We start from the raw sequence: 115,343 nt of genomic DNA, 5'->3' as shown, positions 1-115,343 counted from the left end.
TTTGCCCTGTTCCTCATAAACTGAATTGTCAGGAAGCATTAAACGAACAGAAGGAATTCTTTTAATTTTTTCCTCCATGGTTTTTCCCGGATACTGCTGTTTAAACTGAAGAAAAGCTTCTTCACTCATCGAAAAATAGGCATACATGGTATTGATGTCTGAAACCACAGATAAGGGTTCCGGTTCGTTATGCCCTACAAGGCTTCCAACTCTATAAGGCAGTTTCCCGATATATCCGTTTACAGGAGCTTTTATCAGTGTAAATCCTTTGCTTATGGCAGCGCTTTTTTTTGCTGCTTCTGCTTGTCGTACAGCTGAATTTGCTGCGCTGAGTTCGGCTTGGGCATTTTTAAGCTGTACATCTGAAACTACTTTTCCGTCCACCAGTTTTTGAATTCTTGTGGTTTCAATTCTGGCTTTTTCCCTGTTCGCCAAAGCGGTTTGCAAAGATGCTGTTGACTGGTTTAACTTTTCGCTGTAAGGCGTATCATTAATAAGAAATAATGATTGGCCTTTTCGCACATACGCCCCTTCGTCTACAAATATCTTTTCCAGATATCCTTCTGCCTGAGGTCTTATTTCAATATTACTGATTCCTTCAAGCATACCCGAAAACTCTAATTCGGTTGTAACCGATGTGGTATCAACTGTAACGGTTGCCACTAAAGGTGCTACTGTTTTTTCTTTTTCTGCTTTGGATGTACACCCTTGTAAAACCAATAAGCAATAACCGACCATGGACGTTCGGAATATAGTACTAAGCAAAGCTTTTAAATGTTGCTGCATGACAATAAATAATTTTTAATGGATTAATAATGAATTGGATGGAAACCTCAATGTTGTTGTTTTTAATTGAAGTTTCACAAATTGCATGCAAAGGTGTATCGGAATTAATTATAAAGGAAATAGCATAATTTATAGATATCTATAAATCAATTTATACTTAATATGATAAGGAAAATAAAAAACAAGTAACTTTGCAACATGGTAGACATGGAATGGTACAGAACGTTTAAAACGATATATCAGGTGGGCACGCTGACAGGTGCTGCACAGGAACTGCTTATTTCGCAACCCAATGTAAGTCAGCATTTATCGGCTCTTGAAGCTCATGTCGGCAAGCAGTTATTCGAACGTAAACCACGCCGAATGGTGCCAACAGATTATGGCAAATTATTTTATACTCAGGTAATTGATGCTATTGAAAAATTGGAATATATTGAAGCTGAATTTAGATATACGCGTTCTTCAAATATTCCGCTAACTTGTATTGGTACCTCCAAAGAGTTTTTCTACAGCATACTGTCTTCAAAAATCAGTCAGGCTCCTGCGAATCTTGTTTTTGAATTTTGTCCCTCCAAAGAATTAATGCAAAAACTAAACTCAGGAAAACTGTATTTTGTGATTACTTCGAATCGGAATGATGAAAAAGATATTGTTTATGAGCCTATTCGTACTGCCAATTTGCTTCTTGTTGGAAATAAGGAATTTGACACAACCGAATTTGATCACTTTATAACCAATTCTGAATTTGATAAAGCCGAAAAATGGCTTTGCGATAAAGATTGGTATGCTTACAGCAGTGATTTGACCATCATTAGACGATTTTGGTTGGAAAATTTTAAAAAGCGCCCCACTATAAAACCCCGATTTGTTATTCCTGATTATAATTCGATTCTGAAAGGAATTCGTTTTGGTTCAGGCATTACCATTGCATCCGATTATTTGGTGCAGGATGATATAACACAAAATCATATTAAAGAAATCTGGAAAGGCCACCACCCTACTCATAACACGATTTACCTTGCTTACAATAGAAATAATGTCACAACAGATCAAATCGAAATGGTCAAAAAACTATTGAAATAATCGTTTATTTTTCAAAGATATATTCTAAAATACATTCGTCTTTAAAACAGATATAGTTCGATTGAAAAAAAAACTTTCTTTAGCATTATAAAAATCAATACATTTGTCGCACATCAAAAACACAAAATGAAAAACTTAATTAACATCTCTATTATTAGCAGTATTATTATCATTAGATAATGATCAGGGACGTTATATAAATAAGTACACAGATACCATTTAAAACCTCCCTCTTCGGGAGGTTTTTTTATTTAAAATATACATGAAAAATTCAGTACAAATTATCATTATCGCAATTATCATTATTCGTCTACTCTGACGAGGCAGGATTCTATTGCATAATAAAAACCTTTCTCAGTCATAAATGAGAAAGGTTTTTTTATTTCTAAAAAACACTAACTATTACTAATTCAAACAATACAGACACCCTTTTCAAATGAAACAAGAATATACTTTAAGCGCTTACACAGAAGATCAAATGGGATTACTAAACAAAATAACTATCATACTTACGAGAAGAAAAATCAGTATTGAAAGTATCAATATCTCTACTTGCGAAATTGACAAAATGTACAGATGTACTCTCGTTATAAAAGAAACTTCTGAAACCGTTAGAAATATTGCGCTTCAAATCGAAAAAATTATAGAGGTCTTCAAATGCTACTACCACACCAACGAAGAAATCGTATGGAAACAAATGGGATTGTTTAAAGTGATGACTTCTAATTTCATCAACGACGCAAATATGAATCATATACTTAAAAAATATAACGCCCGATTTATAAGCATTGAGAAAGATTTTACTGTTTTTGAAGCAACAGGACAAGAAGATGTTATCAATGATTTGGCAATCGAATTAACCAATTTTGGATTAATCGAATTTATAAAAAGTGCCCGAATTGCCGTAGCTCTGAATACGGAATCTTTTCATATATAGTTTCATTTAGAAATAAATATTGAAAACAAAGGATAACTGGATAGATCGGTGCTTATTTCAACAACATTCGTTCCGTAATTGTTTTATTGGAGGAGGCATCGATTCCGGTAACTTCGGCATACTTTACATTGGGTAACCAAAAAGAACCTCCTTCAATGCGCACAAATATTTTTTCTACTTGTATTTTCTTCTGATTTACACTTACAAAAACACGGTATTTTTGATCGGACTCTACCTTTTTCAAGGTTAAGGGTAACTTTTTATAGGACACAAATTGAAGCTCAAACTCCTCATTATTTAAAGTTTTACTTTCAATTCCGTATGCAAATTTACGCTGTAAGTAGCTAAGATCCTTTTTTTCTCCTTTCTCAGCATATCGGATCCAATATGCTTTTACAGGATTACTTTTGTCTATTTTTCCATTCTCCTGATAGTTTATGGCATAAATAGCGGTGTTTATATTGGGGTCACGCTGAATATAAAATAGCATATTATCTATATTTTTTGGCGTTGGAAAATTTAAAGGTGATGGATTTTTGGATTGCGCCAATAGATTTTCAGAATTTATAGTGACTAAGAGCGTTATAACGATTAGTGATTTTATAAAATTTTTAAATGATAATTTATTCATAACAAAATATTTATGTAACCTGATAGCTACAATTACTTTAATATATTTCAATATAGATTTGGTGGCTAAAAAAAAGCGTTTCACTTGTTTATTGGCTATGCGTTGAATAGAGAAAACACGACCTGAACGAAGTGAACAGACAAAGTAATTACACCAAACTAGTTATTTAAATACTAATTTGACTCGACTGCATTCTTTTTTTCGTTTGTCTTAAAAACCCAATATTTAATCAGAGGATAATTAAAACCATAGGAAACAAAACTATCGGTGATTAATCTCCCGATTCTATAATCGATTTGAAATCCTTTTTGCAAAATAAGCGTACCAAATGATTTTAGGGAGATGCTTCCCAATACAACCAACGCAAATTTAAAAAGCTGACTGTTGATGCGGTTCCTGTAACCCGATTGATTTTTAAATACCCAAAATCTATTGATGCTGAAATTGATAATGGCGCCAACGGCTCCCGAGATTAGAATAGAAAAGGTAAAATGCAATTTGAAAACTTCTGTCAATAAAATCATTAAACCATAATCGGTAATACCACCTAAAAATGCCGCAACTTGTGCTTGTAGAAAAGTTAAAATAGATTTTTTCCTGAGCATATCAGTCCTGGTTTTTATCTCTTAAATCCCCCAGCTTTAAGAGCTTCAAGCTATCGATAGTATTGATTACAAATAGAATAATAGAGATTAAAACCGCCAAATATGTAATTGATCCATGAAACAGAACTTCTATAATTAAAATTAAAGCAATAATAAATCTAAGTTCTGTTGGACCAACAAAGCCGGAATCGATGCTGTATTCATTGGTGATTTTGTAGCGCAATTGACTGATAATAATAGACCAACCATACAATGCGACAAAAGCAAAGGCTACCACTTGTGTACCATTTTTAGCATAAATGTAGTAGCCAAAGCCTATCAGTACAATACCGATCCAATCGGCAATAATATCGAGTGCAAAACCATACCAGCGACGTGGGATGTTTCTATAATAAGCCAACCTTCCATCTAAAGAATCGCCTAACCAATTTATAACCAAACCAATAATACCGAAAAGCAAATACCAATCTGTTAAATAACTACCTAAAACAAAAGCCAGAAAAATGAATCCCGAACCAAGTGTGCCAATTAATGTAAGCACGTTTGGCGAAATAAATCCAGGCACTTTTGGAAGTAAAAATACAATGGTTAACTGTTCTGCTCTTTTTAAAATATTAGTCCGTTTACGATCAGAAAATGTTCTTTGTGCAATTGCACTATAATCTTCAACCTCTGTTTCTTTTCCCATTAATAGCCCAATGTTTGTAAACCAGATTGTATAACCAATTCTAGTTTGGTAATTTTTAATTTTATTTTTCCTTGGGTATTTTTAAAAAAATCGGTGGTTCTTTTTAGCTTACCTGATCTAACCAGATAACTAAATGCGATAATAAACAGCATACTATTTAACAATTCCCGCAAAACGTTGATAGAAAACCGTTGGGCTATTCTCATTTTTAGGAGCGTATTTTCCGGCTATAATTGGAATATAAATAACTCTCCTTCTACTCTCTTCGCCACGGATAGTTGATTCTGCAACTCTGTGCCACAAACGGCCATCGTGAATGGTTAAATCTCCGGCTTCCGGAATGATGGAAACTTCCTCTGGATCGGCGTTATGATCTAAAAAGTATTTTTTGCGGAAGAGCATTTGATAAATACTTTGTTTGTGCGTACCCGGAATGATTTTAAGACCGCCGTTTTCGGGTTTTAAAGTGCTTAAATGGATCCCCACATTGAGCATAGGGTTTAATTTTGCTCCATAAAAAATATCTCGCAAACCATCTGTATGCCAGCCCATCTTACTAAACTTACTTTCCGGACCATTGATATAATGATTGAAAACCATTCCGTCTTTTTCTTCAGTGCCTAGTCTTGCGTCATCGCCTGCCAACTGTAACAAACTATTAAATCTCGGATCAAGTAAAAGACCGCTTAAGGTTTGATGATGCTGATTGATAAAAGCAAAACGCTGTACAATCGGAGAGCCATCTAAATCTTTTCCGTATTTAATTGGAACGCCGTTTACTTTTTTCAGGTCATTGTCTATCCATTTTTGCTCCACTTGTTTGGAAGCATCAATGATAGATGAAACTGTTTCCGGGTTTATAAATTTTTTGAAATGGATGAAGCCGTATTGGTTAAAAAAGTTTATTTGCTCATCAGTTAATTGTTCAGTAAGGGTAAAAGTTTTATAAGAAGATATCATAATAAATAGATTTAATAAATGAAAAATTTAAGTTTTTAATTTTATCTGAAAGATTTGCAACAGCAACAACAGCAACACATTCGCATGTTGTCGTGCATTCGGTCTTTAGGAAAATTAAATTTATTTCTTTTATTATACATACTCTATAGAATTAGTCGATATTTAAAACGAAGATAATATAAATTCTCTTTTGCAAAGAATATTTTTTTATTTTTTTTGAAAAAAAGTTAAATTTTATAGATCCCGGCTGCCGTTTTTTCGATGAATGCCTTTGGTAGTATGCGGTTGGCATAGACCGAAATGATATTTGTAAAACCCGGAATAACTTCTGATTTTTTGCTAAACATGGCTTTTACGGCAAGTTTTGCAACTTCATCAGGCTGCATATTAAACTTTTCGGCCATTTTGCTAAAGGCATTTAAACCAGCTCTTGCGGCAAAACCGGTATCCACCGGACCTGGACTAAAACAGCTTACCGAAATTGAAGTTTGCGCAAGTTCGAAACGCAAGGCACGCGTAAACGATAAAACAAAAGCTTTTGTAGCCGAATAAACAGCCAGCGTAGGTACAGCCTGATATGCAGCAGTACTAGATATATTTAAAATGTAAGCTTGTTTTTGTTGTGAAAGTATGGGAACTAATAAATGGGAAAGCTCTACCACTACATTCATGTTAAGTTGCATCATGCCAAGCTGATCGGTTAGCGAAGACTGACTAAAATCGCCCCACACACCATAACCGGCATTGTTTACTACAATGCCAACCGGATAGTTGTTTCTTTTTATCCAATCGGCTACTTTTAACGATGCATCATTTAGCGAAAGATCAATCGATAAAACAGCTGCGTTGATGCCGTATTTAGCCTGAAGATCCTCAGATAGTGCTTTTAATTCTGCTTCACTTCTTGCAACAAGTAACAGTGGATACCCCTGTTTAGCCAATTCATAAGCAATAGATTTCCCAATGCCTTTACTGGCGCCAGTTATTAAGGCATACGGTTTCGTTTTTTCGCTCATTTTATTAGTTTAAGCATCAAATATAAAAATTAATTGCAAACCGTTTACTGTACAACGTAGATAATGGTCTTCCTCTTCTTCCCTACCCTGTGGGACTTATTGTGCACTACACATTCTTTAAGCTGGCCATTATAAAAATAAAAAAAAGAGACTCAAAGTCTCTTTTTTTATACACCTTCACTATTGTTTCACCAGGAACCCGGTTAAAAAACAGCTTCTATTTATTTTCTTATTTAAAAATGTTCATTTGCTCATTATAAACAGGGCTTTGAATGTTTAAAAAATTTAAAACACTATGAAACACATGGTTTTGTGATACGCTCTTATTTGCCTTGAGTTGTTTTGAATTGTCCGATACCCAAACGATGAAAGGGATCTCATATTGTTCTTTTGGAGCAAAACTTATCGGTACTCCATGCATGTACAAATTCTTTTCTCCTAAGGATTCTCCATGATCTGAAACAAAGATCATAGCACTTTTATACTCTTTTAACTCCTTTAAGTCTTCGATTACTTTTGATAAAATATAATCCGTATAGACAATGGTATTATCATAAGCATTAAAGAGTTCTTCCTGTGAACATTTCCCGAGTTCAACACTATTACAAACTGGTTTAAAAGTTTCAAACGCAGGCGGGTACTTCTTGCTGTAAGTCGGTCCGTGACTTGTACTGGTGTGCAGTACAATTAATATTTTATTCTTTTTGCTGGATAAAATCTGCTCTTTTAACCCTCTTATTAGAACTTCGTCATAATTGCATTCTTCCCCTTTACAATCCTTCTTTAAAATATCTCTGTTTTGGTATTTCTCTATATGCACCGGAGGTTCTCCCCAGTTTGTTGTTCTCCAGACAACCTCTACATTGTTTCTGTAAAGGTAATTTGGCAAGATTTCATATAAATCATCTGAATTGGTATGTTCTAAAATACATTTTACGCCAGCTGTTGTATAAGTAGCACACGAATTGGCGTTAAAATGAAATAGATTCTTTGTTTTGGAAAGCAGTGGATTGGTATTTTTCTTATAACCGTACAGAGAAAAGTTCTGACTCCTTGCAGATTCCCCAATAACTAAAACAACAACCGACTTCTGATTGTCTTTTATTACTGCATTTGGCAATAAAATTTCCTTTTCATTCTTCTTGTATTTATGAATATAAAAAAGTGATGTGTTTACCGAATAAGACCACGGCATTGCAAGACCTCCCAACTGTTTCGAATTTTTATCAATCCACAGCCAATTGCTTGCATTGGCGAATACCAAAACGATAATGAACAATAAAGCTAAAGAAGAAAGAGTTAAAAATTTCTTCAAGGCAACTTTTATGATATTGACTTTTATAATATAAATACTGGGAATAATCCCGAGAAAGATTAGGTACAGTATTAATTTAAAAGAGAAAAAACTGCTGGACTCTTCAAAATTGGTATTGAGCACATTACCGATCATGCTTTCATCTATTATTACACTATAGGTATTAACAAAATAAACGGCAACTGCATTGATCATAAAGAATAAAACCAATAAAAACTTTCCAACATACCGGGAAAGCGAAAATATCAGGTAGAAAACAAAGGCATTTAAAACAAGCATCAGAACGATGAGACTGAAAATCAAAACAATACCGTTCAGACTCTTATAATCGACATGATTAAAGACATAGGTATAAAAAGGCAAATGAAAGAACACAAAATTCAGAAAACTCATAAGCAAAACAAAATGAGTCAGTCTTAAGTTACTTTTTAACATAAACGGCGGTAATTTCATAGAATGAAAGGCTAATAATTTTAAATAATGAAACAGCTAAACTAATGAATGCTAGATAAAATATGATTAAATCCTCATCAATTATTCTGTAAACTAAGCAAATACTGCAAATAAGAAACAAGATAATAATTATTGGATAATACTTTCTATTAGTAATCCAACCGAAGATTCTATATTTTCGGCTTATAAAAATACCTAATAATCCTGCAATATATCCTAAAGTTCCTCCTATAATTACATCAAGAGGATAATGTGCTCCTACTCCCACTCTGGTAAAACCTACAATCAATCCTGTAATTAAGATTGCAGAAAACCATAAAATTTTCATTTTTAACCCCTTAGGCATAAAAGAAAAAAGCAAGACGGTAACTATGGTGAAAAGCACAATGGAATGTCCTGATGGCAGACTATTGTGCCCGCATAATGCTTTGCCAACAATAAAGAAACTATCATTGTTGAATGTTGCTGCCGGTCTTGGGACAGAAAATATATTTTTTAACGGACAAGAAAATAAAAGAGAAAATAGTAAGCCTGATAATAAAGCTTCCCACAATTTAGGAGCGAAAACAATTAAAATACTTAGAAATGATAAAAAAATAGAAGCATCACCTAACTGAGTAAGATTGTATTCAAAACTTGGATAATGCCCCAAATGATGATTAATAAAATAGAAACTGTCCTTTTGAATTTGTATATACCTCTCTGTATTTAAAGCATCTAAATTGTACAAGAACAAAACTATAGTTACCAGAAAAAGTATAGGGAGAAAAAACAAAAAAGGTTTAAGTCTTGAATAATTAGCGATAATATAGGCATTCATAGTGTTTTCTTTTTATTTTTTTTACTCTATTTAGGTTCTCAAATAATTTTCATATCACAATACTGTTCTTCTTTACCTTAAGAAGAAAATGACGAAGAACGATCTAAAAGCACTAAAAATGATAATTCTTCTTACCTATAAATTTACTCGGCTGCAAGATTAACTAATCTCATTTTACTGCTTGTGTTCTACACATTAATAAAAAGTAAATTAATTGGTCAATTTTGAATAAATTTAGAATTTCTGCCGAATTAGGATTTTTTTTACATAATTTCTTCTTAAAAAAAATCAGTTCATTGTATCAGCTTGACATATGTTTAATTTACAACACCATAAAACGCAAGATTACACTGGTGTTCATAGCAATTATATAAGCTAAAAACACTATCTTAGATTTTACTAGAAAAGAAACACAAAGCATTTTAAATTCAACTTTTCTTCAAAATTTGTATCTAAACTTGCAGCATGAAGATTTTAATTATAGAAGATGAGCTGGAAATTGCTCAAAGCATTAAAAATTATTTTAAAACGAATGGAGTCCAATGCGAGACGGCCGAAAATTATAGTTTGGCACTTAGCAAAATTGATTCCTACGATTATGATTGCATACTTCTGGACCTAATGCTGCCTGATGGTGACGGATTTGATATATTAAGACAACTCAAAAGAAAAAACAAAACAGACGGTGTTATTGTGATTTCAGCCAAAGAAACACTCGAAACCCGTCTGGAAGGATTCAATCTTGGAGCTGATGATTACCTCACCAAACCCTTTCATCTCTCAGAACTTTTGGTACGAATGCAGGCACTCATCAGACGAAAGAATTTCAAAGGATGTAATAGTGTAATCTTTAATGAAATCGTAATTGATCTGTTTTCTAAATCTGTAGCGGTAAACGATGTCAAATTAGATCTGACCAAAAAGGAAATAGATTTGCTTCTTTTTTTAATTGGTAATGAAAATAAGGTGTTATCCAAAGGGGCTATTGCGGAGTATCTTTCCGGAGATATGGCTGATATGCTCGACAACCATGATTTTGTATATGCACATATTAAAAATCTAAAAAAGAAGCTTCAACAGGCTGGAAGCGGCGATTATATTAAAACAGTTTACGGTTTGGGATATAAATGGGAAAATGAATAAAAAAAAACTACTTAATAAAACAACCAATAGCTTTCTTACTTTTGCTATCCTTATCCTATTGATAGCAGCTCCATTATTCTACTACATAAGCGAGCAGCTTTATATTTATGAAACTGATGAAGTACTTCACTTTCATAAAGGTGCCTTTATCAAGGAAAGTCATAAAGATTTTACCCAAAAAGATATCGATTTATGGAACAAATACAATCATGACGTAATGATTGTACCCGATATGGGCGTTAGCAGCGATTCTATTGTTGGAAAAATGCTCTACGACCCTATTGCAAAAGAAAAAGAACCTTTTCGTGTACTTTATGCTCCCCTGACCATAAATGGGAAAAAATATACTTATACCGAGAAGATTAATCTATTGGAAATGGAAGGAATGGTTTTGAGTATTGCCGTCATGTTTCTGTTTATCATTATCGTGCTTATGATCGGAATTATCTGGATCTCAAAAACTACCGCGGCTAAAGTATGGAGTCCTTTTTACGATACTTTAAAACAGATTCAGTATTTTGAAATTGACAAAAACAAACCACCACATTTTATTCCTACTGATATTGATGAATTTGATCGTCTTAACAAAAGTCTGGAATGGCTGATCGAAAAAAACACAGTCATTTATAAAAATCAGAGAGAGTTTGTCGAAAATGCCGCACATGAACTTCAGACACCATTAGCTCTATTTCAAACCAAAATTGATACACTGACGCAACTGGATCTCACCAAAGAACAATCCGATCTTGTTACTTCATTAAATAAGGACGTTTCAAGGCTCAACCGACTTAATAAAAATTTGTTGTTACTCTCTAGAATTGACAACGAGTGTTTTCTTGAAAAAGATACAATTGTTCTTAACGATTATATTAAAAAACATCTGGACTTTTTTACGGAACAGGCAAATGCTAAAAACCTGACTATCACAACTGAATTTAGTGCTACTTTAACTGTTACTGGAAATCAAGCCCTTATTGAAGTTTTGATCAATAACTTGTTTTTGAATGCTATTCGGCACAATGAAAAAAATGGCCAGATCATTATTACGACTCTCAAAGATGAATTGATATTTCGCAACAGTGGTCAAACAACAGCTTTGCAAAAAGAGAAACTCTTTAACCGTTTTTCAAAATCCAACCCTTCTTCTCAGGGCAATGGACTTGGTTTGGCAATCGTTAAAAAGATTACAAAACTTAACCATTGGAAAATAAGCTATAGTTTTTATAATGATTTGCACTGTTTTAGCGTCAAGTTTTAGAAAATTCAAACTTCCTACAGATTCGTATTTCAACTTTGTACTATGTTTTTTATCAATTAAAAGAATAGTACAAGTGAAACATTCAATCCTAACATGCTTAGTCTTGCTTTTTTCTTCCTTCGCCATAACGCAGCGTGTAAGTGAGAAAGAGATTCCTAATAGTGTAAAATCAAAGTTTTTAATTTCCCATCCTGGCCAGGCCCATGTGAAATGGGAAAAGGAAAAAGAAAATTATGAAGCCAGTTTTACAAGTGGTAAAACAAAAGATTCGACACTTTTAGATCCTAATGGAAATATTCTCGAAACTGAAGAAGAAATCAGTGTGAAGCAACTTTCGGCCAATGCTCTGGCCTATATTCAAAAGACATATAAAAACAAGAAAATCAAAGAAGCTGCAATGATAACCGATGCTCATGGTACGGTTACATTTGAAGCTCAGGTAGCTTCTATTGACATGATTTTCGACAAACAAGGAACTTATATTAAAAGCATAGCAGATTAAACCCATAAAAATGAAATTAAAGATAATTTTAGTATTGTCGTTTCTTGTAATGAAAATTTACAGCGTAACGGCACAAAACAACCCAGCTATAATCTCAGGATTAATTAAAGATAAAACCTCAGGAATCGCACTTCCTTATATTAATGTAGTTTTAAAAACGGCAAAAGATCAAAAAATGCTAGCCGGAACAGTGACCAATGAAGAAGGTCGTTTTACAATACCTGCTGTACCATCCGGAAATTATACTCTTGAAATTACTTCGATAGGTTATAAAACCAAATCCCAAAAAATCTTCGTAGGCACACTATCCGATTTTCTGGATCTTAATAGCATCGAACTCGAAGAAGATATCAATACTTTATCCGAAGTGGTTGTGACTTCAAAAACCTCAGAAGTAAGTGCCAAAATGGACAAAAAAGTCTTTTCTGTGGCCGATAATATTACCCAAAGCGGAGGCTCTGTGCTTCAATCTATGCAGAGTCTTCCTGGTGTGACGCTTCACGAAGGAAAAGTACAGCTGCGAGGCAATGATAAAGTGATGGTGCTTATTGATGGAAAACAAACCGCGCTGACCGGTTTTGGAAACCAGTCAGGTCTTGACAATATTCCGGCATCGGCTATTGAGAAAATTGAAATTATAAATAATCCTTCTTCAAAATTTGATGCCAACGGAAATGCAGGGATCATCAATATCATTTACAAGAAAAACAAACAGGAAGGATTCAACGGAAAGCTAGGAATCAGTTCTGGATATGGTGCTCTTTGGGATCGTAAAACCAACCTTCCCAGCATTCGCTCGCAATATCAGATGACACCAAAAATGAATCCATCGCTCTCACTGAATTACCGCAAAAATAAAATCAACACCTATATTCAGGCAGATTATTTATATACTGAGACACTCAACAAAAATGAATTTGTAACACGAAAGTATGACGATGGTACTGTTATCAATCAGCAGACGGTTAGAAATCGTGATACCCACTATACCACTATCAAATCAGGAATCGACTGGAATTATAACGAGCAAAATAGTTTCTCTTTTTCGGGGCTTTTTGGAAGTGAAAAGATTATTGACAATGGAGACGAGCCCTTCTTTAATCAGGATTATTCCCAACGCTTGCGTCTTTGGTCATTTCTGGAAGATGAATTAAAAACTACAGTGATGGCCAGCGCTTCGTACGAACATAAATTCAGTCAGCCGGGGCATAAATTAAATGCAGGTGTTAACTACACCTATCATCGTGAAGATGAAAAGTACTTTTTTACCAATACCCTGCCCGCTTCTGTTGGACAGGATTCTTTTAAACTTTTATCAGATGAAAAAGTAGTCGATATAAATCTTGATTACATTAAACCTTTAAAATATGGGCGATTTGAAACCGGATTTAAATTCAGAAACAGAGAAATCCCTACGAATATGCAGTTTTTTCCAGGACAAAATTCCCCTATTGATGCCAATGCTGGAGGATGGGCTAATTATAAAGAAATAATTCCTGCCTTATATTCGAATTATATATTTGAATCGGATAAAATTGAAGCCGAACTTGGATTGCGCCTTGAATATGTCAAACTGCAATACGATGTTAATCCGAATCATCCAACCTATAAAAGCAATGGTTATAATTATACAGAGCCTTTTCCTAATGTACGTTTTGGTTATAAAATCGATGACAAAAACAAAATCACCGCTTTTTATAACCGCAGGGTGGACAGACCGGCAGAAGTTGATATTCGTATTTTTCCTAAATATGATGATGCCGAAATTATAAAAGTTGGAAATCCTGCGCTTCGTCCACAATTTACCAGCGCCTTTGAAGTAGGATATAAAAAGACAATGCCAAAAGGATATTTGACCACAGCTGCCTATTATAGAATTATAAACGGAACCATAGCACGTATTGCGACTACTGTTCCCGGAAGCACTTTGATTTACAATGTATTCCAGAATGCCGACAAGAGTACTTCACTTGGAATCGAAGCGATATACGCACAAGAAGTAACTCCCTGGTATTCTTTTAATATCAATGGAAATCTGTATCAAAATACCATTGATGCTTTTACGGTTACCAACCTGTACCCTATTCCTAGTATCTATAACGGTAATCGTCAGCAGCTGGTTTCAGGAAATTTAAAATGGAACAATACCTTGCAACTCGATAAAACATTAAAAGCGCAAGTTTCTGCTATTTATCTGGCTCCTGATGTTGTTCCTCAGGGAAAAATAGACTCGAGATTCTCTGTTGATTTGGGAATTAAAAAAACAGTTCAAAAAGGAAAAGGTGAAGTGTTTTTAAATGCTACGGATATTTTCAACACACTGGTACTACAAAAAGAAATAACAGCAGAAGGTTTTAGGTATAGCAGCAAGGATTATTACGAAACGCAGGTAGTACGATTTGGCTATAGTTATAAATTTTAACTTTTAATCAAAGATCAAAACACAGCCGTATTTGTAATTTGTACATCCCACTTTCTGCCCACGAGTAAAATACTCCCGTAAACAGGGGATTTTATATTTGCATATCTCACATTTATGTCTATCTTTGCACCCTCAAACAACAATCAACAAAGCTACCAAAATAGCTTATTGAAAGTTAAAAAGGCCTCGTGGCGCAACTGAATAGCGCATCTGATTACGGCTCAGAAGGTTACTGGTTTGAATCCAGTCGAGGTCACAAAAATCCCATTTCTTACGAAGTGGGATTTTTTTTTACTCTTTTAATTCTGTATGACGCAAAGTATATAGTCTTTAAAAAAGATTAAATCTCGAATCGTTCGATCCTTTCAAAAAAATCATTTCTGTAGGTATCTCCAATTGGAAGGCATTTCCCTGAAACCCAAACTTCATTATTGTCGGTTTTTTCAATTTTGCCGATGGCCACGATAAATGATTTATGAATCTTTACAAACTGGTTACCGGGCAGGTTTTCTTCAAAATATTTTAAAGTATTGTAGGTTACCACCTGTTCGGATGAAGTATGCAGTACTACATAATTTTTAATGCTCTCTAAATAATTGATAGCCCTGACCTCAATGCGCTGATAGCGTTTTTTCCCATCGGTTTTGACAAAAAAGTAATCGTCAATGTCCGTTTGCACAGCTGTATTTACAACGGTATGTTCTGTTTGCTGCTTGTGTACTTTTTCTACAGCTACAATAAAACGTTCAAATGCTATGGGTTTGAGCAGATAATCTATTGCATTCACTTCAAAACCTTCTATTGCAAATTGCGGGTAAGCAGTAGTAAATACGATTTTTACCTTGTCCTTAATGATTGCTGAAAGCTGTATACCGTTAAGATCAGGCATTTGTATATCGAGAAATACCACATCAGGTTTGTGTTTTTCTATGAGCACAAGAGCGTCTAAAGCCCGCGTGCAGGTAGCAATACATTTTATTCCCTGAAGCTGCTCGAAATATTTTTGAAGCAAACGTATCGCAGGAGGTTCGTCATCTACAATTATAGCAGTAAGGTAATCGCTCATCAACTCAAAGGCATATTTAGGGTTACTTTGTGGCAGCTATCATCTTTTAAAATAATAAGAGTATGGTTATCAGGATACATTAAACACAGTCGCTGGCTTATGTTTTTGTTTCCTACACCGTGCTCGTCATAGCTTTTAGTAATTCGGTACTTATTGTCTGATGTAAATATAAGTCTTCCGTTTTCAATTTTCAGCTTTATCGTTATGGGATTTTCAAAATCATCGCTGACACCATGTTTGAGGGCATTTTCAAGAAAATGAATCAGCATTAACGACGGTATTTTGTAATTACCGACATTATCAGGATGTATAAAATCTATCGCCACCAAACCGTCAAAACGTCTTTTAAAGAGATCTATATAATTTTGCAGGAACATGGTCTCGTCTTTGAGCAGCACCATATCATTTTTGTTTTCATACGTAACATAACGTAACATCTCCGATAGTTTCATTATATCGGAGGCAACTTCCGGGTTGGTGTCATACAAATCAGAGTAAAAACCATTCAGCGAATTAAATAAAAAGTGCGGACTGAGTTGATTTTTTAAAGCCTGTAGTTCAGCGTATTTCTTTTCTAAGGTCAGCTGGTTCACCTGGGCACTGGTATTCCAAAGGTATTTCAAAAAATAACCTACCAGACTAAACAACAGTACTCTTATAGAAAAATACGAATTATCATAAATATAGTACAGCGGCGTCAAGGTTCTCATATTGTAATTGTGCCTGCCTGTTATTTCAAAAAGCAACATTTCCTCATAAGCAAAACGCAATAAGGGAAAAAGAATAATTAGGCTGAATTGCGCCAGGATCAATAGATACCATTTTTTAAATGGAATTGTTCTGGGGCAGATAATAAGATAGTTGAGATAAAAAATCAGCAGTTCTAACGACACAAAACCAATGTTTTGCAGCATACTCCATGGATTGTCTAAATCCTTATATATTGTTATGCTTTTTAGCAGTTGGTCCAGCCCCACAAATAAGGTCCAGAATAAAATGTGATACAGTATTTCCTTTTTTCTGCTCATACTGCTAAAGTAATTCTTTTCGATCATAAAGGCAACTTCACTGGCTTAACAGGATTAATTGCAGGATGAACAATAGAGATTGCACAACGAAATACAAAACGAGATGCAGTTTAGGTTTTGTTTTATAGAATAAGCGATTGGTACTGAATCAATTTTTAAGAAAAATAAACCGAGTAACATTACAGCGTAAATCAACCCAACATGAAAAAACTACTGTTTATAACCGCCGTGCTTTTATTCCCCCTGATTAATTTGGCACAAACAACGATTAAAGGTACCGTAAAAGATCACAGTAACTCCACCCCCATTCCCTTTGCTTCGATATCTGTTACTGACGAAAATCAAAAGAAAATAGTGACCGCAGAAACGGATAAAACAGGTCATTACACTATACACCTTCCCGCTTCTTTTACATCGGGCAGTCTTTCGATAACTTGCCTTGGCTATACCAATTACAGTCAAGAAATTACGGCTCCCAGCCTGCCAGATATCCTGGATATTATGCTGGTACAGGATCAAAACCAACTTAAGGAAGTGGTTGTGGATACCCGTAAAAATGCAATTACCATAAAAGGAGATAAAACAATATTTGATGTTGATGCCTCCGGTGTAGGAAATGGGAATAACGGACTTGAAACCATAGCTAGGGTACCGGGCATGCGTCTTGACAAAGACCAAAACCTTGTTTACCGCGGCAGTAAGGACATACAGGTTATGATTAACGGTCGAAAAAGTCTGCTTTCGGGAGATGCACTGCGCGAATATATACGCTCATTAAAAGGCTCGGACCTAAAATCGATTGAGATCATAGCACAACCCTCTTCAAGGTATGAAGCAGCAGGGACAGCAGGTATCATAAACATTGTTTTGAAGAAAAGCAGCGCCACGGGTTTGTCGGGGAGTATTTATTCCTCAGCTTACAAAGGCGATTATTTTAAAAGCAGACAAGGAGGAAGATTGTTTTATAACGACTCTCTTTGGACGTTTACCGCAAATGGATCTTACTACAATGGAAAATCTGTTAATTACAGGCATATCAAGCAGAACATTAACTCGGAAGGAACTGAAAAGATCATAGACCAGTACAACACGTGGCTGCCCGTTACTACATTATCCAGTATGAACTTCGCTGTAGAAAGAAAGCTAACTAAAAACCAGATTATAAGTACCGAATGGCAGTTTTACAACGAAAACAGTAAAGAAACTACCAAGGGCTATACCAATGAATACCTTAACAATACTTTGCAGAACACGGTTGATCTCAGCCAGTTTTTTAAAGTTCCGGAGAAACGCGTTTCCGGGAATGTGTTTTATAATTTTACCTCCGACAGCCTTACGACAAAACTTGATGTGCAGGCCAACTTTTTACAGTTTAGTAAGAAAAAAAACGGAGTACAGCTTAATGATTATGCAGATGGTGCTTTTATGGAGCTTGCTGGTGAAAACAAAACCTCTTACACTATCGCTAATCTGCAGGTGGATTTTCGTCACAAGCTCTCAAAGAAAATCAATTTTGAAGCTGGTGCCAAGTACTCTTATGTAAAAATGGACTATTACAACCGCTATACAACCAACAATACAGAACTGTTGTTTATCCCCGACAGTTTATTGGTCAATGACTTTAAATATGATGAAAAACTTCTTTCCGGATATGCCCAGGCGTCCGGTGAATTTGGCCGATGGAACCTGCAGGCCGGAATGCGTACAGAATATTACAACTTTACGGCAGTCTCTCAAATAAATTCTAAAGCAAATAAAGGCAATTATGTGAATTTATTCCCGTCTTTTTCCTTTGGTTACAAGCAGGAAAACAATCAGTATCAGTTTAGCTACAGTAAACGCATCGGCAGACCGAATTACTTGTCGTTGAATCCGTATTACGAATATATAGATGCTTATACCCTGAACATTGGAAATCCGGCACTAAAACCGCAATATTACGACAGTTTTGAACTGAGTTACATCTACAAAAGTAAGCTGAATCTGAGTCTTTACGGCTATCTTTATAAAGACGGCTTTATTCAGGTTATAGACTACCAGCGTGACCAAAACTATAATATTACCTATGATGCCAATGCGGCCAAAGGCAGCAGGTTTGGCTTTTCAGCATCTACTCCCTTCCAGCCTGCCGACTGGTGGTCAATGCAATTGAGTTTAGACACCTATTTAACTGGGGAGAAATCGGAAATAAAAAACTTCTCCTATAGCGGAACAGGTTTCGGCTACGATCTTAATTTTTACCAGAGCGCAGACTTAAAGGGCAATTGGAAGCTAACCATGAACTGTTTCTACAATGGACGATCCACCACACCAAGCGGTTTTTCAAAAGCTACTTATGACATGAGTTTTACCGCTAAAAAAAGCCTGATGGACAAAAAACTGGTCGTAGAAAGTGGCTGTACAAACCTATTAAAAAGAAGTCTCTATAACGAAACCACAAAAATTAACCATGTATCAACCGACTGGACGAATCGTTGGGAAACACGCAACTTTTATGTGCAACTCACCTACTATTTTGGTTCAGGAAAAAATAAAGAAGTGAAAGCTACCTCACTAAAAGAGGAAACTAAAAGAATGTAAACCAAAAATGCTAAAACAGAGAGCGTCACAGAAAAAAGTGACGCTCTCTGTCTTTTTACGAATACGCTTTTATGAACTATTTCATTAAGTTTAATCAAAAAAAACTAAGATGAAACTTAAATTATAGATGCGACAGAAACTATTTTTTTCTTCAGGGAAAAAAGATATCTTAGCTGTCAGATTTTAATTATAAAACCTATTTATGATAAAACAACTTTACTCTCTTTTAGCCGTGGCTTTGGTTCAGTCGGGCTTTGCACAGGCACCGGTTATCAGTTATACCACGCCAAAAAGTTATATATTAGGTATCCCCATACCTTCTTTAACTCCCGTAAATACAGGAGGTTTCATTACTTATGGAGCGACAAGTACTCTGGCAGGAAGCGGAGCGGTTGGTGCGGACGATGGAGGTGCTGTTATGGCAAGTTTTGATCGTCCGTATGGAGTAGCAATTGATGCTGCTGGTACGGTCTATGTAGCGGATACCTATAACCATAAAATAAGAAAAATAACTTCCGGGGGAGTCGTAAGCACACTGGCTGGAAGCGGCATAGCTGGTGCGGCCGACGGCAACGGTACTGCAGCAAGTTTTAATTTACCCGGCGGAGTAGCAGTTGATGCTGCCGGAATGGTATATGTGGCCGATGCCTCTAATAATAAAATACGTAAAATAACACCCGAAGGAGTGGTCACTACTTTGGCTGGAAGCGGAGCAACTGGTTCTACCAACGACACTGGTATTTTGGCAAAGTTTAATTCCCCTCGCGGATTGGCAGTTGATGCTTCAGGTACAATCTATGTTGCAGACAGCGGTAATCACAAAATAAGAAAAATAACTCCTGCCGGAGTGGTGAGTACATTGGCTGGAAGCGGATCACTCGGTTCCTCAGACGGCAGTAGTACTACGGCACAATTCTTTAGCCCTTACGGAGTAGCTGTTGATGCTTTAGGTATTGTTTATGTAGCCGATAACAGTAACAATAGCATAAGAAAAATAGCTCTCGACGGACGAGTGAGCACTCTAGCCGGAAATGGCCAACAAGGCAATGTGGATGCTAAAGGTAAATTGGCCCGTTTTTATTATCCAAAAGGAGTAGCAGTTGATGCTATGGGTACTGTTTATGTGGCCGATGGTGATAACTATAAAATAAGACAGATAAGCCCTTCAGGTGAGGTCACTACTTTAGCAGGAAGCGAACTTAGAGGCACTACTGAAGGTAACGGCGCTTCTGCCAGTTTCTACAACCCTTTTCGAGTTGCTGTTGATGTTTTCGGCACCGTTTATGTCGCCGACACCAATATCAATAAAATAAGAAAGGTAGATACCGGAGGCTATACGGTAGCTCCCTCCCTGCCTGCCGGTTTGAGCATCAACAGGATAACCGGAATTATTAGCGGTACACCCACTGCAGCCACACCTCCAACGGTCTATAAAATAACAGCAGCCAATGGTTCAGGAGCTGGTACTTTTGATATTACCATCGAAACAAAGATAGAAGTACCTATCTTCAGTTATACTTCGCCGAAAAACTATGAGATTAACACCGTAATACCCTCTCAGAACCCTATTCATACTGGTGGCCCCGTTCCTTTTGGAACCATTGCTGTCTTGTCAGGAACCGGAGTATCCGGCAATATAGACGGTAATGGTACTGAGGCACGTTTTTCTGCTCCATTAGGAGCGGCTATAGATGCTTCTGGTAATATTTATGTAGCGGATTACAATAATAATAAAATACGTAAAATAACGCCCGACGGAGTAACGACTACTTTTGCAGGGAGCGGTACAGCAGGTTATGCGGATGGAAATGCTGCTACAGCAAGTTTTAGAAGTCCGATCGCAGTGGCAGTAGATGCTTCTGGCAATGTGTATGTAGCCGATAGCGCTAACCATAAAATACGAAAGATAACTCCTGCGGGAGTGGTGAGCACTTTGGCCGGAAGCGGAACACCCGGTTTTGCAAACGGCACTGGTGTTGCGGTACAATTTTTCTTTCCAAGCGGAGTAGCGGTTGATGCTTCAGGCAATGTCTATGTGGCCGATACCAATAATCAAAGAATTAGAAAGATAACTCCTGAGGGAGTTGTAAGTACTTTTGCAGGAAGCGGGGCAGTTGGCGACGGTGACTATACCGGTGTCCGTGCAACTTTTAATTATCCGAGAGGAATAGCAATTGACGCTTGGGGTAATCTTTATGTAGGAGACGTGGATAACCATAAAGTAAGAAAGATAAATCCCGCAGGACGTGTAAGTACCCTGGCAGGAAGTAAAACCTCCGGTGATGTTAACGGTACAAGTGTTACGGCACGTTTTGCCCGCCCTTCAGAATTGGCGGTTGATGCTTCAGGTACCGTATATTTGGTAGACAGGGATAATAGTAAAATTAAAAAGATTTCCCCAACGGGAGTAGTTACTACTCTGGCAGGAGGTGGAACAGATGGTGTTCCGGGAGCAAATTTTTCTTACCTTGCCGGAGTAGGCGTTGATCCCTCGGGTAACGTCTATGTTTCTGACAGCAATAAAATAACCAAAATAAAGCCAAGTTATACCCTAACACCAAACTTACCGCAAGGACTGTATTTTGACGCATCAACCGGAAATATCACTGGCATCGCTACGGTAGCTACTCCTCCTACGGTTTATACTGTAACGGCAACTAATTCTACCGGAACAGGTACTTTTGCAATTACCATCAGTACAGTAAAAAAAGCTCCCCAAATAAGTTATTCCACCCCACTAAGTTATGTGAAAGATGAAACAATAACGCCCTTAACTCCTACCGATACAGGAGGACAAATTACTGGTGGAAACACAAGCACCCTGGCAGGAAACGGAGGAGGTAATACTGCCGATGGAAGTACTGCTGCGGCAAGTTTTAATTTACCCCGAGGAGTCGCCGTGGATGCTTCGGGTACTGTTTATGTGGCGGAAGTAGGCAGCAACAAAATACGCAAGATCAATTCTGCAGGAGTCACTACCCTGGCTGGAAGCGGAACGTTTGGCGGTGCCAACGGCCCTGGTACTGAGGCAAGTTTTAAGCATCCTGCCGGAGTCGCCGTTGATGCTTCGGGTACTGTTTTTGTGGCAGATACCGAAAACAATGTAATACGAAAGATTACAGCCGAAGGTGTTGTAAGCGCCTTTGCAGGTAGCGGAACCGCTGGAAGTGCCGATGGAACTGGTTCTGGAGCAAGTTTTGACCATCCTTTCGGAATCGCTGTTGATGCTTTAGGTATTGTTTATGTAGCAGATACCTATAACAATAAAATACGCAAAATAACACCCGGGGGCGTAGTAAGCACCCTGGCAGGTAGTGGATCCTACGGTAGTACCAATGGTATCGGCACTGCTGCAAGTTTTTATAATCCTTCCGGAATAACCGTTGATGCTTCGGGTACAGTATATGTGGCAGATGGCGGTAACTATAAAATAAGAAAGATAACTCCCGAGGGATTAGTAAGCACCTTAGCTGGGAATGGAACCCAAGCTGTTGTCGATGGCAACAGCACTGAAGCTAGTTTTTACAGTCCTCACGGAATAGCAGTTAGTGCTACCGGTACTGTTTACGTTTCGGATAGTAATAAAAATGTCATAAGAAAGATAACTCCTGAGGGCGTAGTAAGTACCTGGGCTGGAAGCGGAATAGCCGGAGATGCCAACGGATATGGCTCTGCAGCTAGTTTTAGTCAACCTGAGGGATTAGCTGTTGATGCTTTGGGTAACCTCTATGTGGGAGATAGTGATAGCTATAAAATAAGAAAGATAAATATTGCTTATATCGTCGTGCCATCGCTGCCGGCAGGTTTAAATATTGATGCGGCAACCGGGATTATTAGCGGCACCCCAACCACTGTTACTCCTGCAACAGTCTATACCGTAACGGCGAATAATGCTTCGGGAACAGGCACTTTTAATATTACGATCGAAACAATCATTTCGGAGGAACCCAAAATTACAACTCCAACAAACCTGAATGCAACTGGAACTACCGCAACCAGCACTACTCTATCTTGGACTGCTTCAGAAAATGTAGGCGCTTCTTCAGGTAAAAAGAAAGATTTGGGCAGTATAACATATGATATATACAAAGACGGCATTTTGTTGGCGACGGTAGCCCAAACAACTTATACCGCAACGGATTTAAATCCTGATACCACTTATTTATTTACTATTAAAGCTAAAAATAGTTCAGGAAACGTTTCAAAAACCAGTCATGTATTTTCTGTCACCACTTTAACTAGTAACCTGGGAACTGATGTTTTCGACAGAAAGGATACCGTCAAATTATATCCAAACGCAACAAGCGGGAATATCACAATTGAAAAGAAACTACTCGAAAATGCACAATTACGCGTTTTTGATGTTATGGGTCGCTTTCTTTTTTCAAAAGAGTTAGAAGAGCAATCCACTAGATTAGATATCTCTAATTTACCAACCGGAACCTATATGTTTCAAATTTTGTTTGAATCAGGAACTGTATCAAAAAAAGTTATTCGAAATTAAATAGTACTTTGAAGCTGATCAAAAAGCGTTAAAATGAATAGCCGATTTTCTTAATGAAAATCGGCTATTTTTATATAGTTTTCATACTATCACATTTTAAGTTTATATAAAAAAGTTACGGGATCAATCTCATCTGTTTTCTTGATCTTCTCAATGCTTATGCTACGCAAATCTCTCCCACTTTACGCTATCAATTCAAGTCTTCAACGAAAAATAAATAAGTCATAAAAGAGATTTCAATCGAAATCTCTTTTACTTTTGCCAAATGTTAGAAATTCTTTACCAGGACGAATATATTATAGCCATTAATAAACCAAGTGGCTTGTTGGTTCATAAATCATTTTATGCACGCGATGCAAAAGTGTATGCTATTCAGGAACTGAGAAATCAAATAGGACGACACGTCTATCCCATTCATCGGTTAGACCGGAAAACATCCGGTGTCTTGTTATTTGCATTGGATAAAGACGTTTTGAAAATTATGAACGATCGTTTTGCTACACGCGAAGTCGAAAAAAAATATTTAGCCATTTTACGTGGTTGGTCACCCGAAGAACTAACGATTGATTATGATTTAATCAATGATGATGGCATTAAACAAAATGCAATCACCTACTTTCATCGTTTACAAAATGCCGAAGTTGATTTAGAATTTAACAATAAACCAACCTCACGGTATTGTTTGGTAGAAGCGATTCCCGAAACTGGACGCATGCATCAATTGCGAAAACATTTCAAACATATTTTTCATCCCATTTTAGGAAGCCGTCCACATGGTTGTAACAAACAAAATAAATTATGGCTGGATAATTTTGACCTGAAAGGAATGATGCTTCATGCACATCAGTTAATTTTTAATCATCCAATGACCAATAAACAACTCATCCTGAATGCAAAGATTAATGATGAGTTTAGCAAAGTAGGCGCTATTCTTAATCTCGATTTGAGTAAGTATAAATAGAACATTCGTAACAAATCGACAACAACCAATATTCCCTCGCTCTACGAAATGTCCAACAAGCGTCTAGTCACGCTGCGCAAATGTCTCGGACTTTGCGCTACCAATTCAAGTCATCATGAGAAAATATAACAACAAAAAAATTGCGCAAAGTCAGAGATATTTGCGTAGCTTTTCATAAGGAACTTTTTCGGTGAGCGGAGTTGAATACTATTTTTATCATAGAAACATGTTCTTCTATTTCAAAATTTTGGTGTAAATTTACACCAATATAAAAATTGGTATTATTATGACACGACAAAGTATATCATTAACTGCCCCTAATGAAGAGTGGTTAAAAAATCAGGTCAATACAGAAGAGTTTAATAGTAAAAGTGAAGCTATTAACTATTTGATTAAACAAGCTCGTTCAAAAGAAGAATACCATGAGTTTGTGAGGGCTAAAATTGATAAGGGAGAAAAAAGCGGTTTTGCTAAAAAACAAACCAGAGAAGAAATGTTAGCTGAATTTAAAAAAGATCTGCCTGACAATGTATAGCTATTATTTAAGTAGTGAAGCTAAAGAAGATTTAAAAAGAATTTATTATTATGGTGTTAGTAAGTTTGGCATTAATCAAGCTGACAGCTATTTTAATATGTTTTATGATTGTTTTGAAAAAATAGAGGAAAATCCTTTTTTATTTCCATCTGCTGACCACATTAAAACAGGATATCGTTATTGTGTTTGTGGCGTTGATACTATTTACTACCAAATTAACGGAGATAAACGGGTAGAGATTATTACTATTATCGGAAGGCAAGACTTCTAAAGCAGTTCCCTCGCTCTTGCCAGCAGCATGAATACTCTCTCTATACTAATTTTTCTTTTACTACGGTCGAAATAGTTTTTTGGGGAATAGGTCGTTTAACATATTTCTTTATCGTCAGATAATAACCATGTGAAATTAAACGTGAATACTTATATTTTGAAGAATCAAATCCTATAAATTCAATTTTAGCAATATCACCCGTTTTAAGATGAAGATACTTTTTATCTCTTCTTTTTAAAATATCTCGATCTGGATAAAATCTATGTATATTATTATTTTGGTCAATAGCTTCCATGCATATAAAATCTATAAAACTTTCTTCAGGATCGATTTCACTTATAAGAATTTTTGAGGAAGGTTTTTTGAGTACTAAAGTATCTGATCTCTCTTTGTTTTTACTGTTAACATTATAGAGTATATGATCTTCAAGTCTGTAATTATTATGCTTCCTATCGAATGAATAGACATAAGGACAACTACCATATTCCGCATAGGTTTTTCCTTCATAGAAGGCACTGATAACATCACGACTTGATTGTTTTATAGGAAAGTTGAAACCATTCACTGTAAGAGATTCTAAATAATAGGTTTTACCATAATAAAGATTCTCCCTATTGGATTGAATGTCTATACTTTCCTCACGTGATTTAATCTTATCTAAAGGAGTAAAACAGATAGAAGCAGGAATTACTAAATCCGTTTTTGGAGCCAGTTTTATGGTGCCAATTTCTTTAATTGTTTTTTTATTATTTTTATCTTCCGTTTTGGTTCTCAAAAATTCTGATTCAGTAATACCCAAACTCATTTTATTAATAGTTAAAGGTGCATCAGTCAAATTTTTAATTACTATGCAGCTAACTTTTAGTATTGGAGTAGAAAAGTATATTGTTATTGGGGATCGGGTTTCCAGGCAATCTGATGTTTCTTCAAAATTTCTCACAAGGATAAATTCTTTCGGCATCTTCTTTTTAATGACATATGCATACAGACGCATTGGATTCTCTGAAAAATCTTCCAAAATGTTAACATCACTTGGGCAATTCTTGGGATTTTCTATATAATAATTAAGTCCCTTAAGAGTTAGATAAATTGATTTTTTAAGAGGTTCCTTGTCAGATTCAAGACGATTCCCTTTCTTGTCTACCAAAAAGCATTCACTACTGAAACCAAATTGGTTAACTGCCGCTGATAAACTGGTAGTGAAAGAATATTCAGCACTTGCGTTTGGATCTGTTGCTGGTATTTTTATTCGATTTACCTTTTTTGAAATATTAACAACACTTTTTCCATTTTTGAATGAGAATAACTTTCGCTTCTCATCATACAAAATATCATTAAATTTATATCCAAATTGTTTCTTAAAATCTTGTAACGTCTCGAAAATGTTAGTAGAATTATATAAGATTTGTGATTTATTATCCAGCCATTTCTTCCAGTCCGCAGACATTTGAATACTGTCTATTAAAACATCTATATTATTCCCTTCTAATTCAATACCAATTACTTTAAAAGAATTTTGTGCAGTTTTATAGGAGGCTGAATCGATGGAAGGAGGTGTAATTACGGTAGGATTAGCTATGGATGTTTTATTTGTATCAGTAACAATATATGCTATAGTCAATAAAATAGAAATACCAATAATCCCGTAAATAATCTGAGTAATGATTCTATTGTTCAGTACTTTTCTAATAAGTTCCGCTCGTTGTTCTTCGGGAACCGAATTGATGTCAAGATGTAATTTTTCAGATAATTTAATTAGAAGATTATCCCTTTCGCCAGGTTCCACAGATTTGATACTTTTCAACCACGTCACATTCTTCACTACATAAATAGCTAATACAATAGCGCCAAGATAAGCCACCAGCGAAAGAGGGTGGGTAATATATCGGGCAACATTAAAGGCATCTGAAGTATCTAAAATCATAGAAATAGGTTTAATTTGCATTGAACTAAAATGATTCTTAATCATTTACTCACTATTGAAGCTAAAAAAAAGGATATTTATACAAATCAGCGGTATAAATTATACTCAAATTTATTAAATAACAAGTTAATTAAATCAAGTATAAACACCTGATTAATAATACAATTAAGATGAAATTATTATATAGTGATATTTATCTTCACCACCTTACTATTACACAACAGGAGATAAAATCCATTTAAAAACTCTTTTATTGCTTTTGTCTTACATTAATTAACACGTCAATAATCAGTACTTAGTTTATTAATATTCAAATCTATAAAATAAAAAAATCGGGACAAGATTACTCCTGTTCCGATTTAACTCTATCCTTTTTTGGCACTTTTGAGAAAACTCAGTCCGTATCAAGCGAGATTCCTATGCTATAGTATACTTTTTTTCTGTAACAGTAGTGGTCGTTTCAGTTGTTATACTGTCTACAAAGCGCCATTCGACTTCTGAACCCGATGCTGTAAATTTAAGATAGGTATATCCTCGTTTATACAAATTTGCATATTCTAAATCATCAATCAGTACTGTAAAGGCCTGTGCCAGTTCTATCGCTTTTGAAGGGTCTGAGGTAATTCCAAGATAACCTTCCAATCCTGGTGATGAAACAGAGCTGCACGCGATTTCAGTTCCTATATGTTTTCCCTGCATATCAGTAAGTTTACCCATCCATGCATTGTGAGTATCTCCAGCCAAAACCACAACATTTTTTCCGGAAAGGATCGCATACAATTGTTCTCTTTCAGCAAAATAACCGTCCCAGGCATCCAGATTATAAGGTAAAGTTGTCTTAACTCTCGCAATTTCCTGAGCCGTTAAAGAAGGATCGTTTTGTTTGTATCTCATTTTAATAACAACAAGTTGAGAGATTGTAGTAGTAAGAGCCTTCATGGTCGCCGGAGTTGCACTTCCGAGTTTACCCACTTCTGCTAAAATTTGATTCAAAAGCATCAGTAATTCTGCAGGAATCAGCATTTTTGTCATCAGGATTTGCTGGCCCAGTACTTTCCATTTAGCGGTATCGGCATTGATCTGTGATCCCAGCCATGTCATTTGTTCGCTTCCAATTAATTTTCTGGTTGGGCTTAACAAATCTGTTTTAAATTTTGTCTGGTCAAAATTTCCACCATTATCGATATAATCAGTATAACTTAACTGCTTATCTCTTGCAATGACTCTGGTATCCATCATATAAAGCGAAAGAATATTACCGAAGTTAAAGCTTCTGTAAATTCTAAGATCTTTTCCTGTTTTAAGCGGAATATACTCGCTATACGCCTGAAAAGCAGCCATTTTTCTCATCTGAAAATCTCCTTCGGCCGGCTGGTGATTTTCTGCACCCGATTTATAAGTATCGTTGGCAAATTCATGGTCGTCCCAAACACATATAAAAGGTTTTTTCTGATGAAGAAGCTGAAGGTTTTTATCTCCTCTGTATTGTCTGTAGCGTTCTCTGTAATCGCTAAGGTTTGTAATCTCCTTTGCTGGTTTGTGTTCTCTGCCCAGCGGGTTGGTAAAAGGATTTGTTCCATACTGCCCCGGTGCATATTCGTAGATATAATCACCAAGATGAACCACTACATCGGCATCTGAAGAAGCAATCGCTCCATACACATTGAAAAGTCCTGCCGGAAAATTTGAACAAGAAACAACGGCCATTTTTACCTCATTTACACTATCTGTTTTAGACGGCAGCGTGCGTGTTTCTCCGGTAACCGTTACTTGTTTGGTTTTGGCATTATAAAATCGGTAATAATATTTTGTGTTGGAAGAAATATTCTGAACATCTACCGCTATTGTAAAATCATTTGCAGAAGATGCTCCGGCCTGCCCTTTTCTTATTACTTCTTTAAACAAGGCATCTTTACTTATTTCCCAGGTAATTTCGGCATCTGAGCCTGTTGAATATCTTGTCCAGATAATGACTCCGGTTTCAGTAGGGTCAAAACTGGCTACTCCTGTCTCAAACCCTTCATTTTTCATTCCATCTGGTGCACCGCTGTTATCCGTTTTATCATCGTTACTGCAGCTTTCAATAAGAGGCGCGATAAAAACTCCTCCGGCAACCAATAATGAATTTCTAAGAAACCTTCTTCTGCCTAAATCCTTGTTATTTTCCATAAAATATTTTTAAATCAAAAAAACAATTTAATCTGAAAACTCAAGTTATGGCATATTTAAAATTACCTTACATTACTATTAAGAATCCCTTTACTAAAATTAATCCTCAATTGGTTTAAAATCTTTCATTTGGAACTTCAAACAACGGAGACTTTATCAGACCTACAGTATGATTAAGAAACACATAGCTTTCCTGTAACTGCTTATTTTCTGTTAGTATACGGATCAGAAGAAAGGAAAAGTAAGAGATGCCTGTAATAAATTATTGTAAACCTTACATTATGATACATGCTGATTTAAAAACGCCGCATTAAAAAAGGCATTGAAAATCAACTGGATGTTGATGTTCAATGCCTCCTAATGAATAATAGTAAAAGCTACTATTTTTTTGTTTTAAAAACTTTATAACAGATGAAAAGAACTCCCAGCCAAATTGGAATTAATTCTACGGATAATTTCATATCAGTCATCCACATGATAGATAATATACCCAATAAAAATACCAGACAGATGTAATTACTTATTGGATAGAATATTGAAGGGAACTTCGTTATCGTATTTTCCTTGTTTTTCGCAAGTCTGAATTGTAGATGTGTATACGAGATCATGACCCAGTTAATAATCAAAGAAGACACAACCAAAGACATTAAGATACTAAAAGCCTCTTCCGGAATTACTTTATTGATTAAAATACAGATCGCTGCAAAACAGGAAGATATTAAAATGGCATTAATCGGCACCGATTGTTTGTTTAGCTTCATTAAAAACTTAGGCGCATTGCCCTGATCTGCTAAACCGTACAACATACGGGAATTACTATATACGCTGCTGTTGTATACCGATAAAGCCGCAGTTAATACAATTAAATTAAGTACATTGGCAATAAGACGTGTAAAATATATTTTGCTGCCAAACAGCTCAAACTCCATTCCGTTTAAGTTTTGAAAAACCATTACAAATGGACTGCTGTCTGTCGTAATTTGCTGCCAAGGCGACAAAGCAAATAAAATGACCAATGCACCAACATAAAAGATAAGAATTCTATAAATAACCTGATTGGTTGCTTTTGGAATGTTTTTCTCCGGATTTTCTGCCTCAGCCGCGGTAATTCCAATTAGTTCTAAACCACCAAAAGAGAACATAATCAATGCCATTGCAGATAATAATCCCTGAAAACTACCCGAAGATGTTTTTTCAAAGAAACCTTTTGGAAAGAAACCTCCATCGTTGTATAAATTGTGAATAGTAGCGTGCTCCCCTCCTGTACCACTTACCAACAAGTACGTACCAAAGAGAATCATTGCAATAATGGCAACCACTTTTATGATGGAGAACCAGAATTCAGTCTCCCCGTAAACTTTTACGGAGGCAAAATTCAAAGCATTTATAACCAGAAAGAAGAACAAACTAGAGGCCCATAATGGAATCTCAGGCCACCAAAACTGTACATAAACTCCAATGGCTGTAAGTTCGGCCATACTAACAAGAATATATAAAATCCAATAATTCCAACCAGACGCAAAACCTGCAAAAGAACCGCAATATTTATAGGCAAAGTGGCTAAAGCTTCCTGATACAGGTTCTTCAACAACCATTTCGCCAAGTTGTCTCATTATAAAAAAAGCGATTATTCCGGCAATAGCATATCCTAAAATAACAGATGGTCCTGCTAATACAGCCGCTGGGCCAATGCCGAGGAAAAGACCTGTTCCTATAGATCCCCCGAGGGCAATTAACTGAATGTGTCGGTTAGTCAATCCACGTTTAAGCTGATTGTCATTTACGTCTTCCTGTTTTTGTTTCACAAATTAGATTTTTAAATAAGTTAGATGTACTCACAAATGTATGAACAGCGAATATAAGTTAAAAAAGGAATTGCACAAAGCATGCATCGCACTAAAACTTCAATTTGGGGATCAGTTTCCATTTCTGTTAACAAATCAAGAGTAACCGATATTCTCCCGCGTTTTCTACTGGTGCTCTATGAATACACGGCAGCACTTGTTGTTTGGGATGGTCTACAGCCAGTCGCCAAAGATGTCCTAACCCTAGATTAATGGGTTCTGCATCCGGATGTAGCTGATAATGCAAATCAAAATAATTTTCCTTCAGGAAGTTTTCGAATTCTTCTTCTGGTCCGTCATACAGCTCTTTTAGCTTTGATCGGATTTCCGGAATCAGAATTTTTTGTTCTGCCTGTGTATTCGGAATAATATCACTTGCCGCTCCGTGATAGGTGCATAAAAAAGTATCCGTTGCTATGGGCGAACGATCTACATGAAACGAATATACATCCGTCGATATGAAATCAAACTCATCATCGCGCTCGTAACACTTCAGCAAATTAAGAGCAGGCGAAGCTCCAAAATCAGTTAATAACTGTAAATCTTTTAAGATTATTTCCCGTGCTATATTCCCTTTTTCTGAAAGTTGAAGCGCCAATAGATCTTCCGGATACACTTCGGTTATATTTTCTTCCAAAGACAACTTGGTTACAATCTCCTTAAAATCGCCATCCAAATTTCTGTACCAGCATAGCGCATTCTTTTCTCCTTCGAAATCGGTATGTACAAGCTCAGAAAAAGTAGCGACTCTTCCAATTTGGCTGCTGTCGGAAAATGTATTGTTCATAGGGTAATATCAGTAGTTAGTTACTTTATGCGTTACAAAATTATGCAATAGTCATCACACTTATGCTAAAGACGCTTCACTATTGTACCACTAATTTTCCCGCGGCTTTCTTCCAATCCAGCCATGACACGATCAGTTCCTGCTGAAGTTTATTAGCGACTAATTCTAAATTTTGCAATTGAATCTCTTTATCATTTAGTTCATTAAACGATACCTGGTCAAACTTATAGCGTTCCTGATAAACCACTACAATCTCCTGAGTAAGTTTGATATTTTCATGTACCGTTTTCAACTGTTGCAAGACATTATGATAAACAACAGTCGCATTCAACGCATTGTATTTCATTTTATGAAGATCCTCTTCGATCTGGTTATTATTTTGCTCCTGCTCCAATTTTAACTGATCTATTCTCTTTGCTGTGTTTTCACCAAAAAGAAGAGGTAATTTTAAAGAGACTCCAATATAACTATTGCCATACCAGCTGTCTTGCTGAAAGGGATTCATACTGGCAGTAAACTGATCTGCTCCTAAATAACCGTTAAGATTAATCGTCGGACTGTGTTTGGCTCTTTGCTCTTTCTTTTTATTCTCTAACACTTCATTCTGTGTTTTCAAAATTTGGATTTGAGGTAAAGCCTGAATTAAATCTTCATCCAGATCTGTAATATTTTCCTCCATATGGTACTTTTCCAATACAATCGAAGCAGCCACTGAAGATTCATTTCCGGTAACATACACAAGGTATTGCTTTAAAACCAAAACGTTATTTACAGCATTGTGATATTTTTGGATCGCGTTATTGTGCGTTACTTTCGCATCGTTTACAGCAACTTTTAAAGCTCTGTTGTTACTGTATTTTTGATTTATGGTACTCCAACTTAAAGCCGTCCGGGTAGTATCACCAATAGCTTCTTTTACTTGCTGCTGCGCTATCAATGTATTAAAATAGGCCTTTGAAACTTCGTACGTAAGCTCTATTTTGGCCTCTTTTTCATTTAAACTTGCCAATTTTTCCTGTAAACGGGACTCCCTAATTAACTTTGAAATCGAAATATCCAACAAAGGCTGCTGCAGTAAAACACCGGCATTTTGGGTATAATTGGCTCCTAATTTTACCGGTACCATACCGTCTGAATAGGTTCCCGAATTAAATGCGCTGGCAGGTAAAACGCTTGTCGCAATAATGGGATTGTATTGATAATTGTAGTTCAAAGAAACTTTGGGCAAATATTTAGCATTTAATTCTATTGTTTTTAAGCTGCTGATCTTAGATGCGGTTTCCAGAGAAGCCAGTAATTTTCTATTTTTATGTGCTTCTTCAATTGCTTTATTTAAGGTCCATACCGTGCTTTGTGCATTCATTTTACAAAGGCATAACAGCATAAGACATCCCATAAAACGGATATTCATTAAATTATTTTTCATTACAACGATTTTTAGCCTCTGAATACGGAAGCAGGTTCTACATTTTTTATTCTTCTAATGGCAAACACAGCTCCGAAAAGCGAAATAGAAAAGGTGATGGTTAGAATTGAAAAGAGTATAATTGGACTAAAATCGATCAGTATTCCTGTTTGATACATTCCATTTTTAAACCCCATTAAGAAAACAAGCGCTACCATAAATCCAACAATGGCGAATAAAGTAGCCTGGGTCAGTATCAAATTCCGAATGTAGGAATCGGTTGCTCCGATTGCTTTTAAAGTGCCGTAATCTTTGATCCTGTCTAATGCCGACGAATACATGGTAAGGCCAATAATAAAGAAACCCGCGATAATTGCAAAGCCTACTAAAGACCCTGTGCTGGCACCTAAACCCGTCGAAGCCAAAACACTCTTTACCGTTGATGCACTTAAAGATGACGTGCGCCAGGCTCTGACTCCGTAAATAGAATTATTGATCTGATCGACGACACGATCTACATCTTCCCCATCTTTTACATTTACCATTAAGGCGCTTATATTGGTCGACGGTATATTGCCATAAAACCTTGCCCTGTCTGCTGTAGTATACATTAAATAACCGCCCCAGCCTCTTATTCCTTTCGTTTGCAGCGTAATGACGGCTCTTTTTCCATTAATCTCAAAAAAGGTTCCAACATCCGACGAGCCTCCAAAATTCCCGCGGTCAAAATAATCAGCAGATACACCTGCTTCCTGCAGCAAATCCGGAAGTTCCCCCTGTATGATTTTAGTACTGTCAGGACCTACTTTAAAATGGGGATACTCGCTTCCGATAATGTTTACAATTGCGCTGGTTCCGTTAGGGAATTTTGCTTTTCCACTGGTTACGATAATGGGAAATGCTTCCTTAACGCCTGTTAGACTCTTGATTTCTTTTTCTTTTCTGGTGTCAATCAAACTAAGCTGATTGGCATCAGTCGTTTTATCATCAACAACCCAAATATCCGTTGTTGTATTTTTTACCAAAACACTCATTAATCCTGTCAAAAAATTGAATGTTCCTATTTGCTGACCAATAAGAAAAGTGCTTATGACTATGCCCACCACTACTCCTATACTTTTAGTTTTATCAAAACGAATAAACTTCCAGGCTGTTTTTATCATCGGTTTCATAGGGAGGTTTGAACTACACATTCAATTCGGGAGTTAATCAGATACTTTGTTTGGTTTGCCAGAAGTATTTTTATTTCCCGAACCCTTCTGTCTTCCTGATCACCGGCTTTTTCAGAAAAAAGCGACTTGCGTTTGAGCGCCGATGAAGCAAAAATGACAGTTCCCGTTCCGATCGTTTTATTGGAACCAATTTGACGAATAATGGCTTTTTGTCCTTTTTTAATTTGTGCTGCAAACAACTCATCAATTTCACAAGTGGCTACTAATTTACTTTTTGGAATAAAATCTGCAAAAGCCTGATTGGGCGACAATGCCGCGCCTTTCGTAGCATTCATGGTCATAATTTGTCCATCACCCAATGCTTTAATTGCATATTGCTGCAGTTCCCTATTGGATACTTCCAATTCTTGTTGCATTTCCTGAAGTCGGGAGTTTGCCATCAACACCCTATTTTGTAATTGTGCTACATTGGTTTGAGAAATCTTCGTTTCTGTTTCCAGATTATCAACATTCTGTCTGGTTTCTGCACCATTTTTATGCAAATTTTTCAAGCGCTGCAGCTCCGTTTGTTTGTTTAGCAGATTTATTTCCTGCTCTTTTAAGTTTAACTGAGTTACTTTAATTTCTATTTTTTGCGTTTCAATTCTACTCTTGATTTGGGCTTTTTTCGCATCCTGAACAGCGTGATCCAATTCAATAATTAAGTCCCCTTTGGTAATTATGTCGTTCTCTTTTTTATGAATGCCTACCACAATACCCCCGACTTCTGTTGCTAATGCGGATAGTTTTTCATTAGGCTCTATCCGTCCGAGTCCTACGATTTCTGCTGAAGCAACTTCTTTATGGACGGCTACCTGCTCTGATTTATTGGCTTCTTTCTTGCTGCAACAGCTAAGGAAAAAGGCTATTAGAAAAATTAAGATATATTTCATTCTGTATAATTTGATTAATGATTTTTTATACGGTTTCCATTTGGTTCTCGGTTGCGATTCCGTTATCTACATAAATAATTCGATCGGCAAATGCTTTGAGTCGCATATCGTGTGTAACTACAATTACACTTTTGCCGTTTTTAGCAAGTGCTTTTAATTCATCCATTACTACACCAACACTTTTGACATCTAAGGCAGCTGTCGGTTCGTCACAAAGCACAATTGGCGGATTAGTGACCAACGCCCGTGCAATGGAGACTCTTTGCTGCTGGCCTCCGCTCAGCATTTTTGGCAAGTTTTTCATTCTTTCCTGCATGCCAACTAACTCTAGCGCTTTTTCGGCTTTTTTCTTCGCTTCAGCATCACTATAATTCATAAGTTGCAATGGAACCATTACATTTTCTAAGGAACTAAGTGGTGCCAAAAGATTGAAACTTTGAAAAACGAATCCAATTTTATTCAATCTCAAAGCCGATAATTGTTTCGCTGAAAGCATATTTACCTGCTGCCCCTCTATAAAAACATCACCTCTTGTTGGATAAATGACACAGCCTAATAATGACAACAATGTCGTTTTCCCCGAACCCGAAGGACCAATGATTAAGGTTAGTTCTCCTGTTTTAAATTGAACATTAGTTGGTTTCAAGGCCGTAATCAGGGTATCCCCGGTTTGATACTCCTTACATGCGCCTTTTATTTCTGCAATAACTCTGTTCTTTGGTATTATCTCCTCCATAGTTTACTTTTATAATTTGGTTCTTTTTTTAGCATTCAGTCTTTATAAGAGTATTCAGTCGCAGTCGCAGTTTACAGCCCGTTACCTACCTGTTACAAACACTGAATACTGCGACTATAAACTGAGACTGAATCTCCTAATAAAGCTCAATAGCTATCGCAGAATCATTTTTTAAAACATAAATAGAACAATCATTGAATGTTGGTGCTCCGCCGTCCGGTTTAAAATTGGTACTGTTTCCTACCGGTTCTTTTGGCATTCCGAACCAATTGCTATTTAATTTTCCATTACTATCCAAATCCTGAAAAACAGTAATGGCGTAAGTCCCTCTTGGCAATTCAACCTGAAATTTCATCGTTTCCTGATTGGCCTTCTGAACTTTTGTAAAGCAGGCCGTTTTAAGGAAATTTTGTTTTTTATCGTAAACATTCATTACAACTGTGCCCTTTCCTTTTTGGATATTGGTGACATCAACATTCATTTTTACCTGTTGCGCATTAGTCAAATACGAGGCTCCTAATACCAGTATACTCAGCATTGTTTTTTTCATTTTCTTCTTTTAAATTATTGTGATTAAACTTGTTTGATTTGTGTTCTTAATTTCCAAAACGATAGGTCAGCATCATTTTCGCATATGGAATTTCTTTTGTTTTATAGTCGGTAATACTGTTGTTATTTGAATCATATAAGGTGTATTTATTAGCAAATCCCACACCTCCTTGCAGCTGAAGCCAAAAACCATCAAAAAGCCGCTGATTAATCTGCAAACCGCCATGAACAGCCGAAAACTGAGCATAGTCAACCTCCAGGCCTTCGTTATTCTTATAGTTTTGTAAATTATGAAGGGTCCAATCTATAGATCCCGCCACACCCACTTGTGTAGTATTGCCCAGATTCCTAAACACATTTACTCTTGGCCAGTACAGCTGAGCAAACCATTTACCATCATTACTCTTGTAATCAACAGATATGGCAGGTGTTATCAGGAACTTATCAAATGCATACATAATATGGGGGCCGATACCAATTTCAAGATTTGATTTTTCTCCAAACTTTCTTGAAACTCCAAAAATCCCATCCAAAACCATGTCGTTGATTGAAAACGAATCCTTAAAATCGGAAGCCACAGTAGGAATCAAAACCCCAAAAGCAGCCCATCTTTTTCCAAAAGGATGTCGTACTACAACAGTAGGTTTGATTTCTTGTATTTTTGAGATATGATTCGGACTATCCTTGAAGTCCTTATCGAAGGAAAAATCTAAAACACGATAATTAACGATGCCAAGAATGCGTGTTTTTCCAATTTTAAAAGAAGGTATTGGCAACCAAAAATCATACGTATTGTATCTGAATTTATTTCCGTAATAAGGATCTACAGCTGATAAATTCCCGAAGCTACTTTTTCCGTTTACAGTGACGCTAACCCCTGCGCCATCTGTGATTAATTGAGCATAAAATTTATTTGGAAGACAAATAAATAAGGTTAATAAAACTAATGACAGTACTTTTTTCAAAATAACACTTATTAAATTTAAACACATGAGCCGTATTAGCCCCTAAGATTTTCTTGGGACAAAGGTGTGTTTAAAACAATAATTGTTGTTAGGATTTAGTTTGCCGTTACTCGGACAAATCGTGCATAAGCGAGTTTCGGTACTGAGAAGGAGTTGTACCGGTTATTTTTTTGAAAAGTCGTCCAAAGTAAGACGGATCTTCGTAATTCAATTCAAAAGCGATTTCTGAAATATCCTTGGTCAAATCTTGCAAAAGAATCTGACTTTGCAGGATACTGACATTGTTTATCCATTCTTTTGGGGCTATTCCGGTGGTTTGCTTAATGCACCTGTTCAGATAGTTTACAGAAATTTTCAACTTATCGGCGTAAAAAGAGACGGATTTGTCCTGACTGTGGTATTTGTAAACCAGTTCCTTGAAAGAAAAAGTGATCTCATTACCACGATGTACCGCTTTATTCAGCTCTCTATTGGAAGAAATGATTTTTTGAAAGGCAGCCTGCATAAGCGAATAACAAATTTCGATATTGGAATTTTCGTCCCTAAATTCTTGTCCTAACAAGCAAAACAAGGAATTAAGCCATACACTCGTTTCTTTTGGAAGTTTAACCACTGAGTTTGTGGCAAAAATTTGTATCAACTCCTGTTTAGACAGAATGTGATTCAGAACGCTTTCTTCAAATAAAATAAAATGACCGGTTATCTCCGAATCAATTTCTTTCATTGCTGTAATATGCCCTTGTTTTACAAATAAAATATCATCTTTTGTTAGTGCTGTTGTCTCATTATCTACCTGTTGTATGGCATTACCATTGGTAACATGAACCATAAAATTGTAATCAGGTCTGAAAAGTGGAGTCGGAATTTGAATGTATTCCGTTGTGGCATTCAGGTCATATATCTGCAAAGGAGTTTTTAAGAAATCAAAATCTAAAGAAGCATCCGACATAAATTGTCTTGGAAATTCCTCCGATGATATAATTTTAATCGTCTTACTCATGTTACAAACTTAAGTATTAAATTGTAAATGACAGCTGCCTACTTTGTATATGGATGATACTATTAGTATGACACAAAATAAGCAGCTATAAATACAAGATATTGAGTATTTTGTTTTTTTTTTGCCCTTAAATTTTAGATCTTAATGGAGAGAAAATTTAGTGACCTGATTTTAATTAAGCGTAATTCTTCTAACAAAGCCTTATCCTGCAACGCTACATTTTTTTTATTCTGATCAATAACGGCCGGGTGATGTTTTGGATCATAAAGCATCGCGGTACACAAGCAGGTTTTCCTTTCCTTATTCATCACTACAGGGCAGTTTACACATGATTTACAACTCTTCCAAAACAGTTCATCTGAGGTCAGCTCTGAGAAGGTTACCTGTTTAAAGCCGAGTTCATGGTACATTTTTACTACGGCAAGATCTGACGTTAAACTAAAGATACGTGCATTCGGGTACTTCTCGCGGCTCAGTTCAAAAATTTTTATTTTTATCTTTTTTGCAAGTTCGGTATGTTTAAATTCAGGTGCTACAACTAATCCTGAATTAGAAACATAGCTTTCATTCTCCCATGAATTGATAAAAGAAAAACCTGCCCATCTTCCGTCTGATGTAAATGCTATGACAGCATCTCCTTTTTTCATTTTCGCTTCCAACAACTCCGGAGCGCATTCTGAAATACCAATTCCACGAGTTTTTGCAGCTAACAATGTGGCTTCACAGATTTCTTTGATCCAATAGGTATGACTGCATCTGGCTTTTTCAATAATAAAATCAACAGCTTCTTCCATGTCTTTAACAGCTGAAGATGTTGCCTTGTTACGGGATGAATCAGAAGAGGAGAAAAAATTCTTAGTTAGATTTATTCTGGGATCTATAATAGGATTTATAATTTTCATAATTGTTTAGGTATAGGATGGGACTTATGATATCTAATGTGATTCTTAAAAAAAATCTTAACAGCTTATTAAAGTTTTTATTGAGATAAAAGGCCTTTATTATCTTAAATTAAATACTTTCTACATCAATTGATAAATTAGAAAAACAGTAAGGAATAAAACTAAAGCAAAAACTATTAGGTTGATGATTCTGTCTTTGCTCTGCATGGATTTATTTGATGCGTATAGTTTCGCAATCTCCCTATCTCTTGTTTTATTTGCTTTCATATTTCTTCTATTTGATACTGTTTGGGGTATATGAATGTTGATACAACTGTCATAAAAGTTTTATAATGATCAAAATCAATCCTGTACTATTGATTTTTACAAAAACTTTTGAGTTGATTTTCACCCATAAAGACAAACGATATGCCAAAACAACTCAAAAAACCATAAGTGACTGAATAACAAATAACTGCAAGGATTATGCTTTTATATCATTTATAAATCCTTATCAAACTGATAGAATACGCCATTCAAAATGAAAGGCTTTATGATCTTGTAGGGTATTTTATCCTGCGTCTTTTCACTACTACTCCTTTTAAAAGCTAAAAAAATAACAGGAAAAATAACTAAACGGGATTATTGCGTACCTAAAATCGTACTTTTTTAATCCTCTTACAAATTGTTATTAATCAACTTTACAGTGTCAATTACCTGATACTGATTTTGATACTTTTTTTTCAAGGTCAATGATGTAATTACAATCTATGCTTTACTAACCAATTAATTATTTATTAACCTTAAAGTTTTAAAAATGAAAAAAATCTTAAAATTAGCAAGTTTGTTATTTATTACAGTAGTGGTGTTTAATTCCTGCGAAAAGGAACAAGAGGTCAATGCCCCACAAAGCGTTACCAAAGACGAGTCGCAAATCGTCAATAATGAAGTGCAAGAAAACACCAAAAAAGAAGCGCTTTCAGCTGCTGCGGCCTTAGCAGGTAGTGCCGGCGCCAGAACCATCACATTGCAAACCAACACCTTATCCTGTCCGGGTGGTTTGTGTACCTCGTTTGGAGTTTGGTCAGAAGGGGTTTACAACGTTTGGTTCCAGATGAGATTTAATTCCGGATTTTATTGGAGCAGAGGCGGTAAATGCGGCTATGGAATTCTAATTGGTGACCAGAATACCGGCGGTGACCCGGGATGGGATGGTAATGGCGGTAGTGCCCGATTTATGTGGTATTGCCCAAATGGATCAAACTCTGCTATAGGAAGTGGCGCTTATCTTCAGCCATATGTGTATTACAAAGATCAACCTGGACAATTTGGAAATGATTTTGGAAAAAAGTACTTCATACAGGAAGGCGTTACCTACAACTGTCAGATCTCTGTTAAACTAAATACCGGGTCCAATACGAACGGATATGTGAAATACTATGTAAATGGTACGGAGTTATTGAATCAAACCATTCGTTGGGTGACAAACGATTCAAAACGAAATGTGAATGCAGTAAGTCTGCACACCTTCCGTGGCGGTAGTCAGGAATACTGGAAAGCTCCGGTAACAAGTTCCATTTACTATCCTTCTGCCACCTGGGATGCTCAATAGTAACTGTAAACTAGCTGTTTAGATCATACTAAAATCAAAAGCTCTCATTCCTTATGAAATGAGAGCTTTTTTTGTAGTTAATGAGGAAACGATAAAACTATCAATATTAGGACAAAAATTGGATGTTTAAATGTTTTTAAAGCTCTTTTAATAGTTGATCTTCAGCTGGAGTCTTTAATCTTACGACTTCTTTAGCGATATCATTAGGAATAGTCATGGATAAAACATAATGTTTTATTCTCCATTGCTCCCCTATTTTTACCAATACTCCTGAGCCTCGGGCTATTTTAAAACGAGTTTTCAAAAGTTCATCAAACCAAGCTACTTTTCCGGCAGCGTCTAAATATACATGACGTTCAAAAGCTTTCATTTTCCATGCATTGTGCGCATCAAATCTTGGTTTTGCAAAATCTTCAAATTCCTTTCTATTCCAATTTTCTGTCGCATCTGTGCCAATAAAAACAGCGTCGGAAGTCATTAAATCAAAATAAGTATCGAAACTAGCTTCAGCAGCAGCCAAATGCCATTTGTCTATTGTCGTATCAACTAGTTTTTTCTCCATGGCTTCATCATATTCAACTGAATCACAACCGAAACAAAATAACAATCCAAAAAATATAAAATAACTTTTCATTTACTTCTTTTTTAGTATTAATAAAGCACTTTTTAAGCTGCAATCTTTTCTCTGACAGCTAACAAATCGAATACTTTTCTCGTCTTGACCTTTAAGGAGAATTAATTTTTATCCCAAAATACTTTAACACTCATTGAATTTCCACCTATTGCTTTTATAGCCTCTTCCACATTTTTACTGTTTAAAGTCTCTTCAATTCCGGGATACGAATATCTTTTAGGGATTGTACCTAAATTATTATAGGTTTGTGAAGGAGGGAATAATATTGGAAAATCTAATCTTCTGTAGGATGTCCATGCCTCAAATCCTCTATTATACAAAGCGATCCATGCCTGTTCGCCAATTTTTTGTTTCCATGTTCCTTTTGCTGTTTTATAAGCCACATCCGGATTTAAAAGGTAGGCCTCACTATCAGCATCACTGACTCCCCAGTTTTTCATAGATGCTTTAATAGCCTGACTATAATGTGTTTCAGGATCATCTGAAATAAAGCTCCTTGCAGCAGCTTCTGCCAGTAAAAATTCGGTTTCTGAATAATCAAACAATGTCCCGGGAAATGTCGGGGTAAATAATGACGAGTTAATATGAGAATAGTTAGAAAATAGATTTACTTCTCCATAAATTCCTCCTTCATAATTCTTTCCGTCAGGACCAACAGTAAAATATTCAGCTCTTCTCGGATCGATCAGGCTGTTCATTTTATCAACTAAAATTTTTGAAGGAATAAAGTAATCTTTATAACTGCTGGTTGACAATAAAAATAAAGGACTTGCATTAGGAGGCAAAGACAGATAATTTAAACTAAAATTATCGCTATTACTAGTGATTACTCCTTCCTGTATCGCTGATTTTGCCTGTTCAGCTGCGTAAACAGGATCAACATCAGACATGTTTAGTGCTAATCTTAGTTTAAGTGAATTAGCAAATTTTTTCCATTTAAGGGCATCCCCATTATAAATTAAATCTGCCTGACCAAAAGTGGGTTCGCTCACTTTTATGGCCTTTGAAGCTTTGGTTAATTTATCTATCAGATCTTTATATATAACTTGTCCGCTATCATATTTTGGCATTGGATGACTTTTTATACTAAGTGCTTCACTATAAGGAATATTCCCAAAAGTATCTACCAATTGGCTAAAAGTATAGGCTATTATTATATCTAAAACTGCTTTTTTATTATTTAAAACAGCTATTTCCGAAGCCGAAATTGGTTTTTCATTCTCCAATAAGTTACTGGACTGCTTTAAATTACCCAAAACATTACTGTACAAAATTCCAAAATGAACATCTGGTATTTTTCCAAAAGAAATATTGTATTGACTTTCTAATATCCACGACGTTTCTGAAAATTGTTGGGCAAACAATCTAAAAACATTGTTATAAATACCGGGATGTACCATTTGATCTACTAAGTCTTTTTCAGCTTTAGTAAACAAATACTCCGGTTTAGTGGTTTTTGGATTAATTATATCTTCATTCAAATCCGTAATATTATCTGAACATGATATCAATACTACCATTAATACCATTATATATTTTATTTTTCTCATTTCTTAAAATTTAACCGTTATGTTGAAGCCAAAATTTCTGGTAGTAGGCAGTGGGGCTAACGAATTAGCGGATGATAGATTTCCTGAACCCAATCCTCCTTCCGGATCGGCATCAGGAAGTTTTTTACTAATAATCCATAAATTAGAACCAATAAGACTAAAAGACAATCCCGTCAGTTTCATTTTTGAAACAATAGCTGATGGAAAAACATAAGTTAGGTTAGCTTCTCTAAGTTTAACAAATGAAGCATCATAGATGAAAGCTTTATGTGGTTCTGCAAAAAAACCATCAATGGTACTGAAGAACTTTTGATCTTCGGTTCTAACCGTATTTTTTGATCCGTCAGCTTGTACTCCATCCAATATTACACCTCCACCATTTGCTTTAGTGTTTCTGATAGGGTTTCCTAAATCATTGATTCCTGCAGAATATTGTGTCAGACCGCTTGATTGTCCATACTCCTGATCCATCGAATACAGATCGCCTCCTTTTTGTATATCAATTAAAAAACTTAGCGACCATTGTTTATAGGTAAATTTATTGCGAAGTCCGGCAATCCAGTCTGGAGTTATATTTCCTATGACATTATTAGTAGATGAGTTTTTTTCGTAACCTCCTTTTGGACTTATTACTTTCTGACCGTTTAGATATTTAAAATCAGTCCCTTTTATTACACCGTATGGCTGCCCTGGCTGCGCGTTAATGGTTATTCCTCCTACGAATGCTCCAATTTGTAAATTTTCGATGCCTTCGGTTAAACTAACTACCGTATTCTCATTTTTAGACCAGTTAACAAACATATCCCAAGCGAAATCTTTTGTTTTTAAAGGCGTAAGATTTAGTTGAAGTTCAATTCCTTTATTCTGAACCGATCCGGCATTGATGTATTTGGATGCAAAACCTGTTGCATTTGAAAATGGTACACGAAATATCTGATCCGTACTTAAACTTTTGTAAACGCTAACATCAAATCCAATTCTTTTCTCTAAAAACTGCATTTCTAATCCAATTTCGTTTGTTACTGTTTTTACAGGACGCAGATCGGGATTGTTTTTGGTGGTTGGAATAGAATAAATTTGATTGGTTCCAAAGGGATCTGATTTAACATAGGTATCATCCAAAGAATACAAATCAATATTTCCTTGTGGGTTTTCAGCGTAACCAATCCTTAATTTACCAAATGATAACCAAGGCTGATTTATGTGTTTGGTAAAAACATAGCTCCCTGATAATGAACAAGTGGCTAATGCATTATTTCCGGACGGTAAAGTAGAGAATGCATCTTTACGAACTGTACCCTCTACAAACGCAAAATCTTTATAACCAAAAGAAGCAGAAGCATAAGTACTATTTACTCCAGAATTGTCATTTCTTCTTCTTGAAGCCGGAGGAGGTGCTATTGAGTTTGTTAGACTATAAAGTCCCGGCACGATCAAACCTCCCTGAGTTGAAGCAAGGGAAGAAACCAAACTGGTTCTTAAGATATTTCCACCTACTAAACCGCTGATCGATATATTATCATTGATGTTTTTCTTAAAAGTTAAAATCATCTCATAATTTTGTTCCGAAAAAATACCATCATAAACCTGATAGCCTGAAGTTTCATGTAATCTGTTTAATCCAAATCGGGAAGATACAGATCCAACGGCTTTTCTTTCTTCACGCAATTCGCTATAGGAGTCTGTAGATGCTTTTGCGGAAGCAGTTAACCAATCTAGTATTTTATAATCTAGTTTCACATACCCTAAAAAACGATTTCTAGAGTCGGATTGAAAACTTTTATAACGTTTGAAATAAGGGTTTTCCTGAGAATAAGTTTGCAGATCTGTTGAACTAATGGTATTCCACGTAATATTTTGCCCTCCTGATCGCTCATAAACTTGCTTCAATTCTTTTATGTCTACATTAGTTTGCCACCAATCTCTAAAGCCATAAACCACATTGTCTCCCCACGTAGTATCATTTCTTCCAACGGTAGAATTAGTGGTATAATTTGCATAAGCATATCCTGATAATTTATCACTAAACTGATGCGTCATTTTGGCGCTTAAACTATTTTTATTCATTTTACTATTGGGCATTATCCCCGTTTGTTGATAATGGGTATAGTTTAAAATAAAACTTGTTTTCTCGTTTCCATCCTCTACAGAAATAGAATTATTAACTGTAAATGGTGTTTCAAAAAAGGTTATGGGTCCATTTTTAGCATTTACCCAAGGGGTAGCTTTACCATAATGATCTGAAAAAGGGGTAAAAGCATTCCATTGATAGACCATCAAATTAGGATTAAAAGCCTCGCCAAAAGACATTTCACTGCTTGTTGGAGCCACTAAGTCAGGAGTACCATCTCCATTGACATCCTCTTTTAGAAAAGAATTTAGTCCGTTTCCTCCTCCATATTTACTTTGATGTTTTATAAAGGTCGATTTATCAATCACTCCGGTAATTACTTCACTGGAAAAGGTTACTCCTAATCCTTTTTTAGATCTCCCTTTTTTAGTGGTGATCACAACCACTCCATTCCCTGCCTGCCATCCATACAATGCTGCCGCCGCCGCTCCTTTTAAAACATTTATATTTTCAATGTCCTCGGGGTTTATATCTGCACCGGCATTACCATAATCATAACCTCCCCTGCCTTCAGTCTGGCTGGCGGTGCTTGAATTTATGTTAGAGTTGTTGATGGGCATTCCATCAATAACAATAAGCATCTGGTTATTTCCGGTAAGGCTTTTTACACCTCGCGAGACTACATTTGTAGACCCTCCGAAATTATTGTTTCTTTTGATCTGCACACCAGCCACCCTGCCGGAAAGTTCATTCAAAAAATTCCCGCTTGCTGTTCCAGCTGTCAAATCACCTCCCTTAACTTCCTGGGTAGCATAACCCAGAGATTTTTTGTCTCTCTTTATTCCCAGAGCCGTCACTACTATCCCATCCAATTCTGTTGTCTGATTTTTTAATTTTACATTAATTTTTTCAGAGCCGGCTCTTATTTCTTGTTTGATTGTACCAACAAAGCTAAAACTCAGAATTTGATCTGAACCAACTTTAATACTGTACCTTCCTTCAATGTCAGTTTGAGTACTATTCTTCGTGTCTTTTACAAGTACATTTACACCCGGAATTGGAAGTCCTGAATAATCAGTAACCACACCACTGACTATTCGTTCTTGTGCAAATGTAATCTGCATAGTAATCATTAATAGCATTACAATTTTCCTCTTTTTTAATTTCATAACTAATACATCTTTATAATATTAATAAATACAAAACCTATTGATTGCTGATCTTAAAACATCGTAACAATTGTTTTTCTCAAACAAAAAATACGATGAAAAAACCTACAATTAGCTTATTTTTACTAAAATTATATTCTTCTATCAGATTATTAAGAGGAAAGAAACAAACTACACCTTTGACGTTATAAGCGCGCTACTTAATGAAACAATAGCTTACAATAATATTCAAGACATAAGCGGCTTGAACCATAAATGGCATCGCAAAATAATACCGCGTCGTTTGTGTACGTCGTTTACTTCCAAATGAGATTTAATTCGGAGTTTTATTGGAGCAAATACGGTAAATGAAGATATGGGATTCTAATTGGTGACCAAACTACTGCCTGCGACTCTGGGTGAAATGGTAATGGCGGCAGTGCGCAAATAGTACGGAGCTATTGCATCAAACCATTCGTTGGGTGACGAACGATTCAAAGCGAAATTTATGAAGCGGATGTGCTTTTACGATACTATTAGTCCGAAAAGATAAATGAAAGTTTATTTACTTCCTGCCCAGTACCTCCTTAGGATCTACTTTTATTAGGTTTTCTTTCATTCTTCTAATATTATAGTCAGAAATGACCCAGTTCATTGGATACGGAATTATATTGTCAGTACTATCTTTTGGCAAGTTCTCTTTACGGAATGACTCGTGATTCATTCTAAAAGAACTACGCTCTATATAATCCTGTAATTTTTTATTAGACAATTCTGTCTGATTGCCGTACGTACCTAAAACGGTTATAAGAGGAGCTGCCAGATCGTTTACTAATGGGTGTAATGTTTTAGGTTCCTCCTTTTTAACTGTGCCATTGGATATGTATATTATTTTGAATTTTAGTTTGTTGCGTAATTGATAAAAAATGTCATCCTTATTGCCGCTTTCCATTCGGATCTCAATGCGCTGTAGAAGTTCTGAGGTAATTCCGCCTCCACTGTTATCGTAATAACCTCCGTCAACAAAATATTTATTATTTATTTCTCCTGCTGGTGACAGGTAAGGAAAACGAGCTCCGAGAACTGCTGCGGTGCTCAGTTTTATATTTTTGTATCCCTCATCGGTATCTGCATCCAGCTGCGAAAGCACATCCAGACGGTGTGTAAAAGGAGGGTTAATTTTCACATTACTAATAACACCGGATGAACCGCTTTCAATATTGGTTGTATTAACAAAGACAATAGGCAGACGTCCGCTATAATCAAAAACAGTGTCCAGGGTCCCTTTAAAATACTGTCCAATTTGAGAGTTGTAATCTGACTTTTCCATTGCGGTTGCCAATGCCTCTGCCCTGTCGTCCTGCAATAAATAAGGAACTAAATGACGTAATAAATCCGGGCCTAAAAATCGGGCTAAGGGATAAGTCAGAAAATCGGCTTCAAAAAAACCAGCAGCAGGATAGTCGCTTATTACCTTTGTGGTGTCTTTAATTGTGATTGACGGATCAACCAGCGTGGTATAAAATGCGAGATTACCGACAGAACCTCCGGAAGCCCCCGCTAAACTAAGAAGGTGATCTGAGAATTTATCTTCAGGATAAGCGGCTTCCAATTTTGATAAAACAGAAGCTACCCAATAACCTGATTTAGAAGCACCACCATCTGCAATAACCAAATATATCGGATAAGATGTAGAGTCTTTTTTTAGGACATTTGAACGGATCGGATTCTGAATCCATGCGTCGAGATACTTATCAATTTCAAGTCTATCGGCGTACAAATGTTCAGTTTTAGTCTCCTCCAGATTTACATCGTACGGATCGTAAAAATAGCCTAGCAATATCGCCCACAAAACAATAAGCATTGTAAACCGAAAATTATACTTGACAGCGTAAGATTTGATCTTGCATACAAAAGCTACCCACAATCCCATTGCCAACAGAAGACAGCCCAGGGAACCGTATCGGATGGCAAAATCAGGTGAAAAAAGAATTAATAAATACAATACAAACGACAAGTATAATGCTCCGTAAAAAATTCTTTTCCATCCCGTGCTTACCGTAGTACCAACAGTTGTTTTTCTTTTTTGTACAGCGACAAATACAAACAGAATTTGCAGCAAAAAGTAAAAAATAGAAAGAAACATCCAATACTCGATATGGAGTGGATATCTAAGAGCATCCTTTATAAACAGGATATCAAAACTTTTCGAACCGAATAAATAAATGAAAAGTATAATATAGCTGATACCTGTAACAATACTGATCGTAATGAGTCGTCTGGTTTTTAAGTTAAAAGTTGTGTCCAGTAAAAAATAATAGACATTATGAAACAACAGCAGTGCCCAAAAAAGCCAAATCGTTTTTTCCTCAAAAACAATAGCTGGCAGATTTAATGCCGCAAGCTGCAAGCCGACGGCTACATTATACCCTAACAAACGAGGAAAATGAGTGTAAATTCGAGGTGTCGCAGCACCATACATTATTATAAATAAATTTGCAATTTGTCTGGAACTTAGCCAGGACAATAACATCCATAAAATTACGCTCAAGTTTGTAAATACAAACGGCCCCAAATATTCAACAGTCTGCATCAACATATCCTGTCCCATTGGTAGTTTAACGATGACAAAATAATAGAGTATCAAAAAAACAAGACCGGGTGAGAACAAGTAAATACCTCGTATTAAATTGCTTGCATTTATTATAAAAAATCGAAATAGAGTCATGGTAAATTTGGAGTTTGTTATTCGACAATAAGCTGTTAATCTATTCTTTCAATTGTATCCTAATTGATATAATGCAGGGTCCAAATTAGCTAAGCGTATGCCTCTTTACGGATTGCTATTCCGAAGAAATTTACCCTTACAGCTTTATCAAGCTAATTTAGGAATTAACACAGAATTCCAAGCAAGTATATACACCTGTTTACCAAACTCTTAAATCACATTCAGAAATAAATACCCCTAAAACTGGTCTGTTATCGCTCTGACAAAATTATGAGACAGCTGTGGTACGCTATACCATAGTGTTAAGTCCTTAAAATTCTTAAATTTGTAGCGCTAGCCTAAATATAAAGACCCAAAATGCAGGAAACCAAAGGACTAATTCAGCAAATAAAATTACACAGTAAAATTGCCATTAGAGTAAGTACGAACTCTGATAATCAATTGCCTGAAGATGTAATGAAAATGCTTACCCGTCCTCACCGTAAAGCCAACTTTTTCTTTGTGTTTATTGAAAACGGTTCGCTTACTCATAAAGTGGATTTAAAAGATCTGACCATTTCCAACGGACAATTATTTTTTATCCTGCCCAACCAAATCCATACAGCACCCAAAGAGGTTAAGGATAGTCTTAAATACTTCAAAATGAGTTTTGACCAAAACTGTTTGTCGATGCTTCCCCAATCATTTTCATTTTTACTCAATCCCTTAAACTCACAAATCGTTTCCTTTGATAACGATTCAAAACAGCGAGTAAAAACGCTTTTTGAGCTTTTGAACAGCATTCTAAATACAGCAGGAAATGAAATAGACGGAGCCATTATTCTGGCTCATCTTAATTCGATACTGACAGAAATAAACACTGCCTATTTTAAAAATGTAGCGAAAGAAAACGCACTGCCTGCGCGGCTTTCTAAATACATTGATTTTAAAATTGCCGTTGAAACCCATCTCACCGAACAACTTCCCATAAACACCATGGCAGATCATCTGGCCGTAACGACGAACCGCCTTTACAACATTGTCAAAGAGTTTTCGGGTGTTTCGCCAAAAGAATTTATCACCAATCGTTTGATATTGGAAGCACAACGAAAACTGCACTACTCCAAATCCTCTGCTAAAGAAATCGCGTACGAACTGGGCTTTAACGACCCCGACTATTTTTCACGGCTTTTCAAAAAGACCACAGGAAAAAGTATTAGCAATTATATCACTGACATTCAGGATTTGTCAGGCAGTTAAAACGAATTGTCCAACCCATTTCAATTTGCTCCGTCTACTTTTACAGCTCACTAATTTATTAAAAAATGAAGTCAGCACTTATAACAGGAGCCAATAGAGGAATCGGTTTTGAAACCGCAAAACAATTAGCAGCACTCGGATATTTTGTTTACATCGGCAGTCGGGAAAAAACAAAAGGACTTGAGGCAGTTGCGGCACTTAAAGCATTAGGTTTTTCAAATGTAGACTGTGTCGAATTAGACGTTACCAACATTTTGTCTGTCAAAGCAGCGCGGCAAACCATAGAAAGCAAAACACCCCAATTAGATGTTTTAATAAACAATGCCGGCATTAGCGGCGGCTTTCCGCAACCGGCACTTACAGTTCCGTTAGAACAGGTAAAAACCGTTTTTGAAACCAATTTCTTTGCTCCTATTCAGGTGATACAAGAGTTTATCGATTTAATGAAAAAATCAAACGAACCAAGAATTGTAAATGTAACTACCGAACTTTCTTCGATTACCAAACATCAGGATCCTAACTGGGAATTTTACGCCTATAATCCTTCGGCTTACGGAGCATCAAAGTCGGCCTTAAATGCCTACACCGTCATGTTAGCCAAAGAACTTAAAGACAGTAATTTTAAAGTGAATTGTGTTTGCCCCGGTTTTACCAAAACAGCGTTTAATAACTACCTGGGTGTAAGACCCGTCGAGCACGGAGCAAGAGCAATTGTAAAATATGCAACCCTTACTTCGGAAGGAGCAACAGGAAAATTCTTCAATGAAGATGGCGAAATGCCCTGGTAAACACAAAACACCAGCCGATTTGCTCATTTCAAAGTCGTTATCCTTAAACTCAGAACTTTTTATATCTGTTTTTTCATTAAATTTACGTATCAACTTTTAATGCGTTTATATGGAAATGAAGGATCCGGAATTAGTTTCTATTAAAGAGGTGTTCATTACAAAGGTAGACGGGATCGAAAGTTCGTCCTTCCCGGATATTGTCTCTGTCGAAGAGCCTCTCGAAATAAGGATCAGTTATGGTTCTGAGGCCGAAAGAATACAAAAAAACATCTCGGTGACCATGCGCACACCCGGGAATGATCTGGATCTTGCGGTTGGTTTTTTATTCACGGAAGGCATTATTTCTTCTTATCAAAACATCAAAAAAGTGTACCATATCGAAAAGAATTGTACAGCACAAAAGAAGAATGTAGTTCAGGTGGATCTTGTCGAAAATTTTGTTCCCCATTTGGTACAAACGGACCGGAATTTTTATACGACTTCAAGCTGTGGGGTTTGCGGAAAAAGTGCCATTGAATCCATCAGAACGGTTAGCGCTTTTAAAGCTATCCCAAGTTCTAAGCTAAAATTGTCAACAGCTGTACTTTATCAATTGCCCGAAAAATTAAGAGCTGGCCAAAGTAGTTTTGCTCTTACAGGAGGTATTCATGCGGCGGGGCTTTTTACTATTGAGGGGGAATTAGTGCTTTTGCAGGAGGATGTTGGACGGCACAATGCTTTAGACAAACTAATTGGTAAGGCTCTGGCTGAAAACCTATTGCCTTTAAACAAGTACATTTTACTTCTGAGCGGCAGAATCAGTTTTGAGTTAATTCAAAAAGCGGCTATGGCTGGAATATCAATTGTAGCGGCTATTGGCGCGCCCTCTAGCCTGGCAGTTGAATTGGCGGTAGAATTTAACATAACCCTACTGGGGTTTCTTAAAAAAGAGAGATTCAATATCTACCATTCTACTGATCAGGTATTCATTCCTACCTCCAGTAAAAATTAGAATACCTTTTGGATCGCTACGATATAAAATTATAATTATTCCGTTTTTTTACGAGTATACTACTTAAATGCAAAAGTTATGAAAGAAGATCAATCTAAAAAAAGCACCGACCATAAAGTTGCCAAAGAACCAAACGCCGAAAATCCATATCGTCTTTTAGATCTTAAGCTAACAAAAGTAGAAAAGTGGGCCGCTGGCGTACCCGCTGTGATAGCAGCTTTTAGCGATCTCATTGAAGAAAAAACACTTGTTCGGGGTACAAAAGCTTTATTTAAAATGAACCAGGCTGGTGGTTTTGACTGTCCAAGCTGTGCCTGGCCCGATCCCGATGACGAGCGATCTCCTCTGGGTGAATATTGTGAAAACGGCGCTAAAGCACTGGCGGAAGAAGCTACAACCAAAAAAGTTACAGCTGATTTTTTTAAAGAAAACTCGGTTTACGAACTTGCCAAACTGGACGATTATCAAATTGGCAAAATGGGTCGACTGACTGACCCCATGTATTTACCCAAAAATGCTACACATTATCAGCCGATCAGTTGGGATGCTGCTTTTACAAAAATAGCCGATCATTTCAACGCATTGGAATCTCCCGATGAGGCTGCTTTTTATACTTCGGGAAGAACAAGCAATGAAGCGTCCTTTCTCTACCAGCTTTTTGCAAAAGAATTTGGTACCAACAATATGCCCGACTGCTCCAATATGTGTCATGAAACATCGGGATCGGCTTTAAGGCCAACCATTGGCATCGGAAAAGGTACTGTAACTCTGGATGATTTTTATGATACAGATGTCATTGTGATCATTGGTCAGAATCCCGGAACCAATGCGCCCCGAATGATGAGCGCATTGTCAAAAGGTAAAAAAAACGGAGCAAAGATCATTGCGATAAATCCTTTACCCGAAGCAGGTTTAATGGGCTTTCACAATCCACAGGAAGTGAATGGAATTATTGGAAGCGGTATTAAACTGGCCGATCTTTTTTTGCCTGTAAAAATAAATGGAGATATGGCTTTGCTTAAAGCGATCGAAATTATACTAATTGAATTTGAAAAGAAAAAACCCGGAGAAGTCTTTGATTATGACTTTATCAAAGAAAAAACGACAGGATACGATGCTTTTTTAAAACAATTTGACGCTTACAACCTTGATGAACTCGCCCTACAATCCGGTGTTTCTAAAGAGCTGTTGTATGAAGCTGCAGAAATTTTAGCCTTCAAAAAACGAATTATTGTTTGCTGGGGTATGGGGCTTACACAACAGCCTAACGGTGTCGAGATGATTAGAGAAATTCTTAATATACTGCTGCTCAAAGGAAGCATTGGTAAACCCGGAGCGGGCGTTTGTCCGGTACGTGGTCACAGCAACGTTCAGGGAAACCGGACGATGATGATTGACGAAAAACCGACTGACGAACAACTCGATCGGTTACAGGCCTTTTTCGGTTTCAATCCTCCCCGCAAACACGGTTATGATGTTGTTCGCGCCATTAAAGCCATGCAGGAAGAAAAAGTGAAAGTGCTGTTTTGTATGGGGGGTAATTTTTTATCTGCAACACCCGATACCACTTATACCGCCAGTGCTTTAAGAAAACTAAATTTAACCGTTTGCGTATCTACCAAGCTAAACCGAACTCACCTGATTCACGGACAGGAAGCGCTCATACTGCCAACATTGTCTCGAAGTGACAAGGACATTGTTAATGGCGAGATACAAATTATAACTACCGAGAATTCAATGGGTGTGGTACAATCATCTAAAGGAATGCTAAAACCTGTATCTGATAACTTAATTAACGAAACACAGATTGTCTGCAAAATGGCGATGGCAACATTAGGAAGCAAATCGGTTATAGACTGGCAAGACTACCATGATAATTATGATGCCGTAAGAGATGCTATTGAAAAGTGCATACCGGGTTTTGAAAATTATAATGTCAGAGCGCGTCACAAAGGAGGTTTTTACCTGCCGAACGCAGCGCGTGACGGACAGTTTATCACAAAAGAGTTTGGGAACCGTGCTCCCTTTACATTAACTTCGGTACCGGATAATGCGCTTGCTCCCGATGAGTACATGATGGCCACAACCCGAACCCATGATCAGTTTAACACTACAATCTATGGCCTTGACGATCGCTATCGCGGTATAAAAAACGAACGCCGTGTTGTATTTATGAATCCAAAAGACATTGAAAAAGCGGGATTTAAAGCGGGCGATAAGGTTGATCTATTTAATTATGATGATGGTATCGAACGAATTGCGCCTTTGTTTGTCATTGTTTCGTATCAGATACCCGAGAAAAATACCGTTACTTATTTTCCCGAAACCAACGTACTGGTTTCGGTGAACAATGTTGTAAAAGACAGCAATATGCCGGCATCAAAGTATGTAAAAATTAAAATTAAAAGACACGATCCTAAAATATACGAGAGCATAAAGGAACTGTAAACCGTAACCGTTTAGGTCTGACCGTCAGTTTTGTCAAATGCTGACGGCATCAGTTCGATATGGTATTTACCGGCCACTTTTATCAGTATTGGTAATAAGATCGAAGCGCCCGGAAGCAATAAAAAAGGAATGCCGATACCAATTATTTTCAACGAATCGAAAAGCTGGATTTTAAGCGTGTTCTCTTCGTCTTCGCTTATACTGCCTTCTTTTATGTACTTCTGAATAATTAAACCTGCCTCCTTTTCTCCTTCTCCTTCTTTTTTCAGGTCGAACAAAAAGTGATGTACATTCTCTTCAATCGTTTTTTCAATTTCCATAAAATTTGGGTTGCCAATTGGTATTTGGTTTAGCATTTATAGTCAAAATAATCTTATTCATCAGCGTATTCATCCAAGACATCAAAACTTGGTGCAAAAAATAATGTTCCGGTTGCTGCAGTGCTAAAATCCAGTATGCGGTCATAATTTCCGGGTGGATTACCAATGAACATATTCTCTAACATTTTTCTGGTGGTACTGAATGTACTGGCATAAGAAATAAAATAGGTGCCCACTTCTCCCTTAGAAGGATTTCCGAAAGGCATATTGTCCCGTACAATTTTAAGTTCCTCTCCATTTTCATCTGTAATAGCGGTTAGCGCACTGTGCGAGTTTGCCGGTTTCACTTCATCATCCAATTCGATATCATTCATTTTAGTTCTTCCAATTACTTTCTCCTGCTCTTCGGTAGTTAGATTTTCCCAATTTTTCATGTTATGGAAATATTTTTGTACAAACAAATAGCTTCCGCCTTTATAGGCAGCATCCTCCTCACCTACTATTGCAAAAAAATCTCTCTCATCACCTATCGGGTTTTCGGTGCCGTCCACAAAACCAATAATAGACCGACCGTCCCAATATCTGAATCCGTGAATCTCTTCCAAACATTCCGCAACCGGTTCGAGAACCTTTGAAATTGCCATAGCCATATCAAAACAAATGGCTGTGTTTTGTGCTCTTAAATGAAAATGAAGGTCACCTGCAGTAGCTTCTGCGGTATGTTTTGCTCCTTTTATTGGTTCAAAATTCACCAATTCTTTCGGTAAAGGTTTCGGTAAGCCTAGTGCTATCCAGGCGTCATGTCCAACCCCCATTACGCAGCTGCTTCGTCCGTCGGGGATTCTTATGGTAAAGGAATTGTTTAAATTACTGATCAACGAACACACTTTCTTAAATGCAGACTTTATATCGGTCTGATTTTTAAATTTCCAAACCATAAAAATGGTGTTGTTGTTTGGATAATCGGTAACATTTTGTGATTGACTCATACTGGTAGCTATACGTTATATACGATTCTGATTTTATTATTAAGCAATGGTATACAGGACCAAATCCTAACTGTACTCTAAAATTAGTAATAAAATATAAGGTGTTCAAACAAAAAGCAAACTGTCTTTTTTTGAAATCGTAAAAAAAATAGTATGCAAACGAATCTGAAAAAGTGTATAAAATAAAAATCTCCTTTCTTACGAATCGGAATTGCTTCTATATAGCCTTTACTCTATATAAATGGCATTCTAAAAGATTGTGTTCTATTCGATGCCTTACAAAAATTAAATCTTCTGCCTAAATTATTCTGTTAAATCTCTCTCTTTTTTACACTATTTATATTTAGTCTAAATAATAACAGTATATTTGTGACCTAATTTTTAAATCATAATATAAATAACCGCCATGAAATTCAATTATTTACTTTTGCTGCTGGCCTTTACTAGCCTTGGTCAGGCGCAAAATGCCAGAATTACGGGAAAGATCGTTTCCCAAAACAATGAAGCTGTATCGTATGCTTCTGTGTTTCTTAAAAGCCTCAAAAAAAACACTACTTCTGATGACAAAGGAAACTTTGAATTCAACAACCTGACACCAGGAACGTATACCCTTCATTTTTCGGCAATGGGGTTTTCTGCACAGGAAAAAAAAGTTGAGCTCCAACTCAATGAAAACCTGGAACTTTCGATCGTTTTACAGGAAAATATCAATACTTTACAGACGGTAGAGATCACAGGCCGAAAGGAGAAATCGTATAAAAACACCAAATCTTTTATTGGAGCCAAAACAGAAATTGCTTTAAAAGATCTTCCACAAGCTGTTTCTTATGCTACCAAAGAGTTAATCGCCGATCAGGGTTCGATTCGCGTAGGCGAAGTAGTAAAAAACTTCAGCGGTGTGAGTCAGTTTACTTTTTATGACGACATTTCGATTCGTGGTTTTAGAATTAACGGAGGAAGCAATACGCAGTTGCTAAACGGAATGCGAACTTCTACCGGATTCTGGAAACAGCCTTTGGCCAATTACCTCGAGCGTGTTGAAGTTTTAAAAGGACCATCCTCTGCTTTGTTTGGGAATGCTTCGCCGGGAGGAGTTTTAAACCGTGTTACTAAAAAACCACTGGATCAGGCCGCAAACAGTGTGAATTTCTCTACAGGAAGTTTTAATACGCTAAGAGCCTTAGCCGATTTTACTGGTCCCTTGACAGAAGACAAGTCGTTGTTATACCGTTTGAATGTAGGATATGAAAATGCAAATTCTTTCAGAGATCTTCAATTCGACAAAAATATTGTCATTGCTCCTTCTCTTTCCTTTCTTCCAAATGATAAAACAAGTGTGAACTTTGACCTGATTTATACGGGTTCGAAAAGTATTCTGGATCGTGGACAATCTACTTATGAGGATAATTTATATTCGACAAAGACTTCGAATTCCTTAAATTCTACAAACGATTATTTAAATGAGGAAACTTATATCGTTACTACTTCATTAAACCATCAGTTTACCGATCGTTTGTCGTTTTCTGCTTCTTACATCCGTACGGGTTATACCGAGGATCTTTTGGAGCATCGTGGTGCCAACAAATATGCTTCAGCCGGTGACGGAACGACTATTCCGACCGCAATCGAAATGCAGGTTTTCCAACGCAAGCGCAAGCGTTATATTGATAATCTTTCTGCCTTTTTTAAGTATCAGGCAAAAACCGGTGCTTTAGATCATAATTTGATTGCCGGCTATGATTATGCACAGGAACAGGTACCGGCCGGAGGTTCTCAACTTCAGGCAACAGGATACAGAAACGCAGCCAATACAGGTTCCATTGCAACCTACGACCCTAAAAAGAAGAATCTTTATTTGTTAGATTCTAAAGGAAATCCGGTTCCTAATGTGGCGCATTTTGATTTAACCAATCCATCGGCATCACAGCAGTTAAAAGACATGAGCAAATATTTCTATGCCGCTCGTCCGTTTGACCCGACTTATTATTCGCTGTACGGAATTTATCTTCAGGATCACATTAAATTTGGCGCTTTTCAGGCTTTAATCGGAGTTCGTTATGACGAATATACCGATAAAGAAAACTACAAAAAAACAACCGAAAAGAAGGTAAAACAGCATTCGTTCCTGCCTCGTTTTGGACTTACCTATACCCTTAATCCCAATATTAATTTATACGGAACTTACGTAAAGGGGTACAATCCGCAAACTGCTTCTTCTTTATCCAATCCGAATGCAGGAGGGCCATTTGGTCCGTTAGAAAGCAATATGATTGAATTTGGAGGAAAATCTTCCTGGTTTAAAGAGAAACTTTTTGTGACGGTGGCTTTGTTTAAAATTCAGCAAAAAAATACGTTATATCCTGCCAACGATCCTGTAAACCCAGATTTGATGCGAGCCATTGGAGAGGAAGAATCAAAAGGTATCGAAATTGATGTGAACGGAAGCATTACCAAAAACTGGAGTATTTCTGCGGCTTATTCGTATAATGAAGCAGCAATTACCGAAAGCCCTGTAGGTACTGAAATTGGAAGACAAAAACCCAATACGCCAAAACAACAAGGGAATGTTTGGACACGTTACAACTTTACTGATGGCGCTTTAAAAGATTTTGGTCTGGCTTTTGGGACTAATTTTGTTACCACCCGTAACTTAAGTCAAACGGTTACACAAACTATTCCGGGCTATACCTTGTTTAATGCGGCATTGTATTACAGCATCAATAAATTTAAAATTCAGGTGAATGCCAACAACATCACCAATAAAACCTACTGGGTTGGAGGTTACGACTATATTCGTTTGTTTCCTGGTGCACCTTCCAACTGGCTGTTAACACTAGGATATTCGTTTTAATAAATGCCGGTTTATATTCAGAAAACACTTTGGATTAGTTATAAAACATTTAAAGAAATATATGCCTGTTGCACCTCTGGTCTGGACTTGTGTCCGGGCTGGAGGTTATTATTATTTTTCTAAAAAATGAATCCCATCTCTTGCGAAATGGGATTTTTTTTATGTGGTAATTACCTTGGTATCTGTGGTCTTTCCATTTTATACTGTCTTCCGGACAATGTTTTTATAAAAGAAACTAAAGCCACAATTTCCTCATCATTAAGATGCAACGGCTGCATTAAAACATCCGTTTTAGGAAATAGCGGATCGGCCGCTTTTTCCGATTCATCGGGGTCGATCATGTGCATGCCGCTGTTGTACATGTTTACAATTCCGGTGATATTGTCAAACAAACCATTGTGCATCCACGGGCCGGTAAACGTTACATCGCGCAGAGAAGGAGTCCTGAATTTCCCAACGTCTTCTGCTTTTTTAGTAACATTATAAAGTCCTAAATCTTCGTATTCTCTTTTGTAATAAGTAAGTCCAATATTGTGAAAGGATTCATCGGTCAGGTATTTCCCGGAATGGCAATTCATACATCTTGCTTTGGTACGAAAAAGATGCAGCCCGTATATTTCATGATCGGATAACTGTGTATAATCGCCATCAATAAAAGCATCAAAGCGGCTTCTTTTGCTGAGAATTGTTTTTTGAAACACCGCCAGAGACTGAAGGATTTTTTCGTAGGTAACCTCAGAATTCCCAAAGGCATTTTGAAACAAAACCGGATAAGCTTTGATTTTCTTTAGCTTTTTAGCCAGACTTTTAGCTTCCATATTCATTTCGTGATGCGCCGTTATGGGGCCTTGCGCCTGCTCTTCTAAAGTTGCTGCACGACCGTCCCAAAAAAAAGATTTCCGGGCTCCTATGTTATACAACGATGGCGTGTTTCTTTTTCCCTGCAAATGGTCATTACCTAAAGATTTTTCTCTTGCATCTCCCCAGGCAAGTTCCGGATCATGACAACTGCTGCAGGAAACCTGATTGGAACCGGAAAGTTTAGGATCAAAAAAAAGCATTTGACCTAAAATTACTTTGGGATCTTCCAATCTGTCGTAGTAACTGGTATCTACAGCCAGGGATTCAAATTCCTGCCAAAGAACATCTTTGTCAACGGTAGGTTTTGGCCATTGATTGGTGGGCTTGCTGTAAACTTCACGCCAGTTGGAGTTTGCTATTTTTTCACTAAATGCAGCACTAAAACTTAGCAATGCATAAATAATACCTGTAAAAAAGGCAAAAAAAGAGGTTTTTACTATCAGAGACTTCATTGTGAGTAGATAAAGATTTTATAATCTGTGTTAAAATGTCAACCCCAATGACATTTGATAAAAAGTATTGTTTACGTTTTTGGAATAGTTGTAATAATCGAAGCTCGTTTTGACAAAAAAGTTAAGATCGGGTTTGTATGTATAATCCCACCTTGCCGCGAGATTTACTTTGGAATACCCTGCTGATAAGTAGGCAAAGTTAGAATCGAGCAGGTCGAAAATTTGATTTGTTTTTCGGTCGCTCAGTGTCCTATCCGAACTTAAAATCCAGTTATGCTCCAACGAAGCCGAAAGATTGATTAAGGATGGAGACAGGAGTTTTGAAACGGCAAAATCCATTCGGCCAATACCTTGTTGTATGTCTACAGTTCTCAGAGGATCACTATACTTTTCTGCTGTATTTTTTAAATTAAAACTTGGTGCAACCGACCACGTTAATGCAGGTTTTGGGATAACATACAATCCCGAAAACACAACGGATGTTACCTGATTGGTGTATTTCGTATGTTCGGCTATTTTAATGTAAGAGGTTGTACTTTGATTGTCGAATATGTTTTCGGTTCCCGCTCTGTTGGTATAAAAAAGTCCAATCTTTGTGCCCCAAAACTTTTCTTCTGATTTTTTCGAATAAGAAACGGCTGCTTCATAGCTATTTTCTAAAATAGCAGATGCAACAAGATTTTGAAATTCGGTCATTATTTTTTCATAATCAAACCGATTGTATCCTGCCGATAATCCAAAACCACTTCGGTCTTTGGGAAAAAACTGCAAGCTTCCACCGTATCCCCTTCCGTCGTAATACGAGCTGAGTTTATTTCCGGTAAGCAGCTTATTGTACACACCAAGTCCTACCATATGATAAACCGCCGGAGCGCCCAATTCGCTAAAGAATTTCAAATTATCAGACTGTGTATATTTTTGCAGATTTAGCGCTGATCCTAAAACATAATGATCGCCAATATTTACCGAAATACCAGTCGAAACCTTAAGGTCTGAAACGGTATTTTTAGGTCGCGGATCAGTATCCCGGTACTCCATTAAAGCCCTGTAGTTGGCTGAAATACCAAGGTTCATTTTACTAAAAGCTTTAGTATAACCACCGCTAAAAGAATATTCCTCATACGAAAGATCACCTCCAATAGAATCGGCCGTTACATATGGATAAATAATTTGATAATCTGAGCTTTCGTTCCAATGCACCTTTTTTCGTTTGCCATTCTTGTAATACGCGTTTCCAAAAACCGTATTTTCAGGATTCATCTTATAGTGCGATTTGGCGTTGATCAGAAACTGGCCAATTCCATTCCCCAATTGCTGTGTATTGGTTTGCTGTGAAGCCGAACTATAATCGGCACTCAGTTCTGATAATGAGTATCGACGGGCATAACGCTGATTGGCAGGATTACTATAGAAGGTACCGACAAAATTTTGCTCAGGAGACAAGTCTTCCTGAACGCGAACCAACACCGAAGTACTGTCCTGCGCATACAACATACCCGAACTCAAAATAAAAAATAGAAACAGGGAACGAAAGCTCATGATTACATTCATTAATTCATTAAAGAAGGTTTAACCTCAGGACTAAAATCTAAAGTAGAATTGTTAGTATCCTTTAATATTTTTTTACCGTTTGAAGTAGTTGAAAGCGCTTTACGACGAACACTTTTTCCGTAACGGGTGGCGTCTGAATCTACTTTTCCGCAATACGTCCATCCCTTGTCCAATGATGGTGCTGTTACAATCCATTGAAATTCAGACTCAACACTTAAGTTAACAGCGTCTACAATCCATGTGTTTGGAATTGAATAAACACTTTCTCCCATTGGGTAACTTTCTCCTCCAACTACCAAATTGTACTCGTAATCATAGGTGTAATCCGTAAGATATTTTGCTTTGGTTATTGGCAAACGAGCGATAACAAAACTTTTAAAACCTCTGTTGTGGATCACCATAGAAGAGAATAAACTTTCCATGTTTGGAACGGCCGGATTATCAACATCATCGGCATCTTCGGTATAAAATTCAAAATTGGCTTTTCTCAAATCCATCGAGGCCGAGTTGTATTCTTTATGGTCGATCGCGTCATCGGCAATAACAAAAAATTCACCCGGAGCAATCGGATAAGTAGTTCCGTTACCCGGAACAATCGCAACAGCTGATGCAGCAAACGATTGTGCCATAATGTTTGGGGTATACTCCTGTTTATCGGTGGTCATAAATTCTGACTGCGCAATCATCAAACCATCTGCATACAATACCTTATCTGTATTATTGTGAATTTTAAAGTATTTGTCTCCTAAATACTGTTTGCCCTGAGGAGTTCTTGTTCCGGTAAAAAATACCTCTTCGATGACAAAATCAGATTGGGTTGTTTTCAGGAACAGGTTCAAAGAAACAGCTGCACTTCCTCCGGTAACCAGCACCGATTCTTTGTAACTGCTTACTGTAGCTTCAATCGTATTTCCATCTATGGTATATTTAATTTTTCCATCAACAGAAATTTCATAAGAACCTTCGCTTAACGCAACCGCAAGGGTGTTCGATACCGCTTTACTTTGTGTGATTTTACCGGTATTGCGCTCTTTAAAAGAAACCGAAATTTCAGAAAAGGCAACACTGCTTAAATCGTCGGGATTTACAAGTGTTAAGGTTAAAGCCGTTTCCTTACTGCTGCTATCATCGTCTTTAGAACAGGATTGTAAGAGTGCCATTAGGGCTATTGTTAGATAAATGGGTAGTAATTTAATTCTCATAATTGGGTAATTTATTTAATATTAAAAGTTAAAAATTCAAATTTAATTCCATCCCGAAATAAGGTGAAGTAAGCCCTCTGCGCTCGATCTTCTGACCATTGATTTCATAGTTTTGATAGTAGCTGAAGAGTCGGTTAAGGAACATGGAAATTCTAAATCGCTTATAAAAATCTTTAGACACTTTTAGATTCATATTCATCGACATCGGAACGGTCTTTTTTTGAAACAAAGCCTCATTGTACTTGATGTCCAGCCATTGCAAAACAGGATCTGATTTGTCTTTTTCAAGATAAGGATGCTGTTTGCCCGAGGGATCGATATAAGCAACAGGCGTTCCGTTCATGGGGGTAGACTGATCGTTTCTAAACCATAAAAACTGGAAAGAACCCGAAAACTCTAATCCAAGAGAAGGAACATAGGTGTCTGCAATTACATTGGTATTGAACTGCTGTTTTACAGAGCCATCATCAAACTGGTAAAGCCCTAAATAAGGAAGTCTTTTTCCGTCGATGATAATGTCTTTCTGCCCTCTTTTATAAACCGGACTGCTGTTGGTATACGTTGTTTTAAACCAGGCACCGTTCAACGTAAATCGGGTGTTGATTGCGGTAAAACGCTTTGAAGAGAACTGAAACTCAACACCGCTTTTAAGCAGTTTACTTCCGTTATTGGTGATGTTGTACGACGTTAATAAAGTATCCATGACAAAACGCAGCTGTGCCAAATCAGGCGGTGCGGTTAAGGTTGAAGGATCGATAGAATTATTGTCGTACTTTTTATACGAAAGCGCCTGGTATCTCGAATTGTTTCTAAATCCGGAATCCATACGTTCGTTAAAAAGAGTGATCGAAAACCGATTGCTGTCATACGAAAAATCAGCACGAAGCTCCCATTTTTTATTAATTGCCGGTTTCAAATCGTAATTTACCGGAGACGTTTTGTAGGTCATCAGGTTAATTCTTCGGTACTCCGGTGTATTGTGATAATAGTTGAGCTGTACCAAATCGTTATAGATAAAATCAGGGTAAAGCTGTGCCAGTGTTGGAAATTTAGTATACTGTCCGAAACCTGCTGTAAATTCTGCTTTCATTATATGTTCGCCCATTTTAAAGGACGGAAGCACCCATTGGGTATTGATTCTGGGATCGAAATAGTATTTTCCGTGAATGGAATAAGCCGACGGCACATTCAATAACGACATTGCCCGAATACCTCCAGCCATGTTTAACCGATGTTTACCAAGCGGAACTGTAATGGCGTCTTCGGCAAAAAAAGACAGATCTGTACTCGCAGGAATATCTTTGTATGCTCTCGGACGTGTAGACATCTCAGGCGATGGCGGATGTGTGGTGTCGTACACCTGCCCTTTTCCGTTGTTTCTAGAATAGGTCCACTCCGAGCCCGCTTTTAAAGCATGCGTAATTCCAAACAAACGAACTTCAAAATCTCCCATAGCTTTTAAGAACGCATCCAATGGTTTTCCGTCTACAGTAAGATTAGAAACATACTGCGGTGTTAGAAAAATCCCGTCAGATTCACCCTGTTGTGTAGTATTGGGTATGGCTGTTGCGCTTGACACTTGTACCCATTTGGTCTGTTCTATTTTATCGTATTGCTGACTAAGCGATGCCGATGTATGAAGTGCTTTTAAAAATGTGGACGTTTTAAAGTTTAAATTGAAGGAGTTTACCAGTGAAAATCGATTGTAACTAGAGGAATATCGGTCAATTTTAGTATACCCTACATCCGGATCTGCCCTTTCGTTGTCGACAGAGCCACTGTAATCTAAACTGGAATCCCATTGAAGCTGATGAACATCATTTTCCCATGTTTTTTGTGCCCGTATGGAGGCAGTGATTCTCTTATAGTTTTCAAAACTGTTTCGCGGATCTGATTTTGCATTCAGATAATCCAATCCAACGTTCAATACCAATCGTTTCTCTTCCGATTCAAAACCTTTTCCTAAGTAATACAATTTGCTAAATTCATCTGCTTTAAAGCGCGATTCCCGGTTGCTGCGGCCTCTTTTTCGCTGAATTTTAATCAATCCGCTTGTTAAATCACCATACTCGACAGAAGGAATTCCTCTGATAATTTCGACTCTCTCGATTTGATCTGTAGAAATAGAGCGCATGTCTACCCCTTTTGAGGTAGTGTTTCGACGTGTATTGGCATATCCAGACCCCGGCGTTATCGTCAGGTTGGGTCCGGTCGTGTATTGCAGGTTCGCATCGGTATTTAAAGGAATCCCGTCAACCACAAAAGAAGTTCCAAGAGAAGAAATATCATAGTTCGAATCGGCTATACCCACTTCTCTTAGTTTGATATGATTGGAAGCATTAAATACAGGGTCCTTCGAGCGTCCTCCAGGCAGTAATTCCAATAAATCGGTAAAACTCGATGGCTGTAAATGCTGCATTGCTTTTTTATCAATAATAGAGGTACTCGTCATCCCACGTGATTCTACGGCCGTTATGACCACTTCGTTTAACTGAACGCTAGACGGAACTAATTCGAATGACAGCTTCTCGTTTGCTTTCAATTCCAGATTCTTCTCAACCGTTTCATAACCCTGGTACGTCAATTTTAGTTTGTAACGGCCACTTTCGATGGTATTTAAAAGGATACTACCAAAATCATCCGACAGGGTTTCAAACTTGCGGGTTCCTTCTAGAGAAAGTAAAACTCCTTTTAACGGAACTTTACTTTCGGCATCTTTAAGGGCAATCTGAAGTGTAACTTTAGGGATATTTTGAGCAAAAACCGGGTTAAAAAACAACAGAAATGCTACAGAAAGGACAGTTGCAATCCTTTTAAACAGGAATGCCGTAAGACTATTAAAAAGAAACATGGTATTAAATTTCTAGCAGCTGAGTAAGCTATATCACAAAAAGGCGGTTAATCGTTGCAAATATAACCTAATTTAGACTCAATAAAAATAATATTTTAAAATGCTGAAATCTAAACCACTCTTTCTTTCTTAAATTTTAGCTTAAAACATTGATTATCAAAAATATTTACCGAAATTTGTTAATACGCTTACTCTTTGTATACTATTTAAAAAATAAACGCTTTTAATAGCAATTAAGTTGTAATTGACAGTGTCCTGTTGCCATCTGTAACCGTTCTTCTGCCAACTTACTACCAAATCTTCAATTTTCCAGTTTCAGGAGCAACCGAACAAATAAAGTTCGAAAATCCTAATTACCGTTCCCAAAACCTACTGTAAAAAACGAATACAGGGAACTTAAACTCAATAGCAACAATCTGCTGTTTTTCATTTTTGATAAACAGAATCAGCTCCTAAACGCATTGTCTGTGATGAAAATAACGAAGCACTCCGGGCACAAAGTCCCATTCGACAAAGAAAAACTAAAGCTTTCTCTAAAAAAATCGGGAGCTGCACCCGATCTTATTCAGGAATCTCTGGGTGAAATCGAAAAGCAAATCTATGAGGGTATTACCACCAAAGAAATCTACAAAATGGCCTTTGCTATTCTAAAAAAAGCGGCAAATGGACATGCAGGACGTTACAATATCAGGCTGGCGCTGCAAATGCTTGGTCCTGCCGGTTTTTTCTTTGAGAAATTCATTGCCAGACTGTATGCCGCAGACGGTTATAAAGCCAAAATAAATTTAACCCTACAAGGAAAGTGTGTCTCACATGAAGTGGATGTGGCTATTATGAAAGACAATCTGATTACGATGATTGAATGTAAGTTTCACGGCAGTAAAGAAGGCTCTTCGGATGTAAAAGTCCCGATGTACATTCTTTCCCGTTTTAATGACCTTAAGGCAAACCGACACACTATTTTTACCAATAACGAAAGTATTAATTCCTGCATTATTGTCACCAACAATCGTTTTACCAAAGACGCGCAGGATTTTGCCAGTTGCAGCGGAATCTCGTTGGTAAGCTGGGATTATCCACAAGACAATAGTCTTAAAAATAAAATAGACAAAGGAGCGCTCTACCCTATTACCTGTCTCACCACCTTATCACTTGTTGAAAAAGAAAAACTGCTTTTTCTGGATCAGATATTGGTTAAAGATCTTATTGATGATCCGCAAAGCCTGTCTAAAATAGGACTTAGCCAAAACCGAATCAAAAATATACTACACGAAGCTTCACAAATTTGTAAACTTGTTTGACATGAAAGTAAAATTTATAGGAGGCGCGGGAACTGTAACCGGTTCTAAAACGCTGATCGAAACAAAAAGTAACAGAATACTGATTGATTGTGGTCTTTTTCAGGGGATAAAATCGCTTCGGGAACTCAACTGGGATCCTTTACCTGTTTTACCCTCCAGTATCGATTTTGTCCTGCTTACCCACGGTCATCTCGATCATTGTGGCTGGCTTCCACGGTTGGTCGCTCAGGGGTTTACAGGCAAAATATACTGTACCGGTCCGACCAAATCGATAGCCAAATTGGTTCTTTTGGACAGTGCTAAAATTCAGGAGGAAGAAGCCGAAAGGGCCAACAAGGAACAATATTCGAAACACACACAGGCAGAGCCGCTTTATACCGTAGAACAGGCTGAGGCTGTGATGTCATTTTTTAAAGTCGTCCCCCCTGATACAGCCGTAACGATTGCGGAGGATACGACCGCTGTTTTTGAAAATGCAGGACATATCATAGGAGCCTGCAGTATTACGCTGACTGCCGAGGGCAAAACTCTGGTGTTTTCGGGCGATATAGGCCGTGATGACGATGTACTGATGTTTCCGCCAACCAAACCCCTAAAGGCCGATTATGTCTTTCTGGAAAGTACCTATGGCAACAAACTGCATCCCAATTTAGATGTAAAGAAAGAACTTGAAACACCTATTAATGCTGCTATAGCACAAAATGAAACCGTAATCATTCCGGGCTTTGCTGTAGAGCGGGCCCAATCAGTCATGTTTTTGTTGTGGCAGCTCAAACGCGAAGGCAGAATTCCTGACGTTCCCTATATACTCGATACTCCAATGGGCGCCAATGCCCTGCACGTATTTTTAGAGAATTTAAAATGGCACAAACTGTCTGTTGAGGACTGTCATGAGATGGCAAAAATGTTTAGGATTGTTTCTGAGTACGAGGAAACGCAGCGTATTATTGCAAATCCTCAGCCTAAAGTAGTTCTTGCTGCAAGTGGTATGGCAACAGGTGGACGGGTATTGTCGTATTTTGAACATTATATTAGTCTTGAAAAAACAACTGTTATTTTTGTGGGCTATCAGGCAGAAGGTACGCGCGGAAGAAAACTTCTGGAAGGGGATAAAGAAATTAAAATTTATGGAAATTACTATACCGTAAGAGCCAAAATCTTTCAGATAGAAGGTCTCTCTGCACACGGAGACCAAAATGATCTTTTAAACTGGCTGTCTGCTCTTACCAACACTCCTAAATGTGTCTTTTTAGTACATGGCGAAAATTTGCCGGCGGATGAACTGCGAATCAAAATTCAGCATCGCTATCATTTTAAATGTACTGTTCCGTTAATGGGAAATGAAATAGAAATTTAGGCTTTTTTGTAGCTACCTGACCTTCAGAACCCTAAAACAAACAGCCCCGCACCATTGGTTTAGTGCAGGGCTGTTTCTCAAAAAAAAACATTTTTTATAAATCAATTATTTCCAAATAGGATTTAATTGGCGTCAAACCATAGTTTTGTAGTCAGTAAATCTTTCCCCTGAGCTGATACTGCGGCCTGGTAGCTTGTTCCGTTCAGTGACTGCTCTGTTCCCGGATAAAAGAAACGCGAAGGAATCTGCCCGTTCAAAACCGTAGCCGGACCAGCTTTCAATACCGGATAGTCAAGTCTTCTCCATTCCACAAAAGCATCAAGACCTTGTCCGTAGAATGCAATCCATTTTTGTGTACCTATTGATTTGGCATAGTTGGCTGCATCATATTTTACAGTAGCCTGACTCAAATATTTATTGATTGTAGTCGCATCTGTGATTCCAAATTGATTGAACGAGGCAGTAATTGCATTTTTGTACAATTGCTCGGCATCTCCGCCAATATAACCACGTGCTACCGCTTCAGAAAGGTTAAACAATACTTCAGAATAGGAAACAATTACAGCCGGTGACGATGAAGTCAGGAAGTAAGTTCCCGGTTTTGAGGTCTTAGCAAACCCCTGGCTGTTAGCATCACTGTTTGACAATCCGTTTGCACCACCCACATACTTACCAACAGTTTGATCTGTAGGCAGCTGAGCATAAACTGGTAAACGCGGATCGGATAATTCATTTAACTTGTCTACCAAAGTTTTCGAAATACGAAAATCATCACGAGTTTCAAACCAGGCCGAAGCAGGATTTTGCTGAGGTGAACTTGTAAACGTAAACTTAAAGGTTTCGTTATTGTTGCTAATTACTCCCGCAGCATCGCTTGTTGCTTCAATCGCAGCTTGTTTGGCCAATGCAGGTTCTTTGTCTGAGATTCTCAATGCGATACGCAAACGAAGTGAATTTACCAGCTTCTTCCATTTTGTGATATCTCCTTTATACGCCAAGTCTCCCGTTACACTTCCACTTGCCGGATTTAATAAAGACTGCGCCTGTTTTAAATCTTCCAGTAATCCTGTATACACTTCTTTTTGCGTATTGTAGGCCGGTGTTACTTTTAAGCCTGCTTCTTTGTACGGAATACTTCCGTACGCATCTGTTAGCAATAAAAATGTCCACGAGCGCAATGTTAGTGCAATTCCTTTATAATTTGGGTTAGCCTGCTGATCCGAAAATTTCAGAATGGTGTTCAAATCTGTAATTAAGGTGGCATAGCCTGTATTCCACAAAGTAGTGAAAGAGGTGTTTGATACATCGTACCTGTCCGGCTCTGTGTACTGAACCTTAGCCCAATGCTGAACAAATAATAAAGAGGCATTAAAGTTATTATCAGATCCCCAGTACAAATCGGCTCCCTGTTTTAGTGTTCCGGTTAACAGATAAGGTGCCAGTGGTGTTTCGGTTGCATTTGGATTTTTATTAAGATCATCCAGCGTATCCCCACAAGAAGTAAGCGACACCGCAAATAGAGTTATATAGGCTAATTTTTTTAGCATGATTTCTTTTTTTTAAAATTTAAGATTAACATTCAGACTGAAATTTCTGGTCGTTGGCAAAGCTAAGCTCTCCAATCCCTGAGCATTTCCGGTAGTGAAAGCCGTTTCAGGATCAATATTTGGTGCATCCTTATAGATAAATAACAGGTTACGGCCTACAGCTGTAATACTTGCTCCTTCTAATCCCAGTTTTCTAGCAAATTTCTTGTTGAAATTATAAGCCAGTTTTACCTCTCTTAGTTTTACAAAAGTCGAACTGTAAATGTAGGCTTCGTTAATGTTGTAAGATGCTTTGTGAAACTCCTGTGCACTAATCACCTGAGAATTTGGAGTTCCGTCAGCGTACACTCCGTTAAAAATAACACCATCATCATATACCGTTGCTCCATTTGGAGCTACGCCACCCGTTAACAATGTTTTCGGATTGGCCGAGTTGTTGTTTGGATAATAGTAATTTAAACCTCCATTTGCGGCATCACGGCCTGCTAATGTCTCCGCCAATACACCGGTATAAGTACCTGTTCTATTGGTTCCCGAATAAATGTCACCCCCAACACTGGCGTCAATAAGGAATGAAAATTCAAGATTCTTATACGTCAGGGTATTAGTTACACCCGCTAAATAATCGGGAGTATAGTGTCCTAATACTTTCTTTTGCGGATCGGCTTTAGGCAATCCGTTAGCGCCTACAACTATATTTCCGTTGGCATCACGCTGGTACGCTGTGCCATAAAGAGCACCGTAAGCCTGCCCTACTGAAGCCAACACATCAACACCTCCTGAAGAACCAATGGTATAGTTTTGAATCTGTTTGTCGTAGTCCAGAATCTTTACTTCGCTAATATTCTTAGAGTAATTTACCCCGATATTCCATTTGAAATCCTCGGTTTGAACAGGAGTTCCATCCAATTGAACTTCTATACCGCGGTTGTTCACTTTACCTGCGTTGATCAATTGCGAGTTATAACCGCTGGAAGCTGTGGTTTTTATTTCTAAGATCTGATCAAAACTATTGGTGTTGTAATACGCCACATCCAAATGCAGTCTGTTTTTCCAGAAAGAAGATTCTATACCTAATTCCGTAGAACGTGTCGTTTCAGGTTTCAGGTTCTCGTTCAGTTTTTTCTTAGCCGAGGTTTGAATCGGGTTTCCGTCAAAGGCAGTTTGAAAATCATAAACAGTAGACAATTGGTAAGGATCTGCATCGTTACCTACTTCCGACCAGCCTCCACGAAGTTTTAAGAAATCAAGTGTATTGCTTTTCAAATTAAAGGCGTCAGAAACTACAAAACTACCGTTAAAGGAAGGATAAAAATAAGAACGGTTGCTGCTTGGCAATGTAGATGACCAGTCGTTACGCGCAGTTACGTTCAGGTAAGCATAGTTTCTATACCCAAATTGTGCCGAAGCATAAGCACTGTATACTCTTAATCTCGAAATTGAGTTCGATGAAGTCAACGGGTCTCTTGAATTGGTTAGCGTATACAAGTCCGGTACAGCCAAACGTGGTGCTTTTTGATAATTGTTCGCATCACTGTGGTTACGAATATTGAATCCGGCAAGAGCATCCACACTAAAATCGTCGTTTACTTTTTTAGTATAAGTAAAAATCCCCTCCGTGTTTCTTTCGTTTACGGTGTAAGCATCTTCTGCATATGATCCGAAAGGCGTTCCGTTTGTACCGTACTTAATCGTATACTTTCTACGATCGTTGTAATAATCAACTCCGGTACGGAATTTGAAATTAAGACCCTCGATAATCTTGGCATCCAAATGAATGTCTCCAATGATACGGTTACGCTGTTGGCTGGTGGTGTTGTAATACGCATTCCAGTACGGATTGCTGTAATAACTGTTGTTCCAGTTCACGTCTCTGTTCTTCTGAAGTTCGTTGATGTCTACCTGACGTCCGAACCAAAGAAATTGAAGCATTACACCTGCAGCACGGTTACCCTGAGGACCACCCGGTAAGGCTGGAGCATCGGTCACAATATAGTTGGCCGTAACCCCTACTTTTATATTTTTAGAGATTTGGTAGTTGGTATTAACCGTAAAGTTCGTTTTGTTTACTTCACTATTAGGTACTGTTCCCAATTGTTTTTGATTGTTTATTCCTAAACGAAAATCTGATTTTTCATCCGATTTCGCGATAGAAACGCTATTGTCATAAGTGACACCGGTATTAAAAAAGTCCTTTACATTATTTGGATGTGCTACGAAAGGCACAGCAACACCATTGGAGTAAAATTGAGGGATAAGTCTGCCGTCCAGTTTAGGTCCCCAGCTTTCATCCACTCCGTCATTGATACCACCTCCTTTACCGTCTACAAAGCTGAACTTTCCGTTTGATCCTTGTCCAAATGAATTTTGAAATTTAGGCAAAGTCGCTACCTGAGAGATGGTAATTCCAGAATTGACGCTAATCCCCAATCCTTTTTGGCTTTTCCCTGATTTTGTTGTAATCAAAACTACCCCATGTGCCGCACGTGATCCGTAAAGAGCCGCCGCGTTAGGTCCTTTCAGTACGCTTAATGACTCAATATCCTGCGGATTTAAATCGGCAATCGCATTTTTAAAATCGCGAGTGGTTCCTCCAGTGCCACCTAACTGTGAGTTGTCTACCGGAACTCCATCGACCACAAACAGTGGCTGATTGTTTCCGGATATAGAAGTTTCACCACGAATAACAATACGTGAAGATCCCATATCTCCCTGTGAATTGGTAATACGAACACCCGCCAATTTACCACTAAGGCTATTTAAAAAGTTGGTTTCTTTTGTATCCGACACCTCTTTTCCTTTAAGTGCTTGAGTAGTGTATCCCAACGATTTTTTCTCTTTCGTAATACCTAATGCGGTAACCACTACTTCCGACAGTGCGTTTTGTTCCTGTGTAAGGCCAACGGTAACCGAATTTTCACTGGCTACAATTTCCGCTTTTTTATACCCCAAATAGCTTACGATTAAGGTATAAGGAAGTTTTTGCCCGGTTTGGAAATGAAATCTTCCATCAAAATCAGTTACCACCCCGTGTGTAGTCCCTTTAATGTTCACCGAAGCACCAATAATAGGTTCCTTTGTCGCAGCATCGATTACTGTTCCTTCAAGTTTGGACTGGATAAGCGGTTTCGTTTCCTGTGCTTTAATTCCAGTGGAAATCAACAAAATACATAATGCTATATATCTATTTAATTTTTTTTTCATTACTTTGTTTTAGTTTAATAAATAAGGTGATCGGTGCCGGATATACTCCGCCCGTCCTTATAGAGATGTACAATTTCTTTAAGCTTCGCCATTTCTGTTCCCGCAGAAATGGTTTTTTATTAGCTACACATTCGCTTTTTCATTTTCTTTTTATTTTGGGTTATTATTATTTGAATTGGATCACTTCTCCCGATACCCTATCGAAAATGGCCTTTCTATTGGGCTCCTGTTCGTTCAAAAGTGAACAAATTCGGTGATTCTTATATTCTACTAATTTGATAGAACAAAAGTATATTAAAAATACGAATGCCAAAATTTTAACTCTTTTTTTTATATAAAAAATGTTAAAAAAAACAACTAAAAAAGGATAAACTACTAAAAACAAAACAGTTAACATCCAATTGATTTTACTTTGCTATGTAAGATTTTTTCTAAAATGAGAGAATGCAATGTCTGTTAATTTGCTTTTCTTTAAAAATGGCCTCAAATACAGATTTTTGCAATAAACCTAAAGTTACAATTGATATAAATTAACTTAAACAGCTATTTAACAAACAATTAAAATAAACAAAATACAATATACAGCACCCTTCCCCTAACTCCGCATCAAAGAATCAAAGTCCCAAAAAAGAATCGTTTTTAAGAGATTCTTAACTTCGCAAAAAACAAAAAAGCCGTCTGGATCAGACGGCTTTTTAGGGGTAAAATTCTATTTATATACTTATCGGTCTTAAAGATTTCCTGAAATTAAAAACTCTTTTTTCTGATCCTGATCCAACCCTTAGGCAGCAATTACTAAGTTTTGTATCAATTCAAATCTGATCTTGTTCACTAATGTCTCATTAAATTTCGCTTCTTTCAGAACTTCCTCCGGTGATGCAGCATGGACAAAAACTGACGTAATCAGCAATCGGTTAAGTTCTTCATGAGACAGATGATCACTTATTTTATCTATTTCAACCTCAAAAGAGTGTCGTTTTTCTGCATCAGTTTCGGCTTTTGCATAACCTTCTAATAACCATTTGAATGCTAAAGATTTAATTTTATTACTGTTGGAGTTTAACCAAACCTCTTTTTCATCGTCATCGTCCGGTTCTCCACGATAAGGGTACTTATCATCTATGATTCTTTTGGACTTAATCAGTACCAAAGAGGCAAGTCCATCGGCATTCGCCATATCCAAAAACAATTGCTTTTCCTGTATCAATCTCTCGTTAAACGATCCGATGTACAATTTAAAAATATTACAAACCTGATCTCCATTGTTTACAGGCAGATCATTCTGTTTCAAACTATTTGCAAGCGATTGGAAATCGATCCAGTTTTCATCAAAAAGCCTTTTTGAATAGCTTAATTGTCCGTACAGCTCATTGAGATTCTTAGTTGTTTCGTCTAATTTTTTCTGTGTGTTCTCGTACCAATCCATTAAATCGTTGGCCGCAGAAATACTGTTAATAATGTAATCTATCGAACCAATAATCAAAAGTATGGCCGCTAAGCCTGCAACAATCCAGCCCAATGGCCCAAGCGCGGCTCCTAGCATGCCAACAGTAGCTACACCGGCAAAAAAATTGGTCCCTAAAGTAATCCAGCCAAAAAGATAAAATTCTTTCTCCGTAAGTGTTTGCAGGTTAAAGGATGAATCAATTTTTAAATCGGGAAGTCTGGAACTTACCAGGTCTATAAAATTACTGTACTCTGCTATTACAGGCAGAATATTATCCAGTACTTCCAAATAATTCTTAGCCATAGCGCGAGTCAGTCCCAGCATTCTCAGACACTCATTCAGTGAGCCTCGAACATTGTCGTATCGCTTTGGATTGTCAGGTCTCCAGAAGGAACCGGCATCCCTGTCCATCTTTCTAAAGTCGGTATCAAAACTGGCCAGGCTATCATTGAGTACCGACAGCTTTGTAATGACTTCCTGTGCCGAATCCCTTCCGTCTTTTATAGCATTCAGCGAATAAAATTTATAAAAATTATTACTCATCTCAACAAAAACGTCACTATAATAATCATTCGTAGTTTGATCTTTCTTAGTAACAAGCGGGATTCTGACTTCTTTTCCATCAAGGAAAAGACTTAGTATTTTGGAAACATTGTCTTTAACTTCCTGCTCCGTAAAATACGCTTTTTGATCTGCAACAGCCGCAGAACGAATTTTGATGTTTTCCGGATTTCTTAAAATTTGAGTCCATTGATCAACCGTATATTGCGCCTGAGGAGTTAGCTGTTCTGCTATGGTCGTAACATCAAATACAAGCAGTTTTTCTAATTTATCATCGGTGTACTTTACCATTTTTGAAGTGGCAGTAGCCGTTGTTTTTGCTCCCTTTGCCATGAAGTTCTGTAATACTTCCTGCCTAACGATTTCTTTAATTTCCATAATTTAAATTTGCATTTGCCCTACTCATAGGCTTTTCGGATTCCGCCCTAACTTGAACTCAATGAAGCAGCTTTATACGGTACTGTTTTCTAAGATTGTCTTTTACTTTTAGTTTGGAAGTCTTAGCCGGACTGTCTCTTTAGTTGCTTTTGTAGTAAAGCTAATGCTTGATTCTAATAGAGATAAAAAAGATGCAACGAACGCGGGATTTAATGTCATGTGTCAACTATTTTCTGTTGCAAAGCCTTATAATTACACAGAAATGAAGTGAAATGTGTCGTTCCGCTGGAACTTATTTTGAATACGTTTTATTTTCAACGGATTAAAATCCGTTGTTACAAAGTTTGTCGTTCCTTCGGAACTTAATCATGCGGTTGTTTTTGTTGTTGACCGATTAAATTGAAAATCGTTGTCCTGCTTTAAAATTGTTGTGAAATGTATCGTTCCTCCAGAACTTTTTTTGAATACGTCTTATTTTCAACGGATTAAAATCCGTTGCTACAAATTTTATCGTTCCTTCGGAGCTTAATTATACGGTTGTTTTTGTTGTTAACCGATTAAATTGAAAATCGTTGGCATGGTTTAAAATTATCGCGAAATGTATCGTTCCTCCGGAACTTATTTTGAATACGTTTTATTTCCAACGGATTAAAATCCGTTGCTACAATATTTGTCGTTCCTTCGGAACTTAATTGTATGGTTCTTAATGACCAAATAGTTTTTTTTTGAGATAAAGACTAACCTTGTAAAAGAGCCATCGGCTCGATTCAAATTATAGCGACGGATTTTAATCCGTCATAAAAAATAGGCATAAGCATAAAAGAGCCATCGGCTCGAATAATATTGTAGCGACGGATTTTAATCCGTCGTAAAAAAATGAACATCATAATAAAAAGAGCCGTAGGCTCGGCCCATATAGTTTTTTAGATGAAATTACCCCCGTTAAGTACAATTGATCTAACACATCCAAACATAGATATTAGGCGTAAAAAAATACCAACTCTAAATGCTATAAAAGTAAAAGAGACGACCTGCATAGTCGTCTCTTTTACTTTTTAAAGCTTATCTCTACCGTTTTAACAGATCTAATAAGCTGCTGAAACTGCATATTCCTTTTGATACAATTTATGATACAATTTGTATGAAATCACTAATATACCAAGGAAAATCAAAGGCAGTATCGCCTGAAATCCGAATCCATCAACAGCAAAATGACTGATGCTGGCAAAAATAAACACAAAGCCAAAACCGGTGTACGCCCACTCTTTCGCAAATTTTGGCGCTTGCGGGATAATCACGGTAAGTGCTCCAATCACTTTGAAAACTACTAACGCGTTACCAAAATAAGCCGGATATTGCATGTGACTGATCCCTTGTTTGGCAAGTTCAGTTTGCGAAGTTAGGGCCGGGATAATGCCCTCCATAATAAAAATGATAATTGTTGTGGTCCAGAATAGTATTTTATCTTTTTTCATAGTTGTAAAGATTGTTGGTTAAAAATAGTTTGTCACGAGCTCCTGTTTCATAGCATTTTTAAAGGAGCTTATCCAATTGGGTATAATTATCAAAACTAATTACACCCAACGGTTAAGGGTTTATTTTCTTCAGACGAATAACAGAGCATCCACTGATGTCCAAATTTATCTGTTAGGTGTCCAAACAGAGCTCCAAAGAAAGTTTTCTCTAACGGATGGGTCGCCTGACCGTCTTTCGATAAGTCGGCATAAGCCTTTCGGATTTCTTCTTCACTATCAAAAGTGAGCATCATCGAAAAGGCATTCCCTTTTGTCAGGTTTTCCGGAGCCATATCCGATCCCATAATCACAAGAGTATCGCTTTTAAGCGTGGCGTGCAAAATACATCTTTTCATTTTCTCCGGCAGGCGCTCCCCTATTGGCGAATCGGCTATCGTTTGTAGCTCGAGTTCACCACCAAGGCATGCTTTGTAAAATAGCATTGCATCCTTGCAGTTACCGTTAAATGTTAAATAAGAATTAAGCTGTGCCATTTGGATACTGTTATTGTTGTGGGATTTTGGCCAGGTCCATGTATAAAACCTCCCAAAGGTGTCCGTCTAAATCTTCAAAGCTTCGCTGTTGCATAAAACCGTAGTCTTTTGCTTCAGCTGTTTCTTTTCCGCCTGCTTTTAATGCATTATTTTGCATGGTATCCACCTCATCAATACTGTCTACTGACAATGAATTAATTACCGCCGCTTTTTGAAAAGCATTGCCAATTTCTTTGTTGGTAAACTCATTGAACTTACTGTGTGTTAATAACATCACATAAATTTCTTCGGTTAAAACCATACAGGCTGCTGTTGCATCTGTAAATTGAGGATTGTTTGTAAATCCAATTGCTGTGTAAAAAGACATTGCTTTTTGTAAATCTGCTACCGGCAGATTGATGAAAATTTTTGTTGCCATTTGTTCTATTTTTTTAGTTGTTAATTGATAGTACAAAGATGGAGCAGAAATGACAGAATGCGGATATGCAAAAACGACAACAAAAAGGGCATTTACGACAAACTATCTTTATCTTTGAAATTGCAAAATGGCAAACGATGTGATTTTTAGGGGTTTTGTACAACAAGTAAGCCCCTACAGCCAGTTCTAAAAATAAAGAAGATGATAAAAAAAGTAAGTATTCTTGTTCCTGAAAGCTCCGTTCTGCAGGCTATAGCAGATCCTCAATATTTATTTTCGGCAGTCAATCAGTTTATGACTGCATCGGGCAAACCTCTATTGTTTGATGTACAGCTCGTTGGTTTAGAAAAAGAAGTCAAACTCAATAACGGACTGTATTCGGTTAATACTTCTCAGCTTACAAAAGAGGTTACAACCACTGATTTGATTGTTATTCCTGCCTTGTTTGGAGATATGAAAAGCGCAATTGCTCAAAACCAAGAGCTTTTGCCCTGGATAAACGAACACTATCATAAAGGAGCTGAAGTAGCTTCGCTTTGTGTTGGGGCATTTTTACTGGCTTCTACCGGTTTATTGGATGGAAAAAAATGTTCTACACATTGGGGTTTTCAAAATGAATTCCGCGAAATGTTTCCTGAAGTAGAAGTCATAGACGGTAGCATTATCACCGAAGAACACCGAATATACTCCAGTGGTGGCGCGCATTCGTACTGGAATCTCCTACTGCACTTAGTTGAAAAATATACCGACAGACAAACAGCAATATTGGCTTCCAAATATTTTGCGATCGATATTGACAGAGACAGTCAGGCCGCTTTTGCGATGTTTCAGGGGCAGAAAAATCACAACGACGAAGCAATCAAACAAGTACAGGACTTTATTGAAGACAATATACAGGAGAAAATAACCATAGATGAACTGGCAGATTTGGTATTACTGGGAAGAAGAAGTTTTGAAAGACGGTTTAAGGCCGCTACCAACAATTCTGTTTTAGAATACATCAACCGCGTGAAAATTGAGTTTGCCAAAAAAAGCTTCGAAACCAGCCGCAAAAATATTAATGAGGTAATGTACGATGTAGGTTATACCGACACCAAAGCATTTCGTACCATTTTTAAAAAAGTAACAGGTTTAAATCCGATCGAATACCGCAATAAGTACAACAAAATGGCTGTGAACTAGTTTATTCTCTCAACCCATTTAGTAAAATAAAAAACTCGGTCTATAAAAATACTGTAATAGAAATCTTAAAACAGGCGATTTAAAAAATGAAACCAAGTATTGATCTTCGGTCAAAAAAAATCACTATTTTTAACAAACTATCATTCTTATTTTATGACCGATAAATCACAATTACGAAGTTCTATTTTCAGACATCTTGACGGCTTAGCCGTTGCTCCCGTAGCAATAGCACTAAAAAACAACGCTGTTTTAGAGTATATACTAAACAAAAAACAAGTCCAATTATCAGAGCTGGTAACGGTTTCTAAAGCAAATGAAGGTTATCTGAATGTCGGTTTAAGAATTCTGGCTTCCCAGGGCTTTTTAGATTATGAAGTCGATAACGGTACACAGGAAATTACGATCTCCGTCAATGAAAAAACCGAAACGGCTTTCTCGTTGTTTTATCTCTATCAGGATGTTGTGGATCTCCTTCAGTTTTCGGTACAGTTTCATCCACGGCTTTTTGAAGATGTACCTTTTGAAAGACTCAATGTTATCTTTGAAAAATATAAAAAAAGATATGGAATTCTCCCTTCTGACAATCCGTTAAAAAATAGTATTCAGGAACAGATTTTAAAACATATCGAAGGCCATTTAATTGGTCCTACAATTGTTCGTCTGGCCATGAAAGGAATGTTTCACAAATACTTCATGGAAACTTCTTTCCAGCCCGAAGAGTTTCATAAATCTCCTGAAAATTTTAAAAAAATACTAGACTTTTTTGTACATCTTGGATGGTTTTTGGAAAAAAATGGCAACTACCAGTTTACCGAAACGGGTCTCTTTTATGCCAAAAGAGCCAGTGCCTATGGTGTAACGGTTTCTTACTTGCCAACATTTGCCAAAATCGAAGAATTAATATTTGGTGATCCTGCTGTACTAAGAATGATAACCGACGGCGAGAACGAAATTCATGTTGACCGTGAAATGAACGTTTGGGGAAGCGGCGGTGCTCACGACACTTATTTTAAAGTGGTAGATGAGATTATCGTTACGCTTTTTAATCTGCCAATCGAACAACAGCCTAAAGGAATTCTTGATATGGGCTGTGGCAACGGTGCTTTTCTTCAGCATATTTTTGAAGTAATCGACCGACAAACGTTACGCGGAAAAATGCTTGACGATTATCCCTTATTTTTGGTTGGAGCCGATTATAATCAGGCCGCATTAAAAGTAACCAGAGCCAATTTGATCAAGGCCGACATTTGGGCAAAAGTCATTTGGGGAGACATCGGACGCCCACAACTGCTTTCGGAAGATCTGAAAGAAAACTACAATATTGATCTGAAGGATTTGCTTAACGTAAGAACCTTCTTAGATCACAATCGAGTTTGGAAAGATCCGGAACACATTAACAAAGACAGAATCAGTACGTCTACCGGTGCATTTGCCTACAGAGGAAAAAGAATCAGTAACAATCTGGTCGAAGACAATCTTCTGGAACATTTACAAAAATGGTCGCCCTATGTGCGCAAATTTGGCTTGCTGCTGATTGAACTGCATACCATAGATCCGAAACTTGCTGCCGACAATATCGGGAAAACTCCCGCAACAGCCTATGATGCTACTCATGGCTTTTCGGACCAGTATATTGTTGAGATAGATGTTTTTAATAAAGTTGCTGCAGAGGCAGGATTATTTCCGGATAAATCGATTTTTAAACGATTTCCCGATGCTGATATCGCGACAGTAAGTATCAATTTACTAAAAGGAAATTAGAACATAATTCTGCTCGTTTTTAAATAATAAAGAATGGTCACGACAAAATGTTTTACAAATACCGTACTTTAATTAATGATAATTCCAACTATTCTAAGAATGGTTGGAATTATATCGAGTGTTCATCAATGATTCTAAGATTAATAAAAATTACTCTGTTATTATTCGTTACCGCTAACTTTAATCCTAACTACAGTAAGATTGCCATATTTTTCTATATCCTCTTTTGTCCATTGATAGGCAGTATCTTTAGGCCTATTGTCAAATTTCCAGTCTAAGGGTTCTTTTACATATACATATATCCCTAATGTAACTCCAGTTATTGGTTTACGAATCAACTCTTCTCGTGTGATAAATCGGAAAGAGAAATAAGGAGGATAATCTGGCGTACCCAACACATATTTTATTTCTGGTTTTATTTCCATGAGAAGATCTTTTAAGGGCTTATTGATAAATTGTTGTTCATTAGCTTTTAATTTATAAACGTCCATTGGGACTTGAACCATTTGCTGTGCTTTGCAGTTAGTATTTATTACCAATAATAAGGTTGCAAAAATTTTGAAAGTATTAGTCATTTTTATTAAATTTTAAAGTTAATTGCAAGGTGCGGGTGAAAATGTTACAGAGCCGTCTGAGTTTGTGGTTTGCTGAATTTTAATGCGTTTAAAATTTCCGTCGTTATCTTGTTTCATTAATGTAATACCGGCATTATTATTATCTAAAACTAAAGCTATGCCTTTTGTTCGTCCTTCATTAGACTCTCCCAACTTATCCCTCACCTGTTGAATTTGATCAAAGATAACCTGTGGGAACTCTGGTGGGTAAATAGGCGAAATATCAGCCGGATATGCTTCTACGAAAGCTTTTGCTGCGGCTAAATCAGTAACTACAATGGCGTACGTTTCACCTCCTGTAAAAATAAAAGAAATAGTAAAATCGCTGTTGTTTTTGTTTAATGTTACCGCTGCATATACATCTCCGCCAGATAGTGGTGAATTATTCGGATGGTTGTGCATAGCCCCAAAAGCTCCGGGCCAATTCTGATTTACCTGAACTCCATTTGTTCCTCCGTTATTCATAGGTGACTGTGTATATTCTCCATTAAATGCCGAACCTAAAGTAATACTATGTTCATTACCATCAGCACTAGCTTGCATAATTGCCGCTTTAGCACTTAAATAGCCATTATCTGTTGCTATGAAACTCGTATTTCTTGCAGCAGTACAAGGATCAACAGGCGGAGGATCCTCTGGATAAAGAGGGCCTGAGATTCCCGGCATATAGCCCGGAGGAAGATTTCCAGGACTATAATCAGGATACCATACCCAACTGCTGCATTTGGTATAAGAACCTACCGTGACATAGTAAGTACAGACAAGTTTATTAGTTTTATTCTCGTCTTTATCAAAATTATGCAATCCTAATAGTTTTCCTTTTTCGTAATGCCCTGAAAATGCAATTTTAGTATCACTTTTTTGAATCGTAATATAACCTGAATATTTAGAACCAATATCAAGGATATTAAATGACTTCTCACTACTATTAAAAGAATCATCTTTTGTAGTATAAACGACATTAAACACGTTAAATGTTCCGTCAATCCCCTGAATAAATAATAATCTCATATGGGTTTTATACTCTTGATCGGCAACAACATTGGTATTGGTATTGGCTTTCAGTACCAAAGGAACTTCTATACTTTTCCCCTCTGTTCCATTAGTTACGATGGCATTCTCCCAATCAATATGCTCTGTAAACGCAAATGCTTCAAAATTTAGGTTATTATTCTCCAACCATTTTTTAGCTTCAGAAACGACATATTCATTGTCTAAACTTTCGGTTTCTTCTGTTTGACACCTTGAAAATAAAATTGTGGCACTTATAAGTACAAATATACAAATTGCCCTGTGTAAATTATGAATCATAAATTTAATGAATTTAGATTAGTAAAACTTTTAAAATTCTAGCATATAATTCTGACTGAATCAATAATGTTACACGTTTCAAATAATTACAGAGATTCAAACGTACTTCTGTTCCTTTTAAATTAGAGAACAGCAATGAAAGATTAATTCAAAATGCAAGCAACCTGAATAAATAGCTGATTTTAAACCAAATACTCTATTTTCAATCATTGTTACTTTACCAAATTTGATTATAATTCTAGCCCTATGCAATACCAACTTTTAGGGATATTTTCGTACTCATCAATTTTAGTGATGCTCAAAAGCTAAACTTTACATCAATAAGTATAAAAAAGGATATACATGTTTAAATGTTATTTTGGTGGGAAAAAATCTTATCATAATACATGCATATCTAAATATCACCTAACTTTAATCTTCTAATAAATTACCTAATGCACTTCAAAACAGGTATTTATACGTAATTCAAATCTGCTTACTTATTGTAATTTTATTCTTATTAATCAAATCAACAACTTGATTATAACACTGTATATAAGCCTTTTGCGTTTTACTCCACACCTGCATCTTAACATTCCCTCTTCGCGCCCGGATTCTATAAAGTACCTCAAGCATCTCCTTTTTTAGATTGTTTCAAACTCACATAACATTATTGACTACCCATCAATACATCAACAATTGTATATTCTATTAACCCCTTAAACCATAAACAATGAACTTAAAAGAAAAACTTAACGAAATTGGCCAAAAGCCGGACATGATTTTAATTATTACCGACGAGCAACGTGCTACGCAACATTTCCCGCCGGGATGGGAAGAGGAAAACCTTCCTACATTGACTTTTCTGAAACAAAATGGTTTTAGTTTTGACCGTGCTTTCTGCAACACCTGCATGTGTTCCCCTAGCCGCTCGACCTTATTTACAGGTTTATATCCTGCGAAACATGGTGTAAGCCAAACCCTGACCGAAGGTGGTCTGTTGTCACCTCAGGAACCTACGCTTAGCAATGCGCTACCCAATATTATGAATACACTTTGGGCCGATGGATATGATGTGCAATACCGCGGAAAATGGCACATGAGTAAAGGTGTTGCCCCTAATGGTACTAAAACAAATTATGAAGATTTAACCGCTGCTGATATTGCATTGTATGGAGCTATGGGCTGGATTGCTCCCGATGCCGGTGAAGATGTCAATCCGCTTAATTTTGGGGGCGGATATGCCAACCATGATGCAAGGTATACGGCCGAAGCAATTCAATATCTAAAGGAAGTAAGAGCTCAAAGAGCCACCGGAAACCATAAACCTTATTGTTTGATTCTGTCTCTCGTAAATCCACACGATGTATTGGCTTATCCGAATACAGCAGGTACATCAGGATATCATCCCGACAGTTGGCTAGACAGAGAGATCGGCCTTCCTGCTACCGTAAATGAGAATCTACTCGAGAATAAAAAACCAATGGCACAGGAACAAATCCTGATCAATATGGCTTTAACCCTCGGAGCAATCAATAGCACCGAAGACAAACTGAATTATATCAATTTCTACGGTTATTTATTAAGTCTCGCTGATAAACAATATGGTTATCTGATTGACGAACTGTATAAGGAAGATGAAAAGGGGCATAAACTGGCCGATTCTGCCATCGTGACCATGACATCCGATCATGGAGAAATGGGACTCGCTCATGGTGGATTACGTCAAAAAACTTTTGTCGCTTATGAAGAAGCTTTAAGAGTACCTCTTGTCATTTCCAATCCGATTTTGTTTAAGAACCATCCTGTCAAACACTCGATGAACCTAGCAACATTAGCTGATATCTTCCCTACTTTTATTGAGATGGCCAATGTTTCCAATCCACCAACAGGGCTTGCCGGTACGAGTTTGTTGCCTACAATGGAGGACAATACACCGGTTCAGCATAGTCTGCTGTTTACTTATGATGATATCAAAGCCGGATCAAATAGTACCTGGACCATCGTAAGAGCAGCCAATCGCATTCGTTGTATCAGAACCGAAAAATGGAAATTTGACTACTATTTTGATGCTGCGACAGCCTATTTCAAACAATATGAGCTGTATGATTTAGTGAATGACCCGTTGGAAATCACCAATCTGGCCTATGATCCGGCTTACAGTGAAATCAGACACGAGTTAGAAGAGCAATTGCATCAGCTGGAGGTTGAAAAACTTTGGGTAAATGCTCCAAAAGATGTCTATAGTACCACAACGTTTAACTAAAAACAACTACAGAACACGGTGCTAAAAAAGTGTAAAGCAATAATCAAAAAAGAAAAATTATGTCAGAAAATATAAATCTGGAAGTCAATACTGCAAAGTATACCGATTTCAATTATCCTGCTGGCGGAGAAACCAGCATACAAGGCGTAAGAGGTGTAACTGGATCTGAAAATGTATACATTTCAGGCAGTTTAATAGGCCTTGACAATATTGTTCAGGGCTTAATCTATGAAGGCCCAATTAATGGAAGTGGTAATCAAGGCAAATGGAACATTGTAAATTTTCCAAGTACACCAACAGCAACGGTTATCAATACCTCTTGTTATGGCCCTAATAACGGGCATGATGGCAAAGTACAATTAGTTGGTTCTTATAAAATCTCTGCCTCTACCGGTAAAGCTCCGAGCGGAAACCTTGGTTTTTATTACGAAGGACCAGTGGATGGTTCAGGAACCTGGATTCAGGTGTCGCCAAACGACGGTAATACCAATAATGTATTTGTTCATAGCATAATGGGCGGAATCGCTGTTGGAAATTATGATGTAGAGAACGACAAGAATGGATATGCGTTTCTATATGATGTTGTCACTAAAGAATATATCGATTTTAAAGTTCCCAATTCCTTAACGACTACTTTGTACGGTATCTGGCACAATGGAGGTGATCATTACACTATGGCAGGCGGTTATTCGAGTGCTAAACTGGGGGAAATAAGCCAGGCTTTTTTGGTGGATTATAATTCCAAAACGAAGGAAACAACTAATTTAAAGTCGTTTAGTTATAAGAATGAAACTGCTCTGTCTGTAGTCACACATTTTGAAGGTATTACTGCTGCCAAAGGTAATGGTTATCATATGCCGTCTGACTGGATTAGTATTAACGGAAAAGATATGGGCGCTTCCTTTGTTGCTGTCAATCGAAATTCAGATGGCTCATTTGGAGAAGCCCACTGGATAGATATTGATTTTCCGGAAGCTGACAGTACAAGTGCTAATACGGCTTATCAAAATAGTATTTTAGGCGTTTATACGGTTAAAAATGATTCGGATACCGTAACCGTGTCTTCGTATGTTGCAAAAATTCATCCGTGAAAATAAAACAACATTCCTTATAAATGATTATAGTTTTTTAATAAGCGGTTAAGCTGAAATATTTTCAACTTAACCGCTTCTGTTTTTCCCACAGATAACCTATAGACCAATGCTGATCCTTAATTGATGGATATAAAAAAAATCGTCTCAACTTTTACATTGAGACGACTTTCTTCATTTTCATATACTCCTTAAAGGGATATACAGTTCAATAGAAAAATATTAGTTTTTAATTATTTTTCTCGTCACTACTTTTCCGTTATCAGAAATAAACTGAACGATATAAATTCCGGGAGCTTGTTTGGAGATGTTCACACTAAACTCTTTTTGTTTATTCGTTTTTTCTTCAAAAACAACGCTATTGAAAACACTTGTTATTCTTAAAGTTCCCTGCTCCTCGTTGTTGATTCCTATTTTAAAGATTCCGTTTGTAGGATTCGGATAAATAGTAACAATACGCGATTCAGCTGCTTCAGCAAGTGCTATAACACCCGGTTTAGTGTTGGCTTTAGCTCTTACCAGTGCAAAACGCTCTCCTCCTTCAAGTTCACCCGTTCTGGCATCTTCCTGAACAAGATCTATGGTAATTTGCTCTTCAGCCGGGAAGTCTTTTGCTACCTTGAAATCAAAGGTTATTCCGAAAGTTTCATCAATATCAATTGGCAGGTTTGCAATTGCTCCTTCTCTTGACGTGATAAGAATTTTATTTTTATCTAAAATCTGTACTCCTTTCAAACTTCCATTGGCCTGCGCTCTTTCAAATAATTTCGGATCCAGTGTCGCTTCGATGGTACCGCCTAGCTCAAAGAAATTGTTCTTAAGCTGTTCGTTAAATCCTTTGTCTATAAATCTTACATTAATGTTTTTAGATCTGATTCCTCTAATAAATACGGCTGTTGGAGGAACAAAATCAGTCGTGTTCAGGTTGTAAACACTTAAATTTTTCCAGGCAATGTTATTGTTGTTTTTTGTATTAACCGCAATACTAACATTGTTTTGCTCATTAAACATAGGATCTTCTGATGATTCTATTCTTGCAGCTAAACAAAAATGATGTACATCATAAGTGAAATCAGCAGGATTTGGCGGATACCAAGGAATAACCACCGTAGCGTTTCCACCTGCAGCAATTGCCGGGATAGCTACCTCTCCAATATAATCACCATGCAATACAGGTCCAACATAAAAATTAACAAAGTTGGTAGGCCATGTTAATCCTGAAGAAGCTTTTGCAAAATACAGTTTCACTTTTCCGGAAGCACTGGCAACGGTTCCTTTATTAGTAACTTTAACGTAAACTCCGTTTGGTGAACTTAATTTAAACTCAGGGTTTTCATGTACTGTTCCTCCGTCAATCGTTTGTCTTACCCAGATATCATCACTGATCCACATAGGTCCTGAATCCGGATTAGGTTGTAATCCAACATCAAACGGTCTGTCTTTTACGTATAAATCCGGTACTGTAATTCCGGTTACAACAGTCGAAAAGTTCTGACTGCCATTAACCAAACTTCCTTTATGAGTTACTGTAATGGTATAGGTTCCGGCTGCTCCAACAATTCTGATACGCTCAAATGGATCTCTGGTATTATCACCCAATCCATTTGTTGTTGCAGTTAATAATCGATATGGAAAATTAGTACCGGCACCATTGGTTACACGAATGTCTAAATCATTTATCAATTTTGCTGTACCAATATTTGGAGTACTGCCTGAGTATGCAACACCTGCAGGATCTGTCCAGGAAATAGATGCGATTAACGGATTAACACCGTCTGAGGTTACGGACAGTGTATAAGTACCTCCGTTAACCAATGTACTTTCCTGAACGATAGACGCAGTTCCGTTTTTGGTAATGGTTTCTGCGGCAAATTTTGCATTCAACAGTCCCCATCCAAATATAGCATCCGGTCCAACGGCTCCGGCATCGTCTGCGGTATGCAGCGCCAATCCTTTAAGAGTGGCAGCACGCATAAAGTTTCCGGTCAGATTTTTATAATGCTGTTGCAGTAAAAGTAAAGTACCAGTCACGTTTGGAGCGGCCATAGAAGTTCCGCTGGCATTACCATAACTACTGTTCGTTAATGGTGTTATCGGATTTGTAAGTGTGGCTGTCGAATAAACGGAGGCTCCGTTTCCGGCAAGATCCGGTTTGATTCTCAAATCGTCTGTAGGTCCCTGACTGCTGGATCCGCTAATGGTAACACTTGTTAAAGCTCCTGTTGCACTTATAACGGCATCATTGGCATTAGCAATTACCAGATTGTTTTTAGAAGTCGAAAATCCTGTCAGTTTATCATAAGCAGTAAAACCACCTAACGGACTTGTGTTTGCCGTGTTATCACCGCCATCATTTCCGGCTGATTTCACTTGCAGGTAGTAAGGGGCATTAAACATCAGAATGTCCCAGTCTCTCGCAGTGGTTTGATAAGCCCCAAACTGCCACGGAGCGATCAAAACCGTTCCGGCCGAATTTCTTGTAGCCCATCCATAGGAATGATTGGAGATCAACATTCCATTTGCTGCTGCAGTAGTCGCTTCAGTCAAATCGTTGGTCCATTCATTTGTTCTGGCATTTCCCTGAAACGCCATTCCTTTAGAGGCCGCTACAGTACCTGCCGCAACAATGGTACCTGTTACGTGATTGGCGTGTTGGCTGTTATTATTGGTAGTAACAATAGCAGTAACGCCATCCCCAATTGACACTCTTCCGCCAAACTCATTGTGAGTAGGAAGTGTAGCACCTCCATCCCAAACATAAGCGGTCATCGTTTGTCCGTTAAGGTTCAATCCCAAACCACCACCAGAATTCAGGAAGTTTGCCCGCGTTGATTTTGCGGCATTTACATTTTCTGTAACATAGTAAATGGGCGTTTTTCCATCTGCGCTCACATCTACTAATTCACTTGAGGTTCCGTTTTTATTCAAAAATGAGGTTTTCCAGCCGTTTATCTTGGCCAGACTGTTAACTCTTTGCTTGTTCTTGTCGGCTTCGGCTTGGTAGCGTACACTTAAAGACTGAAGCTCAGACAAGTTACTGCCCGATCGAATTTTGGTAATATCATTTTGGGTTTGTGCATAAGTAGCTCCGCAGACGCAAAGCAGCATAATTTTGTATAAATTTTTCATATAATCTGATTTAAGGGGTTAATCATTTTTTATATCTCAAAAATCTTTACAAACAAAAGGGGGGCTTCTGGTTTCCATAATTTGAATTGTTTAAAGGTTAAATAATTGGTAGAATATTGTAAGAGTTGACTCAATCATAAACACTAATACGTCGCTATTATTTACCTACAAAACCTAGCGCATTTGTAGGATTTTATTTTAAACACAACAAAACTCGTTAAACTAAATTAAGCAAAAAAGAGTACAAATACCTGATTTTAAGATAATTAAATAAAAATAACTTTTACAGCACAAAATATAATAGACTCGTTTTTAATTGTAAGAATAACAGTTCCTGACTTTGTTCGGTCTACCGCAAAAAAAACCTCCAAAATCGATTGATTTTGGAGGTTTTTTAATTTCCGGATCTTTATGATCTTTTACAATATTTGAATTCCGACTGTTACTTTGTTACTTCTAACTTTCTCGTCGCTTCCAAATGCACTTATAATTGCCGAAAGACGAAATTTATTTAAAATAGTAACCCCAGTTATCACTTTTCCATTCAAAAAAGGCTTCTCATGACTCAACCCCAAATTCTGATAAAAACCTTTATTTCCAACTGTAAAATTCATACCGCCCTGAACAAAGAAATTAAATCTTTTATTGTCGGAAGAAACCCCGAAATAAGAATTGATTCCAACACTTCCGTTACCTGTTGAGGTATCAACATTACTGCTAAGATCTTTTAAATCCATTGCTCCTCTAACATTGGCATACGTATAAGAAGTGATCTGATCTCCATTACTTTGATTGGTTGAAAAAAGAGGCAAAAGCGCTTCCAGATAAAAATTACCACCTCCATTTACCAACCTGCTCAATGCTTCCTGCTCCGCTTTATATTTGTCTTTTTCCTCTTTCTCTTCTACTGTTTTTCCTGTATTTTTAGATCCAGAAGATACTGAGAGTACACTCCCGAAAGTAAGTCGAAACGCCCATAAATTATCAGTAACAATCTCATTTTGAACAGAGGCAGCATCGCTATTGCTGTTCAATGCGACCGAATTCAAAAAGATTGGTTGATCAGTCTTATTGCTATACATGTCTGCAAAAAACTTTTTTCGGCCAGCTCGTTCCCATGTAGGCAGTACCCAGTCAAATTTATCCAGAGCCGAAAGTTTTTCGTCCTTTTCCAGCATTTTTTGCTGCTTTTCGGCCTGTTTCTGTTCGATTAGTTTTCCAATTGAATCTAATTCTTTCAGCGTTATTTTGTCCCCTTTATCTGCAATGGCTTTTTCATGTAATTTAATACTTTTTTCATCCTGCTCTATCAGTCTGGTATACAGATCGTCATAATCTTTATATAAAATATTTCTGGCCGGGTTTTCCAGTTTGACTTTCAATTTGTTAATTTCAGTATCCTTTTTCGTAATTGAATCATAAACTTTCACTTTTTCGGCATCTGTGGTTTTAAAAGCAAGAGATTCCGAAAACTTTTTTTTCTCCTCCTGAATTCTATCTATTTCTCTTTCAATTAAATTTTTGTATTTCTTTTGATACGATCGACTATTCTCGAAGGTGAGAACTTTGCTCTCATTAATGGAAGGAGTCTGCGCCTGAACTTTTAAGAGAATTAAAAGAAAAGCAAGTGTTAAAGTAATTTTCAATTTCATAATGTTTGGTTTTGAGGGTTAGTAATTATTTTGGTTTTATTGTTCATTATGGACAAATGAAAGACAGCCTCTCTCGCTTTAAAATTAATGAGGTGGATCTAATTTTTGGTTATTCAAATCTATATCGGCTATTTCGCTATTAATAGTACTTGCTCTTTAAGTAAGTGTTGATATTATCTCGGGCCATTTGATCCCATAAAGAGTTTCCTCTATTAAGCATCTTATCTGAAGCGTAGTTTCTAAAACCTTTGACAGCATCTTGTTCCAAACTGTCTTTCTCGGTCATAAAATAATCTGTTCCAAACAGTATTTGTTTTCCGTACGATTTTTTGGCTTCCTCAAAAAATACTTTGTAAAGATCACTGTTCTTTTTATCCAGACATTCGGCTACGTCATATGATATATCGGTATAAACGTTAGGGTACTGAGTCATCAGGTTTTGTATCTGATTGAACCAGTTCTTTCTTAATACCCCATACGGATTAACCTGCTCACTTTCTTTATTGTCTCCACTCGATGCTTTTATCTGGTCGACACCGCCAAAATGTGCAAAACATATTTTAAGGTTTTTAATTTTGTTGAGCATCGATTCATACGAATGTGGTTCCAGAAAATAAGAACAGCTGCTCCTACAGCTTCTTCGGGTTTGTCCGTTAAAGACATTTCCAAAAAAACCTCCCTTCTCTTCTATAAATTTGGGTATGCCGTATACGTTTCCGGTATACGGATCAACAGGGTTAAGATTTCGAGTAATATATTCCCTGCTGTAATTGTAAATTCCGCCCAGATAATAAGTGTGCGTCATTACCGGAACACCATTATCGGCGGCCCATTCCATGGTTTTTTTAAGTTTAACATCAAAAGCATAATGACCGGTGCTCGGATACATTTTTAAACCCTGAAAAGGATAAATATAAGTTCCGCCCACTTCGATTTGGGTCTCGAAATAGCGTTCTACCGTTTTCTGAATTTCATCTCCGCTGCTTTTCCATCTCGGATCAAGTCCGAAGAAGGGTAAAATATTTGCGGGGTATTTTCTTTTGATATCGATTATTTCTTCAATTTGCCCTTCAAATCCACTAACCGATCTGCCAACACTCAAATATTCTAAGTTCTGACATAAGGTAACAAACTGAAATGTTTCATTGGGATATCGGGACATTAGATCTTCAAAAATATCGGTCTGGTATTTACTTTTACCAATTTGCAGGAACGTAGCATATCGTTTAGCCATTCCTTTATTCTTGCTGGCCAGAAGCCTGATGGTCCAGGCACCAAGATCAGTATTGGTAAAATTGTCAACTCCTTTTGCTAAAAACGGAGGCAGATACAGATCCAGAAAATTTTGGGGCGCATTATTCATGGTGAATATATGCGTGTGCGCATTTTTATAATTGTTATTCATGACTATACTACTTTAGTTACTGTTTGAGCTGTTGAGGTTGCTTTTTTCAAAACATCAAACCAAAATGGAGCTCCTAAACTCGCTACAAAAGCCGAAATGATAATCCCCAATATTTTTAACAAAATACAAGACAGCGTAAAACAATCTTTTCCCGAAGGGTCTTTCTTTTCCTTACAAACTGCTTTCTTCCAGCCAATAGGCAAATCAATGTTCGTTCTCAGGCTATCAATTTGTTTTGTTAACTTTTCAGTGTCTTTTTTAATCAAGGCGAGAGAGGCCTGATCTACGACCACACTTTGTCCAGTTGGGTTATATTTTGCACTTAGTGCTTCTAATTGCTCCTTGTTCTTTGTGTAATAATCAACCATGGCAGCTCTTGCCGTTGGATTACTATCATAATACTTAAATAAAGCAATACTGTCTATATTCACAATGCCGCTCACCATAAGCCCGATAATAAACAAACGTTTTCTGGAAAGTTTTTTGTACCAGGCACTGGTTCGGTCGTTAAACTGATCAAACCAGGTTGTAACTTCTTTAACCAACTCTTCATAAAGCCTTTTTTCTACAACAGCTGAAGTGGTACCAGAAGCTTTGATTTTTGCTTTGTTCATGGCATTTCTCAGCATCATGATCAAATCACTCTGTCCTAAATAAGTAATCGCAAATTCAAAATTATTGAGCAAATCATTATTGTACTTATTGCTAAGATCTTCTTTCCTGTCCTGCAAAAGTATTTTGGCTGCCTGAGCATTAGCAACCGTATCAATTAACACTTCTGCCATAGTTTTGGAATTAATTTCTGCGGGCGGTGCTTTTTCTGACTTGGTCAACAATCTAATGTTGCTGTTGTTGTACATCAACAATCCCCAATTGATCTGATTTGAAAAATCAAACAGTTTTTCTACAATTTTATTTCTGAAAAACCGGCCTCTTTCGCTTTTTATCTGCACCGTTGCTTCAAGGATCATGCTGCACAATAGTGCAAACAAAGCCCAGCTAATGACTAATGAAATCGCAACCTGAACAATCGTCGAGGAAAAAAAACTAATCTCCATCATCTCTTAATTTAAAGTTTTGCTTACTCTTTAAAGGATTTTTAGCTTTCTCCTAAAATTTAAATTTCAAATTCTAAAAATTCCAAATTCCAAAAATCTAATTGTCTGATTAACTAATCATCTAATTAACTTATTTCTTATAATCAATCACTTACTCACGCAAACCTATCACAAGTATAGGTAAATTTACAAAATTATTAATAAGTAAATACACCTGATTTTAACACTTCTTCATTAGCTGAGATTGAAAGAAAATCATACTGGGAATCTACTTTAAAACAGTAAAAACGCGTATTTATACTTTAAACAGGCAACTTGAAATGTCTTATTTTTGAAACTATTGATTCTTAAATTATAAAACCTCCCCAAATGAAAGACTCCCTGACTGTTCTTGAAAAGTTATGGAAACGAACTTTACACCCTGACAACTCTACCGATTTGAGTAATGACGCAACCTGGAATGCAGAAATTAAAGTCTTGTTCCAATTAGGTATTGGTATGGAAGACACCTTACAGTATTTGTATTTTGAAAAACCCGATTTTGAGGCATTTAAAAACTGGATCGGCAAAAGAATGCGAAACACAAGTCATGAATCTGAAGATGTGATTGGCGATGTGCTCTCTCAAGAGGATCTTAGGTTTTGGAAGGAGAACGGTTATGTTGTTCTAAAAAATGCCATCTCAAAAGAAGATTGTCAGGCCACACAAAAGGCCATTTGGGATTTTCTAAAAATGGACCCCGACAAAAAAGAAAGCTGGTATGAAAGACATGAGGATCAAAAGGGACCGATGCTTAACTTTTCCGATCATGAAACTTTGAATCGCAATCGGTTTTCAGTGAAAATTAAAAAGGCCTACGAGCAGCTTTACAACACCGATAAAATATACAAAACGATTGATAAGGTAAGTTTTAATCCTCCAGAAACTAAAGATTTTACTTTTCTGGGGAGCCCGTTACATTGGGACACCAGCTTAAAACAGCCTATAAAATTCGAACTGCAAGGACTGCTCTACCTCACCGATTGTGGTGTCGAGGATGGTGCTTTTCATTGTGTTGCGGGCTTTCATAACAAAATAGACGATTGGCTGAATAACCTTGATCCGAATGTTAACCCAAGGGAAGAAGCAGTAAAAACACTGAAACCAAAACCCATACTTGGGAATGCAGGTGATTTTATCATTTGGAATAGTGCACTGCCCCATTGCGCGACTCCCAACAAAGGTCAAAGCCCAAGAATGGTGCAGTACCTTACTTATTTACCAAACGATCATAACATCGCAGGAGAATGGATATAAACCTGTATCCTAATACCTTGCCCGATGCAGTTCAAATCGCCACAGATTAAAAAAATTAAAAAATTTACTTCAAGAATCCCATTTCAATTCGAGATGGGATTTTTTGTTCTTTTAAGGATCAAATCGCACAGAATTTAGAACAATACGCGCATGAAAATTATAACGCATTAAATAAAAAAAGCATCGTTTTCTTTCTTTTTAGAAACCATTTTAAAGTAATTAAGTGTTAAATAACTCAAAAAACGGCCCATATTTTCAACACTTTTACCGCTTTTTTATTGTTAATTTTTTCTTAAATACAAAACAAGCATATTACATCTCATTAGTATTTAAAAACCTAATAAACAATCAAGTAAAATACACTAATTCAAGTTTAAATTTATATTCATAATCTTTTACCTACTTAATTTTTGCTCATTCTGTAAAAAAAGTACTAATACTACTGTATTAATTATTATTTTTACCAAGTCTAAATAAGAATAGTGCGTAATTAATCTTTGATCACTATAGACAATGGATAACAATAAGAATGAAAAACAAAAACATTTACGGTCCTGCCAGGAAAACAATCATCAATTGTTTTTTTGTATTGTATATAACGTTAACTCAGGCTCAAAACGGCACTAGCATCAACGGTTTTGTATCTCATGCCGGAAATCCGCTGCCGCAAGCATTGGTCATATTAGAGTCTTCCGGTAAATCAGTGGTATCCGATCCTACTGGCTTTTTTTCATTTAAAGGACTATCAAATGGAACTTACACTATCAGAATCACAACCATGGGATATAAAGATTACATCCAACAGCTTGTTTTAAATGGAAAAGCAATACGCCCCTTGCAGGTGAACATGGAGCGAGGTATCGATCTGAATGAAGTGAGTATAAAAGGCCGCTCAAAGAAAAACAATCCTGAAACCCTTGTTAATGCTCAATATAGTGCTATGCCTGTTACGGTCATAGACCGTAAAACCATTGAACTGATGGGCAGCAGAAGACTAGACGAGGTTTTAAAAGAACAAACCGGTATCGCTATTGTCAATAATATTAGTGGCGGTGCCCGATCTGTAGGGGTACAAATGCAGGGCTTTGGCAGCGAGTATATCATGGTGCTCATCGATGGTCAGCCAATGGTTGGACGAAATAACGGCAACTTCGATCTTTCCAGAATCAGTGTATCCAATATAGAACGCATTGAAATCATTAAAGGAGCTTCTTCCAGTCTTTACGGCAGTGAAGCTCTGGGCGGAACAATTAATATTATTACACGTCATGGAGTAATTGATCCACAGCTGCAAGCTTCTTTAAGTTATGGTTCTCTGAATATTATTGATGCTACTTTGGAAGGCGAAACACCCTTTTTGCAGAATAAAGGAACCGTAAATCTGGCGGCGAATTATTACCGAACCGATGGTTATAACACCAACTCCAAATTCATCAAAGGCACCACATCCCCACCCTATGACAATTATAGTTTACAGGGAAGATCCCGTTATCAAACCGGTGCCAACAGTTATTTAAATTTAAGCGGTCGTTACGGTCTGCGTCGTTCTTTTATGCAGAAGGATTTTGGCCTTGGTCATATTTCCGGAGACCATCAGGACGAGCAGGATCTCAACCTTTCACTTTCGTTTGATCATCGTTTTAATAGTAATCTAAGAAGTATCTCCCGCTATTACCTTACCCATTATACTGCCGACATGAGCGTAGCCTGGCAGCAAAGCAATAGTGCAGTAAGTCAGGATGTGTTTAAGCAGACGTTACACCGTTTGGAACAGCAATTTTCGTATAGCAACAACAATTCCTACCAGCTTGTGGGTGGTCTTGGCAGAAGTCTGGAGCACATGAACGATAAATCGCTTAATGGTGTCAATTCTCTCCAAACTTTCTTCTCCTATATTCAGGGCGAATGGACTCCGTTTCAAAAATTAAAAGCGGTTGGCGGGTTGCGTTACGATCATACCAATAATTTTGGAGGAAGACTCAATCCAAGTTTTGGATTACAATACTACCTTACACCCAAATTGACTTTTAAAACCGGTATTGGAACCGGGTTTAAAGCTCCCGATTTTAAAACAAACTATCTGGTATTTTTTAATCCGAACGGAAATTATCTGGTTATTGGTAATGCGGTCCTTGCTCCTACGCTTCAGCAATTAAAAGAGGACGGCCAGATAAGCGAAATCAGACAGTACGTACTCAATCAGACTGCTGATAATCTTCAGGCAGAAAAGAGTATTTCGTACAATGCGGGATTAATGCTCGAACCTTCCAAAAGTTTTAAAATAGAAGGAAGTGCTTTTTATCATAAAATCACCAATCAAATCAATAGTATACAAGTGGCAACCGGAACCAATAGCCAAATTATTTATACCTATCAAAATCTGCCGGAAGCCGTTAACAAAGGATTTGAATTTGCTTTAAAATTCAGTCCGATCAAAAATATGGAAGTAAGTGCCGGTTATCAATACCTCATTGCCAAAGATCTTAGCATTAAAGACAGCATTAGTGCAGGAAAATGGCCGTACAGTCAAAACATACATGATCCGGCAACTGGAAACTCCTATAAACCAAGGCCATCCGATTATTGGGGAATCGAAAACCGCTCGCGTCACATGGCCAATACTTCTATTTTTTATCGGTACGAACCATGGAAACTCAACGCCAATATCAGAATCAATTTCAGAGGCAAATATCCGTTCGGAGATCGCAATGGGAATCAATTCATCGATAAATACGACATTTTTGTGAAGGACTATTGGCTGACCAATGCGAGTTTTGAAAAACAACTTTTAAAAGATCACCTCAGTATCCGATTCACAGCCGATAATATTTTTGACTATACAAATCCGCTAATGCCGGGGCAGCCAGGACGAATTTTGCTTCTTGGTGTAAGCTACCGCTTCTTTAAAAATCAATAAAACTAATCTACATTAAATATTTCACAATGATAACAAACCATATACTCAAAAAAGGACTTTTAGCATTACTACTCATTATAACACTACAGGCTGTTTCGTGCAGCAGTAACGAAGAAAATACGGTAACCACGCTTGCCGATGGCAAAAGCACTGTCGTTTCAGATCTTGCCGGAGATACCGGAGCTGCAATGGGAGGTGAAACAAAAGGCAAAGAAAAAAGAAACTTTCATACTTTTCTTTTTCGCTTTAGCGATCAAAAACAGATTTGGCTACATACAAAAGCAGACTCGTTGCAGTTTATGAAAACAAACGACTGGGACATTGCCTTTACCGGACCTTACAACAGCGAGGTTTTTATAAACAACAGCAAATACCAATACAATCCGGGTTACAACGGCCCTGCTAAAAATACAGCTGTGGTTTTAGTTAAAGAGGCTTACAAAAATGTGAATCAGGCCGCTGCTGATGCTGATTTTAACAATAGTGAAATCACTAAAATCGGATGGTCTTCTTCTGAAAGCTCTCCTGGCTGGTTTTATTACAGTCTGAGCAGTCATATTATGCAGGCCATTCCTGATCGCACTTACGTACTGCGATTACCTAATGGAAAATATGCAAAATTACAGCTTGTAAATGCCTACAAAGGCAATCCCCCGGCAGTGACCGACCTTAACTGGCCTGCACCCTATTTTACTTTTAAATATTACGTGCAACAGGACGGAAGTAAAAATTTAAATACCAATTAATTTAATAACATGACAAAATTCAAAACCCTAACCGAAAAACTGTCCAGACCCTTGCTGACCGTTTTTCTCCTCACTGCATTGCTCACAGCCTGCTCTTCAGATGATCCCAAAGTGACCGATCCGGAAAACGGAAATGGTGGTAATCCCGGAACTGAAGTGCCTCCAACAGGCTTATTCTATAAAGTAATACATGTAAAAAATTATCAGGGAAGCACCTCTGATGCCAATCCAACCGCTCCATCGGCAACACTTTATTATAGCCTTGAAGAGAATAAAGCCGTAGAGGGATCCTATAAAAAAACCCGTAAATGGGACTTAGCTTTCGGTGGACTTTATGCCAGCTTTTTATCTGGTAATAACGGCAGCAACTCGCAGAATAACGGATCACTTGCAGGTGGTATAGGCGGAATCACGATTGTAGCCAAGCCTTTTAACGAGGTGGTTGATATCCCGGCCGACAATCAGTTCAAAACCGGAATTGACCTTATTGGTACCGATGATGCCGGCTCTTTCGGAAATGGAACTGGCTGGTACTTGTACGACTTTGGTGGTGATGTGGTATCGGACGGAAAGAATCCACAAAAAGCACATGTTGCTTATGCGCTTGGAGAACCTCTTAAAATTACAAACGGTACAGTGATTCCGGCAAGAACCGTTATTCTTAAAACTGCCAACGGTAGTTATGCCAAAATCAAAATGATCTCTGTTTATAAAGACGTATACAATTCTAAGGACTGGTACAAAGACACTCCTCACATGTATTACACTTTTGACTATGTAATGGTACCTGCCGGTAGCACCAAATTTGAAATCAAATAACCTAATCAATTCACATGAATACCAAAATTACTCCATTAAAATCAAACCTTCTTTTTTCTGCTTTTGCGCTACTTGCCCTTCTGACAGGTTGTAGCAACGAAGAAGAAAGATGGACAGATGTAAAAGAAAAGCCCATTACAGAAATAGTTACAACTCTGGATGCCAAAAGAATTATCTCTTTTCGCGTAACAAATCCGGGGACTACACAGGTGATCCATAGTGCTGTAAACAACTTAAAGAAAACGGTTACGGTTTACCTGCCTTCTTATTATGAATACCAATATCTTGAAGCAGCCATAACAGTACCCACCAATACTACTATTTCGCCTGCTGCCAAGGAACTTATACCTGTTTTCAGCAAAACTCCGGTAACGTATACCACCAAAGCTGCCGACGGGACCACCGCTATTTACACGGTGAATGTAGTAATACAACAGCCTAAATTAGTCGTAAATGAAGTTTCAAATGTAACCGATCCTTTTTTGATTAGTACAGACAGTCCGCTTACCGTAAAAGGGCAAAACTTCCTGCCGTCGTATGAGGTTACAAAAATATTTGTTGTTGATGCACAGGGCAATAAAAAATGGCAAATGAAACAATACAATGAAGGTCTGGACATTGGAAGTTTTTATGCAATGTATGTTTTTGCAGACAATGCCAATACTGTTATCCCCCTTAAACCGGATACCGATTACTGGTTCATGATGGAAAGTTACAATCTGTCGGCCACAATGAAATATCCGTTCCGAATAACAAACTAAATTTCAGAAACATAAAAATGCCTGTTTATACTGCCGAAGTAATAAAAGAAGCCACTTAATCTATCAAATATAAATCATTATGAAAAAAATAATTCTATCAATTTTAGCAGTGGCTGCTATTTCATTTACATCTTGTAGTACTGACGAACAAAATGCAGAAACACAAGCAGTAGCAAACGAACAATCGCAAGGAACCAATTTAACTAAGAAATCGGCTTTAGCCCTTTGCACAGTTACTTCAACTTCTGTTACTGTAAACAGAACTGCGGCCCCTTCGTCTACTTACACAAACTGGACTCCTGTTGCTGCCGCAATTGGAGGTGTTAATGTTCAATGGGAAGGAATCTACGGAGGTTCAATTCGTCCGGTAGGTAATACCGGTAAATGGTATGTTGGTACTGTGAACTTAAACCAGACTTGTGATGACTGGGATAGCTGGAATGCAAACATCGTAGTTAAAAACGCATCAGGTAATGTTGGTACTTCTCCGGCAGATCCTTACAATGTATTGGGATACAACGGAACTATATCCGGAGCCAACTATGGTTTGGGATATTACTCTTACAACATCCTGACACATGTTATGACTCCTGCAAAAGCTATTGTGATCTGGAGAACCAATTCAGGAACAAATTCACAATCAGTTACCAGCCCTGCATCAGCTTTAGAAGCTTATTTGGTTAAAGTAACAAGCATTACTCCGGGATCTTCTAACAGTACAGTAAACTATAACTGGACACAGGTAAAATAATTAATAACAGCGTAAAAAAGAACATGGGAGCACGAAATAGATAAAGGTAACTGCAGCAAAAGCTGACCGGCGATCCACTGCAAAATACCCCCTGCCCTATATCATTCCCCCATGACCACAAACGGCTTTATAAAATTACCGTAAGCATTGTAAAACAGGCATTTTAAAAAATAAAAGCCTACTTATCCAATAAGTGGCAAAACTAATAAATAAAATCAATTAAAAATTAAATAGACAATACAATCATGAATAAAAGAATCCATTATCCTGTCTTTTTATATAAGATTGCCCTTCTTTTTATAACACTGGTATGTCTTTCGTGCGATACAGAATATATCGACAAAGTCAATACTATCCCTGCAGATGTTATAAAAGTGCCGGGATATACCCATATTGAATCCTTTACTATTAAAGATGCTGATAATAATTCGATAAGTGCAGCACTAACAGAAGAGAATATCGTAATTACCTGGAGCAACCACCTGTTGCTTCCGGAAACCGTTAAACCCGAAATTATTTTGGGTACAGAAGCTGTCATTTCTCCTGTATCAGGTGCCGAAGTACCTTTTAAAGACGGTACCGTTTATACCGTAACTTCAAAAGCAGGTACTACAAAAAAGTACACACTGAAAATAGATTTCAGGCAGAAAGAGCCGAGAACATGGACTTCAACCGCTGAAGAACCTATAACCAAAGGTTTTATGGCAAAAATGACCAATCGCGGTACCAGTGATCCGGCCATCATCAACGATTTGTGGATGAGTCTTAAAGATACAAGAGTTTATTTTGTGTCTGCTGCCGACCAAAAAACAGAGTATACTGCAGAAATTGCTTATTTAGGCAGTGGTGAAACTACCGCTCCGTTTCTGGAATATGGTGTGTATTACTTTCTTCCCGAAAATATGCCCTTAGGAATGTATGATCTGCGCATCAAAAACGGAGCTTACACCCTTCAGAATGCCAGTGTAGAAAATAGGTTTAAAATTGAAGTGGTCGAGCCCGATTATTTTAAAACCGAAAGATTTGGCTTTCCAACTACCAAACGTTCCGGTGAAACACTTGAAGTACGAGGCGGTTTACTAGATTTACTGACTTCGGTCGAAATTTATAACACCGCTAATACAGCTGTAACTTATCCTTTAGAAATTGTAAAACTTACTTCTTATAAAGCCACCTTAAAAATTCCTGCCGGTATTCCTGTCGGAGTATATGACAGAATGAGATTTAAAAGAGAGTCTGGCACTTCCAATCTAAGTTATGCTGTAACAGTTCAATAGTTGCAAATCTTTTACAAGACAAAGAATCAAGAGCCTTTAGCTGCACGCTAAAGGCTCTTTTTGATACCACTGTGTTTTAATTTCAATGTTTCTTTTTCAAATACAATGCTGCCGATTCACTCATGGTAATTAGTGAAGCTCCCAGAATAACAATATCTTTTAAAACCAGACGTCCCCTACCGGACAAATAAGGAAATCCGTATTGATCGTCAGTTAAATGTGGTACCCAGCTTTCGGGTGTCGTTACCAAAAAAGAAAGTGTACCAATGGTTAGTATAAAAACCAATATACTGCCAATCATACTGGCCAAAGGTGCCCACTGATGAATGGCGACCAGAATCCCGATTCCAATTAATAAAATTCCAAGACCGTTGGCAAAGCCGTAGGTATTGTTCTCAAGATGCCATTCGTGATTTTTGGCAATTAACTCCCCTTCTTTATTCCCATATTCTTTATATTCAGAAGGGTGATCGTAAAAGAAAGACATAAACGGACTGTTGGCGACAAATGGCACGATTCCATCTGCTTCGTAGGTAAAAAATTTAAGTCCGCCAATCCATAGAAAAACCACTACAATTCCGGCACGTACTGCTTTTTTTCCGAGTTGATCTAAATTGGCGATGGCATTTAAGAGGGTATTTTTCATTGCTGCTGTTTTTAAATTAATTGTTTAAAAGTTACAGCGCAAAACTACATCCACATACCACCGCAAAGAATGGACGAAAAAGGATATTACCTAGACAAATCTGCCACGATCGAGATTCCGGTTGTTTTTCTGAAAGTTTGTGGAGAAACCTTAGTCATTTTTTTGAAGACCCTGCTAAAATAATATTCGTCCTGAAATTTTAAAGCAAAAGCAATTTCTTTAATGCTCATTCTGGTAAGATGCAGGTGTTTTTTGGCTTCCAGAATCAATCGCTCCTGAATCATTTGTGTCGGAGTTTTATTGAAACGTTTGTTGCATTGTTTGGTTAAATTATTAGAAGTCATTGCTAATAAAGAAGCATAATCACTTGGTTTGTGAAGGTCTAAAAAATGTTCTTCGAGCAGGAGTTTAAACTGATCCATTTTTTCATCTTTTTGAAACTCCTGCTTTTCGATGCAACTCATTTTGATACTGCTCGATTTCGCCAGAAAAAGCTGAATATAAGCTCTCAATACAATATCGGAAGGTGTTTCCTGCCTGAGCTCATCTCTGATCTGATTCATTAACTGCATGTACAACTGATGTTGTTCGGCAGACAGCTGTATAGACGGTTCTATATAAATATTATTAAAGAGTACCCCATTACAGGCAACTTCATTTCTATGGTATTCAATGCAATAAAAATCGCCATGAAATTGTAAAACACTATACAAAATTGGTTTCATTTCTTTTATGTGAATCGATTGTTGAGGTGTGGAAAACAATAAAACGGGACCCGAAAAATGAAACGAAGCAAAATCGGCATGATAGATCCCTTCCCCTTCACTAACAAACAAAACCGTGTATTCGCTAAACTGAACGGGCTTATCTAAAGCAAACTGCTCTGAGTTGGCTATTCCTAATAAAAAAGTACCCTGTTCTGAATATACTTTGTTCATTTTATCTTTTTAATGCATCTCTGCTTTTCTACAAAATTAAGAATGAATTGTTCTTTTACTGCACCCAATCCTCACAAAACAATACTAAAAAAGAGGATCTCTTTTAACGGAATGTTATCCTATCCTGAATTTTTGATATTTTCTAAAAATTTTAAGAATTCATTATTTTGCAATTGACTATATTTGGTCCCTTATCAAATATAAGCCTGTCTTTTCAGACTACAAGCTACAATTCTTTACGGCATACATGAAATCATTTAAGTTCATAGGTATATTTTTGCTATTCTTGCTTCCTCTTGTGGGTGGAGCAGAAATGGGCAAAACCCCTGTACAACTTACGATTTGCCAGGCACAGGAAAACTTTTTAGCTTCTGAAGTACCGCAATATTCTTCTTCCTCTCTGGTTACACCCAAAGATCTTGACATTCATTTTATCGTCAAAAAGAAGATCAAACATCGTGCGACAACTTCTGACAGCAGCACTTTAAAAACACCGTACTTTACTAAACTAGTACATTTTAAGATCTTTGAGAATGGCTTAATCTATGGCATTGCAACTATATATCAGATTCAGCGACACACTCATCTGCATCTTTACCAACTTTTCTAGATCAACAATTTTATTTTTTTTATAGGTAGAAATCTTCTGCCCTGCACTCTTTTGTTTTCACACAAAGGAGCTGTTGTACTATAAAAATATTTCTTCCAAACGATACCGTTTTCTAAAAGCGGTTGTCGTTGCATTTTTCATGTTTAACATTTAAGTAATTCACAACTCCCTGTCAATCAATATCAGGGAGAGCCTCCATTTATATACCTATTTTAAAAATTCATTATGAACACTACAAAAAATCAATTCTTGTTAATTGTTTTATCTGTTTTATTCCTGACCTCTTGTGGGGATAAAACCAAAAAAGATGTTTCGAAAATTAAAACGCTGCCTGTTTACAAGGTTACGTTGCAGGACACCATTGTCTCCAACCGGTTTGTTGCTGACGTACACGCCAAAAATAATGTAGAAATACATGTTCGCATCCCCGGATTACTGGACAAGGTTTTTGTGAGCGAAGGGCAAAAGGTCCAAAAAGGTCAATTGTTGTTTAAAATCAGTGATGTCGAATTGCAAATACAATTATTAAAAGCCCAAGCCGTGTACAAAAGCACCTTGGCAGATCTCCGAATTGCAACAGTTGAACTGGAGCAGGCACAAACACTTTTCAACAAAAAAGTAATCGCCGACAAGGAGCTGGAACTTTCTAAAGCTAAACACGAAGCCGCTTCCGCTAAAGTTGCGCATGCTGTTGCAGAACGAAAAGCAATCAACCAGCAAATTAGTTTCACCACCATCAGAGCTCCTTTTGACGGAACAATCGACCGTATTCCGTTCAAAGAAGGAAGTCTTGTAGAAAATGGTTCTCTGCTGACAACGGTTTCGCAACTGGATGATGTTTACGCCTATTTCTCCATTCCGGAAAACATTTATTTTCAAATGATGGCCGACAAAAGTTTAAACAAAGCGGGAGGTGATATCAAACTGGTTTTACCCAACGGTGCCGTTTACAACCAAAAAGGCGAATTAAGAACTGCCGATGGTGAAATCGACCGCCAAACGGGTTCTATTCAATACAAAGCTAAATTTCACAATCCACAAGGTTTCATCAAACATGGAACATCCGGCAAACTGATCATTTCCGAACCTAAAAAAAATGTGATACTAATTCCGCAAAAAGCTGTTTTCTCGATACAGGACAAACAGTTTGTATTTCTTGTGAATAAAGAAGGAATTGTAAAAATGACCAACATTACGATTGGCAGTACGCTTGACGATGTATTTATCCTGAACAAAGGACTAAAAAGCAATGACCTGATTGTAGAAGAAGGCACTCAGTCGTTGCGGGACGGTGACAAGATTAACATCAAAGACATGCAAAACGTAAGCTTATAATTTCTAATTAGTATCAAAAAAACATAAAATGATAGAGTTATTTATCAAAAGAAAAATACTGTCGTTAATCATATCGGTTATGATAGTACTCCTGGGTATACTGGCCTTGTTTCAGCTGCCTATCACACAATTTCCTGACATTGTTCCGCCATCTGTAACGGTAACGGCCAAATATACGGGAGCCAATGCCGAAGTTTCGGCCAATGCCGTCGCACTGCCTTTAGAACGTGCTATCAAAGGTGTTCCGGGAATGACCTACATGTCGACTGTTACTTCCAATGACGGTCTGACGCTGATACAAGTCTTTTTTGAAGTAGGGACCGATCCGGATCTGGCGGCTGTAAACGTCCAAAACCGTGTTACGACTATACTCGATGAATTGCCCGAAGAGGTAATTCGTGCCGGAGTAACCACCGAAAAAGAGGTGAACAGTATGCTGATGTATCTGAACATTACCAGTACAGATAAAACACAGGACGAACAGTTTATTTTCAACTTCACCGATATCAATATTCTTCAGGAACTGAAAAGGATTGACGGTGTCGGACGTGCTGAAATCATGGGACAGAAAGAGTATTCCATGAGGGTTTGGCTCGATCCGCAAAAAATGCTTTCCTATGCGATTTCGGCAAACGAAGTGATTGCTTCTCTTCAAAAACAAAACATATCGGCTGCACCGGGTAAAGTGGGTGAAGGTTCAGGACAGCTCGACAATCAGCTTCAGTATGTTATCAAATACGGAGGGAAATTCTACGAACCCAAACAGTACGAAGAAATTCCACTTCGGGCAAACTCAGACGGGACGATCCTAAGATTAAAGGACATCTCTAAAATCGAATTTGGATCGATGAGTTACGGAATGGTTTCTAAAACCGACGGTAAACCTTCTGCTTCGATCATGTTAAAACAACGACCGGGTTCTAATGCTTCTGAAGTAATTGCCAGCGTAAAAGAAAAAATGGCCGAACTTCAAAAAACATCCTTCCCTCCCGGAATGGATTACAATATTGCCTACGATGTATCGCGTTTTCTGGATGCTTCGATCGATGAGGTTTTGAAAACGCTTATCGAAGCCTTTATTCTGGTGGCCTTTGTTGTTTTTATCTTCCTTCAGGACTGGCGTTCTACCTTAATCCCTGTTTTGGCAGTACCTGTAGCCCTTATTGGTTCGTTTGCCTTCATGTCGATGATGGGCTTTTCGATCAACCTTCTTACGTTGTTTGCCCTTGTATTATCGATAGGAATTGTGGTCGACAATGCCATTGTGGTCGTCGAAGCTGTTCACGTTAAAATCTCCGAAGAACATATGGCACCGCTGCCGGCTACGATTAGTGCCATGAAAGAAATTACCGGAGCTGTAATTGCCATTACCATCGTCATGAGTGCCGTGTTTATTCCGGTTGCCTTTTTAAGTGGTCCAGTTGGAGTTTTCTATAGGCAGTTCTCGTTAACCATGGCTATTAGTATTGTCATCTCCGGAATCAATGCCCTTACTTTAACCCCTGCCCTTTGTGCTATTTTACTAAAACCACATAATCCGGAGGAGAAAAAGAATTCTTTAATCAATCGTTTCTTCAACAGTTTTAATACCTGGTTTGATAAGGTTACGGCCGGTTACATCCGAATACTGTCAAAATTTGCAGACCGTACCACTGTTACAGCCGGTTTATTGGTTTTATTCTATTTACTCACCTGGGGAACCAGTAAATTTGTTCCTGCCGGATTTATTCCTTCAGAAGATCAAGGAATGGTTTATGTGAGTGTGACTACTCCCCAAGGAGCCACGGTAGAACGTACCGAAAAAGTACTGGATGAAGTGACCCGTCTGGCCAAAGAAATTAAAGGTGTCGACAATGTGACAACGCTTGCCGGATACAGTATTGTGACTGAAATTGCGGGAGCGTCTTATGGTATGGGAATGATCAATTTGAAAGACTGGAGCGATCGTGATATCTCGGTAAATGAATTCATCACCAAACTGGGAGAGAAAACAAAAAACATTTCTGACGCCCAGATTGAGATTTTTGCACCGCCAACCGTTCCCGGTTTTGGAAACACTAGCGGATTTGAACTTCGATTACTCGACAAATCCGGAGGCACAATCACCAACACAGATGCTGTGACCAAAAACTTCATTAAGGAACTAAATGCGGCACCCGAAATACAAAACTCTTTTAGTAGTTTTGATGCTACTTTCCCTCAGTATTTAATCCACATTGATTATGATCTGGCTGCCAAAAAAGGAATCTCGGTAGACAATGCCATGTCTACACTACAAACAATGCTGGGTTCTTTTTATGCGACCAATTTTATACGTTTCTCCCAAATGTATAAAGTAATGGTTCAGGCCAGTCCGCAGTTCAGAAAAAATCCAGAAAGCATTCTGGATATGTACCTTAAGAATGATGCCGGCGAAATGGTTCCGTTCTCGACCTTTATTAAACTGGAGCGTGTTTATGGTCCTGAAGTGCTAACGCGTTACAACATGTACATGTCGGCTATGATCAACGGAGAGCCTGCTGAAGGATACAGCTCAGGAGAAGCAATCGCAGCCGTAGAGAAAATCGCAGCCGAAAAACTCCCAAGCAGGTTTGAATTGGAATGGTCGGGTATGACACGTGAAGAAATTTTGTCCGGAAATCAGACCATTTACATTTTTGCGTTGTGTATACTGTTTGTCTATTTACTTCTTGCCGCTCAATACGAAAGTTTACTACTGCCCTTTCCGGTACTTTTAAGTCTGCCGGTAGGTGTTTTTGGTTCGTATCTCGCCTTGTTAATGGTTGGACTGGACAATAACATTTATGCTCAGGTGGCACTCGTCATGCTTATCGGATTACTCGCCAAAAATGCCATTCTGATTGTAGAGTTTGCGATGGCCCAAAACAAAATTGGACGCGATATTACCGAGGCTGCGATTGAAGGAGCCCGATTGCGTTTCAGACCCATTTTAATGACTTCTTTCGCTTTTATTTCAGGCTTAATTCCTTTATGTATTGCCTCGGGTGCCGGTTCTATTGGTAACCGTTCGATAGGTACTGCAGCCGCGGGAGGAATGCTTATAGGAACGGTATTCGGACTTGTAATCATTCCGGGACTTTATATCCTGTTTGCCAAATTTGAAAAAGCATTGAAAAAATAAAAACAATAATGAAAAACACAATAAATCAATATAAAATAGCTCTTCATCTTAACTATAAGTTTAAGATGTTTTCGTTAGTACTGGCAACTGGAACGCTGCTGCTGACTGCCTGTTCTGCTCCAAAAGTAAACGACAATCTGGCCGCTAAACCCTTGCCGAAGAATTTTGATGTTACCTCAAAAAAAGCTGCTGACAGCGGAACACCTTTTGTTCCGCTGCAAACAGCCACTTATTTTAAAGACGAAAAATTAGAAAAATTACTGGATAAAGCTGTCGCTCAGAATCCGGATTATTTAGTCATGGAGCAGCGCATTTTAATCGCCAACTCACATTTGAAAGTAGCCAAACTTGCTTTACTGCCTTCTTTTGATCTTCAGGCAGATGCTTCCGGAACACGTTACGGAAAGTATACTATGGAAGGTGTTGGAAACTTTGATACCAATTTATCTCAAAACATATCCGACAGACAACGAATTGCAACGGGCGCTACTCCTAACCTATTTTTAGGTGGAAAAGTGTCCTGGGAAGCCGATATATGGGGTAAACTAAGCAACCGAAAAAAAGCGGCACGTCAAAGATACTTTGCTTCACAACAGGGAATGCGATTACTGAAAACCAAACTCCTAAGCGATATAGCAGAACTTTATTATGAGCTGGTAGCTTTAGACAAACAGGCTGTAATTTATAAAAGAAACTTAGATACACAGCAGCATGCATTGGATATTATTTCGGCACAGCGATCTGTTGGAAAAGCAACAGAACTAGCTGTACAGCAGTTTAATGCTCAAAACAATAACATACTTGCAGAAGCAGAACAGCTCAATCTTAAAATTAATCAAACCGAAAAGGCACTGCTTACACTGCTGGGAGAATACGGAGGAAAAGTCGACAGAAGTGCTGAGTTTTTATCCGGTCATCTTAAAGTTTTAAATCAAAAAATAAGTGTAGACTCTATCATTCACCAAAGACCTGATGTTTCTGAAGCTTACTTTGAATTAATGGCTACAAATGCTGATGCAAAATCTGCACGTGCCGCCTTTTTTCCCACCTTAAACTTAGGCGGATATGTAGGCATGAACTCTTTTTCATTTTCTACTTTTTTTGACAGCGGTTCATTTGCCTGGCAATTGCTTGGCGGAATCACTGCTCCGGTATTCAACAAAGGACAAATCAAACAGGAGTTTTTTACGGCTAACCGAAGACAGGAGATTTCTTTTTTGCAGTATCAAAACACCATTACAACGGCCTATAATGAGTTAAGTGCCTTACTGCACCGAACCGAAGCTTTTGAAGATGTCTTGAAGTACAAATCCAAAGAAATTGAGCATCTGGAGATTGCAGTCAATGTTTCAAATGACTTATACCTTAACGGATATGCCAACTATCTCGAAATCATCAGTGCCCAAAAAAACAAACTACAGGCCGAACTCGATTTTGTTGACATTCAGCTGAAAAATGCAAACGCACAGATTTTGCTTTATAAAGCTTTAGGTGGAGGAATGGAGTAAAACTTCATGTTTCAGAGTTTCTGTGAAATGTTAAATGTGAAATTTGAAATTTGAAATTTGAAACTTGAAACTTGAAACTTGAAACTTGAAATCTGCTTAAACAAAGAGCCCCGTTTCTCTACTGAAACGGGGCTCTTGTTTTATTTTATAACTGTTGAAAAACCTTATTTGAAAAACGATATGGTATCGGTTAGGTTTTCTCTATGAATAAAAGCTGTAATAAACTCCTGAACTTCATTAGTACTTTCAGATGGAGTTTCAAAAGAGTTGATGTGAAATTCATCATCCTGATCCAGAATATGTATGATTTCTGTGTATCCTTTAGAAATCAAACTTCCTTTAAGTTTAATGATATTCAACTGTTGGCGACCATCTAATTCCTTGCGAACTTTTAGTTTTATAGCTTTTTCCATAGTAGATGTTTTTAAATTGATAAACCTTTAGCCTACTATCAAATTTAATTATTATTCTTTTGACTAGTTGTTAAAAAAATATTCATCTGTCATTATTTATTAACAAACTATAAACAATCGTCCAAAAAGTCCCTCCATATCTATCACTGAAAATCCAAAAACTCGTTCACTGAGGCCTATTGAAGAAACTAAAAACTCATCAGCTTCAAGCTATTTTAATGCTTTAAACAAGATCTCTACCGGATGCTGTGCTTTTCGGCCTGTACCGTCTGCAATCTGGTGTCTGCAGCTGGTTCCCGAAGCAGAGATCAAAGTAGCTTCTTCCTCAGAACGGATTGTTGGAAACAAAACCAGCTCCCCTATTTGCATCGATAATTCATAGTGTTCTTTTTCATATCCAAAAGATCCCGCCATACCACAACAGCCACTCGGAATGTTCAATACCGTATAATTCTCGGGTAAGCTTAATATTTTTTTGAGCGGTACTAATGACGATAAGGCTTTCTGAAAACAATGTCCGTGCATACGCACACGTTCCGACTTCGCTGTAAAGCTATCTGACGAAATTCTTCCTTCTTCGAGTTCTTTGGCTAAAAACTCCTCAATCAGAAATGTTCTTGCTGCCAATGTTTTCGCTTTAGTTTTTAATTCACCGCGGCACAAATCAGGATACTCATCACGAAAAGTTAATATCGCCGACGGTTCTATTCCGATCAGAATACCACCCTCAGGAATCGCCAATTCAAAGTTTCTGATGTTCTGTTCGGCTATTTCACGCGCTTCTTTTAACATTCCTTTCGAAAGATAGGTTCTCCCACTGATTCCTATATTGGGTATCCCGACCTCGTATCCTAAACGATTCAATAACTGAACAGCCGTCTGCCCTATTTCAACATCATAAAAGTTCAAAAATTCATCATTGTACAGGTAGACTTTACCATTTACAAAATTCCCTTTCTGGCTGTACGCTTTCATCCATCTGGCGAAAGTAATTTTATGCATGAGAGGGAGTTTTCGTTCTGTAGCAAAGCCCGTTGCTCTTTTAATCACATTTCCAAAAGCTCCTTTGGCCGATAAGTTGTATGCCCACGGCATCGCAGCAAACCATTGGTTTATTCTGGGTGTGTTTCCAATAAGTCTGGAACGGAACTTTACTCCGTTTTTATCGTGATACTGCTGTAAGGTTTCGGCTTTTAGTTTTGCCATGTCAACATTTGAAGGACATTCTGATTTACATCCTTTACAGCTTAAGCACAAATCGAGTACTTCCAAAAGGTTATCATCATCAAACTTATTTGCTTTTGTTGAGTTGCTTATGGTTTCTCTCAGCATATTTGCTCTCGCACGTGTGGTATGTTTTTCATCCCTAGTAGCCATATAACTCGGACACATGGTACCCCCACTTTTTTCAGTTTTTCTACAATCTCCCGATCCGTTGCACATCTCGGCAGCACGTAAAACTCCGTTATGTTCCGAAAAATCAAAATAGGTTTCCGGCATTGGAGTATCCTGTCCGGGAGTATACCTCAAACTGGTATCCATTGGTGGTGTATTGACAATTTTCCCGGGATTAAAAACGCCCCACGGGTCCCAAACTTGTTTAATTTGGAGAAACAATTGGTAAATTTCCTCCCCTAACATCAACGGAATAAATTCGCCCCTAAGTCTTCCATCACCATGTTCACCGCTTAAGGAGCCTTTGTATTTTTTTACCAGATGGGCAATATCAGTTGCAATGGTCCTGAAAATGGCAGTCCCTTCTTTGGTTTTTAAATCAATAATCGGACGCAGGTGCAATTCACCAGTTGCCGCATGTGCATAATGTACACAGTTTAGATTTCGCTCTTTTAGAATCGCATTAAATTCTTCGATAAAATCCGGTAAATCGTTTACATCTACTGCCGTATCTTCGATTACCGCAACAGCCTTGGCATCACCGGGAATATTAGACAATAAGCCCAATCCAGCTTTTCGCAAGGCCCAGACTTTATTGGTATCCTCTCCATAAACCACCGGAAAATGATAACCCAGATTTTTAGAACGCATCAAAGCTTCCATTTCTTTGGCTATGCTGTCGATTTCTTCGGGAGTATCCCTTAAAAACTCAACTGCTAAAATAGCCTGAGGGTCTCCTTTTACAAAAAAACGATTCTTACTTTGTTTAATATTCTCTTTTGTACATTCCAGAATATAATGGTCGATTAACTCTACACTATCAGGGTTGAATTTTAAAGCTTCGATATTGGCTTTAAGAGATTCATTAATACTTTCAAAATGCACGCAAACCAAAGCCGAGTAAGGTTTTAATGCCTCAACCAGATTCAGTTTTATCGCTGTCGAAAAGAATAAAGTCCCCTCTGACCCTGCAATTAATTTACAGAAATTAAATTTCTCTTCTGAATCTGTAAACGGCATTGTATCTGCCAGTAAATCCAAAGCATAACCGGTGTTTCTTCTTGGAATGGATTTTTTAGGAAAATTATCTTCAAACAAAATTCGGTTTGATGCTACCGACAAGATTTCTTTTGCCTGAACATAAACGGCCTGTTCCAAAGGGCTTACTACATTAATTCCGTTGCACTTATCTTCAAATTCCGAATTCGTCAAAGCGCCAAAAGTAACTTCATGACCATCGGCCAAAAAACCTTTGATTTCGAGTAAATGTTCGCGTGTCGATCCGTAAATAACCGATCTTGCACCGCAGGCATTGTTTCCTACCATCCCGCCAATCATACAGCGATTGCTGGTAGAAGTTTCGGGTCCGAAAAATAGCTTGTACGGCTTCAAATGAAGATTGAGTTCATCGCGAATAACACCCGGTTCTACCCAGGCGGTTTTCTCCTCCTGATCAACCGATATAATTTTGGTAAATTCCTGCGAAATGTCGACAATAATTCCGTTACCCACTACCTGTCCGGCAAGTGATGTTCCGGCAGCACGCGGAATTACGCTGCTTTTGTGTTCTCTTGCAAAAGCAATGATTTTCTGAATATCTTCTTTTGTTTTGGGAATCGCAACTGCCAGAGGCATTTCTTTATAAGCGCTGGCATCAGTCGCATAAAGCAAGCGCATGGTATGATCGTAGAATAATTTACCTTCTAATTGTTTTTCTAAACTTTCAAGAGGAACGGTACCTTTAGAAAGGATATTATTGTGATTCATTTTAATACTTTAAATTAAGTAAGATGTCATTTCGACCGAAGGAAGAAATCACAAGCGGGATTCCATGCAGCATGGAAGCTTCTTTGTCGAGTTTCTTGTGTGATTTCTCTCTTCGGTCGAAATGACAACATTGTGTTTAAACTTCGGGGCTATGTGTTAAATGTTTTTTACAATTCGCTCAAAGCGATATCTAAAAATTTCACCATTTCATCAGCATTCTGTTTGTTGAATGTCATAGGTGGCTTTATTTTCAAAACATTGTGCAAAGGTCCATCGGTACTTAATAAATACCCCTGAGCTTTCATTTTTTCTACTACAATATCGATTTCAGGAACAGCGGGCTCCATCGTAGTTTTATCTTTTACCATTTCGGCACCAATAAACAATCCATGTCCGCGCACATCACTAATAATTGGGTATTTGGCCATTAAACCTCTTAACCCATTCATTAAATGATTCCCTGTTTCCAAAGCATGCTGCTGCATTTCTTCTTCCTGAATTACATCCAGTACCGCCAAACCTGTGGTCATGGATACGGGATTACCTCCAAAAGTGTTGAAATATTCCATACCATTGTTAAAAGCATCAGCAATTTCCTCTGTTACAATCACGGCCGCTAACGGGTGTCCATTACCAATTGGTTTTCCTAAAACTACTATATCCGGAACTACATTTTGCAATTCAAAGCCCCAAAAATGGTCACCTATTCTTCCAAATCCAACCTGAACTTCGTCGGCAATACAAACTCCACCGGCAGCTCTGACATAGTCATAAACTGTTTTGAGATAATTTTCCGGTAACGGAATCTGACCTCCAACTCCCAATAAGGTTTCACAAATAAATACAGCCGGAGCCTTGTCTTCTTTTTTTAATTCTTCTATAATTCGTTGTACATCGGCTGCGTATTTTTCTCCCGCATTGGTATCTCCATATTTATAAGGTCCACGATATAAATCGGGATTGATTGCTTTGTGTATCCACGGCATCTGACCAAATCCGCCTTTACTGTCAAATTTATACGGACTCATTTCCATCGCCACAGTAGAAGTTCCGTGATAGGCATGATCCAGCACAATAATATCTTTTTGTTTGGTAAAATGACGGCTCATTCGAATCGCCAAATCGTTGGCTTCACTACC

Annotated in this window: 83 protein-coding genes and 1 tRNA gene (2 of these 84 cut by a window edge); 35 read left to right on the top strand and 49 right to left on the bottom strand. The window is 37.5% G+C overall.

From position 1 onward, the window contains the following. Positions 1 to 786 carry the 5' portion of an efflux RND transporter periplasmic adaptor subunit gene (locus ACN1CN_RS00630; protein ID WP_419134278.1) on the bottom strand. The gene continues 351 nt to the left of window position 1, outside the view, so the window shows 786 of its 1,137 coding nt (coding positions 1–786); the start codon lies at positions 784 to 786; its stop codon lies off the left edge, out of view. Between the two features lie 207 nt (positions 787 to 993). Between ACN1CN_RS00630 and ACN1CN_RS00625 the strand changes: the two genes are divergently transcribed. Then, complete coding sequence (locus ACN1CN_RS00625; protein WP_419134277.1) at positions 994 to 1,869, top strand: LysR family transcriptional regulator; 876 nt, start codon at positions 994 to 996, stop codon at positions 1,867 to 1,869. Between the two features lie 436 nt (positions 1,870 to 2,305). Further along, positions 2,306 to 2,806 carry an acetolactate synthase small subunit gene (ilvN, locus tag ACN1CN_RS00620; protein WP_419134276.1) on the top strand — a complete coding sequence of 167 codons (501 nt, stop codon included), beginning with the start codon at positions 2,306 to 2,308 and terminating at the stop codon, positions 2,804 to 2,806. Between the two features lie 52 nt (positions 2,807 to 2,858). Here ilvN and ACN1CN_RS00615 read toward each other — a convergent pair whose 3' ends face one another. The 7 genes from ACN1CN_RS00615 to ACN1CN_RS00585 all read right to left on the bottom strand — a co-directional run bounded on the left by ACN1CN_RS00615 (position 2,859) and on the right by ACN1CN_RS00585 (position 9,294). Further along, entirely contained in the window at positions 2,859 to 3,437 is a 579-nt protein-coding gene (locus ACN1CN_RS00615; RefSeq protein ID WP_419134275.1) for a DUF4833 domain-containing protein, read from the bottom strand. 173 nt (positions 3,438 to 3,610) lie between these two features. Beyond that, a complete protein-coding gene (locus tag ACN1CN_RS00610) occupies positions 3,611 to 4,042 on the bottom strand; it encodes a GtrA family protein (protein ID WP_264524002.1) in 432 nt (143 codons plus the stop codon). 1 nt (position 4,043) lies between these two features. Beyond that, positions 4,044 to 4,730 (bottom strand): CDP-alcohol phosphatidyltransferase family protein, encoded by a 687-nt coding sequence (locus ACN1CN_RS00605; RefSeq protein WP_419134274.1) that lies wholly within the window; start codon positions 4,728 to 4,730, stop codon positions 4,044 to 4,046. Between the two features lie 153 nt (positions 4,731 to 4,883). Next, positions 4,884 to 5,690 (bottom strand): phytanoyl-CoA dioxygenase family protein, encoded by an 807-nt coding sequence (locus ACN1CN_RS00600; protein ID WP_419134273.1) that lies wholly within the window; start codon positions 5,688 to 5,690, stop codon positions 4,884 to 4,886. A gap of 227 nt (positions 5,691 to 5,917) precedes the next feature. Then, complete coding sequence (locus ACN1CN_RS00595) at positions 5,918 to 6,706, bottom strand: SDR family NAD(P)-dependent oxidoreductase (protein ID WP_419134272.1); 789 nt, start codon at positions 6,704 to 6,706, stop codon at positions 5,918 to 5,920. Positions 6,707 to 6,935: 229 nt separating this feature from the next. Further along, positions 6,936 to 8,456, bottom strand: coding sequence for a phosphoethanolamine--lipid A transferase EptA (gene eptA, locus ACN1CN_RS00590; RefSeq protein WP_419134271.1), 1,521 nt, complete (start codon positions 8,454 to 8,456; stop codon positions 6,936 to 6,938). Further along, positions 8,443 to 9,294 (bottom strand): phosphatase PAP2 family protein, encoded by an 852-nt coding sequence (locus ACN1CN_RS00585; protein WP_419134270.1) that lies wholly within the window; start codon positions 9,292 to 9,294, stop codon positions 8,443 to 8,445. Before ACN1CN_RS00585 ends, eptA begins: the two co-directional genes overlap by 14 nt. A gap of 465 nt (positions 9,295 to 9,759) precedes the next feature. On the opposite strand from ACN1CN_RS00585, the gene ACN1CN_RS00580 reads away from it, so the two are divergent. From ACN1CN_RS00580 to ACN1CN_RS00560, 5 genes are all read left to right on the top strand, one after another. Next, the gene (locus tag ACN1CN_RS00580) at positions 9,760 to 10,437 is read left to right on the top strand and encodes a response regulator transcription factor (protein ID WP_419134269.1); all 678 of its coding nucleotides are present in this window, start codon (positions 9,760 to 9,762) and stop codon (positions 10,435 to 10,437) included. After that, positions 10,430 to 11,695, top strand: a complete 1,266-nt coding sequence (locus tag ACN1CN_RS00575; RefSeq protein WP_419134268.1) for a sensor histidine kinase — start codon at positions 10,430 to 10,432, stop codon at positions 11,693 to 11,695. The genes ACN1CN_RS00580 and ACN1CN_RS00575 overlap by 8 nt, the downstream gene beginning before the upstream one ends. A 73-nt stretch (positions 11,696 to 11,768) precedes the next feature. After that, positions 11,769 to 12,197, top strand: coding sequence for a hypothetical protein (locus ACN1CN_RS00570; protein WP_419134267.1), 429 nt, complete (start codon positions 11,769 to 11,771; stop codon positions 12,195 to 12,197). A 10-nt stretch (positions 12,198 to 12,207) separates the two neighbouring features. Beyond that, positions 12,208 to 14,619 (top strand): TonB-dependent receptor domain-containing protein, encoded by a 2,412-nt coding sequence (locus tag ACN1CN_RS00565; protein WP_419134266.1) that lies wholly within the window; start codon positions 12,208 to 12,210, stop codon positions 14,617 to 14,619. Positions 14,620 to 14,801: 182 nt separating this feature from the next. Beyond that, positions 14,802 to 14,875, top strand: a tRNA-Arg gene (locus tag ACN1CN_RS00560). A gap of 84 nt (positions 14,876 to 14,959) precedes the next feature. Here the strand turns inward: ACN1CN_RS00560 and ACN1CN_RS00555 are convergent. Continuing rightward, positions 14,960 to 15,685 (bottom strand): LytR/AlgR family response regulator transcription factor, encoded by a 726-nt coding sequence (locus ACN1CN_RS00555; RefSeq protein WP_419134265.1) that lies wholly within the window; start codon positions 15,683 to 15,685, stop codon positions 14,960 to 14,962. Continuing rightward, positions 15,685 to 16,713 (bottom strand): sensor histidine kinase, encoded by a 1,029-nt coding sequence (locus ACN1CN_RS00550; RefSeq protein ID WP_419134264.1) that lies wholly within the window; start codon positions 16,711 to 16,713, stop codon positions 15,685 to 15,687. Before ACN1CN_RS00550 ends, ACN1CN_RS00555 begins: the two co-directional genes overlap by 1 nt. A gap of 201 nt (positions 16,714 to 16,914) precedes the next feature. On the opposite strand from ACN1CN_RS00550, the gene ACN1CN_RS00545 reads away from it, so the two are divergent. From ACN1CN_RS00545 to ACN1CN_RS00525, 5 genes are all read left to right on the top strand, one after another. Next, entirely contained in the window at positions 16,915 to 19,293 is a 2,379-nt protein-coding gene (locus tag ACN1CN_RS00545) for an outer membrane beta-barrel protein (protein ID WP_419134263.1), read from the top strand. A 202-nt stretch (positions 19,294 to 19,495) separates the two neighbouring features. Then, positions 19,496 to 23,797, top strand: a complete 4,302-nt coding sequence (locus ACN1CN_RS00540; protein ID WP_419134262.1) for a putative Ig domain-containing protein — start codon at positions 19,496 to 19,498, stop codon at positions 23,795 to 23,797. A 265-nt stretch (positions 23,798 to 24,062) separates the two neighbouring features. Continuing rightward, positions 24,063 to 24,758 carry a pseudouridine synthase gene (locus ACN1CN_RS00535; protein WP_419134261.1) on the top strand — a complete coding sequence of 232 codons (696 nt, stop codon included), beginning with the start codon at positions 24,063 to 24,065 and terminating at the stop codon, positions 24,756 to 24,758. 286 nt (positions 24,759 to 25,044) lie between these two features. Further along, positions 25,045 to 25,293 (top strand): ribbon-helix-helix domain-containing protein, encoded by a 249-nt coding sequence (locus ACN1CN_RS00530; RefSeq protein WP_419134260.1) that lies wholly within the window; start codon positions 25,045 to 25,047, stop codon positions 25,291 to 25,293. After that, positions 25,286 to 25,564 (top strand): type II toxin-antitoxin system RelE/ParE family toxin, encoded by a 279-nt coding sequence (locus ACN1CN_RS00525; protein ID WP_419134259.1) that lies wholly within the window; start codon positions 25,286 to 25,288, stop codon positions 25,562 to 25,564. The genes ACN1CN_RS00530 and ACN1CN_RS00525 overlap by 8 nt, the downstream gene beginning before the upstream one ends. Positions 25,565 to 25,604: 40 nt before the next feature. Here the strand turns inward: ACN1CN_RS00525 and ACN1CN_RS00520 are convergent, their stop codons facing one another. The 12 genes from ACN1CN_RS00520 to ACN1CN_RS00465 all read right to left on the bottom strand — a co-directional run bounded on the left by ACN1CN_RS00520 (position 25,605) and on the right by ACN1CN_RS00465 (position 39,949). Continuing rightward, positions 25,605 to 27,488, bottom strand: a complete 1,884-nt coding sequence (locus ACN1CN_RS00520; protein ID WP_419134258.1) for a hypothetical protein — start codon at positions 27,486 to 27,488, stop codon at positions 25,605 to 25,607. A gap of 417 nt (positions 27,489 to 27,905) precedes the next feature. Beyond that, positions 27,906 to 29,657: an alkaline phosphatase D family protein gene (locus tag ACN1CN_RS00515; RefSeq protein ID WP_419134257.1), complete on the bottom strand. Its 1,752-nt coding sequence runs from the start codon at positions 29,655 to 29,657 to the stop codon at positions 27,906 to 27,908. 380 nt (positions 29,658 to 30,037) lie between these two features. Next, entirely contained in the window at positions 30,038 to 31,462 is a 1,425-nt protein-coding gene (locus ACN1CN_RS00510) for an amino acid permease (RefSeq protein ID WP_419134256.1), read from the bottom strand. A gap of 127 nt (positions 31,463 to 31,589) precedes the next feature. Next, positions 31,590 to 32,288, bottom strand: coding sequence for a DUF1826 domain-containing protein (locus tag ACN1CN_RS00505; RefSeq protein ID WP_419134255.1), 699 nt, complete (start codon positions 32,286 to 32,288; stop codon positions 31,590 to 31,592). Between the two features lie 79 nt (positions 32,289 to 32,367). After that, positions 32,368 to 33,714, bottom strand: coding sequence for a TolC family protein (locus ACN1CN_RS00500; RefSeq protein WP_419134254.1), 1,347 nt, complete (start codon positions 33,712 to 33,714; stop codon positions 32,368 to 32,370). Positions 33,715 to 33,725: 11 nt separating this feature from the next. Next, the gene (locus tag ACN1CN_RS00495; RefSeq protein WP_419134253.1) at positions 33,726 to 34,865 is read right to left on the bottom strand and encodes an ABC transporter permease; all 1,140 of its coding nucleotides are present in this window, start codon (positions 34,863 to 34,865) and stop codon (positions 33,726 to 33,728) included. Next, positions 34,862 to 35,797, bottom strand: a complete 936-nt coding sequence (locus tag ACN1CN_RS00490) for an HlyD family secretion protein (protein WP_419134252.1) — start codon at positions 35,795 to 35,797, stop codon at positions 34,862 to 34,864. The genes ACN1CN_RS00495 and ACN1CN_RS00490 overlap by 4 nt, the downstream gene beginning before the upstream one ends. A gap of 25 nt (positions 35,798 to 35,822) precedes the next feature. Continuing rightward, positions 35,823 to 36,533 (bottom strand): ABC transporter ATP-binding protein, encoded by a 711-nt coding sequence (locus ACN1CN_RS00485; RefSeq protein WP_419134251.1) that lies wholly within the window; start codon positions 36,531 to 36,533, stop codon positions 35,823 to 35,825. Between the two features lie 136 nt (positions 36,534 to 36,669). Beyond that, the gene (locus tag ACN1CN_RS00480; protein WP_419134250.1) at positions 36,670 to 37,083 is read right to left on the bottom strand and encodes a DUF2141 domain-containing protein; all 414 of its coding nucleotides are present in this window, start codon (positions 37,081 to 37,083) and stop codon (positions 36,670 to 36,672) included. A gap of 46 nt (positions 37,084 to 37,129) precedes the next feature. Beyond that, positions 37,130 to 38,047, bottom strand: coding sequence for a DUF6268 family outer membrane beta-barrel protein (locus ACN1CN_RS00475; protein WP_419134249.1), 918 nt, complete (start codon positions 38,045 to 38,047; stop codon positions 37,130 to 37,132). A gap of 106 nt (positions 38,048 to 38,153) precedes the next feature. After that, complete coding sequence (locus ACN1CN_RS00470) at positions 38,154 to 39,047, bottom strand: helix-turn-helix domain-containing protein (RefSeq protein ID WP_419134248.1); 894 nt, start codon at positions 39,045 to 39,047, stop codon at positions 38,154 to 38,156. A 134-nt stretch (positions 39,048 to 39,181) separates the two neighbouring features. Continuing rightward, positions 39,182 to 39,949, bottom strand: a complete 768-nt coding sequence (locus ACN1CN_RS00465) for a GNAT family N-acetyltransferase (RefSeq protein ID WP_419134247.1) — start codon at positions 39,947 to 39,949, stop codon at positions 39,182 to 39,184. Between the two features lie 796 nt (positions 39,950 to 40,745). On the opposite strand from ACN1CN_RS00465, the gene ACN1CN_RS00460 reads away from it, so the two are divergent. After that, the gene (locus ACN1CN_RS00460) at positions 40,746 to 41,540 is read left to right on the top strand and encodes a polysaccharide lyase (RefSeq protein WP_419134246.1); all 795 of its coding nucleotides are present in this window, start codon (positions 40,746 to 40,748) and stop codon (positions 41,538 to 41,540) included. Positions 41,541 to 41,676: 136 nt separating this feature from the next. Here ACN1CN_RS00460 and ACN1CN_RS00455 read toward each other — a convergent pair whose 3' ends face one another. From ACN1CN_RS00455 to ACN1CN_RS00440, 4 genes are all read right to left on the bottom strand, one after another. Beyond that, positions 41,677 to 42,174, bottom strand: a complete 498-nt coding sequence (locus ACN1CN_RS00455; RefSeq protein ID WP_419134245.1) for a nuclear transport factor 2 family protein — start codon at positions 42,172 to 42,174, stop codon at positions 41,677 to 41,679. Between the two features lie 101 nt (positions 42,175 to 42,275). Next, positions 42,276 to 43,724 carry a SusD/RagB family nutrient-binding outer membrane lipoprotein gene (locus tag ACN1CN_RS00450; protein WP_419134244.1) on the bottom strand — a complete coding sequence of 483 codons (1,449 nt, stop codon included), beginning with the start codon at positions 43,722 to 43,724 and terminating at the stop codon, positions 42,276 to 42,278. Positions 43,725 to 43,727: 3 nt separating this feature from the next. Continuing rightward, on the bottom strand, positions 43,728 to 46,964 hold the full coding sequence (locus ACN1CN_RS00445) for a SusC/RagA family TonB-linked outer membrane protein (protein WP_419134243.1): 3,237 nt from the start codon (positions 46,962 to 46,964) through the stop codon (positions 43,728 to 43,730). Positions 46,965 to 47,508: 544 nt separating this feature from the next. Then, entirely contained in the window at positions 47,509 to 49,554 is a 2,046-nt protein-coding gene (locus ACN1CN_RS00440; protein ID WP_419134242.1) for a patatin-like phospholipase family protein, read from the bottom strand. A gap of 474 nt (positions 49,555 to 50,028) precedes the next feature. Here ACN1CN_RS00440 and ACN1CN_RS00435 point away from each other — a divergent pair, with 474 nt between their 5' ends. The 4 genes from ACN1CN_RS00435 (at position 50,029) to ACN1CN_RS00420 (ending at position 55,137) form a co-directional block, all read left to right on the top strand. Then, positions 50,029 to 50,910 (top strand): helix-turn-helix domain-containing protein, encoded by an 882-nt coding sequence (locus tag ACN1CN_RS00435; protein WP_419134241.1) that lies wholly within the window; start codon positions 50,029 to 50,031, stop codon positions 50,908 to 50,910. 65 nt (positions 50,911 to 50,975) lie between these two features. Beyond that, complete coding sequence (locus ACN1CN_RS00430) at positions 50,976 to 51,698, top strand: SDR family oxidoreductase (protein WP_419134240.1); 723 nt, start codon at positions 50,976 to 50,978, stop codon at positions 51,696 to 51,698. A 109-nt stretch (positions 51,699 to 51,807) separates the two neighbouring features. Continuing rightward, positions 51,808 to 52,689, top strand: coding sequence for a formate dehydrogenase accessory sulfurtransferase FdhD (fdhD, locus tag ACN1CN_RS00425; protein ID WP_419134239.1), 882 nt, complete (start codon positions 51,808 to 51,810; stop codon positions 52,687 to 52,689). A gap of 78 nt (positions 52,690 to 52,767) precedes the next feature. Further along, positions 52,768 to 55,137 (top strand): FdhF/YdeP family oxidoreductase, encoded by a 2,370-nt coding sequence (locus ACN1CN_RS00420; protein ID WP_419134238.1) that lies wholly within the window; start codon positions 52,768 to 52,770, stop codon positions 55,135 to 55,137. An 11-nt stretch (positions 55,138 to 55,148) separates the two neighbouring features. Here the strand turns inward: ACN1CN_RS00420 and ACN1CN_RS00415 are convergent, their stop codons facing one another. Further along, the gene (locus tag ACN1CN_RS00415; protein WP_419134237.1) at positions 55,149 to 55,457 is read right to left on the bottom strand and encodes a hypothetical protein; all 309 of its coding nucleotides are present in this window, start codon (positions 55,455 to 55,457) and stop codon (positions 55,149 to 55,151) included. Positions 55,458 to 55,510: 53 nt separating this feature from the next. Next, positions 55,511 to 56,446 carry a Dyp-type peroxidase gene (locus ACN1CN_RS00410; protein ID WP_419134236.1) on the bottom strand — a complete coding sequence of 312 codons (936 nt, stop codon included), beginning with the start codon at positions 56,444 to 56,446 and terminating at the stop codon, positions 55,511 to 55,513. A gap of 406 nt (positions 56,447 to 56,852) precedes the next feature. On the opposite strand from ACN1CN_RS00410, the gene ACN1CN_RS00405 reads away from it, so the two are divergent. Then, positions 56,853 to 59,297 (top strand): TonB-dependent siderophore receptor, encoded by a 2,445-nt coding sequence (locus tag ACN1CN_RS00405; RefSeq protein WP_419134235.1) that lies wholly within the window; start codon positions 56,853 to 56,855, stop codon positions 59,295 to 59,297. 170 nt (positions 59,298 to 59,467) lie between these two features. On the opposite strand, the gene ACN1CN_RS00400 is transcribed toward ACN1CN_RS00405, so the two are convergent. From ACN1CN_RS00400 to ACN1CN_RS00385, 4 genes are read right to left on the bottom strand one after another with little or no spacing between them, the layout of a single operon-like run. Continuing rightward, complete coding sequence (locus ACN1CN_RS00400; protein ID WP_419134234.1) at positions 59,468 to 60,610, bottom strand: cytochrome-c peroxidase; 1,143 nt, start codon at positions 60,608 to 60,610, stop codon at positions 59,468 to 59,470. 30 nt (positions 60,611 to 60,640) lie between these two features. Further along, positions 60,641 to 62,149, bottom strand: a complete 1,509-nt coding sequence (locus ACN1CN_RS00395) for a DUF6850 family outer membrane beta-barrel protein (RefSeq protein WP_419134233.1) — start codon at positions 62,147 to 62,149, stop codon at positions 60,641 to 60,643. An 11-nt stretch (positions 62,150 to 62,160) separates the two neighbouring features. Beyond that, positions 62,161 to 63,363, bottom strand: a complete 1,203-nt coding sequence (locus tag ACN1CN_RS00390; RefSeq protein ID WP_419134232.1) for a DUF4876 domain-containing protein — start codon at positions 63,361 to 63,363, stop codon at positions 62,161 to 62,163. Between the two features lie 28 nt (positions 63,364 to 63,391). After that, positions 63,392 to 66,214 carry a TonB-dependent receptor gene (locus tag ACN1CN_RS00385; protein WP_419134231.1) on the bottom strand — a complete coding sequence of 941 codons (2,823 nt, stop codon included), beginning with the start codon at positions 66,212 to 66,214 and terminating at the stop codon, positions 63,392 to 63,394. 470 nt (positions 66,215 to 66,684) lie between these two features. Between ACN1CN_RS00385 and ACN1CN_RS00380 the strand changes: the two genes are divergently transcribed. Both ACN1CN_RS00380 and ACN1CN_RS00375 read left to right on the top strand, forming a co-directional pair. Then, entirely contained in the window at positions 66,685 to 67,515 is an 831-nt protein-coding gene (locus ACN1CN_RS00380) for a restriction endonuclease (RefSeq protein WP_419134230.1), read from the top strand. A 1-nt stretch (position 67,516) separates the two neighbouring features. Beyond that, positions 67,517 to 68,872 (top strand): MBL fold metallo-hydrolase, encoded by a 1,356-nt coding sequence (locus tag ACN1CN_RS00375; protein ID WP_419134229.1) that lies wholly within the window; start codon positions 67,517 to 67,519, stop codon positions 68,870 to 68,872. Between the two features lie 122 nt (positions 68,873 to 68,994). Here ACN1CN_RS00375 and ACN1CN_RS00370 read toward each other — a convergent pair whose 3' ends face one another. From ACN1CN_RS00370 to ACN1CN_RS00345, 6 genes are all read right to left on the bottom strand, one after another. Next, positions 68,995 to 70,419 carry a SusD/RagB family nutrient-binding outer membrane lipoprotein gene (locus ACN1CN_RS00370; RefSeq protein ID WP_419134228.1) on the bottom strand — a complete coding sequence of 475 codons (1,425 nt, stop codon included), beginning with the start codon at positions 70,417 to 70,419 and terminating at the stop codon, positions 68,995 to 68,997. Positions 70,420 to 70,431: 12 nt separating this feature from the next. After that, the gene (locus ACN1CN_RS00365; protein WP_419134227.1) at positions 70,432 to 73,623 is read right to left on the bottom strand and encodes a SusC/RagA family TonB-linked outer membrane protein; all 3,192 of its coding nucleotides are present in this window, start codon (positions 73,621 to 73,623) and stop codon (positions 70,432 to 70,434) included. A gap of 781 nt (positions 73,624 to 74,404) precedes the next feature. Continuing rightward, a complete protein-coding gene (locus tag ACN1CN_RS00360) occupies positions 74,405 to 76,009 on the bottom strand; it encodes a hypothetical protein (RefSeq protein ID WP_419134226.1) in 1,605 nt (534 codons plus the stop codon). Positions 76,010 to 77,094: 1,085 nt separating this feature from the next. Beyond that, entirely contained in the window at positions 77,095 to 77,484 is a 390-nt protein-coding gene (locus tag ACN1CN_RS00355) for a DoxX family protein (RefSeq protein WP_419134225.1), read from the bottom strand. A 95-nt stretch (positions 77,485 to 77,579) separates the two neighbouring features. Then, entirely contained in the window at positions 77,580 to 78,017 is a 438-nt protein-coding gene (locus tag ACN1CN_RS00350) for a VOC family protein (protein ID WP_419134224.1), read from the bottom strand. A 10-nt stretch (positions 78,018 to 78,027) separates the two neighbouring features. After that, the gene (locus tag ACN1CN_RS00345) at positions 78,028 to 78,435 is read right to left on the bottom strand and encodes a VOC family protein (RefSeq protein ID WP_263360901.1); all 408 of its coding nucleotides are present in this window, start codon (positions 78,433 to 78,435) and stop codon (positions 78,028 to 78,030) included. 201 nt (positions 78,436 to 78,636) lie between these two features. Between ACN1CN_RS00345 and ACN1CN_RS00340 the strand changes: the two genes are divergently transcribed. Both ACN1CN_RS00340 and ACN1CN_RS00335 read left to right on the top strand, forming a co-directional pair. Next, on the top strand, positions 78,637 to 79,617 hold the full coding sequence (locus tag ACN1CN_RS00340) for a GlxA family transcriptional regulator (protein ID WP_291286699.1): 981 nt from the start codon (positions 78,637 to 78,639) through the stop codon (positions 79,615 to 79,617). 153 nt (positions 79,618 to 79,770) lie between these two features. Then, positions 79,771 to 81,378 carry a class I SAM-dependent methyltransferase gene (locus tag ACN1CN_RS00335; RefSeq protein WP_419134223.1) on the top strand — a complete coding sequence of 536 codons (1,608 nt, stop codon included), beginning with the start codon at positions 79,771 to 79,773 and terminating at the stop codon, positions 81,376 to 81,378. 161 nt (positions 81,379 to 81,539) lie between these two features. On the opposite strand, the gene ACN1CN_RS00330 is transcribed toward ACN1CN_RS00335, so the two are convergent. Continuing rightward, positions 81,540 to 81,953, bottom strand: a complete 414-nt coding sequence (locus ACN1CN_RS00330; protein ID WP_419134222.1) for a hypothetical protein — start codon at positions 81,951 to 81,953, stop codon at positions 81,540 to 81,542. An 18-nt stretch (positions 81,954 to 81,971) separates the two neighbouring features. Further along, positions 81,972 to 83,303, bottom strand: coding sequence for a hypothetical protein (locus ACN1CN_RS00325; RefSeq protein WP_419134221.1), 1,332 nt, complete (start codon positions 83,301 to 83,303; stop codon positions 81,972 to 81,974). Positions 83,304 to 84,015: 712 nt separating this feature from the next. Here ACN1CN_RS00325 and ACN1CN_RS00320 point away from each other — a divergent pair. After that, entirely contained in the window at positions 84,016 to 85,548 is a 1,533-nt protein-coding gene (locus tag ACN1CN_RS00320; RefSeq protein ID WP_419134220.1) for a sulfatase-like hydrolase/transferase, read from the top strand. A 59-nt stretch (positions 85,549 to 85,607) separates the two neighbouring features. Continuing rightward, positions 85,608 to 86,639, top strand: a complete 1,032-nt coding sequence (locus tag ACN1CN_RS00315; RefSeq protein WP_419134219.1) for a hypothetical protein — start codon at positions 85,608 to 85,610, stop codon at positions 86,637 to 86,639. A 222-nt stretch (positions 86,640 to 86,861) separates the two neighbouring features. Here ACN1CN_RS00315 and ACN1CN_RS00310 read toward each other — a convergent pair whose 3' ends face one another. The 4 genes from ACN1CN_RS00310 to ACN1CN_RS00295 form a co-directional block, all read right to left on the bottom strand. Beyond that, entirely contained in the window at positions 86,862 to 89,768 is a 2,907-nt protein-coding gene (locus tag ACN1CN_RS00310; protein ID WP_419134218.1) for a S8 family serine peptidase, read from the bottom strand. A gap of 419 nt (positions 89,769 to 90,187) precedes the next feature. Continuing rightward, the gene (locus ACN1CN_RS00305) at positions 90,188 to 91,420 is read right to left on the bottom strand and encodes a hypothetical protein (protein WP_419134217.1); all 1,233 of its coding nucleotides are present in this window, start codon (positions 91,418 to 91,420) and stop codon (positions 90,188 to 90,190) included. 139 nt (positions 91,421 to 91,559) lie between these two features. Then, on the bottom strand, positions 91,560 to 92,825 hold the full coding sequence (locus ACN1CN_RS00300) for an amidohydrolase family protein (protein WP_419134216.1): 1,266 nt from the start codon (positions 92,823 to 92,825) through the stop codon (positions 91,560 to 91,562). 2 nt (positions 92,826 to 92,827) lie between these two features. Next, on the bottom strand, positions 92,828 to 93,886 hold the full coding sequence (locus ACN1CN_RS00295) for a hypothetical protein (protein ID WP_419134215.1): 1,059 nt from the start codon (positions 93,884 to 93,886) through the stop codon (positions 92,828 to 92,830). 366 nt (positions 93,887 to 94,252) lie between these two features. Here ACN1CN_RS00295 and ACN1CN_RS00290 point away from each other — a divergent pair, with 366 nt between their 5' ends. From ACN1CN_RS00290 to ACN1CN_RS00260, 7 genes are all read left to right on the top strand, one after another. Continuing rightward, entirely contained in the window at positions 94,253 to 95,179 is a 927-nt protein-coding gene (locus tag ACN1CN_RS00290; RefSeq protein ID WP_419134214.1) for a phytanoyl-CoA dioxygenase family protein, read from the top strand. Between the two features lie 529 nt (positions 95,180 to 95,708). Next, the gene (locus ACN1CN_RS00285) at positions 95,709 to 98,096 is read left to right on the top strand and encodes a TonB-dependent receptor (protein ID WP_419134213.1); all 2,388 of its coding nucleotides are present in this window, start codon (positions 95,709 to 95,711) and stop codon (positions 98,094 to 98,096) included. 26 nt (positions 98,097 to 98,122) lie between these two features. Next, positions 98,123 to 98,842 carry an HmuY family protein gene (locus ACN1CN_RS00280; RefSeq protein ID WP_419134212.1) on the top strand — a complete coding sequence of 240 codons (720 nt, stop codon included), beginning with the start codon at positions 98,123 to 98,125 and terminating at the stop codon, positions 98,840 to 98,842. 9 nt (positions 98,843 to 98,851) lie between these two features. Further along, positions 98,852 to 99,661, top strand: coding sequence for an HmuY family protein (locus ACN1CN_RS00275; protein ID WP_419134211.1), 810 nt, complete (start codon positions 98,852 to 98,854; stop codon positions 99,659 to 99,661). A gap of 14 nt (positions 99,662 to 99,675) precedes the next feature. After that, positions 99,676 to 100,422, top strand: a complete 747-nt coding sequence (locus tag ACN1CN_RS00270) for a hypothetical protein (RefSeq protein WP_419134210.1) — start codon at positions 99,676 to 99,678, stop codon at positions 100,420 to 100,422. 79 nt (positions 100,423 to 100,501) lie between these two features. Next, entirely contained in the window at positions 100,502 to 101,173 is a 672-nt protein-coding gene (locus ACN1CN_RS00265) for a hypothetical protein (protein WP_264524089.1), read from the top strand. Positions 101,174 to 101,418: 245 nt separating this feature from the next. Then, the gene (locus ACN1CN_RS00260) at positions 101,419 to 102,450 is read left to right on the top strand and encodes a hypothetical protein (protein WP_419134209.1); all 1,032 of its coding nucleotides are present in this window, start codon (positions 101,419 to 101,421) and stop codon (positions 102,448 to 102,450) included. A gap of 82 nt (positions 102,451 to 102,532) precedes the next feature. Here the strand turns inward: ACN1CN_RS00260 and ACN1CN_RS00255 are convergent, their stop codons facing one another. Next, positions 102,533 to 103,096, bottom strand: a complete 564-nt coding sequence (locus ACN1CN_RS00255; RefSeq protein WP_419134208.1) for a DUF417 family protein — start codon at positions 103,094 to 103,096, stop codon at positions 102,533 to 102,535. A gap of 86 nt (positions 103,097 to 103,182) precedes the next feature. Next, positions 103,183 to 104,034 (bottom strand): helix-turn-helix domain-containing protein, encoded by an 852-nt coding sequence (locus ACN1CN_RS00250; protein WP_419134207.1) that lies wholly within the window; start codon positions 104,032 to 104,034, stop codon positions 103,183 to 103,185. Positions 104,035 to 104,347: 313 nt separating this feature from the next. Here ACN1CN_RS00250 and ACN1CN_RS00245 point away from each other — a divergent pair, with 313 nt between their 5' ends. From ACN1CN_RS00245 to ACN1CN_RS00230, 4 genes are all read left to right on the top strand, one after another. Beyond that, entirely contained in the window at positions 104,348 to 104,644 is a 297-nt protein-coding gene (locus tag ACN1CN_RS00245) for a hypothetical protein (RefSeq protein WP_419134206.1), read from the top strand. A 225-nt stretch (positions 104,645 to 104,869) separates the two neighbouring features. Then, the gene (locus tag ACN1CN_RS00240) at positions 104,870 to 105,979 is read left to right on the top strand and encodes an efflux RND transporter periplasmic adaptor subunit (protein ID WP_264524094.1); all 1,110 of its coding nucleotides are present in this window, start codon (positions 104,870 to 104,872) and stop codon (positions 105,977 to 105,979) included. A gap of 28 nt (positions 105,980 to 106,007) precedes the next feature. Next, the gene (locus ACN1CN_RS00235) at positions 106,008 to 109,121 is read left to right on the top strand and encodes an efflux RND transporter permease subunit (protein WP_419134205.1); all 3,114 of its coding nucleotides are present in this window, start codon (positions 106,008 to 106,010) and stop codon (positions 109,119 to 109,121) included. A gap of 8 nt (positions 109,122 to 109,129) precedes the next feature. Continuing rightward, on the top strand, positions 109,130 to 110,629 hold the full coding sequence (locus tag ACN1CN_RS00230; protein ID WP_419134204.1) for a TolC family protein: 1,500 nt from the start codon (positions 109,130 to 109,132) through the stop codon (positions 110,627 to 110,629). Between the two features lie 164 nt (positions 110,630 to 110,793). Here the strand turns inward: ACN1CN_RS00230 and ACN1CN_RS00225 are convergent, their stop codons facing one another. The 3 genes from ACN1CN_RS00225 to ACN1CN_RS00215 all read right to left on the bottom strand — a co-directional run. Continuing rightward, positions 110,794 to 111,042: a hypothetical protein gene (locus ACN1CN_RS00225; protein WP_173966228.1), complete on the bottom strand. Its 249-nt coding sequence runs from the start codon at positions 111,040 to 111,042 to the stop codon at positions 110,794 to 110,796. 210 nt (positions 111,043 to 111,252) lie between these two features. Beyond that, the gene (locus tag ACN1CN_RS00220) at positions 111,253 to 114,204 is read right to left on the bottom strand and encodes an FAD-binding and (Fe-S)-binding domain-containing protein (RefSeq protein ID WP_419134203.1); all 2,952 of its coding nucleotides are present in this window, start codon (positions 114,202 to 114,204) and stop codon (positions 111,253 to 111,255) included. Between the two features lie 167 nt (positions 114,205 to 114,371). Continuing rightward, positions 114,372 to 115,343, bottom strand: the final stretch of a protein-coding gene (locus tag ACN1CN_RS00215) for an aminotransferase class III-fold pyridoxal phosphate-dependent enzyme (RefSeq protein ID WP_419134202.1). 1,326 nt of this gene lie beyond the right edge of the window; the window shows 972 of its 2,298 coding nt (coding positions 1,327–2,298); its start codon lies off the right edge, out of view; it ends in the stop codon at positions 114,372 to 114,374.

This window comes from Flavobacterium sp. T12S277 (assembly GCF_048514875.1).
GTDB lineage: Bacteria > Bacteroidota > Bacteroidia > Flavobacteriales > Flavobacteriaceae > Flavobacterium.
The sequence above is the reverse complement of the archived record's forward strand: the minus strand, read 5'-3'. Positions and strand labels throughout refer to the sequence as shown.

Coding starts and splice junctions, on each gene's coding strand:
- ACN1CN_RS00470 (WP_419134248.1), bottom strand. CDS start 39,047: ATGAGTAAGACGATTAAAATTATATCATCGGAGGAATTTCCAAGACAA.
- ACN1CN_RS00375 (WP_419134229.1), top strand. CDS start 67,517: ATGAAAGTAAAATTTATAGGAGGCGCGGGAACTGTAACCGGTTCTAAA.
- ACN1CN_RS00240 (WP_264524094.1), top strand. CDS start 104,870: ATGAACACTACAAAAAATCAATTCTTGTTAATTGTTTTATCTGTTTTA.
- ACN1CN_RS00380 (WP_419134230.1), top strand. CDS start 66,685: ATGAAAATAACGAAGCACTCCGGGCACAAAGTCCCATTCGACAAAGAA.
- ACN1CN_RS00555 (WP_419134265.1), bottom strand. CDS start 15,685: ATGAGCGATTACCTTACTGCTATAATTGTAGATGACGAACCTCCTGCG.
- ACN1CN_RS00580 (WP_419134269.1), top strand. CDS start 9,760: ATGAAGATTTTAATTATAGAAGATGAGCTGGAAATTGCTCAAAGCATT.
- ACN1CN_RS00465 (WP_419134247.1), bottom strand. CDS start 39,949: ATGAAAATTATAAATCCTATTATAGATCCCAGAATAAATCTAACTAAG.
- ACN1CN_RS00415 (WP_419134237.1), bottom strand. CDS start 55,457: ATGGAAATTGAAAAAACGATTGAAGAGAATGTACATCACTTTTTGTTC.
- ACN1CN_RS00505 (WP_419134255.1), bottom strand. CDS start 32,288: ATGAACAATACATTTTCCGACAGCAGCCAAATTGGAAGAGTCGCTACT.
- ACN1CN_RS00245 (WP_419134206.1), top strand. CDS start 104,348: ATGGGCAAAACCCCTGTACAACTTACGATTTGCCAGGCACAGGAAAAC.
- ilvN (WP_419134276.1), top strand. CDS start 2,306: ATGAAACAAGAATATACTTTAAGCGCTTACACAGAAGATCAAATGGGA.
- ACN1CN_RS00390 (WP_419134232.1), bottom strand. CDS start 63,363: ATGAGAATTAAATTACTACCCATTTATCTAACAATAGCCCTAATGGCA.
- ACN1CN_RS00355 (WP_419134225.1), bottom strand. CDS start 77,484: ATGAAAAAAGATAAAATACTATTCTGGACCACAACAATTATCATTTTT.
- ACN1CN_RS00600 (WP_419134273.1), bottom strand. CDS start 5,690: ATGATATCTTCTTATAAAACTTTTACCCTTACTGAACAATTAACTGAT.
- ACN1CN_RS00305 (WP_419134217.1), bottom strand. CDS start 91,420: ATGAAATTGAAAATTACTTTAACACTTGCTTTTCTTTTAATTCTCTTA.
- ACN1CN_RS00395 (WP_419134233.1), bottom strand. CDS start 62,149: ATGAGCTTTCGTTCCCTGTTTCTATTTTTTATTTTGAGTTCGGGTATG.
- ACN1CN_RS00530 (WP_419134260.1), top strand. CDS start 25,045: ATGACACGACAAAGTATATCATTAACTGCCCCTAATGAAGAGTGGTTA.
- ACN1CN_RS00260 (WP_419134209.1), top strand. CDS start 101,419: ATGAATAAAAGAATCCATTATCCTGTCTTTTTATATAAGATTGCCCTT.
- ACN1CN_RS00575 (WP_419134268.1), top strand. CDS start 10,430: ATGAATAAAAAAAAACTACTTAATAAAACAACCAATAGCTTTCTTACT.
- ACN1CN_RS00335 (WP_419134223.1), top strand. CDS start 79,771: ATGACCGATAAATCACAATTACGAAGTTCTATTTTCAGACATCTTGAC.
- ACN1CN_RS00235 (WP_419134205.1), top strand. CDS start 106,008: ATGATAGAGTTATTTATCAAAAGAAAAATACTGTCGTTAATCATATCG.
- ACN1CN_RS00625 (WP_419134277.1), top strand. CDS start 994: ATGGAATGGTACAGAACGTTTAAAACGATATATCAGGTGGGCACGCTG.
- ACN1CN_RS00455 (WP_419134245.1), bottom strand. CDS start 42,174: ATGAAAAGTTATTTTATATTTTTTGGATTGTTATTTTGTTTCGGTTGT.
- ACN1CN_RS00450 (WP_419134244.1), bottom strand. CDS start 43,724: ATGAGAAAAATAAAATATATAATGGTATTAATGGTAGTATTGATATCA.
- ACN1CN_RS00400 (WP_419134234.1), bottom strand. CDS start 60,610: ATGAAGTCTCTGATAGTAAAAACCTCTTTTTTTGCCTTTTTTACAGGT.
- ACN1CN_RS00250 (WP_419134207.1), bottom strand. CDS start 104,034: ATGAACAAAGTATATTCAGAACAGGGTACTTTTTTATTAGGAATAGCC.
- ACN1CN_RS00385 (WP_419134231.1), bottom strand. CDS start 66,214: ATGTTTCTTTTTAATAGTCTTACGGCATTCCTGTTTAAAAGGATTGCA.
- ACN1CN_RS00550 (WP_419134264.1), bottom strand. CDS start 16,713: ATGAGCAGAAAAAAGGAAATACTGTATCACATTTTATTCTGGACCTTA.
- ACN1CN_RS00495 (WP_419134253.1), bottom strand. CDS start 34,865: ATGAAACCGATGATAAAAACAGCCTGGAAGTTTATTCGTTTTGATAAA.
- ACN1CN_RS00230 (WP_419134204.1), top strand. CDS start 109,130: ATGAAAAACACAATAAATCAATATAAAATAGCTCTTCATCTTAACTAT.
- ACN1CN_RS00515 (WP_419134257.1), bottom strand. CDS start 29,657: ATGGAAAATAACAAGGATTTAGGCAGAAGAAGGTTTCTTAGAAATTCA.
- ACN1CN_RS00615 (WP_419134275.1), bottom strand. CDS start 3,437: ATGAATAAATTATCATTTAAAAATTTTATAAAATCACTAATCGTTATA.
- ACN1CN_RS00440 (WP_419134242.1), bottom strand. CDS start 49,554: ATGGGACAGGATATGTTGATGCAGACTGTTGAATATTTGGGGCCGTTT.
- ACN1CN_RS00220 (WP_419134203.1), bottom strand. CDS start 114,204: ATGAATCACAATAATATCCTTTCTAAAGGTACCGTTCCTCTTGAAAGT.
- ACN1CN_RS00405 (WP_419134235.1), top strand. CDS start 56,853: ATGAAATTCAATTATTTACTTTTGCTGCTGGCCTTTACTAGCCTTGGT.
- ACN1CN_RS00340 (WP_291286699.1), top strand. CDS start 78,637: ATGATAAAAAAAGTAAGTATTCTTGTTCCTGAAAGCTCCGTTCTGCAG.
- ACN1CN_RS00525 (WP_419134259.1), top strand. CDS start 25,286: ATGTATAGCTATTATTTAAGTAGTGAAGCTAAAGAAGATTTAAAAAGA.
- ACN1CN_RS00420 (WP_419134238.1), top strand. CDS start 52,768: ATGAAAGAAGATCAATCTAAAAAAAGCACCGACCATAAAGTTGCCAAA.
- ACN1CN_RS00295 (WP_419134215.1), bottom strand. CDS start 93,886: ATGATGGAGATTAGTTTTTTTTCCTCGACGATTGTTCAGGTTGCGATT.
- ACN1CN_RS00520 (WP_419134258.1), bottom strand. CDS start 27,488: ATGATTTTAGATACTTCAGATGCCTTTAATGTTGCCCGATATATTACC.
- ACN1CN_RS00430 (WP_419134240.1), top strand. CDS start 50,976: ATGAAGTCAGCACTTATAACAGGAGCCAATAGAGGAATCGGTTTTGAA.
- ACN1CN_RS00290 (WP_419134214.1), top strand. CDS start 94,253: ATGAAAGACTCCCTGACTGTTCTTGAAAAGTTATGGAAACGAACTTTA.
- ACN1CN_RS00610 (WP_264524002.1), bottom strand. CDS start 4,042: ATGCTCAGGAAAAAATCTATTTTAACTTTTCTACAAGCACAAGTTGCG.
- ACN1CN_RS00265 (WP_264524089.1), top strand. CDS start 100,502: ATGAAAAAAATAATTCTATCAATTTTAGCAGTGGCTGCTATTTCATTT.
- ACN1CN_RS00365 (WP_419134227.1), bottom strand. CDS start 73,623: ATGAAAAAAAAATTAAATAGATATATAGCATTATGTATTTTGTTGATT.
- ACN1CN_RS00360 (WP_419134226.1), bottom strand. CDS start 76,009: ATGGAAATTAAAGAAATCGTTAGGCAGGAAGTATTACAGAACTTCATG.
- ACN1CN_RS00315 (WP_419134219.1), top strand. CDS start 85,608: ATGTCAGAAAATATAAATCTGGAAGTCAATACTGCAAAGTATACCGAT.
- ACN1CN_RS00350 (WP_419134224.1), bottom strand. CDS start 78,017: ATGGCACAGCTTAATTCTTATTTAACATTTAACGGTAACTGCAAGGAT.
- ACN1CN_RS00445 (WP_419134243.1), bottom strand. CDS start 46,964: ATGAAATTAAAAAAGAGGAAAATTGTAATGCTATTAATGATTACTATG.
- ACN1CN_RS00325 (WP_419134221.1), bottom strand. CDS start 83,303: ATGATTCATAATTTACACAGGGCAATTTGTATATTTGTACTTATAAGT.
- ACN1CN_RS00595 (WP_419134272.1), bottom strand. CDS start 6,706: ATGAGCGAAAAAACGAAACCGTATGCCTTAATAACTGGCGCCAGTAAA.
- ACN1CN_RS00345 (WP_263360901.1), bottom strand. CDS start 78,435: ATGGCAACAAAAATTTTCATCAATCTGCCGGTAGCAGATTTACAAAAA.
- ACN1CN_RS00285 (WP_419134213.1), top strand. CDS start 95,709: ATGAAAAACAAAAACATTTACGGTCCTGCCAGGAAAACAATCATCAAT.
- ACN1CN_RS00500 (WP_419134254.1), bottom strand. CDS start 33,714: ATGAAAAATAATTTAATGAATATCCGTTTTATGGGATGTCTTATGCTG.
- ACN1CN_RS00545 (WP_419134263.1), top strand. CDS start 16,915: ATGAAAAAACTACTGTTTATAACCGCCGTGCTTTTATTCCCCCTGATT.
- ACN1CN_RS00490 (WP_419134252.1), bottom strand. CDS start 35,797: ATGAAATATATCTTAATTTTTCTAATAGCCTTTTTCCTTAGCTGTTGC.
- ACN1CN_RS00565 (WP_419134266.1), top strand. CDS start 12,208: ATGAAATTAAAGATAATTTTAGTATTGTCGTTTCTTGTAATGAAAATT.
- ACN1CN_RS00330 (WP_419134222.1), bottom strand. CDS start 81,953: ATGACTAATACTTTCAAAATTTTTGCAACCTTATTATTGGTAATAAAT.
- ACN1CN_RS00275 (WP_419134211.1), top strand. CDS start 98,852: ATGACAAAATTCAAAACCCTAACCGAAAAACTGTCCAGACCCTTGCTG.
- ACN1CN_RS00320 (WP_419134220.1), top strand. CDS start 84,016: ATGAACTTAAAAGAAAAACTTAACGAAATTGGCCAAAAGCCGGACATG.
- fdhD (WP_419134239.1), top strand. CDS start 51,808: ATGGAAATGAAGGATCCGGAATTAGTTTCTATTAAAGAGGTGTTCATT.
- ACN1CN_RS00485 (WP_419134251.1), bottom strand. CDS start 36,533: ATGGAGGAGATAATACCAAAGAACAGAGTTATTGCAGAAATAAAAGGC.
- eptA (WP_419134271.1), bottom strand. CDS start 8,456: ATGTTAAAAAGTAACTTAAGACTGACTCATTTTGTTTTGCTTATGAGT.
- ACN1CN_RS00225 (WP_173966228.1), bottom strand. CDS start 111,042: ATGGAAAAAGCTATAAAACTAAAAGTTCGCAAGGAATTAGATGGTCGC.
- ACN1CN_RS00310 (WP_419134218.1), bottom strand. CDS start 89,768: ATGAAAAATTTATACAAAATTATGCTGCTTTGCGTCTGCGGAGCTACT.
- ACN1CN_RS00480 (WP_419134250.1), bottom strand. CDS start 37,083: ATGAAAAAAACAATGCTGAGTATACTGGTATTAGGAGCCTCGTATTTG.
- ACN1CN_RS00270 (WP_419134210.1), top strand. CDS start 99,676: ATGAATACCAAAATTACTCCATTAAAATCAAACCTTCTTTTTTCTGCT.
- ACN1CN_RS00460 (WP_419134246.1), top strand. CDS start 40,746: ATGAAAAAAATCTTAAAATTAGCAAGTTTGTTATTTATTACAGTAGTG.
- ACN1CN_RS00370 (WP_419134228.1), bottom strand. CDS start 70,419: ATGCTAAAAAAATTAGCCTATATAACTCTATTTGCGGTGTCGCTTACT.
- ACN1CN_RS00410 (WP_419134236.1), bottom strand. CDS start 56,446: ATGAGTCAATCACAAAATGTTACCGATTATCCAAACAACAACACCATT.
- ACN1CN_RS00585 (WP_419134270.1), bottom strand. CDS start 9,294: ATGAATGCCTATATTATCGCTAATTATTCAAGACTTAAACCTTTTTTG.
- ACN1CN_RS00605 (WP_419134274.1), bottom strand. CDS start 4,730: ATGGGAAAAGAAACAGAGGTTGAAGATTATAGTGCAATTGCACAAAGA.
- ACN1CN_RS00300 (WP_419134216.1), bottom strand. CDS start 92,825: ATGAATAACAATTATAAAAATGCGCACACGCATATATTCACCATGAAT.
- ACN1CN_RS00255 (WP_419134208.1), bottom strand. CDS start 103,096: ATGAAAAATACCCTCTTAAATGCCATCGCCAATTTAGATCAACTCGGA.
- ACN1CN_RS00435 (WP_419134241.1), top strand. CDS start 50,029: ATGCAGGAAACCAAAGGACTAATTCAGCAAATAAAATTACACAGTAAA.
- ACN1CN_RS00535 (WP_419134261.1), top strand. CDS start 24,063: ATGTTAGAAATTCTTTACCAGGACGAATATATTATAGCCATTAATAAA.
- ACN1CN_RS00540 (WP_419134262.1), top strand. CDS start 19,496: ATGATAAAACAACTTTACTCTCTTTTAGCCGTGGCTTTGGTTCAGTCG.
- ACN1CN_RS00280 (WP_419134212.1), top strand. CDS start 98,123: ATGATAACAAACCATATACTCAAAAAAGGACTTTTAGCATTACTACTC.